This is a genomic window from Corynebacterium sp. HMSC064H12, from assembly GCF_001809925.1.
In the GTDB taxonomy this organism is placed as follows: domain Bacteria; phylum Actinomycetota; class Actinomycetes; order Mycobacteriales; family Mycobacteriaceae; genus Corynebacterium; species Corynebacterium jeikeium_D.
In genome coordinates this window covers 57,672-149,642 of record NZ_KV799321.1, presented here as the reverse complement: position 1 = coordinate 149,642, position 91,971 = coordinate 57,672, and the positions used below count along the sequence as shown (strand labels likewise).

The 91,971-nt window shown below is 59.1% G+C and carries 73 protein-coding genes and 1 riboswitch; of the genes, 46 read left to right on the top strand and 27 right to left on the bottom strand.

The window, feature by feature from the left end; translation table 11 throughout:
* Window positions 1-324: 324 nt before the first annotated feature.
* From HMPREF2681_RS00615 to HMPREF2681_RS00600, 4 genes are all read right to left on the bottom strand, one after another.
* Window positions 325-1,197, bottom strand: a complete 873-nt coding sequence (locus HMPREF2681_RS00615) for an adenosylcobinamide-GDP ribazoletransferase (protein ID WP_049192930.1) — start codon at window positions 1,195-1,197, stop codon at window positions 325-327.
* Window positions 1,198-1,202: 5 nt separating this feature from the next.
* On the bottom strand, window positions 1,203-2,240 hold the full coding sequence (gene cobT / locus HMPREF2681_RS00610) for a nicotinate-nucleotide--dimethylbenzimidazole phosphoribosyltransferase (protein ID WP_049190512.1): 1,038 nt from the start codon (window positions 2,238-2,240) through the stop codon (window positions 1,203-1,205).
* Between the two features lie 102 nt (window positions 2,241-2,342).
* A complete protein-coding gene (locus tag HMPREF2681_RS00605; RefSeq protein ID WP_049190511.1) occupies window positions 2,343-2,936 on the bottom strand; it encodes a bifunctional adenosylcobinamide kinase/adenosylcobinamide-phosphate guanylyltransferase in 594 nt (197 codons plus the stop codon).
* A gap of 11 nt (window positions 2,937-2,947) precedes the next feature.
* Window positions 2,948-3,712: a DUF3043 domain-containing protein gene (locus tag HMPREF2681_RS00600; RefSeq protein WP_016423034.1), complete on the bottom strand. Its 765-nt coding sequence runs from the start codon at window positions 3,710-3,712 to the stop codon at window positions 2,948-2,950.
* A gap of 309 nt (window positions 3,713-4,021) precedes the next feature.
* Between HMPREF2681_RS00600 and HMPREF2681_RS00595 the strand changes: the two genes are divergently transcribed.
* A complete protein-coding gene (locus HMPREF2681_RS00595) occupies window positions 4,022-4,363 on the top strand; it encodes a HesB/IscA family protein (protein WP_070545624.1) in 342 nt (113 codons plus the stop codon).
* Window positions 4,364-4,541: 178 nt separating this feature from the next.
* Here HMPREF2681_RS00595 and asnB read toward each other — a convergent pair whose 3' ends face one another.
* Complete coding sequence (gene asnB, locus HMPREF2681_RS00590) at window positions 4,542-6,467, bottom strand: asparagine synthase (glutamine-hydrolyzing) (protein ID WP_070545622.1); 1,926 nt, start codon at window positions 6,465-6,467, stop codon at window positions 4,542-4,544.
* Window positions 6,468-6,967: 500 nt separating this feature from the next.
* Between asnB and HMPREF2681_RS00585 the strand changes: the two genes are divergently transcribed.
* Together HMPREF2681_RS00585 and HMPREF2681_RS00580 are read left to right on the top strand one after the other, a co-directional pair.
* A complete protein-coding gene (locus HMPREF2681_RS00585; protein ID WP_049190506.1) occupies window positions 6,968-8,143 on the top strand; it encodes an aa3-type cytochrome oxidase subunit II in 1,176 nt (391 codons plus the stop codon).
* A gap of 35 nt (window positions 8,144-8,178) precedes the next feature.
* Entirely contained in the window at window positions 8,179-8,625 is a 447-nt protein-coding gene (locus tag HMPREF2681_RS00580) for an aa3-type cytochrome oxidase subunit IV (RefSeq protein WP_016423031.1), read from the top strand.
* Window positions 8,626-8,788: 163 nt separating this feature from the next.
* On the opposite strand, the gene HMPREF2681_RS00575 is transcribed toward HMPREF2681_RS00580, so the two are convergent.
* The 5 genes from HMPREF2681_RS00575 to HMPREF2681_RS00555 form a co-directional block, all read right to left on the bottom strand.
* Window positions 8,789-10,516: an ABC-F family ATP-binding cassette domain-containing protein gene (locus tag HMPREF2681_RS00575; RefSeq protein WP_070545619.1), complete on the bottom strand. Its 1,728-nt coding sequence runs from the start codon at window positions 10,514-10,516 to the stop codon at window positions 8,789-8,791.
* 166 nt (window positions 10,517-10,682) lie between these two features.
* Entirely contained in the window at window positions 10,683-12,311 is a 1,629-nt protein-coding gene (locus HMPREF2681_RS00570; protein WP_016423029.1) for a cytochrome bc1 complex cytochrome b subunit, read from the bottom strand.
* Entirely contained in the window at window positions 12,308-13,519 is a 1,212-nt protein-coding gene (locus HMPREF2681_RS00565) for a cytochrome bc1 complex Rieske iron-sulfur subunit (RefSeq protein ID WP_049170241.1), read from the bottom strand. The genes HMPREF2681_RS00570 and HMPREF2681_RS00565 overlap by 4 nt, the downstream gene beginning before the upstream one ends.
* Window positions 13,516-14,406 (bottom strand): cytochrome bc1 complex diheme cytochrome c subunit, encoded by an 891-nt coding sequence (locus tag HMPREF2681_RS00560; protein WP_016423027.1) that lies wholly within the window; start codon window positions 14,404-14,406, stop codon window positions 13,516-13,518. The genes HMPREF2681_RS00565 and HMPREF2681_RS00560 overlap by 4 nt, the downstream gene beginning before the upstream one ends.
* Before the next feature lie 75 nt (window positions 14,407-14,481).
* Window positions 14,482-15,096: an aa3-type cytochrome oxidase subunit III gene (locus HMPREF2681_RS00555; protein WP_088611596.1), complete on the bottom strand. Its 615-nt coding sequence runs from the start codon at window positions 15,094-15,096 to the stop codon at window positions 14,482-14,484.
* A 537-nt stretch (window positions 15,097-15,633) separates the two neighbouring features.
* Here HMPREF2681_RS00555 and trpD point away from each other — a divergent pair.
* Window positions 15,634-16,701: an anthranilate phosphoribosyltransferase gene (trpD, locus tag HMPREF2681_RS00550; protein WP_049190496.1), complete on the top strand. Its 1,068-nt coding sequence runs from the start codon at window positions 15,634-15,636 to the stop codon at window positions 16,699-16,701.
* Here trpD and HMPREF2681_RS00545 read toward each other — a convergent pair.
* The gene (locus tag HMPREF2681_RS00545; protein WP_049170245.1) at window positions 16,698-18,287 is read right to left on the bottom strand and encodes a DEDD exonuclease domain-containing protein; all 1,590 of its coding nucleotides are present in this window, start codon (window positions 18,285-18,287) and stop codon (window positions 16,698-16,700) included. The two genes, trpD and HMPREF2681_RS00545, sit on opposite strands and share 4 nt — an antisense overlap.
* 413 nt (window positions 18,288-18,700) lie before the next feature.
* Window positions 18,701-18,843, top strand: a riboswitch (cyclic di-AMP (ydaO/yuaA leader).
* 14 nt (window positions 18,844-18,857) lie between these two features.
* On the opposite strand from HMPREF2681_RS00545, the gene HMPREF2681_RS00540 reads away from it, so the two are divergent.
* From HMPREF2681_RS00540 to HMPREF2681_RS00510, 7 genes are all read left to right on the top strand, one after another.
* Window positions 18,858-19,436 (top strand): C40 family peptidase, encoded by a 579-nt coding sequence (locus HMPREF2681_RS00540; protein WP_048731217.1) that lies wholly within the window; start codon window positions 18,858-18,860, stop codon window positions 19,434-19,436.
* Window positions 19,437-19,782: 346 nt separating this feature from the next.
* Window positions 19,783-20,853: an NlpC/P60 family protein gene (locus HMPREF2681_RS00535; RefSeq protein WP_353797117.1), complete on the top strand. Its 1,071-nt coding sequence runs from the start codon at window positions 19,783-19,785 to the stop codon at window positions 20,851-20,853.
* Between the two features lie 53 nt (window positions 20,854-20,906).
* Window positions 20,907-22,061, top strand: coding sequence for a glycosyltransferase family 4 protein (locus HMPREF2681_RS00530; protein WP_049190492.1), 1,155 nt, complete (start codon window positions 20,907-20,909; stop codon window positions 22,059-22,061).
* Window positions 22,062-22,070: 9 nt separating this feature from the next.
* Window positions 22,071-23,084: an ROK family glucokinase gene (locus tag HMPREF2681_RS00525; RefSeq protein WP_049170251.1), complete on the top strand. Its 1,014-nt coding sequence runs from the start codon at window positions 22,071-22,073 to the stop codon at window positions 23,082-23,084.
* Window positions 23,085-23,186: 102 nt separating this feature from the next.
* A complete protein-coding gene (locus HMPREF2681_RS00520) occupies window positions 23,187-23,978 on the top strand; it encodes a lysophospholipid acyltransferase family protein (RefSeq protein WP_049170252.1) in 792 nt (263 codons plus the stop codon).
* Between the two features lie 151 nt (window positions 23,979-24,129).
* On the top strand, window positions 24,130-24,621 hold the full coding sequence (locus HMPREF2681_RS00515; RefSeq protein ID WP_016423018.1) for a polyadenylate-specific 3'-exoribonuclease AS: 492 nt from the start codon (window positions 24,130-24,132) through the stop codon (window positions 24,619-24,621).
* Window positions 24,622-24,689: 68 nt separating this feature from the next.
* A complete protein-coding gene (locus HMPREF2681_RS00510) occupies window positions 24,690-26,075 on the top strand; it encodes a class II 3-deoxy-7-phosphoheptulonate synthase (RefSeq protein ID WP_049182155.1) in 1,386 nt (461 codons plus the stop codon).
* Window positions 26,076-26,147: 72 nt separating this feature from the next.
* Here HMPREF2681_RS00510 and HMPREF2681_RS00505 read toward each other — a convergent pair whose 3' ends face one another.
* Window positions 26,148-28,520, bottom strand: coding sequence for a PASTA domain-containing protein (locus tag HMPREF2681_RS00505; protein WP_070545617.1), 2,373 nt, complete (start codon window positions 28,518-28,520; stop codon window positions 26,148-26,150).
* A gap of 79 nt (window positions 28,521-28,599) precedes the next feature.
* Here HMPREF2681_RS00505 and HMPREF2681_RS00500 point away from each other — a divergent pair, with 79 nt between their 5' ends.
* Window positions 28,600-28,974: an Rv2175c family DNA-binding protein gene (locus HMPREF2681_RS00500; RefSeq protein WP_005510311.1), complete on the top strand. Its 375-nt coding sequence runs from the start codon at window positions 28,600-28,602 to the stop codon at window positions 28,972-28,974.
* A gap of 30 nt (window positions 28,975-29,004) precedes the next feature.
* Here HMPREF2681_RS00500 and HMPREF2681_RS00495 read toward each other — a convergent pair whose 3' ends face one another.
* The 4 genes from HMPREF2681_RS00495 to HMPREF2681_RS00480 all read right to left on the bottom strand — a co-directional run bounded on the left by HMPREF2681_RS00495 (window position 29,005) and on the right by HMPREF2681_RS00480 (window position 34,526).
* Window positions 29,005-29,985 carry a phytoene/squalene synthase family protein gene (locus HMPREF2681_RS00495; protein WP_016423016.1) on the bottom strand — a complete coding sequence of 327 codons (981 nt, stop codon included), beginning with the start codon at window positions 29,983-29,985 and terminating at the stop codon, window positions 29,005-29,007.
* A 6-nt stretch (window positions 29,986-29,991) separates the two neighbouring features.
* Entirely contained in the window at window positions 29,992-31,608 is a 1,617-nt protein-coding gene (locus HMPREF2681_RS00490; RefSeq protein WP_049190488.1) for an alpha-(1->6)-mannopyranosyltransferase A, read from the bottom strand.
* A gap of 86 nt (window positions 31,609-31,694) precedes the next feature.
* Window positions 31,695-33,395, bottom strand: a complete 1,701-nt coding sequence (gene crtI, locus HMPREF2681_RS00485; protein WP_048731199.1) for a phytoene desaturase family protein — start codon at window positions 33,393-33,395, stop codon at window positions 31,695-31,697.
* Window positions 33,396-33,413: 18 nt separating this feature from the next.
* Entirely contained in the window at window positions 33,414-34,526 is a 1,113-nt protein-coding gene (locus tag HMPREF2681_RS00480; RefSeq protein ID WP_049170256.1) for a polyprenyl synthetase family protein, read from the bottom strand.
* Window positions 34,527-34,592: 66 nt separating this feature from the next.
* On the opposite strand from HMPREF2681_RS00480, the gene metF reads away from it, so the two are divergent.
* Window positions 34,593-35,579 carry a methylenetetrahydrofolate reductase [NAD(P)H] gene (metF, locus tag HMPREF2681_RS00475; RefSeq protein ID WP_016423012.1) on the top strand — a complete coding sequence of 329 codons (987 nt, stop codon included), beginning with the start codon at window positions 34,593-34,595 and terminating at the stop codon, window positions 35,577-35,579.
* A 3-nt stretch (window positions 35,580-35,582) separates the two neighbouring features.
* Here metF and HMPREF2681_RS00470 read toward each other — a convergent pair whose 3' ends face one another.
* Together HMPREF2681_RS00470 and HMPREF2681_RS00465 are read right to left on the bottom strand one after the other, a co-directional pair.
* Window positions 35,583-36,257 (bottom strand): LppM family (lipo)protein, encoded by a 675-nt coding sequence (locus HMPREF2681_RS00470; protein ID WP_049170257.1) that lies wholly within the window; start codon window positions 36,255-36,257, stop codon window positions 35,583-35,585.
* On the bottom strand, window positions 36,238-36,828 hold the full coding sequence (locus HMPREF2681_RS00465; RefSeq protein WP_049170258.1) for a GNAT family N-acetyltransferase: 591 nt from the start codon (window positions 36,826-36,828) through the stop codon (window positions 36,238-36,240). Before HMPREF2681_RS00465 ends, HMPREF2681_RS00470 begins: the two co-directional genes overlap by 20 nt.
* Before the next feature lie 206 nt (window positions 36,829-37,034).
* Here HMPREF2681_RS00465 and HMPREF2681_RS00460 point away from each other — a divergent pair, with 206 nt between their 5' ends.
* The 22 genes from HMPREF2681_RS00460 to HMPREF2681_RS00355 all read left to right on the top strand — a co-directional run bounded on the left by HMPREF2681_RS00460 (window position 37,035) and on the right by HMPREF2681_RS00355 (window position 65,606).
* Window positions 37,035-37,523, top strand: a complete 489-nt coding sequence (locus tag HMPREF2681_RS00460) for an SAV_6107 family HEPN domain-containing protein (RefSeq protein ID WP_049170259.1) — start codon at window positions 37,035-37,037, stop codon at window positions 37,521-37,523.
* Window positions 37,524-37,753: 230 nt separating this feature from the next.
* The gene (locus HMPREF2681_RS00455) at window positions 37,754-38,197 is read left to right on the top strand and encodes a DUF3040 domain-containing protein (RefSeq protein ID WP_016423008.1); all 444 of its coding nucleotides are present in this window, start codon (window positions 37,754-37,756) and stop codon (window positions 38,195-38,197) included.
* A gap of 708 nt (window positions 38,198-38,905) precedes the next feature.
* Window positions 38,906-39,337, top strand: coding sequence for a division/cell wall cluster transcriptional repressor MraZ (mraZ, locus tag HMPREF2681_RS00450; protein ID WP_005510286.1), 432 nt, complete (start codon window positions 38,906-38,908; stop codon window positions 39,335-39,337).
* A 260-nt stretch (window positions 39,338-39,597) separates the two neighbouring features.
* A complete protein-coding gene (gene rsmH, locus HMPREF2681_RS00445; protein WP_070545614.1) occupies window positions 39,598-40,638 on the top strand; it encodes a 16S rRNA (cytosine(1402)-N(4))-methyltransferase RsmH in 1,041 nt (346 codons plus the stop codon).
* Window positions 40,639-40,702: 64 nt separating this feature from the next.
* Complete coding sequence (locus HMPREF2681_RS00440) at window positions 40,703-41,518, top strand: cell division protein FtsL (protein WP_049190478.1); 816 nt, start codon at window positions 40,703-40,705, stop codon at window positions 41,516-41,518.
* Window positions 41,519-41,859: 341 nt separating this feature from the next.
* Window positions 41,860-43,770: a peptidoglycan D,D-transpeptidase FtsI family protein gene (locus HMPREF2681_RS00435; protein WP_049190475.1), complete on the top strand. Its 1,911-nt coding sequence runs from the start codon at window positions 41,860-41,862 to the stop codon at window positions 43,768-43,770.
* Window positions 43,771-43,908: 138 nt separating this feature from the next.
* The gene (locus HMPREF2681_RS00430; protein ID WP_049190471.1) at window positions 43,909-45,483 is read left to right on the top strand and encodes a UDP-N-acetylmuramoyl-L-alanyl-D-glutamate--2,6-diaminopimelate ligase; all 1,575 of its coding nucleotides are present in this window, start codon (window positions 43,909-43,911) and stop codon (window positions 45,481-45,483) included.
* Window positions 45,484-45,615: 132 nt separating this feature from the next.
* Window positions 45,616-47,142 carry a UDP-N-acetylmuramoyl-tripeptide--D-alanyl-D-alanine ligase gene (gene murF, locus HMPREF2681_RS00425; RefSeq protein WP_049192948.1) on the top strand — a complete coding sequence of 509 codons (1,527 nt, stop codon included), beginning with the start codon at window positions 45,616-45,618 and terminating at the stop codon, window positions 47,140-47,142.
* Window positions 47,143-48,249, top strand: coding sequence for a phospho-N-acetylmuramoyl-pentapeptide-transferase (mraY, locus tag HMPREF2681_RS00420; RefSeq protein ID WP_016423002.1), 1,107 nt, complete (start codon window positions 47,143-47,145; stop codon window positions 48,247-48,249).
* The gene (gene murD / locus HMPREF2681_RS00415; protein ID WP_049190466.1) at window positions 48,246-49,724 is read left to right on the top strand and encodes a UDP-N-acetylmuramoyl-L-alanine--D-glutamate ligase; all 1,479 of its coding nucleotides are present in this window, start codon (window positions 48,246-48,248) and stop codon (window positions 49,722-49,724) included. Before mraY ends, murD begins: the two co-directional genes overlap by 4 nt.
* Window positions 49,717-51,525: a putative lipid II flippase FtsW gene (gene ftsW, locus HMPREF2681_RS00410; RefSeq protein WP_049190464.1), complete on the top strand. Its 1,809-nt coding sequence runs from the start codon at window positions 49,717-49,719 to the stop codon at window positions 51,523-51,525. Before murD ends, ftsW begins: the two co-directional genes overlap by 8 nt.
* 4 nt (window positions 51,526-51,529) lie before the next feature.
* Window positions 51,530-52,702, top strand: coding sequence for an undecaprenyldiphospho-muramoylpentapeptide beta-N-acetylglucosaminyltransferase (murG, locus tag HMPREF2681_RS00405; protein ID WP_016422999.1), 1,173 nt, complete (start codon window positions 51,530-51,532; stop codon window positions 52,700-52,702).
* Window positions 52,703-52,715: 13 nt separating this feature from the next.
* On the top strand, window positions 52,716-54,209 hold the full coding sequence (murC, locus tag HMPREF2681_RS00400; RefSeq protein ID WP_016422998.1) for a UDP-N-acetylmuramate--L-alanine ligase: 1,494 nt from the start codon (window positions 52,716-52,718) through the stop codon (window positions 54,207-54,209).
* 4 nt (window positions 54,210-54,213) lie between these two features.
* Window positions 54,214-54,990, top strand: a complete 777-nt coding sequence (locus HMPREF2681_RS00395; RefSeq protein WP_016422997.1) for a cell division protein FtsQ/DivIB — start codon at window positions 54,214-54,216, stop codon at window positions 54,988-54,990.
* Window positions 54,991-55,258: 268 nt separating this feature from the next.
* Window positions 55,259-56,566: a cell division protein FtsZ gene (ftsZ, locus tag HMPREF2681_RS00390; RefSeq protein ID WP_016422996.1), complete on the top strand. Its 1,308-nt coding sequence runs from the start codon at window positions 55,259-55,261 to the stop codon at window positions 56,564-56,566.
* Between the two features lie 6 nt (window positions 56,567-56,572).
* Window positions 56,573-57,295 (top strand): peptidoglycan editing factor PgeF, encoded by a 723-nt coding sequence (gene pgeF / locus HMPREF2681_RS00385; RefSeq protein ID WP_049190457.1) that lies wholly within the window; start codon window positions 56,573-56,575, stop codon window positions 57,293-57,295.
* A gap of 122 nt (window positions 57,296-57,417) precedes the next feature.
* Window positions 57,418-57,939, top strand: a complete 522-nt coding sequence (gene sepF / locus HMPREF2681_RS00380; protein WP_048731168.1) for a cell division protein SepF — start codon at window positions 57,418-57,420, stop codon at window positions 57,937-57,939.
* A 63-nt stretch (window positions 57,940-58,002) separates the two neighbouring features.
* Window positions 58,003-58,302, top strand: a complete 300-nt coding sequence (locus HMPREF2681_RS00375) for a YggT family protein (RefSeq protein WP_048731166.1) — start codon at window positions 58,003-58,005, stop codon at window positions 58,300-58,302.
* Between the two features lie 398 nt (window positions 58,303-58,700).
* On the top strand, window positions 58,701-59,714 hold the full coding sequence (locus HMPREF2681_RS00370; protein ID WP_049170271.1) for a DivIVA domain-containing protein: 1,014 nt from the start codon (window positions 58,701-58,703) through the stop codon (window positions 59,712-59,714).
* A gap of 420 nt (window positions 59,715-60,134) precedes the next feature.
* The gene (gene ileS, locus HMPREF2681_RS00365; protein ID WP_083301568.1) at window positions 60,135-63,395 is read left to right on the top strand and encodes an isoleucine--tRNA ligase; all 3,261 of its coding nucleotides are present in this window, start codon (window positions 60,135-60,137) and stop codon (window positions 63,393-63,395) included.
* A gap of 15 nt (window positions 63,396-63,410) precedes the next feature.
* Window positions 63,411-64,877, top strand: a complete 1,467-nt coding sequence (locus HMPREF2681_RS00360) for a DNA polymerase IV (protein WP_049190455.1) — start codon at window positions 63,411-63,413, stop codon at window positions 64,875-64,877.
* Between the two features lie 66 nt (window positions 64,878-64,943).
* Complete coding sequence (locus HMPREF2681_RS00355; RefSeq protein WP_080969604.1) at window positions 64,944-65,606, top strand: DapH/DapD/GlmU-related protein; 663 nt, start codon at window positions 64,944-64,946, stop codon at window positions 65,604-65,606.
* Window position 65,607: 1 nt separating this feature from the next.
* Here the strand turns inward: HMPREF2681_RS00355 and HMPREF2681_RS00350 are convergent, their stop codons facing one another.
* Entirely contained in the window at window positions 65,608-66,594 is a 987-nt protein-coding gene (locus HMPREF2681_RS00350; RefSeq protein ID WP_080969603.1) for an asparaginase, read from the bottom strand.
* Between the two features lie 124 nt (window positions 66,595-66,718).
* Here HMPREF2681_RS00350 and HMPREF2681_RS00345 point away from each other — a divergent pair, with 124 nt between their 5' ends.
* A complete protein-coding gene (locus tag HMPREF2681_RS00345) occupies window positions 66,719-67,453 on the top strand; it encodes a WKL family lipoprotein (RefSeq protein ID WP_224433258.1) in 735 nt (244 codons plus the stop codon).
* A 178-nt stretch (window positions 67,454-67,631) separates the two neighbouring features.
* Here HMPREF2681_RS00345 and HMPREF2681_RS00340 read toward each other — a convergent pair whose 3' ends face one another.
* Window positions 67,632-68,660, bottom strand: coding sequence for a hypothetical protein (locus HMPREF2681_RS00340; protein WP_224433257.1), 1,029 nt, complete (start codon window positions 68,658-68,660; stop codon window positions 67,632-67,634).
* 90 nt (window positions 68,661-68,750) lie between these two features.
* Here HMPREF2681_RS00340 and lspA point away from each other — a divergent pair, with 90 nt between their 5' ends.
* The 4 genes from lspA (at window position 68,751) to rarD (ending at window position 72,115) form a co-directional block, all read left to right on the top strand.
* Window positions 68,751-69,320, top strand: a complete 570-nt coding sequence (gene lspA / locus HMPREF2681_RS00335) for a signal peptidase II (RefSeq protein WP_049193998.1) — start codon at window positions 68,751-68,753, stop codon at window positions 69,318-69,320.
* A gap of 68 nt (window positions 69,321-69,388) precedes the next feature.
* Window positions 69,389-70,300, top strand: a complete 912-nt coding sequence (locus HMPREF2681_RS00330) for an RluA family pseudouridine synthase (protein WP_042389388.1) — start codon at window positions 69,389-69,391, stop codon at window positions 70,298-70,300.
* Window positions 70,297-71,022, top strand: a complete 726-nt coding sequence (locus tag HMPREF2681_RS00325; RefSeq protein WP_049193997.1) for a hypothetical protein — start codon at window positions 70,297-70,299, stop codon at window positions 71,020-71,022. Before HMPREF2681_RS00330 ends, HMPREF2681_RS00325 begins: the two co-directional genes overlap by 4 nt.
* A 124-nt stretch (window positions 71,023-71,146) precedes the next feature.
* A complete protein-coding gene (gene rarD / locus HMPREF2681_RS00320; RefSeq protein WP_049193996.1) occupies window positions 71,147-72,115 on the top strand; it encodes an EamA family transporter RarD in 969 nt (322 codons plus the stop codon).
* Here rarD and HMPREF2681_RS00315 read toward each other — a convergent pair.
* From HMPREF2681_RS00315 to HMPREF2681_RS11075, 3 genes are all read right to left on the bottom strand, one after another.
* Window positions 72,112-73,539, bottom strand: coding sequence for a D-arabinono-1,4-lactone oxidase (locus tag HMPREF2681_RS00315; protein WP_048734784.1), 1,428 nt, complete (start codon window positions 73,537-73,539; stop codon window positions 72,112-72,114). The two genes, rarD and HMPREF2681_RS00315, sit on opposite strands and share 4 nt — an antisense overlap.
* Entirely contained in the window at window positions 73,536-74,825 is a 1,290-nt protein-coding gene (locus tag HMPREF2681_RS00310) for an alanine racemase (protein ID WP_070545607.1), read from the bottom strand. The genes HMPREF2681_RS00315 and HMPREF2681_RS00310 overlap by 4 nt, the downstream gene beginning before the upstream one ends.
* Window positions 74,826-74,905: 80 nt before the next feature.
* Entirely contained in the window at window positions 74,906-75,070 is a 165-nt protein-coding gene (locus HMPREF2681_RS11075; protein WP_016422979.1) for a hypothetical protein, read from the bottom strand.
* A 243-nt stretch (window positions 75,071-75,313) separates the two neighbouring features.
* On the opposite strand from HMPREF2681_RS11075, the gene dnaE reads away from it, so the two are divergent.
* The 3 genes from dnaE (at window position 75,314) to HMPREF2681_RS00295 (ending at window position 84,010) form a co-directional block, all read left to right on the top strand.
* Window positions 75,314-78,871: a DNA polymerase III subunit alpha gene (gene dnaE / locus HMPREF2681_RS00305; protein ID WP_016422978.1), complete on the top strand. Its 3,558-nt coding sequence runs from the start codon at window positions 75,314-75,316 to the stop codon at window positions 78,869-78,871.
* A gap of 56 nt (window positions 78,872-78,927) precedes the next feature.
* Complete coding sequence (ilvA, locus tag HMPREF2681_RS00300; RefSeq protein WP_016422977.1) at window positions 78,928-80,223, top strand: threonine ammonia-lyase IlvA; 1,296 nt, start codon at window positions 78,928-78,930, stop codon at window positions 80,221-80,223.
* A 106-nt stretch (window positions 80,224-80,329) separates the two neighbouring features.
* The gene (locus HMPREF2681_RS00295) at window positions 80,330-84,010 is read left to right on the top strand and encodes a hypothetical protein (RefSeq protein WP_016422976.1); all 3,681 of its coding nucleotides are present in this window, start codon (window positions 80,330-80,332) and stop codon (window positions 84,008-84,010) included.
* On the opposite strand, the gene treZ is transcribed toward HMPREF2681_RS00295, so the two are convergent.
* Window positions 84,007-85,923, bottom strand: a complete 1,917-nt coding sequence (gene treZ, locus HMPREF2681_RS00290) for a malto-oligosyltrehalose trehalohydrolase (protein WP_070545605.1) — start codon at window positions 85,921-85,923, stop codon at window positions 84,007-84,009. The two genes, HMPREF2681_RS00295 and treZ, sit on opposite strands and share 4 nt — an antisense overlap.
* Window positions 85,924-86,052: 129 nt before the next feature.
* Between treZ and HMPREF2681_RS00285 the strand changes: the two genes are divergently transcribed.
* Complete coding sequence (locus HMPREF2681_RS00285; protein ID WP_016422974.1) at window positions 86,053-86,754, top strand: YigZ family protein; 702 nt, start codon at window positions 86,053-86,055, stop codon at window positions 86,752-86,754.
* Window positions 86,755-86,760: 6 nt separating this feature from the next.
* Here the strand turns inward: HMPREF2681_RS00285 and HMPREF2681_RS00280 are convergent, their stop codons facing one another.
* Entirely contained in the window at window positions 86,761-87,507 is a 747-nt protein-coding gene (locus tag HMPREF2681_RS00280) for a helix-turn-helix domain-containing protein (RefSeq protein WP_016422973.1), read from the bottom strand.
* A 152-nt stretch (window positions 87,508-87,659) separates the two neighbouring features.
* Here HMPREF2681_RS00280 and HMPREF2681_RS00275 point away from each other — a divergent pair, with 152 nt between their 5' ends.
* Complete coding sequence (locus HMPREF2681_RS00275) at window positions 87,660-87,905, top strand: hypothetical protein (protein WP_005510313.1); 246 nt, start codon at window positions 87,660-87,662, stop codon at window positions 87,903-87,905.
* The gene (locus tag HMPREF2681_RS10860; protein ID WP_016422972.1) at window positions 87,906-88,298 is read left to right on the top strand and encodes an RNA-binding S4 domain-containing protein; all 393 of its coding nucleotides are present in this window, start codon (window positions 87,906-87,908) and stop codon (window positions 88,296-88,298) included.
* Here the strand turns inward: HMPREF2681_RS10860 and HMPREF2681_RS00270 are convergent.
* Window positions 88,246-89,412, bottom strand: a complete 1,167-nt coding sequence (locus HMPREF2681_RS00270; protein ID WP_016422971.1) for a GTP pyrophosphokinase — start codon at window positions 89,410-89,412, stop codon at window positions 88,246-88,248. The genes HMPREF2681_RS10860 and HMPREF2681_RS00270 overlap by 53 nt on opposite strands.
* Window positions 89,402-91,864 carry a malto-oligosyltrehalose synthase gene (gene treY / locus HMPREF2681_RS00265; RefSeq protein ID WP_070545603.1) on the bottom strand — a complete coding sequence of 821 codons (2,463 nt, stop codon included), beginning with the start codon at window positions 91,862-91,864 and terminating at the stop codon, window positions 89,402-89,404. Before treY ends, HMPREF2681_RS00270 begins: the two co-directional genes overlap by 11 nt.
* Between the last annotated feature and the right edge of the window lie 107 nt (window positions 91,865-91,971).

Below are 91,971 nucleotides of genomic sequence, written 5' to 3'. Positions count from 1 at the left end.
CCCGGAAAAGACACACTTTTCTTTACTTAACCCCAAACCCCACTGAACCCAAACCTGGGAGTGCCACCCCAACAAAGAAAAGCGCGTCCCGTGCATCGCTGCGGCGGGACGCGCTTTTCTAATTAGCTGGGAGGCTAGAAGGTGTGCTCGTTCTTGGCGCCCCGGCAAACGGTCGGCGCAAAATAATTTGGGCGAGCCCCGAAACGAGCCTCCTGTACTCCGCCTTCCCGGCGGTGTGCCCTCAGAATACGTCCGCGTCAAAGCGACCGTCAATAGTTCTTTTTAAAGAAAACCCCAACGGGGGCAATGCGCGCATTTTCCCTGCTAGAACCCTATGGCAAGTGCCACGGCACAGACAGCGCACGCTATCTCAATGACTGCACCAAACACGTCGCCGTTGACTCCGCCAAACCTCTTCACGCAATGCCGCGTCAGCAGCAGTGTAACGCCAAAGCTCAGTGCACAAGCGACTACGCCCACGAGCCCAACCACCCAGCCCGACACAGCGAGCAGCAGTATCCACCAGCAGGTCACCGTGACTGTGGACTGAGTACCGGCAGTCAGAGAGCCGAAGCCGCTGTTCGAAAAAGGCGGAAAGCCGCGCCAGCAGGCAGTCGTTGCTGCCGCGCGAGAGGCTACAAAAGGCAAGCACAGCGCAACCACACCAGGCCACATCTGACCAGCAGACCACTGCGACAGCACACTAGCCACAATCACGGCAAAAGCAGTCGTCGTCGTCAACATCGTCAGCACGATGGAGCCCACGCCCATTGGGCCGGTGCTCGGATCGCGCAGCACCTCCCGCGCCCCCTCCGGCGGCTTATACGAGCCGAGGGCATCCGCCACATCCGCCAGCCCATCCAGGTGCATCGCGCGGGTCAACATCTGTGCCGCCACCATAATCAGGGTGCCGCCGAGGATCGGGGTGACGTCGTAAAGCGTGGGCGTGCCTGACGACGACGTTGCGAACAGCGCCGCCGTGATGAGAACTGCACCCGCGGCAGGAACGAGCCCAGCTACTGGCAGTGCGGCGATGGCGCGACGGCCGGTGATGCGGTCGAACACGCTCGCGCCTTTGAAGGGCAGGATGGTGAGCCAGGACAGGGCAGTGGTGATGGCCTCAGCGACGGCATTGCCGTGAGCAGAGGGATCGCCGTCGAGGTTGTCCTGGCGAGACGGGCCGGCTTTGTCGGACAAGTCGATTAGTCCTTGGTGCTTACGCCTGCGTCGGCGAAAGTAGCCATGTTGCGCAGGACCGATACGCCGGACTTGACCAGCGGTAGGGCAGCGACGGCGCCGGAGCCTTCGCCAAGACGCATCCCGTATTCGAGAAGTGGTTCCTTATCCAGGTGTCGAAGGGCAAGCGCGTGCGCGGGCTCTGCCGACTTGTGGCCGGCGACCCACCAATCGCGGGCGCCCGGAGCGAGCTGGTCAGCCAGCAGAGCAGCGGATGTGACAACCACTCCGTCCAAAATCACAGGAGTGCGACGAACCGCTGCTTGCGCCAAGAACGCGGCCATCACGGTCATATCCGGCGAGGAAATACGACGGAGCACCTCAACCGGGTCATTGCGCAGGCGACGCACGCGGAACATGGCATCGCGTACGGCAGCGACCTTGAGCTTCCACCCCTCGTCATCAATGCCAGTGCCTCGGCCGACGACGACCACCGGTTCGGAGTTGGTCACGGCACCAATCAGCGCCGCGGCTGGAGTGGTGTTTCCGATGCCCAGGTCGCCGGCAATGAGCAGGTCAGCGCCTTCATCAACGGCGGCGTCGGCAATCGCGATGCCCGTGCGGATGGCCTTATCGACCTCCTCCTCGCTCATCGCATCCTCGCGGTCGATAGAACCACAGCTGCGACGGATACGGTATGGCCCTTCGGCATCGTGGTCGAGGGAAATGTCCACACCGGTAACAGTGGCTCCCGCGATGTCAGCGATAGCGTTCACGCCGGCACCCTTTGCCTCGATATTGGCAAGCATCTGAATAGACACCTCGGACGGGTACGCGGACACCCCGCCCTGGGCAACACCGTGGTCACCAGCGAAGACATAAACACGACAATCGTCCAGGTCACGCGGAGGGCATTCTCCCTGACACGCCGAAATCCAAATGCCGAGTTCTTCCAACCGGCCAAGTGAGCCTGCGGGTTTAGTCAACTGCTCATGGCGCGCGCGGGCGGCCTGTTCAGTCTCTTCGTCAGGGCGTGCTACCGGTCCAAAATAATCCGCGTTCATACTCTCAAACGCTACCCGAAAACGATTTGTCTACCGACCATTGGTGCACAGCTATTCGCATTGCTAGGCAGACCGTCATAGGGGAAGCGGCGTGGAGTGAATCTAGTTCGCCGCCTTGACTTCCATGGGGCAGCCAGCCACAACTAGGACAACACGATCACAGACAGCTGCGAGCTGTTGGTTGAGAAGGCCAATTTCATCACGGAAAAGCCGCCCTGAGCGGTGTTCGGGAATGACACCGAAGCCCACTTCGGGCGACACAATGAACAGGTCGGAATCTGCGGGGAAGTTGCGCACGGCGTCGACAAGCGAGTGCGTCCACGGCGCGACGCTGCCCCTCGGCGCCTCCCACAGCCCCTGCGCGTCGATGATGTGCGTCAGCCAGGTGCCGACATCGTCCAGCAGCATGCGCCGCTCCGGCGACGCGAGAGCTTCCACCGCATCGACGTCATCAACCGTGTGCCAGGCCACTCCGTGCTCTTTTGCCTGTGCTTGACGACGAATGCGGTGCTCCTCGACCCTGGAGTGAAAATCGCTATCACCGGGCCAGGGCCGTGCTGTTGCGATGTAATGCAACACCGTTGAGGCTGCAGCATCTGAGGCACCGCCGGTTGAGGCTGCGGCGGTGGCCAGCAGCTCGTGCTCAGCCCATGAGGACTTGCCTGAGCGGGCGCCACCGAGAACCAAAGTGCGCATGGCAGATGAGGCTACTTGATTTCGTCGCCGATGTTGACCTGCGGACGCGGAGTACGCAGACGACGCGGCTGAGAAGCGCGGGAGTAAGCGTAGAAGCCCAGTCCCCAGGCCCCTTCGGTGGTCTTCGGGAAGCGCTCACGCGTCAACTTGATGGCACGGCGGCCGATGTAAATGCCCTCGATAATCAGGGCGATGATGAGAACCATCGCGATGAGAGATGCGATGTTGGCCAGCTTCGGCAGGGAAGTGCCAATCATCATAATCAGCAGCAGAATCAGCGCGAACGGGAGGAACACGTTAGCGAGGAAGCGACGGGAATCAACCCAGTCGCGGACAAACTTGCGCTCAGCGCCCTGGTCGCGTGGCAGCATGTAGCGCGGATCGCCGGCGGCCATGCGCTCGTCGGCAATGCGACGCTGCTCACGTCGCTCTGCTCGCTCGCGTGCCTTGGCGGCCTTGAGCTCTTCCTTGGACATGGAAGCCTTGAGCTCCTTGCGGCGCTGGCGAGCTTCCTTAGCGGTCAGCGGCGCCTCGACCGGGCCACGGCGGATGCCGCGTTCGCGCTCAACCTCGTTGCGCTTCGGAGTGGGGCGCCCCTTCTTGGGAGTAAAAGCACCGCTGTGCTTCTTCTCGGGCTGCTGAGACTCCGAAGCGGTGCCCTTGGCCCCGCTGGATGCGGTCGCGTCGGTGGCTACGTCTCCGGCGTTGGTTGCGTCAGCGTTAGCTGCCTCAGCTGCCTTGGACTTTTTGTCATTCTTTTTCCACGGTAGATTCACGACCCCAGATTATAAGGTCTTCAAGGTGCTTCCCTAATTAGGTTGCAGGTTGAGGGGCAGGGACGGGGCAAGGGCGAGGTTTTGGGGATGACCGCCGCAGGGGCAGGCGGGAAGAGTGCGCTTGTGGCGTGGGAAGCCGTGGTGTGGTTGCGATGTGGCGGCAAAAAGAGACTTCCGAAAAAGAGAAAGAAAAAGAGAACCCAGAATTGGGAATTAAAGACTGGTCGGTAAGGTTGTGATAAATAATGACGTAGCCGACCTTGGGGTCGACTCGCATACTTAAACACTTCAACAAGGAGGACACGCGCTATGACTACTGCTCAGAGCACTGGCGTTACCCTGACCGAAGCTGCGGCTGCCAAGGCAAAGGCACTTCTGGACCAAGAAGGTGCCACCGACCTGGCACTGCGTATTTCCGTGGCTCCGGGCGGCTGTGCCGGCCTGCGCTACCAGCTCTACTTCGATGACCGCAGCCTCGACGGCGATGTCGCCGAAGTTTTCGATGGCGTCAAGCTGGTCGTTGATCGCCAGTCGGTTCCGTACCTGTCCGGTGCCACCATCGACTTCGCTGACACCATTGAACAGCAGGGCTTCACCATCGATAACCCGAATGCCACTGGCTCCTGCGCTTGCGGTGACTCCTTCAACTAAGTCATTAGCTGAGCAGAGCTGTCAGCAGACGCTGTGAAAAGCGTCGGATAGTAAAAGGCTCGGACCTCACTCTTGTTAACTGAGTGAGGTCCGAGCCTTTTCTATTGGTTGCCCCAGCTATGGTGGCAGCCTGCCGGGGCAGGATGGGGTTGAGGCGCGGGGACCGTCGTAAAGCGAGCTAGAGCTCGACGGGGTAGTCGCGCTGCTCGATGTCCGGAGTAATGCGGTCTTCGATGAAGATGCCGTGCCAGACCATGAAAGCAAGGATGGTCCAGAGGCGGCGGGAGTGGTCGCGCTCGGTTGGGTGGTGCTCGGCGAGCATCTTGAGCACGGCGTCCTTATTAATGAACTCATCGGTCTGGGACTCGCGGATGATGTCCTCGGCCCAGCCGTGCAGTTCGTCGCCTGCCAGCCAGTGGCGAATCGGCACCGGGAAGCCCAGTTTGCGGCGGTTGAGCACGTGCTCCGGAACAATCTGCTCCATGGCGCGACGCAGTGCGTACTTGGTGGTGCCGTGAGAAACACGCATGTCCACCGGCAGCGTCTGTGCAACGTCGAAGACCACACGGTCGAGGAACGGCACGCGCAGCTCCAGGGAGTTAGCCATGGTGATCTTGTCCGCCTTGACCAGAATGTCGCCACGCAACCAGGTGAACAGATCCAAGTGCTGCATCCGAGTCACCGGGTCCCAGCCTTCAGACTGCGCGTAAATCGGCGCAGTGACATCGCTGTGGTCCCATTCCTTCTTGGCCCACGGCAGCACTTCCTGCAGCTGCTCAAAGTTAAAGGAACGAGCATTGCCGTAGTAGCGCTGTTCCAGCGGAGTAGTGCCTCGCTGCAGGAGCGACTTGCCGCGCATGCCCTCTGGCAGAGCTTCGCCGACCTTAGCCAGACCGCGCAGCAGGGGAGATGGAACCTTGTCGAACGGCTTCAGCGACAGCGGCTCCTTATAAATGGTGTAACCACCAAAGAGCTCGTCTGCGCCCTCACCGGACAGTACGACCTTAACGTGCTTACGAGCCTCTGCGGCCACGAAGTACAGCGGCACCAGTGCAGGGTCAGCTACCGGGTCATCGAGGTACCACATAATCTTCGGAATCGCCCCGGCGAACTCCTCCGGCGAGACGACCTTCACAATGTGCTCGACGCCAATGGCGGCGGCGGACTCGGCAGCCACATCGACCTCTGAGAAGCCCTCGCGCTCGAAGCCAGTGGTAAACGTCAGCAGGTTCGGGTTGTGGCGCTTAGCCAAAGTTGCAATCGCAGTGGAGTCGATACCGCCCGACAGGAACGAGCCCACCGTGACGTCGGCACGCATATGCTTCTCGACGCTGTCCTCCAGCGCACGGGCAATGCGGTCAAAAACGTCCTGCTCAGCGCCCTTAGTGACTGGCTGAATCGGGAAACTAGGCTTGAAGTAGCGGGTCTGCTTAACTTCGCCACCAGGCGTAACGATGGCAGTGCAGCCCGACTCCAGGCGGACGATGTCAGTGTGCAGAGACTCCGGTTCCGGCACGTACTGCAGGTCGACGTAGTGCTCCAGTGCACGCTTATTCAGCTTTTTCGCATCGATGCCCATCTCCGGCGCGGCCTCCAGCAGGGACTTCTTCTCAGAACCGAAAATCGTGCCGCGCTCGGTGGTGGCGTAGTAGAGAGGCTTAATGCCGAACGGATCGCGCGCCAGGAAAAGCTTGCGCTCGACGCTGTCCCAAATAGCAATGCCGAACATGCCGCGCAAGTGCTTTACGACGTCGGCTCCCCAGTGGTGGAACCCAACGACGATAGGTTCGCCATCGCCGGAGGTATTAAAGGCGTAACCTTCCTTCTCCAGCTGCTCGCGAAGTTCGACGAAATTGTAGATTTCGCCGTTGAAGGTCATGGAGTAACGATTCGGCTGATTCTCTGGTCCCCACTGCAGCGGTTGGTGGCTGTGGGCAATATCAATAATGGATAGGCGGTTGAAGCCGAAAACTGCGTCCTCATCGTGCCACGTGCCTGCATCGTCAGGGCCGCGGTGCCGCATGCAGGGCAGGGCCCTTTCGACAACGGGAACGAGCTCCGCTGCGTCAGAATTTGCAGCCAGGATTCCGAGAAGACCACACATGCTTCGTGCGCGCACCTTTCGCTTAGTGTCACTTAATGGATTTTCGACGGCTCCGTAGCTAGCGGCTCAGCGCGACTGGTTGTCGCCTTAACCGGTGGCCGTGAAGGACCGCCGCGTGGCTGAGTAGCTGGGTTGAACCCCAGATTGGCGCCACATAGAAATGCTGCACCTACTTTAATGCCTTTTGGGGAAAAGCGAGAATGTCTGAGTTTGCCGTGTCTAGGGCTCGGGGCAAGGTTGCGCGGGACGGTGTGTGCGTCAGCGCGTGGCACAAACACTAAAAAATTCATAGACTTAGGAGCGTCAACAGGGTGTAACTGGTGAGAATGCCACCCCCGATAGGCGGGTCTTTCTCAGTATTTTATTAGGGCAGATATACTCAAAGGCACCCCACAGCCATATTTATTGTGGAGAAAGCTTAAGAATCGACTACTCTGCTTGGGTAGGACGAAACCTTAATCGGTTATCGAAAATTGTGTGGATCAGGAAGGCAGACACACGTGAATCAGCGTAGAAAGTTCGGAGTCGCCCGTAAGCTCGGCGTCCTCGGCGTTGCCACCGGTAGCGCAGCCTTGCTTGCCGGCTGCGATGTTAATCCTCCGGAGAACGGCTTCTTCAAGCTGCTCCGCTTTGGTTGGCCGGAAGGTGTGACCCCGGAAGCACAGTCCATGGGTAACTTCTGGGTTTGGACCTGGGTTGCAGCTTGGATTATCGGCATCATCGTTTGGGGCGTTACCCTTTACTCGATGGCAAACTTCACAGCTAAGAAGGCTGAAAAGAAGGGCAAGGGCGAGTTCCCGCGCCAGACTGCATACAACGTTCCGGTTGAGTTGTCTCTGACCATTCTCCCGATTCTGATCGTGATGACTCTGTTCTTCTTCACGGTTCAGACTCAGGACAAGGTCACTGCCCTGGATAAGGATCCGGAAGTTACCGTCGACGTCACCGGTTTCCAGTGGAACTGGAAGTTCGGTTACGCCAACATTTCCGCTGACCTGATGGGCGGCGAGGAATACAACGGCCGTATTGAGAAGCCGGCTGATGAGCAGTTCTTCACCGAGGGCGGCCACGAGGTTCCGTCCGCTGAGGATCGCGCAAAGCAGAAGGAGCACCCGGTTCACGGACGCTCCAAGGAGAGCCTCGACTACCTGCACTACGACGAGATTGAGACCCTCGGTACCACCGAAGAGGTTCCGGTCCTCGTTGTTCCGGAAGACACTGCAATCCAGTTCGACCTCGCGTCCGCTGACGTGATTCACTCCTTCTGGGTTCCGGAGTTCCTCTTCAAGCGCGACGTGTTCCCGCACCCGGAGGCTAACAAGTCCAACCGTGTCTTCCAGATCGAAAAGATTGACTCGGACAAGATTGCCAACCGACCAGAGGACAACCCGAGCGACAAGGTCAAGAACGCATTCGTTGGCCGTTGTGCCGAGATGTGTGGTACCTACCACGCAATGATGAACTTCGAGATTCGTGCTGTCTCCCGTGAGGCATTCACCGAGTACATCAAGTTCCGCCAGGAGAACCCAGAAGCTACTAACGCTGATGCTCTGAAGCACATCGGTGAGCCGGCATTCGCAGTCTCCACTTCGCCGTTCAACTCCGGTCGTGTCGACACCCGCGACATGGGTGATCGTGGTGCTAACACCATTGACCTGAACGCGACCGCCAAGTAAACCCAGCAAGATTCTTACTTAAAGGAAGTTCTCAAATGAAGTCTGCAGCAAAGCTCTTCTACGGACTTACCGTGTTCCTGGGGTTCATGGCTGTCGTCTACATCTTCGGCACTCAGTACCTCCAGGACACCGGTAACGTCATCAACGAAAGCCAGGGTCGCCTCGAGTGGGCTGGCGCAACCGGCCTGGTCCTCGCAGCTCTGATGACTCTGATGCTCGGTGGATACTTCCACTTCACTGAGCGCCGCTCCGACATCACCCCGGCCGACTTCGAAGAGGCAGAGATTGCCGACGGTGCAGGTACCCTCGGTTTCTTCTCCGCTAGCTCGATTTGGCCGTTCGTGATGACCATGGGCATCCTCCTCATGGGCTACGGCATCGCATTCATGGCCTACTGGCTGATTGTCCTTGGCGCGGTAATTCTGATCGTCTCCGGCACCAAGCTCAACACTCAGTACATCACTCCGCCGGAGAAGCACTAGTCCGAGTGCAATCAGACTGAACCACAGTCGTAGATAACCGAAAAGTCTCTCCCACTAACAAGGGCGTTAGTGGGAGAGACTTTTTTGTTTGGGCGAGTGGGAGGGGATTCCTAACTGGTGTTACCTCGTCGGTTAGGATCTGTAGTCAATATATGATTCCGTATCAAGCGAATTCGACGGGTTTCTGCCCCTTAGGCAGTTCGATGACCTCACCATCAGTCACCTGCAGATGTCGCGCTTCGAGCGAGTTAATCATGCGGTGATCGTGGGTAATCACAATAATTGTGCCCTCTGCAGATGCGATTGCGTCTTGGACCTGCTCGATCAGATCCACACTCAGATGGTTGGTAGGCTCGTCGAGCAGCAAGATCTCCGGCGGGTTGGCTACGACCAACGCTAACGCCACCCGTCGTTGCTGGCCGATGGAGAGGCTTCCTACCGGGCGATTGGCATCCTCGGGGCTAAGCAATCCAAAGTCGTCGAGAGGCACGCGGGCATTGGGAGCAAGGTCGTACAACTCACGGGCGGACTTCTTTGGGTTTTCCCAGTCTTGTTCCTGAGCCAGCATGGCTACTCGACAGTTCTCGCCGATACGCACCTCGCCAGCCTGCGTCTCAACTTGCCCCATGATCGTCTTAAACAAGGTAGATTTGCCGGCCCCATTAGGGCCTGTGATAACGACCTTGTCTCCGGGACGAATAATCAGTGAACCAACTCGAATTCGATCTGGGACGACCACACCGCGCATCTTGAGGTGAAAATCCTCATCGCTTCCCGAAGCAGCGCGCTTGGTCGGTAGAGGCGCCGTCAACGGGGCATCAAAGCCCAGTAGCGCCGGCGGACGCTCCACACCTTCCTCAATGAGTTCCTCCAGCCGTTGCTTAGCCGAACGCACGCGGCGGGCGATTTGCCGCTCTACACGACCGCCACGGCGGTCATAAGCCATCTTGTTATTGTCCGTCATTTCCCGACCCGGTGAGACCTCACGAGCGCCATTCTCGATGGTGTCTTCCAACCGATTGCGTTCATGCTCCTCGGAGCGCCACTGGTGCTCCCATAGCTCACGCTGGTGGCGACGGTGCTTCGCGTAGTCGGAGTAATTACCACGGAACAGCCCAATACCAGGGCGCCCCGGCACCAAGTCTCCAATTACAGTACAAACGGCATCCAGGAAGTCGCGGTCATGTGTTGCCACCACAACCACTCCAGGGTGGTTCTGGATGGTGTCAATCACGAGCTGGCGACCGCGTTCATCGAGATGGTTGGTGGGCTCGTCGAGAAGCAGAATCTCTGGCTTTCGAATGAGCGTAATCGCGAGCCCCAACCGCGCCCGCTGCCCGCCGGAAATCTCCGTGGTTAGTTGCTCTGTCAGGGGAGCGCCGTCCGGAGCAGAACCGGTCAGGCCGAGATGGTCGAGCACAATCTCCGCATTATGTTCGGCGTTCCAGTCATCGTGAGCCATGACGTCCGAGAAGGCCTTCGAATACGCCTTCTCTGCCGCCTTAGACTCATCTGGGGTCTCTGCTAAGGCCATCGCCTCAGCTGCCTCTTCTAACTCCGCTAAACGACGTTTCGAGGGGCCGAGGGCTTCATCGATAAGCATTTGCACCGTGGAGTCGAAAGGAGCTTCCAGTTCCTGAGAGCCGAGTACACGCGTGCCAATATGAGTCACCGTACCGCTCGTGGGCCGACGACGACCCGACAGCAGCCAAAGAAGAGTGGACTTGCCGGCTCCGTTGTCTCCAACCAGACCGAGGACATCGCCGTCGGAAAGCGTGAGCGAGACATCGCGCAAAACAGGCGTGGCCTCGTAGTCGAAGTTGACACCGTTGGCGACAAGCTGTGTGGCGTTGCTCGAAAGATCGGTGGTGGGGGAGGGACTGGTAGACATATGTCCATTTTAGTACTGGTAAACAGTAGATTTGGTATCCGACATATGTGGGGTCAAGGCGAAATCGGAAGAATCTGGGTAACAAAAACCACCCCGGTCGACATCCGAAGTGGATGCGGACCGGGGTGGTCTTATTTGAGCGCAGTAGAAAACCTACCGCGGAACTTTACTGCTCGAGCTGGCGACGCTCTTCAGCGTTTTGAGCTTCGAGGTCACGGAACATCTGAGCCTGCTGCTCGTGGTTCTCGTGCTCGATACGAGCTGCCTCTTCGGCGATCTCCGGGGAGTCCGGGCTGAAGAAGCTACCGCGACCCGGGCTACCAGCGGCGCCCAGTTCGTTCATGGTCTTCGGGACGTAAGCACCCTGGTACTCGAGCGGAACGGCGTGGCCGTGCTCGTCGACCGGACCCAGTGGCTGGTGGACCTCGATGAAGGAACCATCAGGTAGCTGGTTGATGATGCCCGTCTCGATGCCGTGCTCCAGGACAGCGCGGTCAGAGCGCTGCAGGCCGATGCAGATTCGGTAAGTGACGAAGTAAGCGATCGGAGGCAGGATGATCAGACCGATACGGCCAACCCAGGTCATCACGTTCAGCGAGATCTGGAAGTGGTATGCGATCAGGTCGTTACCACCGGACAGAGTCAGCAGGGTGTAGAAGACCAAAGCCATGGCACCCAGGCCGGAGCGAACCGGCACGTCGCGCGGACGCTGCAGCAGGTTGTGGTGGGCGTTGTCGCCGGTGATCTTCGCCTCGATGAACGGGTAAGCGAAGAGCAGGACAACCAGAACACCACAGAGCAGGGCGACCCAGAAGACTGCCGGGATCGTGTAAGAGCCCAAGTAAAGCTCCCACGGCGGCATGACACGGGCAGCACCGTCAGTCCACAGCATGTAGATATCCGGCTGGGAACCAGCGGAAACCTGCGCCGGGTTGTACGGGCCAAGGTTCCAAATTGCGTTGATCTGGAAGATACCAGCGAATAGCGCCAGGAAGCCGAACGTAATCAGGCCGAAGGAAACGGACTTGACTGCGAAGATCGGGAGAATACGAACGCCGACGACGTTGTTCTCGGTACGACCTGCGCCAGGGAACTGGGTGTGCTTCTGGTACCAGACCAGAGCCAGGTGAGCGGCAATCAGACCCAGCAGCAGGGCCGGGAGAATCAGCACGTGTGCAATGTACAGGCGCGGGATAATCATGTCACCCGGGAAGTCGCCGTTGAACATCATCCAGTGCAGCCAGGTGCCGATAATCGGCAGACCGATGATGATTGCGGACATAATACGCAGACCAACACCGGAAAGCAGGTCGTCCGGCAGGGAGTAACCCATGAAGCCCTCTGCCACGGACAGCAGCAGGAGGATGGAACCGATGACCCAGTTAGCCTCACGCGGCTTGCGGAATGCGCCGGTGAAGAAGATGCGGAACATGTGCGCCATGATGGACACGGCGAACAGCAGAGCACCCCAGTGGTGAATCTGGCGAATGAACAGGCCACCGCGAACCTCGAAGGAGATCTGCAGGGCGGTCTCGTAGGCGCGAGACATCTCGACACCGTTGAGCGGCGCGTAGGCACCGTCGTAAATGACCTTCGACATCGACGGGTCGAAGAACAGAGTCAGGTAAACACCCGAGAAGAGCAGGACTACGAAGGAGTAGAGTGCAATCTCGCCCAGCAGGAAGGACCAGTGGGTAGGGAATACCTTATTGAGCTGCTTACGCATGCCGCCAGACAGGGTGTAGCGGTCATCCATATTCTTAGCAGCGGTTGCTAGTTTCGTTGGATTACTCATGACTGACGCTCCCAGAATGCCGGACCGACGGGCTCAATGAAGTTGCCCTCTGCGTACATGTAGCCTTCTTCGTCAACGCTGATCGGCAGCTCTGGAAGAGCGCGAGCAGCTGGACCGAAGACCGGCTTGCCGTAGTGCAGTGCATCGAACTGCGACTGGTGGCATGGGCAGAGAATACGGTTCGTCTGCTGTTCGTACAGAGAAGTCGGGCAACCGATGTGTGTACAAATCTTCGAGTAGGCGAAGTAGTCGCCGTAGTGGAAGTCTTCCTGACCCTTGCGCAGGATTGCCTTTTCAGCGTCCTGGGAACGCAGACGGATCAGCATGACCGAGTTGCGGGAGCCGTGAATCGAGTGCATGTGTGCCTCGTAGACATCAGCATCCTTGGAGTACTTGTCGCCGTCGTTGACGTCCTCCTCCGGAAGAGGGAAGACGGTCTCCATGGAACCTGCGGACAGGTCCTCTGGGCGGAGGCGAACCAGGCGGGAAACGCCCTTAGTGGTGTAGCCGTGTACGCCCTCTTCAGCGATAGCGCCGGTGTCGCGACCCAGGTAAACCTTGTGGCCCTTCTCGACGAGAGTCCAGCCAGTGGTCCACAGGGTGCCGTCACCAGTGACGTCAACGTCGTGGCGTGGCTTCCACGGGTTCTTAATCATGCCGCCAAGCGGAAGGATCATGCCGATACCAGCCAGGACGGCGCCGGTACCAAGGAGGCCCTTGATAGCGGAGCGACGACCCAGGGTGGAGGTCTGCCAAGAATCGTTCAGCAGGGCAACGATGGTCTTCTGGTCGACCTCTTCGGACGGACCATCGTGGCGGCGCTGAACCGAAATCTCTTCCGGAATGAAGCGCTTGGTGAACTTAACTGCACCAATACCCAGGGTGACGATGCAGCCACCGATGGTGATACCCAGCAGCGGGGTGTACATAGTGTACAGCCACAGACCCTCTTCGCCGTGCCCCTTGTAGTGCCACGGGTAGAACAGGTAGATGGCGATGAATGCCAGGCCAAGAATGACCGACAGTGCCAGCCAGATGGTGACACCACGAGCCGCGCGCTTTTCAGCCGGGTCGTTGGCAATCGGGAAGCGTTCCTTGCGGTAAGCAATGGTCACGTCATCGAGTTCAGCACCCAGACGAGCGAGATCCGCATTGCTCATCTTCGACAGCTCTTCGGAGCTGTACTTCTTGTTTTCGTTATTACTCATCGGCGGGATCCAATCCAAAGAGCGGCCGCTACGAGAGCGACAATGCCTACAATCCACATGACAAGGCCCTCAGCAACTGGGCCGATGCCACCAATGCCCCAACCACCCGGGGTCGGAGTTTCCTTGGCGTTCTTGATGTAGGCGATGATGTCCTTCTTCTCGTCAGCAGACAGCTGGCGGTCAGAGAACTTCGGCATATTCTGCGGGCCGGTCAGCATGGCCTGGTAGATTTCCTGCTCATTTGCAGGATCCAGGACCGGTGCGTACTTACCGCTGGACAGTGCGCCGCCACGACCGGTGAAGTTGTGGCAGGATGCACAGTTCAGGCGGAACAGCTCGGAACCGCGAGCAACGTCAGCCTTGTCAAGCTCACCGTTCGGGCCAGCGTTCTTACCGCGTAGCGACTCCATAGCGATGGAGCCGTCCTCGTCGCGGACGATGCCGGCGCCGCCGCCATTAGCCTGGACGTAGGCTGCGATAGCCAGCGTCTGCTCTTCGGAGTAACGCGGGGTCTTACGTGCTGCCTGAGCCTCGTTGCGGAGCATCGGCATACGACCGGAGTGAACCTGGAAGTAAACCGAGCCTTCGCCGACGCCGATCAGCGACTTGCCGCGGTCCTTAACGCCCTGAAGGTTGGCGCCGTGGCAAGTAATACAAGCAACGTCGTAAAGCTCCTTGCCCTGCTGAATCATTGCGGCTTCATCCTGCTGAGCAGTAGCCGTCTGTGCATCAGGGGTCAGAGCATTAGCGAGGAAGCCCGCGCCGGTGAGGGCGAGAGCCATAGCCATAATGCCGGAGGCAGTACGGCGCATCTTGCGGCGGCCCTTTGACTTCGGGGCCGCAGCCAAGGACGTGGTGTCCTTGGTTTCGGAGGTAGTGTTTTCCATCTTTTTCCCTTTAATACTGTTCGTGGAAAGTGGATGGGCTGTAGGCCGTACTAAACAAAGGACGGCCAATACGGCCTACTGGATGAAGTAGATGGTGATAAACAGGCCAATCCACACGACGTCGACGAAGTGCCAGTAGTACGAGACCACGATGGCAGCAGTGGCCTGTGCCGGGGTGAACTTCGCCTTGGAGGTACGGATAAGCACCACAACGAAAGCCAGCACACCCGCGAGGACGTGGGCTGCGTGGAATCCGGTGGTGATGAAGAAGACCGAACCGTAAATGGAGTTCTGAATGGTCAGACCGTGGCTAACCAGTGTGAAGTACTCGTAAGCCTGGCCGACGAGGAAGATTGCACCCAGGGCGGTAGACAGTGCGTACCACTTACGGAGTGCGAAAACGTCGCCACGCTCGGCCGCGAACACGCCCCACTGGGCAGTGAACGAAGACGACACTAGGATCACGGTGATCAATAGTGCGTACGGGACATTGAGGTGGCCGGTACCCCAATCCCACGAATCGCCCTGGCCGTTCGCGCGTGACACGAAGTACATCGCGAACAGACCGGCGAAGAACATTAATTCCTGAGACAGGAACACAATCGTGCCGACACTGACCATATTCGGTCGGTTCAGTGTCGCAGCACGACGTGGTGCTGTCATACCTTGATTTTCAACTGCGCTCGTCACAACTAACAGTATGTACTGTTCTTAAGGAGTAGTCACGTTGCAACCCCCGTTTTTGTATAAAAATTCCTAAAATCCCAGGTCGCGAGGAAAGGTTTCTGAGAATTTCACTAATTTTTCCCCCTGATGGGAACTTTCCGGTGTCTTTATCCGACGCGGGCGAATTCGAGGGTTTGGTTGTGCTGAGTTGCGCGGTGTCCATCCCCTGGACTGCCAGGTTCACCTCCGGTGAACCTGGGTTAGCGATACTGCGACATCAGTTGTCGGTTAGTTTATCGCAGGTTCGGCTCTGTTTAATATCGTATTTTTCCAGTTGCCCCAATGGGGGTGAGATTTTCGGTGAACGCAAAAGGTGGACCTGGTGATGCGCTGGATATATGGGGGAGGTATCTTGTCTTATTACGTACATCACGGTGGGATTTTTTTCAACAGCCCTGTGATGTGGTGCGCCTGGTGGGCGGGATAGCCAGCAGTACCTAGGTGCAGTTGTATTAATAAAGTACGAATACAGACTTGACTATCTAGTGGAAGGGAGTGGCGATGAGCGAGATCGGCGATAAGAGGGCGGTCGAAAACTGGCGCCATGTTCTCTCCACGATTGGCGCTGGCCGCGAAGTTTCCGGTGAGGGCATTCGATTCGCCATGGATCAAATCATGTCCGGTGCTTCCGGAGACGTGCAGACCGCAACGTTTGCTTTCGGTCTCCTCGCCAAGGGGATTACGGCTGCCGAGCTCGATGCTGCGGCTGAGGGCATGCTTTCATTTGCCCGCCCAGTTCATGATCCACAGCTCGCCGGTGTTATTGAGCGCGGTGCAGTCGATATCGTCGGCACCGGTGGTGATGGCGCAAATACCGTCAACATCTCCACGATGTCCATGATTGTTATCGCGGCCAGCGGTGTGCCGGTGCTCAAGCACGGTAACCGCGCGGCTTCCTCGAAGTCGGGCGGAGCTGACATGCTGGAGGCCTTTGGCATCGACATTGAGAACGGTCTCGTTACTTCTCCGGAACATCCGGATTTCTACGTGCGCTTCCTCTTTGCCGCTCGCTTTCATCCGGCCATGCGCTTCGCTGGACCGGTGCGTAAGGAGCTAGCGGTTCCGACAGTCTTCAACCTGTTGGGGCCGCTGACGAATCCAGCACGCCCGCAGGCGAGCTTGATTGGCTGTGCCTTCGAAGATCAGATGGAGACGATGGCGGACACCTTCGCCCGCCGTGGTCAGCGCGCGCTGGTGGTTCGCGGAAGCGATGGCCTCGACGAGATTACCGTTACTGGCCCCACCAAGGTCTTTATTGTGGAAAACGGTGGAGTTGCCGAAGATGCCATCGATCCACATGACTATGGCATGGAGTACTCCGAAATTGACGCGCTGCGTGGCGGTGACCCTGCTTACAACGCTGATGTTGCACGTCGCATTTGGGCTGGCGAGCTCGAAGGCCCGATTCGCGATGCAGTCATCCTTAACTCCGCCGCCGCAATCGCCATTTCGCGTGGTCTGAGTGGCCGTCCGCTAAAGGAAGCTATGGCCGACTCCATTGAAGAGGTCAAGGAAACGCTCCAGTCGGGGCTGTGCTTGGACATCCTTACCGCGGCGATGAAGGGTTAAGGTTCGCGTCGCGCTTCACGACGTGCTTGCTGCGCGTCAATTGCCCACTGAAGGTATTTTCCTGCGCCTAACCTAGGGTAGGAATACTCGCCTCCGGTGGGCTTTATTCGTACCTCCGGGCGCTGCAGCCATTTCCAGATAATACTGAGTTCATCAATCGATGCTCCTTTATATAAGGAATCATCTGGAGTGACTGTTTGGGCTGAACTCTCCATGAGCTCGATGATGTAGTTCATTTCCGCGCCACGTGGTGCGGTGCTGGCGCCGGCCAACCTGCCGTAGCGAATTTCCGCTAGATGCCAGCCGCCATTGCCATCGGGGAAAGCGGCTTGCAGAGATGGGATGGCGGCAAGCATGCTCAGGCGCTGCTGCTTGTCCAAGCTGATAATGAACTCCGCGGCGCGGTCACGTTGCACTGCCGCGCGTTGGAAGCGGTGTGCTTCGGCAAGTGCTGATATCTCTGCAATCATGTCTGCGATCTCGTCTGCGCCGGTGGTGGAGATCTGAGCGGTTGTTATCGCAAAGTCGTCGTTAAGCGCGGAGAACCTGTCGCGGATGGCAGTAGCGGTGTCGCGCGTGCGGAAAGGACCTAGGCTGCGGGCGTCGGTGACTGCCCGGCTAATCTTGGCAGGCCGACCGGGGCTAGTGGGGACGATGTACCAGCCGCGGGTTGGTTCGGTGCGTTGTCGGTTGTAGGGCGGACGGAGTGCAGAGATCAGACGAGCCTCGCGAATTTCTGCAGCGAAGCCGTGCGGGCACTCGATGATCTCGACGCGTTCGGCTAGAGAGACCATTTCCGTAATCTTGCGACGAGAATCAGTACCGTTGAAATACTGCAGAAGTCTACGTCGCAAATCGAGAGCTGTACCTATATATAAGGGGTCGTCATTTCTTGACCGAAAAACATAGACACCAGGGGTGTGCGGAGCTCCATCGGCAAGGTGCCGTTTAGCACGAACCTCTGGAGCGACGGTGGGCGAGTAGTGCACTAGCTCGGACGCTGTTTGTACTTCATCGCCAGCTAGTCTCTCCACGAGGTAGTGAAGGACGTCGACGGTTGCGATTGCGTCGTCAAGCGCCCGGTGGGTGGGGCGATTCGGAGAACCGACGTACCGTGCGAGCTGTGAGAGCTTGAAACTGCCAACTTGTGAGCGGTCGAGGACGCGACGCGCCAACGTGAGGGTGTCTACGACACTGGGGCTCGGCCAATCTAGGCCCAAATCTGTGCAAGCCTGGCGGAGGAATCCAATATCGAACTTGGCATTATGCGCAACCCAGACGCTTCCCCGGGCAAATTCGAGGAACTGAGTAATAACTGTGCCGAGCTGTGGGGCGGTTTCAACATCGGCGGTAGTGATGCCGGTCAGAGATGTGATGTGGTCGGGGATCTCCATACCGGGGTCGATGAAGCTGGAAAAGGTGCCAATTGTCTTACCGCCACGGGTTTTGATGGCCCCAATTTCAATGATGTGGTCGTTTTTGGCCTTCAATCCGGTCGTTTCCAGGTCTACGACGACAAAGGTGGTGTTGAAAAGAGAATCATCGACGGTGCCTTCGAGAGGGAAGTGCTGTTGTCCTGAATCCACGTCAATAATCCTATGCTGAGCGCTCCTAGTGGTGTTAAAACTGTGAAACTTGAGCAAATTGAGCTGTTGCAAGCTGGAGTGTGACATAAAACACGTTTTGAGCCCGCGATAAAAATGTGTCGACTTTAAGGCATTAAGTGTAAAGTTCTCGGCGGACTTCAAAATGCCAGGTAGTGACACGTTTATCAAACTGTTATTATTCCGCTATAGGGGGAGTGTTTAGTTGTAACAGCTTGGTAACGGTTTAGTTCTATCGATGGTAACAACCGGGCCTCGAGCGGTTTTCTGGACAAACGGCTAGACAAAACTTGATGCCATTTCGTAACCTTATCGAGACATTGAAACGGGGCCACTGAGTTGGTGCCGGTCATTGATAAGAAAACACAGAGCCTTATCGAAGGTCCTGAGGGTCTAAGTAGTGAGAGCCTCAGGGGATTCGAGCCGGGGACCCACCTCGAACCATGGGGTGAATCCCAAAGGGAAATCCCGGAGGGTAGGAAGTCTTCCATTCTTCCGAACCCGTCAGCTAACCCGGTCGGCTAAACAGGAAGATTTTGGAGTTTCAAAACAATGGGCAAGCACCACCGCCGTTCTAACTTTGCACGCAACGCAGTCGCATTTGGCGCAACTGTCGCCGGCGTTACCGCTCTCGCAGTTCCGACCGCTAACGCTAACCCGCTGAACGACATCCAGGGCGCACTGAACGGCTTCGATACCCCGCAGGTTGCAGGTATGCAGGATGTTGTTGGCAAGTTCAACGACATCGCAGGTGAGGTTACCTCCGGCAGCGTTGCAAACGTTGCAGCACCGTCCACCGGTTCGGCTATCGTCTCCGCTGCACGTTCCAAGATCGGTTCCCCGTATGTGTGGGGCGCTACCGGTCCGAACTCTTTCGACTGCTCCGGTCTGACCTCCTGGGCATACCAGCAGGTCGGTAAGTCGATCCCGCGTACCTCCCAGGCGCAGGCTTCCCAGGGTACCGCGGTCTCCAGCCCGGCACTGGGTGACATCGTTTCCTTCTACTCTGGCGCTACCCACGTCGGCATCTTCTCCGGCAACGGCAACGTGATTCACGCTCCGCAGTCCGGCGATGTCGTCAAGGAAGCTCCGATGAACTACATGCCGGTTCACAACTTCGTCCGCTTCTAATCTGTTTGAACGGATGACAACCTGCGGGGCCTTGATGCCCCGCAGAGCCTTGGCTCTCTTTTTACCGAGGGGGCACTGAGGCGAGCGCCCGGGTGCTGACGCTATGCGCGTCGTAAAGCACTATAGGGGCACTCGCCTCATTTTTTGTTTTTCTACTGCGGTTACGCAATGCGTGGAGTCGAAGGGCTATCCTGGTTACTCCCTTTGGATACCCCTTTGTGCTGGCGGTTTGTCGGTGTGTTGTTCCGCGGCAAGGCTGCTACAATTTGCTCGAATGCGTCAAGTGGTTTGATGTTTTGTTTTTCGGGGAAGAAATTTGAATACACAACTTGAAAAGGGTTTGGATTTGTCGCGTCACCGTGCCTCTCGCCGTCGCCACAACTCTCGTCGCGGTGTAGTCGGGCTTACGGTCGTGACTGGGCTAACCTTTGGCTCCGTAGGTTTGGCGCCGATTGCCTCTGCGCAGGATGAACAGCCAGCCCCGGATCTGGCTACTGCAGACGGCATTATTGCAGAGCTGGAGAAGATTTCTCGGGATACCGAAGCGGTTTCTGAGGAAGTTACCGAGCTGGATTCTCAGGTTCAGGCCAAGGAAGAGGAACTCCGGCACGCCGAAGGGGAACTGAAGCACTCTGAGGATCAGGTTCTCCGAGCACAGGATAATCTCAAGGCGCTCTCTGGTGAGATTTCCTACTTCGCGAAGAAGCGGATGCGTGGTGAAATCGTCGACCCATTGTCTGCCGCCCTGGGATCTTCCAGTGCTCAGGACGCTATCGACCGTGCCGGCTACATCAACAAGATGTTCCGCGACAACGATGAAGTCGTCAGCCGTGCGGTGCAAGCCCGCAAGGATGCCGAGGATGGCAAGGCCAATGCGCTGCGTCTGCAGGGCGATATCCGCAAGCAGCTCGATGACCTGGCCAAGCGCCGCGATGATTTGGACAAGCGCAGCGCCGAATTTGATGAGCGCGCCGAGCATGTCAAGTCCATGGTTGAATCGCTGAGCCCCGAACAGCGGGAAATCTGGATTTCCAAGAACAACCCAATTACCGAAGGGTTGGACAAACTGCTCGGATCTTCCGCCGCAGTTGATGCCGCGATGTCGAAGCTGGGTTCCCCGTACTCGTGGGGAGCTGCTGGTCCCTCCGCATTCGACTGCTCCGGCCTGATGTACTGGGCGTACCAGCAGATTGGTAAGTCCATCCCGCGGACCTCGCAGGCACAGCTCGCCGGTGGTACTCCGGTGAGCCGCGACCAGCTGCAGCCGGGCGACATCATCGGTTACTACCCGGGAATCACGCACGTGGGCATGTACATCGGCAATGGTCAGATTGTCCATGCTTCCGACTACGGTATTCCAGTCCAGGTCGTTTCCATCGACCAAGGTGGCCCGTACCAAGGCGCTGTCCGCTTCTAACTAGCGGCAGGTGACCTCGCGTCCTTTTAGTCAAGGTAGATAAACTCGGCTCCATGTCTGCGCGCGTACTGCTCATTACGAATGACTTCCCGCCTCGCGATGGTGGAATCGAGTCCTACCTGCGTGATTTCTGTGCTCGTTTGGATCCGGAGAACCTCGTAGTCCTCGCGTCCTCGCGAGCCCCCGAAGAAAAGCTCCGCGCCTACGACGAGTCGCTACCGTACCGTGTTTATCGCATGCGTGATTCCGTGCTGCTGCCACTGCCGCACGTAGCTCGTCGCGCCGCTCAGATTATTCGCACCGAACGCATTGACACCGTATGGTTTGGTGCCGCCGCGCCACTTGGTTTGCTTGCCGACGCATGCCGTCGCGCAGGTGCCACCCGCATCGTTGCTACCACTCACGGACATGAAGTGGGCTGGTCGATGCTGCCATTGGCCCGCCAGATGCTGAGGCGCATTGGTAAGAGCTCCGATGTTGTGACCTATATTTCCCGCTACACCCGTGGTCGATTTGCGGCAGCCTTTGGTCCGCAAACAGCATTTGAACGCCTGCCTTCCGGTGTCGATATCGAGCGATTTTCCCCGGACCCCGAGGCGGGACAGAAGATCCGGCAGCACCACGGAATCGGTGAGTCCCAGCCGCTTATCGTCTGTATTTCTCGGCTAGTGCGCCGAAAAGGCCAAGATATGCTGATTCGCAGCATGCCTAAGGTTCTTGAGCAGCACCCGGATGCCAGGTTGCTGATCGTGGGCGTTGGTCCGTTGAACCGAGAATTGAAAAAGCTGGCAGTAAAGCTCGGGGTCTCCGAGCAGGTTATTTTTGCCGGCAAGGTCTCTTATGATGACCTCCCCGCCTATTACAATGCGGCCAGCATTTTTGCCATGCCCGCCCGAACCCGCGGACGTGGCCTCGATGTAGAAGGCCTCGGCATTGTCTACTTGGAAGCACAGGCCTGCGGTGTCCCTGTCATAGCTGGCAAGTCTGGTGGCGCCCCGGAGACAGTTATCGATGGCGAAACTGGCATCGTTGTCGACGGGGCCTCGAAGCGCAGCGTCGCCACCGGGCTGGTTGAGATTTTGGATAATCCGGAGCGCGCGGCGGCGATGGGAGCCTGTGGTCGGGAGCATGTTGTGCAGTCGTGGACCTGGGAGGTCATGGCTGCTCGGGCTCGCCGAATTCTCCGAACCTGCGCAATCCCTTTATAATCAACTGTTATGTCCACCGATATTCCGATTCATCCGAACTCAGACGAGTCCGACGCCGCTGATCGCCCGGCTATCGGTTTTGATATTGGTGGAACAAACCTGCGCGCTGCAGTGGTCAGCGCTGATGGGCAGGTGCTGTATCGAGTTCAGACCAGTTCTGATGGCAGTGTGGATGCCATTGAACGTGGCATTGTCCAGACATCCGAGCGCTTGGTTGAACGCTTTCCAGATGTCAGCGCCATCGGTTTAGCTGTAGCTGGTTTTTTGGATTCTGACCGCCAGACGGTTCGTTTTGCCCCGCATCTGCCGTGGCGCGATGCGAACGTCGTCAAGCGTTTATCCTTGCTTCTCCCATGTCCGCTGCAGCTTGAGCACGATGCCAACTCGGCCGCCTGGGGTGAGTATCGCTTTGGTGCGGCTCGCGGTGCGGATAATTGGGTGCTGTTTGCGCTGGGTACGGGAATCGGCGGCGCGATGATGCAGGGGGGTGAGATTTACCGTGGCGCGTACGGCACGGCGCCGGAATTCGGCCACCTCACCGTTGTGCCGGATGGTCGTCCCTGCTCCTGCGGAAAGCGTGGTTGCTTGGAGCGTTACTGCTCGGGTACGGCGTTGGTTACCACCGCTCAGGAACTCTCTGAATCCGGTCGCTACTTCTCGCGGCTTACCGACGGGCTCGTGGCCGGCTCGGTAACTGGTACCGATGTCGTCTCGGCTGCTCGCCAGGGGGATGAATTGGCTCTAGCTGCGATTGATGACTTTGCTACCTGGCTGGGGCGTGGCCTGTCGATGGTGGGCGATGTCTTTGATCCGGAATTGATTGTTATCGGTGGCGGTGTTGCCTCGGCGTCTGATCTATACCTGGACAAGGCCAAGGCCGAGTTTGCCCGCAATCTCACCGGCGCTGGCTATCGTCCGGTAGCGGATGTGCGGGTCGCTGAACTAGGTGCGGATGCTGGGTTGATTGGTGCGGCGGATATTGCGCGCAGCGTTGTGGCTGCCGAGGGTGCGACATCGTCGTAAAGCGTCAATTTGGGGATTGCAGGGGAATTCGCCCGCGAAAAGGTGGGGGAATGGCTGCGGAGATGGATCGTCGGACCAACTGAACCTGTATAGTTTTAAACTGTGAATAATCGCTGGTACAAGTTCTTTAAGTACATCCTCATTGGCCCTTGGCTGCGGATCTATAATCGCCCGTACTACATCGGTGGTGAGAAGATTCCTCAGGAAGGTCCAGCGCTGATGGCGTCGAACCACCTTGCTGTGATGGATCACTTTTTCTTCCCACTGGTCTGCCGTCGTCAGCTGACGTTCCTGGCGAAGGCGGAGTACTTCACCACGCCGGGCTTTGTCGGCGGTATCCAGAAGTTCTTCTTCTCCTCGGTGGGGCAGGTGCCGATTGACCGTACCTCTGGTGATGCAGCTCGCGATGCGCTGAACGCCGGCTTGAAGGTGCTGTCACGCGGTGACCTGCTGGGCATTTCCTTGGAAGGCACCCGTAGTCCCGATGGTCGACTGTACCGCGGTAAAACCGGTGCGGCACGTGTCGCGCTGGAGGCCGGTGTGCCGGTGTTCCCAATGGCGATGATTGATACGGAGAAAGCCAACCCGATTGGTTCGTGGATTCCTCGTCCGGTGAAGGTCGGCACGATTATCGGCGATCCGATTGATCCGTCGGAGTACAAAGCCAAGTACAGCGATGAGTATGAAGCGGCCAGGGCACTGACGGATGACCTGATTAAGGAAATTCAGAAGCTTTCTGGTCAGGAATATGTCGATGCTTACGCGACTGATGTGAAGAAGTCCTTGGAGGCCGGCACCGGCTATCCAGCGGGAACCGAACCGGGTGGAGAGCTCACTACTCCGGCTCCGGGGCCGAAGCCGACCCCTCGTCGCTGGTTCCGACGCGCTCGCTAGAATAATTAGGCGCAGATAGTTTTCGCGACAGTGGGGCTGCACACTTCCTATGGCGATTCGGTGCATGGGTAAGATTTGCTCGGTAGGGCTCCACGGTCTTTTGGTCGCGAGGTAGCCGACGCGAGGCCGAGGCTGGAGAGGATTCCACACCGTGCGTTATTTTTATGACACCGAGTTTATTGAAGACGGCAAGACTATTGATCTTGTCTCCATCGGTGTCGTAGCTGAGGACGGCCGCGAATACTACGCGGTGTCTACCGAGTTCAATGAGAGCAAGGCCGGCCCGTGGGTGCGGGCCAACGTGCTCAATCAGCTGCCCAACCCCTCATCTCCGCTGTGGAAGAACCGGGACACGATCCGCGAGGAACTGCTGGCATTTTTCACCGAACCCGGTACGGGCAGCCCAGAGCTGTGGGCTTGGGTAGGCGCCTACGATCACATTGCGTTGGTGCAGCTTTGGGGTGATATGACCAAGCTGCCGCAGTTCATGCCACGTTATACCCGTGAACTCAAGCAGTACTGGGAGATGGCGGGCAAGCCACGGTTGCCGAAACAGACTGCAGGTAAGCACGACGCGCTGGCAGATGCCCAGCACAATCTGCTGAAGTTTCAAAAGATTGCACAGAAGTTGCCGCTTGATTAAGCAACGGAATTCGAATATTTGGTGACCTGACTAACACCCTTCTGGCAGGGGCACTACAATGAACTTCTGTGAGTTGGACTATTGATCTCCCTGTAGATGACCTGCCCGATCTGCCACCGCTTCCCGGCGACATGGCTGAGCGCTTTGCTGATGTCGTATCCCGCCAAGCCCTACAGCAGCCAAGCTGGGATGCCCGCGCCGCTGCTAACGTGCGTCGCATTCTCGAATCGGTGCCGCCAATTGTGGTCGCGCCTGAGGTTCGTAAGCTTCGTCAGGAGCTTGCCGACGTCGCTAATGGTAAGGCCTTCCTGCTGCAGGGCGGTGATTGTGCGGAGACCTTTGAGTCCAATACTGAGCCGCACATTCGCGCCAATGTGAAGACCTTGCTGCAGATGGCCGTTGTGCTGACCTACGGCGCATCCACCCCGGTTGTAAAGATGGCTCGTATCGCTGGTCAGTACGCTAAGCCGCGCTCGAAGGACATCGACGGCGACGGCTTGCTTAGCTACCGCGGCGACATGGTCAACGGCGTTGAGCCGACTGAAGAAGCTCGAGTTCACGACCCAGCTCGAATGGTGCGTGCTTACGCCAATGCGTCTGCGGCGATGAACCTGGTACGTGCACTGACAGGTTCGGGCACCGCTGACCTGCATCGTCTGCACGAGTGGAACCGTGAGTTCGTCAGCAACTCGCCGGCTGGTGCCCGCTACGAGGACCTGGCACGCGAGATTGATCACGCACTGCGGTTCATGGCTGCCTGTGGTGTTGCGGACTCGAACCTGCAGACCGCGCAAATTTACTGCTCGCATGAGGCACTGGTTGTTGACTACGAGCGCGCTATGCTGCGCCTGTCTGAAAACGATGGCAATCAGGAGCTGTTCAACCTCTCCGCGCATCAGCTGTGGATTGGTGAGCGCACCCGTGGTATTGAGGACTTCCACATCAACCTGGCTGCCATGATTGGCAACCCCGTCGGTGTGAAGATTGGCCCGACCACCACGCCGGAGGAGGCTGTCGCTTACGCCGACAAGCTCGACCCGTTCTTCCAGCCTGGTCGCCTGACCCTGACTTCGCGTCTGGGCAATGACAAGGTTCGCTCCGTGCTGCCTCCCATCGTTGAGGCTGTGGAAGCTTCTGGTCATAAGGTCATTTGGCAGTGCGATCCGATGCACGGCAACACTTACTCGGCCTCCAATGGTTACAAGACCCGCCACTTCGACCGCATTGTCGACGAAGTTCAGGGCTTCTTCGAGGTGCACCGCTCGATCGGCTCGCACCCGGGTGGTATCCACGTGGAGCTGACCGGCGAAGATGTCACTGAGTGCCTCGGTGGCGCGCAGGACATTTCCGATGTCGATCTGCCAGGCCGTTACGCATCCGCCTGCGACCCGCGTTTGAACACTCAGCAGTCGCTGGAGCTGGCCTTCCTGGTTGCCGAGATGCTGCGCAACTAGTTGCAACCAGCTCAGCTAGGTACAACTAGCCCAGCTAGTGCAGCACCGCACTCAGTAGAGCGCCGCACTTTTTTACAGAGTGCTGACCGAAATGCTGTCACCCGCCGTGGCCTTAGCGCCCGGTCGGGGTGACTGCAATACGATGCGATCGTCATCGTTCGCAGAGCCGTCGATGTCGAGCTGAAGATGCTGTTTCTCCGCTTCACGACGTGCCTGCGCAACAGTTTTACCCAGCAGCTGCGGAACCTTCACTGCTCTGGACACGGTCAGCGTGACAGTCGCATCATTGGGGTTAACCAGACGACCTGCACTCGGTGAGACTGCGTCGACACGGCCGTAGTCGCGCGAGGAGGAGGACGCGTCCTTTACTTCGCTTACCTCAATGCCCTCGCGCTGCAGTATTTGGCGAGCAGTATCTTCCGACTTGCCCACTACATTGGGCACTTCGATGCCGTTGTTAATGGTCAACGTCACAGAACTACCGCGTTCGAGGCCAGTGCCTTCCTCAGGAGACACGGAAAGAACCTCTTCCGGCTCAGCAGAGGAGGAGAACTCCGCCGATACCTCCCGGACTTCCAGCCCGGCCTTGCTCAACAGCTCACGAGCTTCATCCTCTTGAAGCCCCACGATTTTTGGCACCTTCACCGGTGCTGGCCCCTTGGAGTAATGCACAGTCACAACTGAGCCAACTTCGACGGTCTGTCCTGGAGCAGGAACCGCATATACCAAGCCGCCGGTGGAGACATCATCGGAAAAGACGGGGTCTCCGACCTCTTCTTTCAACGTCCGCTTAGCTAGGGCAGCACTGAACACTTCCTTTGAGTGGTTCGCGGGATATGCGGGCACAGTCGGGCGGCCGAGGCTGACCAGCACGCGAACATCATCACCGCGGACAACCCGCGCTCCAGCCAGGGGGTCCGAGCCAATAATCTGGGACACTGCGACATCGTTGTCGTAGCGCTTATCAACCACCGGTTCAAAGCCCGCCTCACTGATTGCGGTCATCGCCTGTGGTTGCGACAGCCCAGTGATAGAGGGCACTTCGCCGTAACGGCCAGAGCCCAGCCACCACGCGCCAAGCCCCATGCCCAACGTGGCAACCAGGGCGATAATCAGCCACAATGCACATCCACGGCGCGTCCGCTGTCGGGTAGCTCGACGGCTCTTAGGCGTCTGAGTCTGAGCAGATCGCGGCTGCGGATGCTGTGGGTGCTGTGGGCCCTGAGTGTCCGGCGGCAGCGGATATTCCGGAGCGCCTGGAACGTCGGCTGGTACGAGAGCTCCACCAGACGGCTCCGGGGATTCCCAGCCAGGGGGGTTGTACTCGTCATAGCGATCGAAAGTGCGTGTCCGCCCCGCATCCGGGTCGTCGAAATCATCGAAAACGTTTGGTGGTCCCGGTGGTCGGGAAGAAACGGGGCTACCGGGTGCGTCCGTCGAGAAGCCATAGCCGTCGTGACCGAAGCGCTCGGGTGCCGTCTCTGCGGTGCCGTGTCTGTCATCGAAATGGTCGTTGCCCGGTCGGTGGAAGTCCTCTGTGAGCCCCTCCATGGCGGCAGCGTTGGCGGCTGCTGAATTGACGGGCGACGGCACGCGGAATGGTGGCAGCGCGAGTTTGTCCGCAATGTCTTCGAGTGCGTCACCGAATTCCTCGGCCGTCTCAAACCGATCCTCCGGCCTGCGGGAACAAGCGCGGGCGACCAACTCGTCGAACTCCTCGGGAACGCCGTCGATGAACTCCGAGGGTGGCGGGACATCTTCGTTCAATCGCTTCATGGCAACGCCGAGCGAAGAATCGGCGATGAATGGCGTGGTGCCGGTAAGCAGCTCAAAGAGCAAAATACCCGCCGCATACACATCGGATGCAGGGGAGATGGATTCACCCGTGACCTGCTCCGGAGCCAGATAAGCGACGGTGCCGACGATGACCGAGTTAGAGGTCACCTTGGCATCAGCGGCCGCGCGCACTAGACCGAAGTCCGCCAGCTTCACTCGCCCGTCCGAGGCAATCAGCACATTTTCCGGCTTGATATCTCGGTGCACCATGCCGCGGGAATGCGCCACCGATAGGGCGCGCAGAACTGAGCGCATCACGACGGCAGCTGCATGCGGAGGCATCGGACCGCGCTGACGGAGCAGTTCGCGGAGGGTCCCACCGTCGACGAATTCCATAATGAGGAAAACATGCCCCGCCGGGTCCGTGCCCTGGTCGTAGACGTTGACAAGCGACTCGTCATTGAGGTGCGCGACCGCGCGGGCCTCACGTTCGAAGCGGATGCGGAAAGACTCGTCGTCGACAAAACGCGGATCCATGACCTTTGCGGCCACCCTGCGATCGAGCCGCAAATCGGTGGCGCAGTACACGGTGCTCATGCCACCGTGTGCGATGGTGGCTCCGATGCGGTAGCGACCATCGAGAATCTGCCCCTCGACAAGCTGCGACATAAACCAGCCTTCCCTGTTCCAATCAGTTGCTTCTAATAAGTATATGGGGACGTACCTACTGCAAGGCCAACGCGCTAAAGTGACCAGTGTGAGAAAGATTCCAACTTGCCACGATGTCCTGAGCGCCGACGAACCCACTCTTGCGCTGCCCGATGCCGCTGACCTCATTGGCGTCACCGTCACTCGAATTCACGCGTTGCTGCAGGAGGGTCGCCTTATTGCAGTCCACCGCGACGGCATTGCACAAATTCCCGCCCGCTTCTTTGAAGATGATGAGGTCGCGCGTTTTGTACCTGGCGCACTCGCATTGCTTGCCGACGGCGGCTACACGCGAGAAGAAACGCTGGAGTGGCTATTCACCGAAGATGAATCTCTGCCTGGACGTCCGGTGGACGCCCTGCACGGTCACCTTGCACGCGAAGTAATGCGCCGCGCACAGGCTATGGCGTTGTAAAGACCCGGACGGCGTCCTACGCCCGCCGTCCTACGCCCGCGATAGCTCCTGTCGTAATCGCCCGGCCACTGCTGTGAAAAGCAGCGGGAGGGCGATTTTTGCTTTTCGAGCGCGTCCCACTTGAGCGCGTTGCGCAAAGACGTTGTAGTTCATGCGCTCAATTTCGCCGAGAATGTCTGAGTAGAGAATCTCCGCGGCACGGATAGCCTGACGCCCTGGCACCTCTAACATGTCCACGCCGCTGCTGGCTTCGGCATAGAGTGCGCGGTTGCGAGCGATGAAGAAGGCCAATGCCTGACGTACCGCCGGGGTCGTCTGTCCCGTGGCGGCACAGTAGCCGATCTCCTCGGTACCCACTCCGAAGGCCTCCCACTCATTCAGTGGTAGGTAAATACGGCCACGGCGAAAATCCTCGGCGATGTCGCGGAGGAAATTCGTCACCTGAAAGGCTTTTCCCAGGAGCTCTGCGTAGGGAGTGGCTTCCTCGCGGGAGACCCCTGCGCGGGTGCCTAGGATGGGCATCATCTCAAGGCCGATGACTGCTGCGGAGCCCCACATATACGAGTCGAGTTGCTCCCATGTTTCAAAATGCGCAATGTGGCACGATGTGTCGGGCACGTCCATCAACATGGAGTGAACAAAGTCCGCAGAGAGCTGTGGATCGATGTCGTAGTCGCGAAAAGTCTGTGCGGCCGCCGAGATGACGGCACGGTCGCGGTCGCGGTGGACGTCGTCAAGCGAACCGATGACGACAGCTGAGTGGAAAAGCTCGCTTAAACGTGTGACCGTGGCTTCGATGTGCGTGGGGGAGCGGTCGGCGTCGGCGGGGCAGTCGACGTAGTCATCGACGATGCGTGCCCAGGCGTAGAGAGACCACACCGCACGCTGTTGGCGGGGTGCCAATAGTCGCGTGGCCAGGGAATACGTGCGACCGTGGGAGGCCATAATATCGCGGCAGAGCTCGTAGGACTGTGGCAGCGCGATGGTCGAGAGAGGCTGTGGGGTGGGCATGGACAACTATGCGACCTCGGTCGACCGCGACAGGGGCGCCACCGTGGAATCCGTGTCTGCGGCGGTTTTATCGTCACGCCACGGGTACTTCCAGCTGAATTTTCCAGTGGTCAGCCAGCCGACGGCCAGCCAGCCGAGAACGGTAATGATAACCATCCAGGGCACGTCGTAGAAGCGGTGATTGCCGCCGCCGGCGAAGGACAGCGACAGGATGAATGTGAACAACACGGTGCCTTGAACCACCCATCGTGGCGGGCGAATCGTTCCCATGGGAGTCAATAAGCTGGCGTAGTACCAGGGAAGTGCCACGGCATTAAATACGCAGGCCACCACGTAGGCGGCAATCATGCCAGCGACATTGTTACGAGGGGTGGCTCGGAAGTAGAACCAGGAGATCACGAGTCCCACCAGCATGATGATGGAGGAGACCACGCGTGTGTGGCTGACGATGACATTGAAACCGATGTCGTCGTTGAACCACGCCGTGACGCCCGAGATCACACCAGCGACCGCTGACGGTGCTGCCAGGGGGTTAATCACCTTGGTATTGCCACTGATCTCGGAAATCCAGCCCCAGCTCGAGCCGGTCAGCCACGTCACCACTGCAAGCGTGCCGACGCAAACTGCGACCAACACGATGCCCACACCGGCAATCGCCGGAATCTTGCGCAGCATCTCTTGAACCGTGGCGATGGGCTCGCGCCTGGTCAACACAATCCACACGACGAAGGGCAGCGCCAGGACAGCGGTGGCTTTCAGCGCGACGCCAATTCCGATGAGGACAGCAGCGACCAGGCCACCCCGCATGCGCTCCATGTGCAGTGCGGCGACTAGTGCCAGGCTGACCAATCCGACCATCAGTGCCTCGTTGTGCATACCCGCAATCAGATGCAGTAGCACCAGTGGATTGAGCACACCGAGCCACTGTGCGAAAGCCGGATTTGCTCCAAGCTCCCGGGCGATTCGCGGGATCGACCAGACAATGGCGGCGAAGCCCAGCAGACACACAATGCGGTAGAGAATCACGCCGACGGTGATGTTGTCGCCGACAATCCGCGTGATGACCTCGCCAATTCCCAGATGCAGCGGGCCATACGGGGTGGTGGTATTCCGCCAATCTGCGGATACCTCCAGCAGCATCGGCCCTGGATTGGCTGCAGCTCCCTCAGTGTAGGGATCAAACCCATCGCGGACCATCGCGCCCTGCATGAGATACGAATAGACATCGCGAGAGAACAGCGGTGCGGCCAGCGCGAGGGGAATTGCCCAGGCCATCAGGATTGAATTGAACCGACGCAACGTGGACTCATCGCCGCCAGCGTTCGCTGGAACCGCAGCGTCTGCTGCGTCGCCATCATGGGCAGAACCGGCCACAATGTCCCGGATGGTCCCCTTCGAGAACAGCAGTTCCCGCCCGATGCGCAGCCACGAGATAAGCAGCAGGGCGATACCTACCCAAATCACAATCTCACAGAAAATCTGACCGTGACCGTAGGTGATCCAGTCGAGTCCCAGAGCGTGGACAAGGCCGCCACGGTAGCGATTCGCACCGGAACCGTAGGAGCCCAGAGCAATGAGGATGCCACCGTAGACACCCAGCTGAGCACTCCGCGATAAATTCATGTCAACCTAAACAATCGATACATTGCTGATGCATTAATCCTAGTTGGTCAGTGACCACCGGCAGACATCCGGGAGACATTCATGAGCTAAGGCGTTTCAAACCGCTGTGCCGCAAGTCGTCCCGAAATCATGACCGTCGGCACGCCAACCCCCGGCACCGTCGTCGATCCCGCCAGCGTCAGATTCTTTGGCATCTTCGGAGAGAAGTTGCGGGGACGGAACGGCCCCGTCTGTCGGAACAGATGCGCCAGCCCAAACGGCGAGCCAACGCCCATGTCGCGTTCTTGCCACTGCTGAGGGGTATCGATCCGACCGACTCGCCACTTCGTAGAAATCCCGGTCAGTCCGCGCCGCTCCAGCTCAGCGGTTATTTTCGCAACGTAGTCCCCACCGATTCGTGACCAGATCAGATTGGCCGACTGCAAGTTGGGGCACGGCGCGAGCACACTGACGGGCTCCCACTGCACGCCGTTCGCATCTGTGACAATACGCTCCGGCGCGCTCACCGCAGGCCGGGTGACCAGCAATGATGGGTCCGACATTAGCTTTCCATGACGCGGTGACGAGATCTCCTCAAAGGTTTCGTTCCACTTTTCGCCAAACGAAATCAGGTGATGCCGCTTCGGCCACGTCGCAGTCTCCGAAACCGGAATCAGCCCGTGCGCCACCACCGCCGATGGAGAAAATCGAACTGGGAACAACCGTCGCGCTCCCGTCCGCTTTACGACGCTCCGAAGGCCTCGCCGCTTCGATGAGCTACCGGCGGCAGAGGTAGCCGCGTCGTGAAGCCAGCTCTGCACCACAGGTAAATCGGTCGTAGCGATGACGGCATCGGTGGGACGCTCGCCAGTTGCCGTGGTGATGGCGGAGACAAAGCCTGCTTCGTCAACTTTCAGCCCAGTGACATCAACGCCGAAGTCGATGGTTCCGCCAGCTCGACGGACGGCCTCGGCGAGCAACTCGCTGACGGCGCCTATACCCGAACCAAATGCGGGGGAGTGCGGATAGTAAACCCCCATCGAGGTATCCATGTGGGAAATGCAGCCGTAGACCGCACGGGCCTTAGCGGGAGGCACACCTGCGTAAAGCGCCTGGAAGCTGAAAACGCGAGCGAGATCATTATCTCCGAGGAAGGCACGAATCTTAGGTTCGAGGGCGCCGAAGGCACCGAGTCGGAGGAGCGTAGTGAGGTCGCGAAGCGCGCCGGGCCCGGTGAATAGGTCCGTAACGCGGTCAAAGCTGCGGGACATGAAGTTGTCGAAGCAGGCATTGAAGAGAGTTTGCAGCCACGTGCGAAGTTTGCGGTAACCGGCGACGGTGGAGTCAGAGGCACCGAAGCGCGCGAGTTCATCGGCCATCATGTCTTCGTTGGAAAACACGTCGAGTCCGCCGCGGGTGGCAAATTCCGCACGGTAGGTGGGCGTGATTGGGGAGGCCGAAAAACCCGGGTCGATATCGCGCGCGTAGAGGCCGACGGCGGCGAGGGCATCGTCGACAAGCGAGGGCATGGTCCATACAGTTGCGCCAGTGTCGAAGACTGCGGTGAGCGATTGCTCGTCGATATCGACTGTGATGGGTTCACTGGCGCAGCGTCCGCCGACGAAACTTCCCCGCTCGACAACGGTGACATCGTAGCCATCGGCGATGGCGTAGAGCGCGGCGGTAAGTCCGGACAGGCCTGCGCCGATGATGGTCAGTCGTGGTTTGGAGCCCTTATGAGGACGAGTGACCGCACGTCGCAGACGCGGGGAATTAATGGGGGCACGAGTGGGGGAAGCAGCGGGCATGACTACGCAACACCTGGTCTAATGCTGACGAGCGGTGGCGCGAACGCCCATAGCAATGAGGTTCTCGCGCGACGTTGCAGGCAGGTCGGCATTCTCGATAGTGGAGAAAGCGCGGCTGGTCAGGCGGTCAATTTCACGTTCGACGGCATCGGCAGCGCCGGAATCAGCGATGAGATTTCGTAGCTCATCAATATCTGCAGCAGACGAGACCGCTCCCAGGCGTTCATCGATAAAGCGGGCCTTTTCAGGTGCGGAATCGAGGTAGAGGCTTAAAGCCTGGCCGACCAGTACGGTTCGCTTGCCCTCGCGGAGGTCATCGCCGGCAGGCTTGCCCGTGACTTCGGGATCGCCGAAAACACCCAGCTGATCGTCGCGGAGCTGGAATGCCACACCGATATCGCGGCCGAAGCTGCGGTAGGCCTCAACCAATTCCGCTGGGGCGCCGGCAATCGCAGCACCAATGTGGAGCGGCCGCTCGATGGTGTAGGCGGCGGTCTTGAACAGATTGATTTTCTCAGCGGTCTCGACGCGACTGTCCCGGCTGGCTTCGGCCGTGATATCGAGCAGTTGGCCGCCAAGTACTTCAGTGCGCATCGCCCGCCAGGGGACAAGTGCGCGGGTTAGCGCCTCCGAGCTGAGGCCTGAAGAGTGCATCATGTCATCAGCCCAGGTCAGGGCGACATCGCCAATGAGAATCGCGGCGGAAATACCGAAGCGGTCGGCGGCTCCATTCCAGCTATTGGCCTCGTGCTTGGCCTCGAATACCTTGTGGATAGTCGGTGCGCCACGGCGCGTATCAGCGTCATCGATGATGTCGTCATGAATGAGTGCGCAGGCTTGAATGAGTTCCAAGGCACTCACCGCGTTCATCACAGCCAGGGAATCCTCGGCTGGGGAGAAACGGCCTTCGAGGCCGCCTGCCCCCAACCACCCCTGCCAGGCGAAGGCTGGACGCACGCGCTTGCCCCCATTGAGGACGAAGGAGTGGAGCGAATCTATGGCCTCGGTGTACACCGCATCGACCGACGCGACATCGTCGCCACGGCTTTTGAGGTAATTCTCCAGCGTTTTGGTAACAGTAGCTGGTACTTCGCGGGGCTGTAGCGCGGCCAAATCCAGTTCTTCGCTCATGTGAGCCTCTCGTCGATGACGGGTAATGCTGACTCAAGAATAGGACACCGCTTAGTATGAGTGACTATGTCCTCAACAATGCCACTGTCGCCAGGCCGCCAAGTGACAATCCGCCAGGCGCTTTCAATGCCGAGCGCGGGCAGTATTCCCTTCTCGGTCGAGTTCATGCCCCCGCGTGACGACGCGGCCGAGGAACGTCTTCTCCGAGCAGCTGAGGCTTTCCATGATCTTGGTGCCTCCTTTGCATCCGTGACCTACGGCGCCGGTGGTTCTAGCCGCGACCGCACCCTGCGAATCGCCCAGCGCGTTTCGAGGCAGCCGCTTACAACGCTTGTGCACCTGACATTGGTAGAGCACACTGTCGACGAGCTGCGGGAAATCCTGCGCTCTTATCTCAGCGCGGGGCTGACGAATCTGCTCGTTCTGCGTGGTGACCCGCCGGGAGACCCGCTTGGCCCTTGGGTGGAGACCGAGGGCGGTCTGCACTACGCCAGCGAACTGATTGAGCTAATTAAGGCCGAGCCGGAGTTCGAGAAATTTGAAATCGGCATTGCGTCGTTCCCGGAGGGACATTACCGCTCGCCGGATTTGGACCATGACACGCAGTACACGCTGGCCAAGCTGCGCGCGGGAGCCGAATACTCGATTACGCAGATGTTCTTCGATATTGAGCACTACTTGCGCCTTCGAGACCGCCTGGTGGAAGCCGACCCAGTGCACGGTGCCAAGCCCATCATTCCGGGGCTGATGCCGATTACATCGCTGCGCTCAGTGCGCAGGCAGGTTGAGCTCTCCGGGGCACAGTTGCCATCCGATTTGGAGGAACGCCTGATTAAGGCAGCAGATGGTGACGAGCAGGCCAATAAAGATGAGATTCGCAAGATTGGTATCGAGTTTTCGACCAACATGGCAGAGCGGCTCATCGCCGAAGGCGTGCCGGGGCTGCACTTTATGACTATGAACTTCGCTCGCGCCTCCCAGGAAGTTTTGCACAACCTCGGCATGGCGCCCGAATGGGGCACCGGCCAGGATATGCTGCGCGGCGGTTTTTAATTGCTAAAAGTCCTGCATGTCGCGAACTCTTCGCGCCCACAGGACACCTAGCACTGAGGCTAGGACACCGGCGGCTGTGGTCACACCGGCAAATAATAGGAATTGATTCCGCTTGGTGGATCCAGCCGGCGACGAAGCCCATACATTATGGTTCTCGCCACTGGCGAGCTGCCATTCCACCTTGTTCGGTTCGGTCTGGCGGCCATTGGAGTCAGTAACCTGCTCCGGGAACGCGACGACGAAATCAACCTTCGCGCCGGGCAGGTGAGTCAAATCCATGTGGCCGTTCATCGAAATCTTGCCGCCACCGGTACGGTCTAGGTCGATGTCTACGCGATCGTCGGAAAGCTGTCGGAGCGTATCGGTGAGTTCAATGAAGTGCAGCTCGTTGAACGAGACTTCCATCTTTCCTGTGGAGGAGTCGATTACTCCCTGCGAGACGCGGTCGGAGAGATCTTCCGGTACTTGCCACTGCTCAAATTGGGAACGGACTTCCTCCGTGGGTGTTACGTGAATTGTGCCCGAGACTCTGTCGTCGCCGGAAATGGTAATGCCAGCCTGTGCGTCAAAGCAGCCGCTGAGCGGCAAGATGGCGGCAATTCCGGCCATTGCTGTGGCAATGCGCAGAGGCGAAAGTCGTTGACGTGGTGTGGAAGGTTCACTCGGTGATGATGTCACGGGGAAGATCTACTCCTAGAACTGCGAAGGGACGAGAGTCCCCTGTGAAATAAAAGTTCCTTAAAACATCTTTGAAACCAAATTGGCGGTAGAGCTGCCATGCCCTATTGGCCTCATTCGGGTATTCCGGGGTTGACAACAGAACTCGCGTCTCCGGGCGGGAATCGACCAACTCGTGGAGCAACCGTTTACCGAGTCCCCGCCCCTGAAAGCTGGGGTGAATGTGAATCTCAGACAGTTCGGCGTAGTTGCCCAAGAGCTTGACGACGTCCGGTAGCGAGCGCCCGTCCATGAGCAGTCCATCTCTTACCTGGCGATACCACCAGTGCGTGTCCAATCCTGTACGGCAGTAGCCGATGCCGACCAACCTGCAGCGCGGGTCGCGGAGAGCGTGGGCAGGGGAGAGCTCTTCGGGGTGAGCTATGGCTGCAGCAGCCATGAAGCCGGGTTGAGTGGTTTGCTTCTGCCATTCGTGGAGACGACCGGGCAAGATCGCGGGGTTGTACTGCATCGCGGTGATGTAGAGAGCCACTGCTTCTTGCAGGCGGAGATTGAAGTCTCCTGCTGTCATCGGAACCACGCTGTATTTCACAGTGACCAGATTAGCGACTTAGACGAACTTAGTTGTGAGATTACTGCAATAACATCGAGTCGAACAGTTGTGCGAAAGTATGCCTGGCGTAGTCCGGGGTTGGGGATAGATTGCAGTCAATCCCGCTAAGGGGAAGCGGAAAATCCGTGCTCATGTGAATGCTGTGTGAAAGGAGAAGCAGGGTGGTGGCAAGGTCGAACGTGGTGGAGTTTAGGGCGATTTCGCAGTCGGGTTTGGTCGCCCCGGTCGGTGTCTCAAGGCAATCGCTGGAGCTGCTGGGGCGGGCAGAGGCTCTGCTAGCGAATGCTTGGAATGCCAGCTCTGATGAGATGTTGGAGCTTTCCTACTGTGCGGCGCTGCGTTGCGCAGGCGCGCTGTTGAATCGCGACGATGTGTCGGTGGCTGGGGGTTCTGGCTCGGGCGCTCGTTCGGGCTCGGTAGTTAAGCGTCGTCGTTCGGCAACACAGAGTGCCTGGTTGCGTTTAAAGAAAGAGCAGCCCGAATTTGATAGCTGGGTCACCAAGTTTGAGCAGTTCACCGCGCTGCGTGAGGAAGTCCGGTTGGGTATTTCGCGTCGCATTGACTCTCGGCGGGCGCAGGAGTTGTGGGATTTAAGTTGTGCATTCTTGGGGGCTGTCCGGGCTGAGCTGGGTGTTCTGTCCGCGGCTGCGTAAGCCGGTGGGGGCGTGTTAGAGCGTTGCTTTCCTAAATAAATGGGGGATTGTTCGGATTCATGGAACAATAGAGGTGAGTCGCCCGTTGAAGGGGTAAGAATGAAGCTAACGGACGCCGCGTTAGCAGCACGTGGCCTGTAATTAACTTTGTTGTATCGGCATTGTTAGTTGAGGGGTCAAGGCTCGCCAGTATCGCGGTGGGCAATGCTCAAGTAGGCGATGGAGGAATTGTGGGACTATCTGAGCACGAACAGCGGATGCTCGACGAAATCGAGTCTGCACTCTACGCTGAGGATCCTAAATTTAGTTCGACGATGGCCGGAAATGCGTTCAGCTTTCCGGAGGAAAACAGCGCACCTCGTGGGTTTTCCATCCAGGTTTTTGCGCTCATGCTCCTCGGTCTGCTGATGTTGATTGGCGGCGTCGCTCTTTTCTCTGTGAGCAATTGGTTCATTGTGTTATCGGTTGCCGGCTTTGGCCTTATGTTCGGTTCCGGCGTTTGGGCTCTGACCGGCGCCGGTAAGCAGGAGAAGGCTAGTTCTGCTTCGGGGCTGAGCTTTGGAAAGTCTAAGTCCGGGGCGGCAAAGAGTCGTCGAGGGACCTCGGGTAGCCGTGGCTCCTCTGGTGATTCCACGTTGGAATCGCGTTTCCGTGGCCGCTTCGAGGGGCGTTAGGGGATAAACCTCAAGAATTAACAAGTGAGGGCAAGCCAGCGATGGCTTGCCCTCACTTTTTTGTTTTTCTAGACGTGAATCGTCTCCACAAGATCTCACCCACTTTGCCCCACCCCGAGTCCCCACTTTCCCCCACTTAGCTATTGGGATGGAGGAATTCTTATCTGCGGTCGTTGTTGGTATCTCCGAAAGTTTGGCTCTGGCGACACAAAATTGCAGGTCAACGCACTAAGTCTGGCGACCAGGTTGAATCTGGATGGTTTTTAGCAGGTAAGTGGTGGGTAGTGGGGCGTAAACTGCTTTCTGTTAACAATGTGGTTGGTGTGGCGTCGTTATCGGCGTGGTCGCGGGTGGGTGCCCCACTTTTTATTCGCGCTTTAATTGTCGAGGTGATTCTTTAAAAGCCCAGGTCAATTGGGTTAAAATGGATGTCCTGGCGGTGGGGTTGAGCTGATGCTGTGACTATTTTTCTCCTTCTTGTGTTGATAGTGGCAGATAGTGGGGTAAAGTGGGGCGTGATGTTGATTGAGGTTGGTCAACATTGCAGAAGTGAATATCCGATTTGCGCTTAAGGTTTGGCGAGATTTTGGCACTGCGGTAAAGCGCAGCCCTCTGGCTCTGCTTGAAGGCAACGCCTAAATCCCTGAATTTGGTAAGCGTTTGTGCGTTGACATTGAGGTTGACACGGGGATAGGAGGCCAGTGACGCATGTTTCTGGGCACCTACACGCCGAAGCTTGATGACAAAGGGCGCCTGACGTTGCCGGCGAAGTTCCGCGAGGATCTCGCAGGTGGCCTGATGGTCACTAAGGGACAGGATCATTCTCTGGCGGTGTATCCGAAAGAGGAGTTCGTCAAATTAGCTCAGCGGGCTACTAAGGCCTCTCGTACGAATGCCAAGGCGCGAGCTTTCATCCGAAATCTTGCGGCGAGCACCGATGAGCAGCGGCCCGATGGTTCGGGGCGAATCACGTTATCGATGGATCACCGTCGGTACGCGAATCTCTCCAAGGAGTGCGTGGTTATCGGCTCTATTGACTTTCTGGAGATCTGGGACAAAGAGTCCTGGGAGGCCTACCAGGCGGAGCATGAAGCTGATTTCTCCGAAGGTGAGGATGACTCGCTGTTCGGCGTTTTATAAACCGCATGGAATAACCGAAAAGAGGGAATGTCCGCATGGACTCTGCCTGATAGCCCCTGGTGTACTTCCCCGATACCAGGTTCTGTCAGGCGGGGCCCTGTGAACATCCCCGCTTTTTGTTTTAAGCACTGATAGCAGCATTCCCAGTACTGCTCATGAGGTGCGGTCTGGTTGCTGGCGCGGCACTCGTCGTTAAGCAAACCGGGAATACACTCGATAGATTCTCTGACCAGTGCGAACATACCCGGTGAGGAGGGGAAATGAACGGATCGGTACCTACGGATGATCGCAAGTCCGGCGAGTTTGGTCATGTCCCCGTTTTGCTTCATCGAGTGACTGATTTGTTGCGCCCGGGCATCGAGGCGCTGGGTGACGACGCAGTAGTTGTCGACGGCACTCTTGGTGCCGGTGGACACACGGAATACCTGTTGGAGCAGTTCCCGAAGCTCTGCGTTGTTGGACTCGATCGCGATGACAATGCATTGCGAGGGGCAGAAGAACGTCTCGCGCGCTTCGGTGATCGCTTTGTATCCTTCCGTGTGCGTTTCGATTCGCTCGCCGAGGTGCTCAGTGGTGAGATTCCTGCAGCCGCTGGTGGCAGTGGCGCGGAGGACATTCTCGCCCGCGCCGCTGAGAAGGGCATTGCAGGTGCGCTTTTCGATCTCGGTGTTTCCTCGATGCAGCTTGACCAGGTCAATCGTGGATTCGCCTACCGAGTCGACGCCCCGCTGGACATGCGCATGGATGCAAGCCAGGGGATTACCGCAGCGGATGTGCTCAATACCTATTCGCACGGTGATATCGCGCGTATCCTATCGACTTACGGCGACGAGCGCTTCGCCGGCAAGATTGCCTCGGCAATCCTGCGTGAGCGGGAAAAGGAACCGTTTACGACCTCCGGTCGTCTGGTTGAGCTGCTCTACGAAACCATTCCGGCGGCATCTCGTCGTAAGGGCGGACACCCGGCCAAGCGTACGTTCCAGGCTCTTCGTATCGAGGTAAATCGTGAGCTTGAAGCTCTGGAAAATGTGCTGCCGCAGGTCTGCGATGCACTCGCAGTCGATGGGCGTGCAGTGTTCATGAGCTACCAGAGTCTGGAAGACCGCATCGTCAAGAAGGACTTTGCGGAGCGCGTGAAGTCGACAACCCCACCGGGGCTCCCGATGGAGCTTCCGGGGCATGAACCGCACTTTGCTCTCATCACGAGAGGTGCGGAGAAGGCGTCGGCAAGCGAGATCGAAGACAACCCCCGAGCCGCACCGGTGAGAGTTCGCTGTATCGAGCGAATTCGAGCCGATTGACCCAAACCTTTCAACCGCACCAAACGCACCCTTAACGATCTAAGTACTGGGAGAACTTTCGAGCATGGCAACGACAATCACGGAGCACGCCCCCACCCGGCGCACCTCCCGCGGCGCATCTGCAACCGTCGCCGGTGCCAAGACGAAGACTCGTCAGCGCGGTCGCAGCGCCCGCACGAAACAGGATCTTTATCAGCGCAGGCGGTTTGGGCGCACAGGTTCTCAGCAGGTCATCTCGGTGCGTGGGCGTCGCGTTACGACGTCCTCGAGGGATAACCACAAGTTTGCCGGTGCGGCCGTGATGATCATTCTCGTCGTTGCCGGAATCGTGGCGGCGATGTGGCTGTCGGGTATTTCGACCTCGACATCCTTGCAGCTGGATGCTGCGCAGACCAAGGAAAAGGAGCTGCGTAACCAGCTGGAGGTGCTCGAGCGGGATGTTGCTTACATGAAGTCAACCGGTGCTATCGCGCAGCGTGCTGTGGAAGAGGGCATGGTCAATCCGGAGCAGCCTGCCGTTTTGACGACTGATCCGGAAGGCAAGGTCGTGGAAGTGCGACCGGGCGATGAGAAGCAGCAGAAGATTATCGACCTCAACAGTGAGTCGCCGAATGTTCCGCATGCGCCGTCGTCGAACCCGAAGGACACCGAGAATGTTCCGGGGATGCAGGCACCGGCCATTGAGGAAGCGCACCCACGTCCGAACGGGTTGCCGGCAACCGCTCCGTATGCGCCGCAGAACCATGAGCCCGCACCAGCACCTGCGCCGGCTCCGGCACCCGCGCCTGAGGCTGAAGCGCCAGCGCCAGCCCCAGAAGCGCCAGTCGCGGCGCCGGAAGCACCGGAAGCTCCGGCACCCGAGCCAGCTCCAGCACCGTAGGAACTTAGAAAACAAACTGGGCCAAACTGGCCAACTGTCCGATATTCTGGCGGTTCCACTGTTTCTGGTCAGTCGACTGTAGACTAATTAATTCAGTACTCGCGATGGCAGGGAATACCGCCTAACGTTATCGCGCGCGGGAGAATCGACTTAGTAGAAAGCACTAGCGCATGATTCGATCTGAAGACGACTACCCCAACCGTGGAGGGGGGTATGACTTCGGCGAACGTGCTTACCGAATTACATCCCGTGAGCGCAGAGGCCAAAGTCGCGTTCGGGATGGTCAGCGCAGCCGGGGGCTCGATGCTAAAACCAACCGAAGCGTGCCCCCGCGCGAAAAAATGCGCATTAGTAATAAGGACTTCATCCGACGTCGCAACTGGCTGCAGTTTATAGGCGCTATCGCAGTTGTAGTGCTGGTCTCCCGTTTGGCTTGGGTGCAGCTCGTCGCAGGTCCTGACCTGTCGGCGGCGGCGCAGAATCAGCGCACGGTGGAAGTTGTTGATGCAGCTCGGCGCGGTGCGATTCTCGATCGTAACGGAGCTCAGCTTGCCTTCACTATGGAGGCACGCAGTATTACCGTTCACCCGAACACTTTGCGCAAGTGGATTGGGGACGCCCATAAGCAGCGCCCGGATGATGTCGCTACCTACGATGAACGCCTCGAGCAGATCGCCAAGGATTTGCCGAAGCTACTCGACGTGGCCGACATCGACGCGGAGAAGTCGGGAAGCAGTCGCCGTCGTCAAGCGGAACCCGAAACCGAGGAGAACTCGGTGATGAGCGCGCCGTCCCGGGTGAGCTCGAAGGACATTCTGGAGAAGCTGCGCAATGAGGACAGCACCTATGAGGTGCTCGTGCGTAATGTCGACCCGGACAAGGCCGCTGCCATCGTGGAAAAGTATCCGGAACTGGTGGCGGAGCGTCAGGATATTCGCCAGTACCCGAATGGGGCGACGGCGGCTAACGTCATCGGCAAGATTGGCATGGATGGCGTCGGCCAGTTCGGCTTTGAAGCCTCTCGTGATGCCACTTTGCAGGGTATTAACGGTGGCAAGACCATTGATATCGCCTCTAACGGTGTGGCAATCCCGGGATCCACGCGCGATGTCCACGCAGCTGTGGACGGTACGACTTACGAGCTGACCCTGGACCTCGACATGCAGTACTTTGTCCAGCAGCAGGTCAACCAGGCGAAGGCCAACTCGGGAGCGAAGGATGCGTCGGCAGTCGTGCTCGACGCGAAGACCGGCGAAGTGCTTGCAATGGCGCAGGCGGACACGGCTAACCCGAATAAGGATATGGGGGCCGAGCTCGAAGAGGGGCGCACTATCGGAAACTCCGCTGTATCGAACCCATTTGAGCCGGGCTCTGTAGCAAAGATTATTACCGCAGCGGCCGCTATCGAAGACGGCAAGACCACACCGGATGAGGTTCTGCAGGTTCCGGGCACGATTGATATGGCGGGTGTCACCGTGCGCGATGCATGGGAGCACGGCACGGAAGCTTTCACGACGACCGGTGTATTCGGCAAGTCCTCCAATGTCGGCACCCTAATGCTGGCAGAGCGTTTGGGTCAGGACCGCTTCGCTGAGATGCTGCATCTCTTCGGGCTGGGGCAGTCCACGGGTATCGAGTTGCCCAGTGAATCTTCCGGCTTGGTGCCGCAGCGTCCGCAGTGGTCCGGCGGTACATTTGCGAACCTGCCCATTGGTCAGGGTATGGCCATGACACTGCTGCAGATGACAGGAGTTTTCCAGGCAATCGCCAACGATGGCGAGCGCATCCCGCCGCGTATGATTCGTTCGACAATTTCCCCGGACGGCACGAAGACGGCAACAGAGCGCCCGGAAACAGTGCGTGTGGTTAGCCCGGAGACCGCCCAAACTGTGCGCGCCATGTTTGAAGGCGTTATGCAGTCTGATCCCACGGGGCAGCAGTCGGGTACCGCTGCCGGAAATAGTATTGAGGGGTATTCGCTCACAGGCAAGACAGGTACGGCGCAGAAGGTTGACCCCGACACCGGCGCGTACTCGAATTCCAAGTACTACATCACGTTTGCAGGCATCGCGCCTGCCGACGATCCCCGTTTTGTCATTGGCATCATGCTTGACGAACCCCAGCGTGGTGTTCATGGTGACGGCGGTCAGTCAGCAGCCCCACTGTTTAAGGACATCGCCGCTTGGGCGCTTAACCGCTACAACGTACCGCCGTCGCCACCCCGCGAAGGCAAGTTGTTGCTGCAGCCGTAACGAGGTCACCACCACAATGAAGTTACCGCGACAGCACTAATACACAGACTTTTATTACTTTGGTTTCTGCAAAGTGAATCTCTTGAATTTTTCCAATTTGTTGTACACCAACGACTGACTTGAAAGAGGGAACAGCCAATGACCGCCACCCTTGCGAAATTGTGTAACCTCGCGCATGGCCGACTTGACGGCATTACCGAATCCGCGGCGGCAGGAGCGGATATCGCCGCGATCGAACTCAACGCTGCCGAAGTGCCTGAAGGCGGAATGTTTGCTGCCGTCCCAGGTACTCGCACGCATGGTGCGCGCTACGCGCAGCAGTCGGCTGCTACAGCGATCCTGACTGATGAGGAAGGTCTGAAAATCCTGCGGGAAGCAGGGGAGACTCGCCCAGTCCTGGTTGTCGACGATGTCCGGGCCGTCATGGGGCACGTTGCTGCAGAAATCTACGATCATCCCTCGGATTCACTGACCATCATTGGGGTTACCGGCACCTCTGGCAAGACCACCACGACCTACATGCTGGAGGGCGCGCTGCTGGCAGCTGGATGCTCGACAGGCATCATTGGTACTACCGGCACGCGCATCAATGGCCGTGCCGTTCCGTCGAGCCTGACTACCCCAGAGGCTCCAGCCCTCCAGCGCCTGTTCCACCAGATGCTCTCCGAGGGTGTGACGCACGTTGTCATGGAGGTTTCTTCCCACGCACTGTCGTTGGGACGTGTAGACGGAGTCAGTTTCGACGTCGGCTGTTTCCTCAACCTCTCGCAGGATCACCTGGACTTCCACAAGACCTTGGAAGAGTATTTCCAAGCCAAGGCCAAGCTCTTTGATCCTGAAGGTCCGACACATGCACCGAAGGCTGTCGTGTGCATCGACGACGACTGGGGTGTCCGCATGGCAGATATCGCTGCCGGCGACCCGGATGTCCAAGTCACCACTGTCCATACTCAGCATCGCGTAACCGACAAGACGCCAGCTGCCGAGGTCTTTGCAGAATGGCACGCCGCTGCAGCCACTGTCGCCACTAACGGTGTCCAGCATGTGGAGCTAACGCGAAACAACACTGACACAGTTGAGGTGGAAGTTCCTCTGCCGGGTGCTTTCAACGTTGCCAATGCCGCAGTCGCATGGGCTGTGCTCGATGCGATTGGGCATGCCAATGACGCGGCCAAGAGCGGCCTGGCGCAGGTGCGTGTGCCAGGCCGCATGGAGCGCATCGACCGCGGACAGGACTTCCTGGCTGTGGTGGACTATGCCCACAAGCCAGCCGCAGTAGCTGAGGTGTTGGCCACATTGCGCGCACAGACCGAAGGTCGCGTGCTGGTTGTCGTCGGCGCCGGTGGCGACCGCGATAGTGCCAAGCGTCCAATTATGGGAGCTGAGGCTGCATGCGGTGCCGATGTCGTCATCATCACCGATGACAACCCACGCTCCGAGGTGCCCTCTGAAATCCGTGCGGCCGTGGTCGCCGGTGCGAAGGAAGCCGTTGCCAGCGGCAAGGCCAGTTCTGACACGGTTGTTGAGGAAATCGGCGATCGCGGCCAGGCAATTCGCCGTGTCGTCGAGCTCGCCCACAGCGGTGACAGCATCGTGGTGGCTGGCAAGGGACACGAAACCGGCCAGGATATCGGTGGCGTGATTCACCCGTTCGATGACCGTGAACAGCTGGCCGAAGCACTCACACAGCGACTGGAGGGATCCGCTGATTGAGATTGCTGAAATCGCTGAGGAAGCGCACCACCTGACATGCCTACCGCGAACCATTCGCGGTAAGCGAATAAAATCAAGAAATCATCCTTTACTAGGCGCCTGGAACTCTAACCAACAAGGACTATAGACATCATGATTGCCCTGACCGCCGCGGAAATCGCTCACATCGTGGGAGGTGAACTCGTCCACGTCGATGATGACGCCACAGTGACTCAGCCCGCAGAATTCGATTCCCGAAAAATTCGCGAAGGCTCGCTCTTCCTCGCCCTGCCGGGCGCGCGTGTCGACGGCCACGACTTCATCGATCAGGCTGTGGCCGCTGGAGCGACGATGGCACTGGCGGCACGAGATGTTGGGCAACCTGCGGTCGTCGTCAAGCCCCTTGGTAAGCAGGACTCCAATGCCGACGCATTTGCACACGATCCGGATGGTTCCGGGGCGGCGGTGCTGGAAGCGCTTGGTAAGTTGGCGCGTTACGTCGTCGACGAGCTGAAGAAGGATCAGCTGCATGTTGTCGGTGTCACGGGTTCGGCGGGAAAGACGTCGACGAAGGACATGATGGCGACGCTGCTGCGTACCGACGGTCCGACGGTGGCGCCGAAGGGGTCGTTTAATAACGAAATTGGGCATCCGTACACGGTGCTGCAGTGCACTCCGGAGACGAAGTACCTGGTTGCGGAGATGAGCGCACGCGGAATTGGGCATGTGGCCCACCTGGCGCGCATCGCGCCACCGACGATCGGTGCGGTGCTCAATGTTGGCACGGCGCACCTTGGTGAGTTTGGCTCGCGCGAGGCAATCGCGCAGGCTAAGGGCGAGCTCGTGGAAGCGCTGCCGGCTGCGGAGCAGGGCGGTGTGGCCGTACTCAATGCCGACGATGACTACGTCACTGGCATGGCTCCGCGTACCCAGGCGAAGGTGGTGTTCTTCTCTGCCGATGAGAACTCCGAACGCCACGCAACCGCGGATTACCGCGCCACGAATGTGCAGCTCGATGATTTTGCTCGTGCATCTTTTGACCTGCATGTACCGGATGGGCGTACATTCCCGATCCAACTGCAGGTCTATGGTGCGCACCAAGTGGCCAATGCCCTGGCGGCGATTGCGGTGGCAGTGGAGTCCGGTATTGATGCTGAGCAGGTCACAAAGGCGATGGCCGCGCATGTGGCAGCGTCAGAGCGGCGCATGGATGTCCAGCAGCTCACTGGCAATATCGTCGTAATTAACGACTCCTATAATGCCAACCCTGATTCGATGCGTGCGGGGATTGACGCTCTGGCACGTACAGCAGCTAGCCCAACGCACCAGGACGCCTCATCGTGGGCCGTGCTGGGACAGATGGGTGAGCTTGGTGATTCCGCTGAAGATGAGCACTCGTCGCTTGGCGAGTACCTTGTGGGCCGCGGCATCGATCGACTAATTGCAGTCGGAGAGAGTTCTAATGTGCATGCCCTGGCCGACAAAGCGGAAGAGTTGGGGTTAAATACTTCTAGGGTGCCGGATACATCCACTGCCGCGGATTTGGTGGCGGCCGAGGTGCGTCCGGACGATGTGGTGTTAGTCAAGGCCTCCTATGCGGACGGTATGTGGCGGGTCGCGGACTCGCTGGCTGCCAAGGTTGGGACTACGCCCGAAGGTGAAAGCGGAGAGGAAAAGTAAGTGATTCAACTTATTCTCAGTGGTGCGATTGCATTCCTGGTGAGTGTCTTTTTAACACCAGTGCTTATTCGCAAATTCTCTGCTGAAGGTCTTGGCCAGGAGATTCGTGAAGAAGGGCCGAAGAGCCACCTGCGCAAGCGGGGAACTCCGACTATGGGCGGCATCGCCATCATCGCCGCAATCGTCGCTGGCTATTTCCTCTCACACCTCGTTACGTATATCCAGACTGGCGTGGGGCCGTCCGCCTCCGGTCTGTTGGTGATGTTCCTTGTTCTGGCGATGGGCGCATTGGGTTTTGCCGATGACTTCATCAAACTCTACAAAGGACGCAACCTGGGGCTGAACAAGACAGCGAAGCTGGTTGGGCAGCTGGCGGCAGCACTGATTTTCGGCGTGCTGCTGCTGCAGTTCCCGGATGCGTCTGGCTTGACTCCCGGTTCGACGAGCTTGTCGCTGATTCGAGATATTCCGTTCCTGAATCTGGCACCGGGGCCTGTGTGGTTCGGCATGATTGTCTTCCTGGTATTTGTCTTCATCGTCATTGCCGCATGGACGAATGCCGTCAATCTCACTGATGGCCTTGACGGCCTGGCCGCTGGCGCCACCGCGCTGCTACTGGCCACCTACACGCTGATTTCCTTCTGGCAGTTCCGTAACTCTTGCGAGGCTTCGCTGGGCAGCGGTTGCTACAACGTCCGCGATCCGCTGGATATCGCCGTTATTTCCGTCGCGGGTCTGGGCGCCTGTTTGGGCTTCCTGTGGTGGAATGCAGCGCCGGCAAAGATCTTCATGGGAGATACCGGTTCGCTGGCTCTTGGCGGTTTGGTAGCGGGTCTGTCATTTGTCACCAAGACTGAGCTGCTGATGGTTATCATTGGCTTCATCTTCGTGATGGAAGTTGCTTCCGTGGCAATCCAGATCGCGGTTTTCCAGACGACTGGCAAGCGCGTATTCCGCATGGCTCCTCTCCATCACCACTTCGAAAACGGAGGTTGGGCGGAGACAACTGTTGTCGTTCGCTTCTGGCTACTCGCAGGCATTTTCAACATGATTGGCGCAGCCATCTTCTACAGTGACTGGCTCTCTCAGGTAGGCGTATTTCAATGATTAACTCACCAGACCCGACCAACCTCACCGATATCCGAAATCTCGACTTAGTCGCTACGGTGCGCTCTGGTCGAGTTCTGGTGGCAGGAGCCGGAGTTTCCGGTCGCGGTGCCATTGCGATGCTCAAGGACATCGGCTGTCCGGAAGTTGTCGTCGTGGACGACTCCGCGCTCGGCGCACTGGTTGCCGCTGACTTTTCGGTTCGGCATGTCACAACCGCAGACGCTCGCGACGAGCTTGCCGACGCGGTTGCGATCGTGACCTCCCCGGGGTGGCGTCCGACCAGTCCGCTGTTCGGCGCCGCCGCTGAGGCCGGTGTCCCGGTATTCGGCGATGTGGCGTTGGCTTTCGCCGGCGACTGTGCCCAGCTGTGGGGTCCGAAACGGACCTGGCTGGTAGTCACCGGCACTAACGGCAAGACCACAACCACCTCCATGCTGGCCGCCATGCTCGGGGAGCAGGGCGCAGCTGTGGGCAACATTGGTGTGGCTCTGTACGACGCACTGACTGCTGAGCCTCGTATCGAGGTCTTGGCCGCAGAGCTGTCCAGCTTCCAGCTGCACTGGGCTCCAAACATTCGCCCAGATGCGGGAGTACTGCTGAACCTGGCGGAAGACCACATCGACTGGCACGGTTCTTACGAAAACTACGGTCTGGACAAGACCCGTGCGCTGCGCGGTACTGTCGCAATCTACGGTGCGGATGACGCAGATGTCGTCGAGCACGTGGAAAAGATGCTGAAAAACGACGAGCTCGGCAACTCCGTCGTGGGCTTTACCGATGGTCCCCCGGAGGCACACCAGGTCGGAGTTCGCGACGGCATGATTGTCGACCGCGCTTTTGGCGGCGGCGATGCCGCAGCTGACGACTCTGGTCCGGGCATTGTCATCGCACCGGTAGCGGGAATTTCTCCTCCCGGCCGGGCAGGTGTTCTCGACGCGGTGGCCGCCACTGCGATGGCGCGCAGTATCGGTACCTCACCGGAGCAAATTGCAGCGGCATTGGAGACTTTCGAAGTTCGCGCACACCGCGGTCAGATTGTCCATAAGGCAAATGATGTCGTGTGGATTGATGACTCCAAGGCCACCAACCCCCACGCTGCCGACGCTGCACTGTCCGGTCATGAGCGTGTCGTTTGGATCGTCGGTGGTCAGCTCAAGGGCGCGGAAATCTCTCCGCTAGTGGCGAAGCATGCTCATCGCCTGCAGGCCGCCGTGGTTCTGGGCGTCGATAGGCAACTAGTCAGCGATGCGCTCTCCCGCATCGCACCTGCTGTGCCGGTCGTTGTCATTGATGACACCGACAAGGTTGATGCCATGGCAAAGGCCTGTATGGCAGCTAGTGAATATGCCAACCCTGGGGATGTGGTGCTGTTGGCACCAGCTGCCGCCAGCTTGGACATGTACTCCGGAATGGCTGAACGTGGCGACTTGTTCGCGCAATGGGCGCAGAAGGTGACGTCAACTGATGGATAACTCCCGCAAGGCTCGTAATTTAAGCGCTAGTGCCGCGACGGCACAAAAGGGGACGAAGGCTACCAGTTCACAGCGGCCCTCGTCGTCTAGCTCTAGTGCTCGAGAGCGGCCGGCGTGGGTGGAGCGTTTTAACGACTGGAAGTCGCGTCCGCTGTTCGACTACCACCTACTGATGATTATCGTCGCGCTGCTGACGTCGATAGGCCTGGTGATGGTGCTGTCGGCATCCATGGCCAGCGCGGGTAACGACTCGGGCAGCGTGTGGTCGGTGTTCATCCGTCAGCTGGTCATGGTGGTGGCGGGTCTTATCTCCATGTGGATCGTGCTGCGAATGCGGGTGGAATTGATTCGCTCGCTATCGACAGCAGCGCTGATTTTGTCCTTTGTGCTGCTGGTTTTGGTGATTATCCCTGGTATCGGCATCGGCCTGGAGGAAACCGGTGCGCGTTCGTGGCTGAGTATTGGTGGTATCACCATGCAGCCATCAGAAATCGCGAAAATTGCGCTGGCACTGTGGGGTTCGAAGCTGCTGGCTGAAAAGGTCCGCACTGCTGTGTCCTATACCGATTTGTTCGGGCTGTTCGGTGCGGTCAGCTTCGTGGTATTGGCACTGGTGATGCTGCAGCGTGACCTCGGCATGGTTGCTTCCATGGCGTTCGTCGTGGTGGCGTTGGCGTGGTTTGCTGGCCTGCCGCGAGTATTCATCACCGGGCTGCTTGCCGCTGCGGCGTTCGCCCTGGTGATTTTTACCGTCACCGCGGGTTTCCGTTCGGCGCGAATCAGGGTCTACTTGGACTCGCTGCTCGGTAACTTCAACGATGTGCAGGGAGATGCCTACCAGTCCTACCAGGGCTTTCTTTCGCTTGCCGACGGATCTCTCACCGGTGTCGGTCTCGGTCAGTCGAGCGCGAAGTGGGGATACCTACCGGAGGCGAAGAATGACTTCATTTTCGCCATTATCGGTGAGGAGACTGGTTTTCTCGGCGCGCTGATGGTTATTTTGCTCTACGCAGCGCTCGGCTGGGTGGGACTTCGTATCGCCGGTCGTCAGAACGATCCGTTTCTCCGTCTGCTCGCGGGCACGATTACTGCTGCAACCGTGGTGCAGGCTTTCATCAACATCGGCTACGTCGTTGGTGCGTTGCCAGTGACTGGTCTGCAGCTGCCGCTGATTTCCGCTGGTGGTACATCGGCGATGGTGACGTTGTTCTCGATGGGTCTGCTGGCCACATGTGCCCGCCACGAATCGGAGGCAGTCTCTGCAATGCAGACTTCGGGACGTCCGGGGCTGGACAGGTTCCTGGGTATTCCGGAACCAATCCCGTATGACGAATCGCGTCGCCACGCGCCGAAGGTGCGTGCCCATCGCGATCCGCAACGCTTTGGTCCGCCCGTGGTGACCAGTGGAGCGCGTACTCCACGTGGCGAGGGGGCGCAGGTGCGGGAAACCTACAGTGGCCGAGCTGACCGACCCAACCGGGCCGGCCGTAGTGGAGGCAGCCGCAGTGGCCGAGGTGCCACCCCGCAGCGTGGCTTCCGAGCGTCCGGAAGCTCCGGAAACTCGGGCAGTGTTCGTGGCCGCGAAGTGGATTATTCCCCTCGTAGTGACGACGGACGGACGCGGGGTTTTACAGCGAGGTCGCCGCGGACTGGACGGTCACAGGGCTCCTGGTCGTCGTCAAGCTCAGGCCGGGGCAGTAGGATTCGGGGCGAAGGTCGTGGTGGACAGTCGCGTTCGCGCCAGCGCCCGGGCCGAAACAATAGGAACGGCGGTTCAGCACCGCGGAGGAGGAATCGATAACACCATGGCAGACAAGAATCTGGGCGCAGCCGCTGGGGCGAAAGGCGCTTCGGAGTCTGAGCAGTTTCTCAAGGAAGATGGCTCTGCTCCGACCATTGTGGTGGCCGGCGGTGGTACGGCTGGCCATATCGAACCTGCACTGGCAGTAGCGGATGCGATTTTGAAACTGCAGCCGGATGCCCGCGTCATTGCACTCGGTACGAATCGGGGGTTGGAGTCAACCCTCGTACCGGCGCGAGGCTATGACCTAGAGCTGATTCCGCCAGTGCCGGTGCCGCGCAAGCCGACTGCGGATTTGTTCAAGCTGCCTCTCAACGTCGCTCGTGCGGTGCGTGAGACCCGCAAGGTTTTCAAGCGCATTGACGCTGATGCGGTCATCGGCTTTGGTGGCTACGTATCGGCACCGGCCTACATGGCGTGCCGTGCGGGGAAGAAGATTCCGTTCCTGGTTCACGAGGCCAACGCCCGTGCGGGCCTGGCCAATAAGCTCGGTGTCGCACTCGGGGGCGTCGGTTTGGCTGCCGTGACTGGCTCTGGCCTGAAGGCCGAGGTTGTTGGCAATCCCGTGCGTGCCAGTCTCGCGGCGTTGGACCGCGACGCCAAGCGTGCCGAAGCCCGCGAGTTCTTCGGTTTACCGCAGGAGGGTCCGGTGCTCTTTGTCACCGGTGGTTCGCAGGGGGCACGTTCCATCAACGAAGCTGTTACCGGTGCAGCCGCAGAGCTCGCCAACGCCGGTGTATCTGTACTGCATGCCTACGGCAAGAAGAATCACGTCGAGGTCGAGGCTATCCGCGAGGACGCCCCCTATGTCGCTGTGCCGTACATCGACCGGATGGATCTGGCGTACTCCGCCGCCGACCTGATTTTGTGCCGTTCCGGTGCGATGACGGTGGCTGAAGTCTCAGCTGTCGGCTTGCCTGCGGTGTACGTTCCGCTGCCACACGGAAATGGGGAACAGGCGCTCAACGCCACCGATGTCATCGATGCTGGTGGCGGTATTCTCATCGCCGACGAGTCGCTGACTGCGGCATCAGTTTCGGATATCGTGATTCCGCTGGTCACGTCCCCAGAAAAGCTTGCCGACGGGCGCCGCGCCCTGGCCAACATTGGACATGGTAACGCTGCGGAGAACATCGCCCGTCGGGTGCTGTCTGCGGCTGTGAACTCTAAGAAGTAAAGCGAGCATAAACATGAACGTTAATTTCGATGACTTTCAGCCGGTAACGGGAGAGCTGCCCGCAAGTGTCCACATGATTGGCATTGGCGGTGCCGGTATGTCCGGTATCGCTCGCATCCTGTTGGCGCGTGGCATTCGTGTTACCGGTTCCGATGTCAAGGAGTCCCGCGCGGTGGTGGGACTACGTGCGATGGGAGCCACCATCGCCATTGGGCATGACCGTGCGAATCTCGAGCTTGCTGGCGAGGGAGAGCTGCCGGACGCAGTGGTCATTTCCTTCGCTGCTATCCCGAAGACGAATCCGGAGCTGGCCGGTGCACATGAGCTGGACATTCCGGTGCTCAAACGCTCCGATGTGTTAGCGCTGTTGATGCAGGACTCCAAGGCTCTCCTGATCGCCGGTACTCACGGCAAAACCTCGACTACATCGATGACCGTCGCCGCTTTGCAGGCAGCTGGTTTGGATCCGTCTTTTGCCGTTGGCGGTCTGATGAGCAAGGCCGGTGTCAATGCTCACCAGGGCAGTGGCGATGTCTTTGTTGCTGAGGCCGATGAGTCGGATGCCTCGTTGTTGACCTACCAGCCGGAAGTGGCCGTAATTACCAACATCGAGCCCGATCACCTTGACTTTTTCGGTGACGACGAGACCTACTACGCCGTCTTTGACGCTTTTGCAGAGCGCATTAAGGATGGCGGTCATCTGGTCATCTGTGCTGAGGATCCGCATGCGGCCGCATTGGGCGAGCGCGCGGTGGAGCGCGGCATTAACGTGCTGGCTTATGGTGGGGAAGAAGCCTTGGCTCAACACCCGACGCTGCCGGTCGGTGCCGTTTTGCACGGCTGGACTCCGGTCGGTGGTGGTGCCCGCGTGGAGGCCACTGTTGGCTCGACATCGGTGAGGTTTGAACTTCATCAGCCCGGCCGTCACATGGCGCTCAACGCGCTGGCTGCAATGGTCGGTGGCGACTGCGTCGGGGCAGATTTGGGGCGTATGGCGCGCGGTCTCGGTGAATTCACCGGTGTCCGTCGCCGCTTTGACTACCACGGCAGTATCGGCGAGGGGCCATTTGTTGGCGCTCGTATCTACGACGACTACGCGCATCACCCGACCGAGGTCTCCGCAGTTCTCGGCGCAGCTCGGGAGTTGGTCACCGAGGCCGGTCGTGGCAAGGTCATCGCTGTGTTCCAGCCTCACTTGTACTCGCGTACTCGCAACTTTGCCGACGAGTTCGCTGCCGCCCTGTCTCTGGCGGACAAGGCCGTATTGCTCGATGTCTTCGGCGCCCGCGAGGAGCCACTGCCGGGCGTCGACGGCGCGCTCATTGCCAACAAAATGACCATCCCTGTGACGTATGAGCCGCATTTCACCAGCGTCCCGGCTCGCGTTCGCGAAATCGCCGAACCGCACGACGTCATCCTGACCATCGGCGCTGGCTCTGTGACGATGCTTGCCGACGAAATCGTGCGCGAGCTCAGCGGAGACAACGACGAACAGGTGGAGTCGTAGCACTGTGAAAACCAGCCGAAAGCAATCTCAGCAGACCGACGGTGCAGGCCGGGGCGCAACAGCGTCGCGGCGTCGGCGTTCAGCGCGCGCCCCGCGACGCGGCTGGCTCGTCGGCGGTGGCCTGGTCGCGATTATCGCCATCGTTGCAGCGGTGGTGTGGTTTTCGCCGTGGCTGGTTGTGAAAAACATCGATGTTGAGGGCGTCGTCCACGGGGATAAAGACGCGATTGTCGAGGCCAGTGGTATCTCCGAGAATCAAAAGCTCATTCGCTTGGACACGGATGCCTCAGCGCGCTCCGTGGCGGGGCAGCCGTGGGTCGATAGCGTGACTGTCAGTCGTTCGTGGCCGCAGGGCGTGACTATTTCGGTACGAGAATTCACCCCGGTGGTGTTTGTCCGTGCCACTGACGGAGAGCATCTGTTTTCCGCAAATGGTCAGGAGTTCGTCACGGCAGCCCCGCCGGCGGGTGTCATCGAGGTTGTTGATGCACCTCGTGTGGATGAGCCAACAGACGGCAAAGTTGACCCCGAACCGCGCGTTATCAAGGCGGTTTTGAACGTCGTCAAGGCGTTGCCAGAGCCCGTTGCACACCGTGTGGAGCGGATTAGCGCTCCTTCCGAGGCAGAGATCAAGCTATTTCTGACCGATGGATACGAGGTGTACTTCGGGTCCTCGGATAATGCGGCAGAAAAGGCACGCGCGACGGAGATTGTGCTGAACCGTGGCGAGAAGATTTGGAATGTCTCCAACCCCCGACTACCCGCTGCTAAGGGAGAGTAGAGAATGGTGGTGTCTGGAGTGATTTCTGTGGCTAAACACTATCCCTCAAGTGCAGGTTTAAGGTAGCGACACGCGCTAAAAGGTCGCTGAATTATTTGCAGTTTTCGACCACAATGGGGTCAACAGCTTTTCGGCCATGATGCACTTCTTCCGTGCGGTGTCATGGAGAGCTGTACTGCCCGGCGGTGCCAATGCTGTCGTGCGGCCCATGTGCAACGTGGCTAGATGAAATTATTTAGGACCTATAGGAAAGGGCGAGAAACGCGCAATGACCTCCCCGAATAACTACCTCGCCGTTATCAAAGTCGTCGGTGTCGGCGGCGGTGGCGTCAATGCTGTCAACCGCATGATCGAGGAGGGGCTGAAGGGTGTCGAATTTATCGCAGTCAACACCGACTCGCAGGCCCTGATGTTCTCCGACGCTGATGTCAAGCTCGACATTGGGCGTGAGGCAACTCGTGGTCTGGGAGCTGGCGCTAACCCCGAGGTTGGCCGCACTTCCGCGGAAGACCACAAGGACGAGATTGAAGAGACCCTCAAGGGCGCCGACATGGTCTTCGTTACCGCAGGTGAGGGCGGTGGAACCGGTACCGGTGCAGCTCCGGTTGTCGCGAGCATCGCCAAGAAGTCCGGTGCCCTGACCGTCGGCGTGGTAACCAAGCCGTTCGACTTCGAGGGCAAGCGCCGTGCGCGCCAGGCCGCTGAGGGCATTGAAACCCTCAAGGAGGTCTGTGACACCCTTATCACCATTCCGAACCAGCGTCTGCTGCAGATTGGTGAGCAGGATCTGTCCATGATGGACGCGTTCCGCTTTGCCGACGAGATTCTTTACAACGGTGTCCAGGGTATTACTGACCTGATTACCATTCCGGGCATGATTAACGTCGACTTCGCCGACGTCCGCTCGGTAATGGCTGAGGCTGGCTCGGCTCTGATGGGCGTTGGCTCCGCACGCGGCGACGACCGTGTGATGAATGCCGCGACTCAGGCCATTAACTCCCCGCTGCTGGAGTCCACCATGGATGGTGCACAGGGTGTGCTTATTTCCGTCGCCGGTGGCTCCGATCTCGGCCTGATGGAGGTCAACGCCGCCGCGTCCATCGTGGAGGAAAAGGCTGATCCGGATGCCAACATCATCTTCGGTACCATTATCGACGACAACCTCGGTGACGAAGTTCGCGTCACTGTGATTGCTACCGGTTTTGAGCAGGGTAACGGCAACCCGCTGGACAAGCCAGCTGCAGGTGCCGCTGCACGTCCGGCTGCACAGGATGCCGAGGCGCGTCCGGCCGCTGAGCAGGCACCGCGACAGGGCAGCGCACTGCCGGGCGGTGACAACCTCGGCGCTCCGGCCCCGCGTGTGGAGGAAGAGCGCCCGGTCGCACAGCCGCGCGAGCGTGAGGATCGCGACCGCTTTGTCCCGCGCACCAACCCGAACAGCGGTGGTCTGTTCACCGATAACCCGACACCGCGTACGCAGGAAAACCGCAACTACCGTGGTGCTCACCGCGATGACCGCGACGACCGTCGTGGCGGCTACCAGGCTTCCAGTGACCTGCCGGAGTGGGGCTTCTAAGAAATCATGACTGAATCCCGCCGCAGCCGAAAAATTCTGACGAATCGGCGCGGCGGGTTTTCGCTGCCACCATATGATTCCTTCAATCTTGGAGATCATGTCGGCGATGACCCGTCCGCAGTCGAACGCAACCGCCAGCGCTTGGCCGATTCTCTGGGAATCGACCGTGCCCGCTTCGTCTACATGGAGCAGCTTCACACCAACACGGTCACCGTCGTCAACGAACCACAAACTGAGCCTGTCTCGGCTACCGACGCCATCGTCACGACCACGCCGGGTCTCGCGCTGGTAGTGCTCGTTGCCGATTGCGTTCCCGTCTTGCTTTCCGACGATTATGCGGGTGTCGCCGCTGCGGTACACGCAGGGCGGACCGGTGCCCGCAACGGAATTGTTCGTAAATCTGTCGAGAAGATGATTGAGCTCGGTGCCACGCCCGAGAATATCCATGCGCTTCTCGGTGCGGCGGCTTCTGGCCACAATTACGAGGTGCCTGAGTCGATGGCCGATGACGTCGATAAGCATTTGCCCGGAGCGAAGATGCGAACGAAGCAGGGGACTGCCGGTGTCGACGTGCGCGCCGGCCTGATGCGTCAGCTCTATGACCTCGGTGTACGGCATGTCAATGTCGAGCCCAGCTGCACTATTGACAATGAGCAGTACTTTTCCTACCGGCGGGAGGGGAAGACTGGCCGGCAGGCGGGCATCGTAATCCTGCCTGAGCAGGGCTAAGTTTCAAAGTTGTAATTTTGGCGCGCCAAATTTGCGCGTGTCTATGCGATATTGCCAACCCAGCCGGTAGGTTGTGGGTAGCACAGACTTAAATTCGCACACTAAGAAGGACGTAGCAGAAGATGGCTGATTTCTTCCGTGGGGTTTCAAATTTTTTCGGTCTTACCCCGACTGATGACGCGGCTTACGACGAGCACTACGACGAGTTTGACCGCCGTGACGAGGAGCGTTTTGATGACTCCTATGCCGACTCGCGTCGTGCGGAGCGCCACCGCTACGAGCTGCGCGAAGAGGCTCCACGTGAGACTGCAAGTGTGAACTCCCGCGAGGAGGACTACCGCTACGGCAACCTGCACTCCGTTGCTGAGACCAAGGAACCGGAGCAGGTCTTCATCAAGCCGGAAAGTGGTTTCCAGGACAAGTACTCCAAGGCTCCGGACATCGGTTCGCACTTCCGCGACGGTGACATTGTCACCTTCGATCTGAGTGAGCTTGACCCATCTGAGGCTAAGCGCTACGTCGACTTCGTTGCTGGACTGGTTTTCGGTCTGCGCGGTCGAATCAAGGCTGACGGCTCCGTGTTCACCCTGTACCCGCATGGCTGCGATGTCAACGAGGGCCAGTTCGACCGGATGTCCGGCTAGTCAGCCGGCTCGCATGGCTTGTTAGTGTTTCGTATTTCGATTAATTAGCTAGACTGTTTATTCGTGTCTTCACTACTGCTAGTTCTGCTAATCCTGCTGAAGCTTTTCACCTATCTGCTGTTGGCTCGCATTGTGATTGAAATGATTCAGTCATTTTCTCGCTCTTGGCGACCAGGCAGGGTGTTTTCGTCGATTGGCGAAGTTGTTTTTGTCATTACCGACCCGCCGGTGAAGCTGTTGCGCCGACTCATCCCGCCTATGCCGATGGGCAACGTGATGGTGGACATGTCTGTGCTTGTTTTGTTCTTCATCCTTATGATTCTGCGAATGGTGCTGCAGGTAGCTCTCGGCGCGGTGGCGTAAATATCGCTAACTGTTTGCTTGGGATCCACAATGTGGATTTCGGTGGAGCTGTGTTGTTTTGACTGTCCCGAATGCGATGTTCTCGGGCATTGAATTGCCGCCGGGGGTGTTAATCGGGGGCAACAATAGGAACCCGTTGGGGAATGTAATCCCCAATGGGTTTTTATTGTGTCGGGGGTAAAGTTCTGTGGCTAAAGGTGCAGGGTAAGGGCGAGGTTTAACGTTTTACTAGAACTTTGCCATTGGTTAGAACGTGGGGGATAGAGTCCTGCCCAAAATAAATGGGGTGAGGACTGTGACTAGAGCAGGTAGGATTGGCCGGGTAAACAGTACTACTGGAAATAATTCTCTTAAGATTTCTTAAGAACTGTCCGCTCAAAGTGTTAGGGGAACTCACCATGCCGTTGACTCCGGCTGATGTGCATAATGTGGCTTTCAGCAAGCCTCCGATTGGCAAGCGTGGTTACAACGAGGACGAGGTCGATCAGTTCCTCGACCTCGTAGAGGACGCACTGGGTGAGCTCCAGGATGAAAACGCTGAGCTGCGCCAGCGGGTTGAGGACCTTGAGGGTCAGCTAGAGCAGGGTGGCGGCGCAGACTACGCTGCTTCCGGTGCTGCCGCTGCGGCGCCGGCTGTCGATGAGGACAAGCTGCGCAAGGAAATTGAGCAGGAGCTGCGCGCTGAGTACAACGAGCGCCTGAGCGCTCAGCAGCAGGAGATTGAGGCTCACTACCAGGATCGTCTGGATGCTCTTGAGAAGCGTGCTTCTGAGGCAGAGGCTTCTGCACAGCAGGCTTCCTCCGCAGCTGCGGAGCAGCCGCAGGCAGTTGCAGCAAGCACCGGCACCGAGTCGCAGGAAGTTAGCCTCCGCGCTGCTCGTATCCTGCAGGCTGCTCAGGACACCGCTGATCGCGTCACCACTGACGCCGACGCTGAGGCCAACAAGCTTGTCACCGAGGCTCGTGAAAACGCTGACCGCACCGTGGCAGAGGCCAATGAAGAGGCCGAGCGCACTATCACCAACGCTCGCAATGAGGCAGAAGCAACTTTGGCTGATGCCAAGAAGCGCAGTGAGCAGCTGTTGGCTGATGCCCGTAACGAGTCTGAGTCGACCCTCACTGACGCTCGCCAGCGCAGCGAGCAGATGATCAGCGACGCAGACGCTCGCTCTAACGCCACCATCACCGCAGCGCAGCAGAAGGCAACCGCGCTGCAGGACGATGCAGAGCGCAAGCACCACGAGATCATGACCACCGTCAAGGAGCAGCAGACCGCTCTGGAGGGGCGCATCGAGGAGCTGCACATCTTCGAGCGCGAGTACCGCACTCGCCTGAAGACCTTCCTGGAGTCCCAGCTCGACGACCTGAACTCTCGCGAGTCGGCTGCCCCGGCCGACGGCTACAACAACTAATTACGTAGCCAACACGTAGAAAACCACCACGCTCGGCTCCCCAGGGAGGGGAGGCAGAGCGCGGTGGTTTTTGCTATCTTTCCCTGCGAACCAATCGCATTCTTTGTTCCGGTCAGGGTTGTAGTAGTTGCCTGAGACACTGCTATACTGACACCCATACGCGCAATGAGCCGGCCATCACCGGGGAGCGTTTCGGAAGAACAGTCCAGTAGAAAATGGGCCCAGTAGAACCGAACGGTTTGGCACCGTTACAAAGCCTTATTAAATAAGCGGGCTATCGCGTGAAGCCGCATGGTTCTTGTTCGCAAGAACCGTCGTAAAGCGTGATGCCAAGCGGGGTGGTACCGCGCGAGACTCCTTTTCAGCGTCACCAGTAACAACGCTGAAGGGGCTAGGCATGCGTCCCCGTGGTGAGTATTAATGATGTTCGACCACGGAAGTGACGTAGAAGCGGTGTCTAATTCGAACGATGTAAATGCCTCTGCTGAGGCCACTCCGGCAGGTGGCGCGTATCCGCGCACTGCTGACTTTGGTAAGTACACCTCCAGCCCGAAGTTTCCGGAACTGGAGGAAAAGGTTCTGGAGTACTGGGGCAAGGACAGCACTTTCCAGGCCTCTATCGATCAGCGTGATGGTGCTGACGAATACGTCTTTTATGATGGCCCGCCGTTCGCCAACGGTCTACCGCACTACGGTCACCTGCTGACCGGTTACGTCAAGGACATCGTCCCTCGTTACAAGACCATGCGTGGCTACCAGGTTGGTCGCGTCTTCGGCTGGGACTGCCACGGTCTTCCGGCTGAGCTGGAGGCAGAGAAGCAGCTCGGTATTAAGGACAAGGGCCAGATCGAGGAAATGGGTCTGGCTAACTTCAACAAGTACTGCGCTGAGTCGGTGTTGCGGTACGCGGGCGAGTGGAAGGAATATGTCACTCGTCAAGCGCGTTGGGTTGATTTTGACGGCGGATACAAGACCATGGACATGAGTTACATGGAGTCCGTGATTTGGGCCTTCAAGGAGCTCTACAACAAGGGCCTGGTCTACCAGGGATTCCGCGTGCTGCCGTACTCCTGGGCAGAGCACACCCCGCTGTCCAACCAGGAGACCCGCCTGGATGACTCCTACAAGATGCGGCAGGACCCGACCCTGACCGTGACCTTCCCGTTCACCGGCGCCAAGGCAGGCTCGGCAGCGGAGAAGACGCTGGCGGACAACCCGGTGCTCGCTGACACTGCGGCTATCGCTTGGACCACCACGCCGTGGACGCTGCCGTCCAACCTTGGTCTGGCCGTGAACCCGAAGGTCACCTACGCCGTAGTTAAGGTCGGCGAGGATTCCTCCGTGCCGGAGTTTGCAGGTAAGACCTTCCTGCTGGCAGAAGCACTGATTGGTGCCTACGCCAAGGAATTGGGCAAGGAACACGAGGTCGTGGCTACCTTCGCTGGTGCTGACCTGGAAGGCCTGACCTATCAGCCGATCTTCGACTACTTCGCAGATCACCCGAACGCTTTCCAGATTATGGTGGCGGACTATGTCACCACCGAGGACGGTACTGGTGTGGTCCACCAGGCGCCGGCCTTCGGTGAAGACGATATGAACACCTGTAATGAATACGGCATTGATGTCATCATTCCGGTGGACATGGACGGTAAGTTCACTTCACAGGTGCCGGAGTACCAGGGCAAGTTGGTCTTTGACGCCAACAAGGACATCATCCGTGACCTGAAGGCCGCTGGCCGCGTCGTCCAGCACCGCACCATCGAGCACTCCTACCCGCACTCCTGGCGTTCGGGCGAGCCGCTGATCTACATGGCACTGCCGAGCTGGTTTGTGTCCGTTACCAAGATCCGCGAGCGCATGGTGGAGCTCAACCACAACGAGATTGAGTGGATGCCGGAGCACGTCCGCGACGGTCAGTTCGGCAAGTGGCTCGAGGGCGCACGTGACTGGAACATCTCCCGTACCCGCTACTGGGGATCGCCTATTCCGGTGTGGGTTTCCGACAACGACGAGTACCCGCGTGTCGACGTCTACGGTTCCCTCGATGAGCTGGAGGCGGACTTCGGCGTTCGCCCGACCACACTGCACCGCCCGGAGATTGACGAGCTGGTGCGCCCGAACCCGGACGACCCGACAGGTAAGTCCATGATGCGCCGCGTCCCGGATGTCCTGGATGTCTGGTTCGACTCCGGTTCCATGCCGTTTGCGCAGTTCCACTACCCGTTCGAGAACAAGGAGTGGTTCGAGTCCCACGCACCGGCCGACTTCATTGTGGAATACATCGGCCAGTCCCGCGGCTGGTTCTACCTGCTTCACGTCCTGTCGGTTGCACTGTTCGACCGCCCGGCGTTCAAGAAGGTCGTCGCCCACGGCATCGTGTTGGGCGATGACGGCAACAAGATGAGTAAGTCCAAGCGCAACTACCCGGACGTCAACGAGGTCTTCGACCGCGACGGCTCCGACGCCATGCGCTGGTTCCTCATGTCCAGCCCGATTCTGCGCGGCGGCAACCTGATTGTCACCGAGCAGGGCATTCGTGAGGGCGTGCGCCAGGCGCTGCTCCCGATGTGGAACGCATACTCGTTCCTGCAGCTCTACGCTTCCAAACCGGCCGAGTGGTCGGTAGACTCCGACAACATCCTGGACAAGTACATCCTGGCCAAGCTTGCAGCAACCGTCCGTGCTGTCACTGAATGCCTGGACAACACTGACATTGCTGCTGCCACCGATGAGGTCCGTCAGTTCTGTGACGCACTGACCAACTGGTACGTGCGTCGCTCCCGCGACCGCTTCTGGGCCGGCGATGTCAAGCACCCAGAGGCCTTCAATACCTTGTACACGGTGCTGGAGGTTCTCACCCGCGTGGCTGCTCCGCTGCTGCCGATGGCCACCGAGGTCATCTGGCGCTCGCTCACTGGCGGCCGCTCGGTGCACCTGGAGGATTGGCCGGACGTCGACAAGCTGCCGACCGATGACGAACTCGTTGAGTCCATGGATATTGTCCGCAATGTCTGCTCGGCAACATCGCGCATCCGCAAGGCCAACCAGCTGCGTAACCGCCTGCCGCTGAAGAAGCTGACCCTGGCATTCCCGGATGCCGAGCGTCTGCGTGAGTACACCGACATCGTTTCCTCCGAGGTCAACGTCGACAAGGTGGAGTTCACCTCCGACGTGGACTCGGTGGGACGATTCGAGGTCTCCGTCAACGCTCGCGTGGCCGGTCCGCGCCTGGGTAAGGACGTCCAGAAGGTCATTAAGGCTGTGAAGTCTGGCAACTATGAGGTTGTCGACGGCGCGGTTGTCGCCGATGGCATTCCGCTGCAGGAGGGCGAGTACACCCGCAACCTGGTCGCGATCTCGCCGGATTCCACCGCTGAGGTCGACGGCGTCAATGGCCTGGTTGTGCTCGACACTGAGCTCGACGAGGACCTGGAGTCCCGCGGTTGGGCCGCTGACCGCATCCGTGGTCTGCAGGATGCCCGCAAGAACGCTGGCCTTGAGGTCACCGACCGCATTTCGGTGAAGTTGCAGGTGCCGGCCGAGCGTGAGGAGTGGGCCAACCGCCACGCTGACCTCATCGCCCGCGAGGTTCTCGCAACCGCTTTCGAGGTCGTCGCTGGCGGAGAGTCGCTGAGCTACGACGTGGCGGACGGCTGCTCGGCGGATATTGCCAAGCAGTAGGGGAGAGTAATCTCTATGCCGACTTCCGGGCGGTGGGTTCTGCACATCGACATGGACGCGTTCTTCGCGTCCGTCGAGCAGCTCACCCGCCCGACTCTGCGCGGGCGGCCAGTCCTCGTCGGCGGACTGGGCGGTCGAGGTGTGGTCGCCGGTGCCTCCTATGAGGCCCGCGCGTACGGCGCGCACTCGGCTATGCCGATGGCTCGCGCACGTCGTCTCATGCCACCGACCGCAGTGACGGTCAGCGCGCGCAAGGGCATCTACGGGCCGGTGTCGCGCCGCGTGTTCTCTGTAATCCGCGAGCGCGTGCCCGTGGTCGAGCAGCTCAGCGTCGACGAGGCTTTCATGGAACCCGAAGAGCTTCAGGGAGCCTCGAAGGAGCAGGTCATTGCCTGGGCGGAGCAGCTGCGGACAGATATCCGGCGGGAGACCGGCTTGGCCTCGTCGATAGGCGCGGGCGCGGGCAAGCAGTTCGCGAAAATTGCTTCCGGCCTGGCGAAACCCGATGGCGTGTACGTGCTGGACCCCGCACGCAATCACGAGCTTCTACACCCATTGCCGGTAGAGAAGCTCTGGGGTATTGGCCCTGTCACCGCTGCGAAACTGCACACGCTGGGCGTGGAGACGATCGGTGATTTTGCCGCCATGTCCCAGCGCGATGTCGAGGTTTCGCTGACATCCAAAACCGGTGTGATGCTGTGGCAGCTGGCGCAGGGGACGGACGATCGGCCGGTTAAGGAGCGCGATGTCGCCAAGTCTGTATCGGCGGAGTACACCTATCCTGAGGATTTGGAGTCGCAGGCCCAGCTCCACACCGCCGTCGATCGCGCAGGTGAGTCCGCATTTCGACGGCTCAAAAAAGATGGCCGTGGTGCTCGCACCATCACTTGCAAGGTGCGTCTGTCTGACCTGAGCATCCATACCCGATCTGAGACGCTCGCCTACGCCACACAGGATTTCGACACCCTCATGGCGGTGGCGCACCGAATCGCGTTCACGCCCGCGGAGGTCGGCCCAGTGCGATTGGTGGGCGTCGGTTTCTCCGGGCTGGATTCGCACATACAAGAAGTCCTGTTTCCTGAGCTCGACCGCGCAATCACCGTCGAAGATCGAGTGCCAGCACCTGCGCTTTCCGACGCTCCCGCCGGCCTGGTCGAGCTATCTGGAACCGGTGCGTTGCCGACCGTTCGGCTTTCCGACTCCAAGTGGGCACCCACCTCGGACGTACACCACAGCGAGTATGGACATGGTTGGGTGCAGGGGTCGGGCCACGGGATTGTGACTGTCCGCTTTGAAAGCCGCACCAGCGGCCCCGGGCGCATGATCACGCTGAAGGAAGACGACCCGGAGCTGCGCCCGTGCTCTGCGGTGTGCAGTTTGGACTGGCCGGAGTGGCTGGCATCCGACGAAGCAGCAGCTCTCGACTTGCCGCAACCTGAGCGGGAAAGCGAAGACGAACTCGGCCCCGACGCGGATGCGTGATGCGGTTGCCTGCCTCGATGCCGTTCGCGGCGCTCTGTTTATGCGCTGTCCGTAAATTGGGGCACTATGACTACCGAATCCCGCATTGCAGAGCTCGAGGCAGCTCGCCGCGCCTCGTTGCGCAACACCGATCGAGATCCGAATCCGTCGACCACACTTCCCGACGACGGTCTGGATAACCGCCAGCGCATGTTAAACGGTCAGTGGTATATCGCGGACCATCCGGAATCGCAGGCTCTGAACGTGCGAATTGGCCAGGTGGCTGCTGAATTTGAGGTCGCGTTCCGCGAAAACCAGCAGGCAGCACAGCAAGTGCTGGCACCGGCATTGGGGTCTTTCGGAGAGAGCAGCACCGTTCGCCCGCCCATTTACCTGGACTACGGCGATAACATCCACATCGGCGACAACGTTTTCATCAACTTTGGGCTCACCGCACTTGACGTGGTGAAGGTGACAATCTGCGACTACGCGCAGCTCGGGCCCAACGTGCAGCTTCTTCCACCAGTACACCCACTGGGAGCTGAGGCCCGCGCCGCTTATCTAGAGTCTGGAGATGAAATCATCATCGGACGCAATGCCTGGATCGGTGGCGGAGCCATCATCCTGGGCGGTGTACACGTCGGCGACAATTCCGTGGTCGCCGCGGGTGCCGTGGTGACTAAGGACGTTCCCGCGGGCGTAGTCGTGGCTGGAAACCCGGCGAAAATCATCCGCATCATCGAGGCGTGAATTAGAACAGCGTCTGCGGATGCACATTCGCAGCCAGCGCGGCGGCGAGAATGATGCGCGCCTGCGGTGCATGCACGCAACCAGCGCTAATCACACCGTGCCGAGCCAGCGTCGCACCGCCACCGGCACCGCCGTAGGCGGCGTGGACATCACCACGTGGGACGCGCGTTGCCATCACGACGGTCACATCAGCGGCAATGGCCCGGGCAATGGCAGCGGCAAACTCATCGGAGACATTGCCCGACCCCAGGCCTTCTACGACAATGCCGCGTGCACCGGCGGCGACTGCCGAATCCAGCAGTGATCCATCTGCACCCAAGTAGGCGGGGATAATCTCTACCTTCGAGCCCGCCAAAGCCGCCAGAGGCAGCGGATCTGGACGAACCGGCTCCTCCGGTGCATTAGTGGCAAAAGCCAAAGGATCGGTTGTGTGCCACTTCGTCGCACCTCGTACCGGCAAGACTGCGTGGCCAAAGACAATAAGAACGCCAATTCCCTGCGCAGAGGCATCGGAAGCAATGGTCACGGCCTCAAAGAGGTTCCCCGGTCCGTCGGTTTCCGGATGATCATAGGGAAGTTGTGCACCAGTAAAGACAACCGGACGCGAGTCAGCATGGAAAATATCGGCAGCCATGGCCGTTTCCTCCATCGTGTCCGTGCCATGAGTTACGACGACACCGTCCACGGAGTCGTCATCAAGCACTTCGTGAATAGCGGCGAGAACACGGTCAACGTCGGTGAACGCGAGATTCGACGAGTCCAGCATCCCGAGCTCACGAACTTCCAGCTCTAACATGCCCTCTGGATAACGCTGCGCGACCGCTGCGACGAGCTCCGTGCCCGAGATGGTCGGGGTTAGCGCACCGCTGCGATCTGTGGTGCAGGCGATGGTGCCGCCGGTGGTGATGACAACGATTCGGCGAGGGGAGGCCGTGCTAGACGAGGTCGAGCTAGCCGGGGAATGATCCTGAGTCGACATGTCCACCATCTTACCCAGGCGATGTTTTGGCCTTGTGTAGGATTATGGAAGGCGTGAAGCCAGCGAATCTTCATGCAGATTTTATTGGAGTAGTGCACATATGAAAGTCCCCTGCAACCAGCGCGTTAGCGGAATGCGTTGGCGCACAGCGCGTGGTGTGACAGTAGCGGCGATGGTCTCGGTCAGCGCACTTGGGCTAGCTGCCTGCGGTGGTGGCAATACTGCAGCGCCGACGACTGAATCGAAGACATCCAGCTCGGCGGAACCCGTCATCATGCTGCCGACGCGCGCAGAGCTTAACGACGTCCTCGCACGCCTTATCAACCCCGATTTACCTATCGAGGAAAAGGCGCTGACCATTGAGGACGGCGATACTGCCGGCGATTTCTTCGACATTGTCACCAATAGTGCCAATGAGCAGGAAATCAGCTTTGATGTCATTGATCCGATTACGCCCGGCTTCACGACGAAGCAGGCCGTAGCCGGTGTCAATATCCTCCGCCCGGAGGAAGATCCGATGCTCGTGGATCAGGTGGACTTCATTTACAGGGATGGCCGTTGGATGCTGAGCAAGGAATGGGCCTGCAACCTGGCATCGACGCTTGATCCGGAGCACAAGCCTGGGTTCTGCCTCGCGCCGGGCGAAACCCCTCCGCCGCCACCTGAGCCGGAGGAAGAAGCCCCAGTTGAAGAGGCTCCGGTTGAGGAGGCCCCAGCACCGGTCGAGGAGCCAGCCCCGGCTCCGGCGCCCGAACCACCCGCTGAGGAAGTTCCGCCACCCGCGCCTGAACCGCCGGCTGAGGAGGTCCCGCCACCGCCAGCTCCGGCTCCGGCGGAGGACGCGCCTCCTCCACCTCCACCGGCTTAGGTGCCGTTGGCCCAGGCATCACAGCCTAGCCCGGTCGGGTGCACTGGGGCAGACAAAAGAAAGTGTCTAGGTTTATGACAGTTCCGCCCATTTTTTGGGAAGAAAAGTGACATAAACCTAGACACTTTCTCGTCTTCTAACCTTGCGCTGGCCAGAGCTATTTCTTCTGGGCTCTGGGCTACTTCTTCGACTCGCTGCCGTCCTTAAACTCCAGCCCGCGGTGCGTCTGCTGAGTGATGCGCACATCGGAGTTGCCGTCGCCGTAGGTCACGGAGGTCACAAAGTCGATGTTGCCCTTCATCGGAAGGGGCTTAGTCAGGTCGATGGTGACGCGGTCGGCAAGCATGTCAGTCGTGGCCTCGACAACCTTCAGTGCACCCTCTCCGCCAGTGTCCAACTCCGTGACGGTCGGCACCTGCTTGACATCGACCTTCAAATTAACAATGTCGCCCGCACGGCTGAGCAGGGTATAGGTCACCTTCTGCGTCATCGTGGTCTGGCCTTCGACCTCGCTTTCGACCGTCCAGGTCGCATCCTTTCCGATGTCCTCGGAAGGGAAGACGATAGGTACGGAATGCAGCTGCTGCAGCGCCATCTCCACACCAGCGCGAGCGGTGTCGGTCGCCTTCTCCGGCGCTCCCAGCTTGAGTTCCTTGACCTCACCAGTGGCTGTTGTTGACCAATCAGAGATAAAGCCCTGTGCGGTAGCGATATCCTCATTCAGCTCATCGTTGGAGCCGTGGGGTTTACCCACCTCTGACGTCACCACACGAGTATCGTTATCGCTGGTAACAGTGCTGGTCAGGGGGATTTCCAGGCGGGTGTCCGGGAACGTCTGGTCGCTATCGGCGTTTCCGCCACGCTGCGCGAAGCCCTGCGTCACCGCCACGGTCGACTCCTGCTCTGCACCGTCGTCCTTCCAGCGCACGCTCGCCAGCTCACCGCTACCAGCACTGGTCAATTCGACCTTGGGTTGTGCAACGTCCACGGGTTGCGTTTCCACCGAGCTTTCCGACGAGCACGCGGCCAATGACACCACAGTGGTAGCGGCAACAACAGCGGTGCCGACCCTCGCCAGCAGGCCACGCTTGGTGTGACCAGGCTGGTCGCTGCGGCTAGGTCGACGGAACCACGAGGAGGTGGTGCCTCCTGCACGTCGTAAAGCAGAGGAGGCCGGAACAAACTGAGATTGGAAACGTCGAGTCACACCGGTTAGCGTACCGGTTTCGTGGTGGATATGAACCACCCGGGCGGTGTCAGTTGGCTGAATATGGGTTTGTTAGGCCATTATGGGACAGTGACTAAGAAGGAAACGAGGACATATTTCCCGCGGCGGGGGATTCTCGCTGCGGTTATTGTGTCAGTTGCGATCATTGATCAGCTGACCAAGATTATCGCTTTGAAGACTCTCGATGGCCGTCCTGCGGTGCAGGTCATTGGCGATCTCTTCGAGTTGCGGCTCGTTTTTAACCCCGGTGCAGCCTTTTCCTTTGGCACGAACGCCACCTGGGTTTTTACCACGTTGCAGCTGGTTTACATCCTGGCTGTGATGTGCTTTTCCCATTGGCTGCGCAGTCCTATATCGGCGACTGCAGCGGGGCTTATTGCTGGTGGTGCGCTGGGCAACCTCATCGATAGGCTGTTTCGGGAACCCGGTTTCTACGTCGGCCACGTCGTCGATTTCCTGTCGGTTAAGGGTTTTGCCGTATTTAATATCGCGGACTCCGCGATTACTGTGGGCGTTATTATCCTCGTTATCTGGATGGTTTTTTCCAAGGAGCCGGATCTCTTCGCTGATCAGATTGCAGCGGAGAAGAAATCTGCTCAGCAGGATCAGAAGCAGTCGGCGGAGGGAGGACAGCAGTGAACGACAATGCAGTAAATGGTGGTGCAGCACTCGGGGGAGCGCACCAGCCCGACCGAGAAACCCGGCAGATGCCCGTTCCACCGGGCTTGGCTGGTATGCGGGTAGACGCCGGTGTGGCTAAGTTGTTGGGGCTCTCGCGCACAGCGGTGGCTGATTTGGCAGCGGCTGGGGACATCACGGTCGATGGCGTGAGCGTTGGCAAGTCCGACCGATTGGAAGAAAACGCTTTCCTCTCTGTGTTGTTGCCGCCGGTGGAAAAGCCATTGGTTCCCAAAGAGGAACTCGTCGAGGGCATGGACGTGCTCTACCACGACTCCGATTTGGTGGCTGTTCACAAGCCTGTCGGTGTGGCCGCACATCCGTCAGTCGGTTGGGAAGGCCCAACGGTTATCGGCGGACTGGCGGCTGCTGGTTTCCGCATTTCTACCTCCGGTCCGCCCGAGCGAAAAGGCATCGTGCATCGCCTCGATGTTGGCACCTCTGGCGTGATGGTTGTCGCCTGCTCCGAACGGGGCTACTCCGTGCTCAAGCGGGCGTTCAAAAACCGTGAGGTGTCCAAGACCTATCACGCTCTGGTTCAGGGGCATCCGGATCCGCTGTCCGGGACAATTGATGCGCCGATTGGCCGTCATCCGTCGGCGGGTTGGCGCTTTGCCGTCCGCCAGGATGGCAAGCATGCTGTGACGCACTACGAAACGCTTGAGGCCTTCGCCCCAGCAACGCTGCTGAAGGTGAATCTAGAAACTGGGCGTACGCACCAGATTCGCGTGCACTTCTCTGCGCTGAATCACCCATGCTGCGGCGATCCCATGTACGGTTCTGATCCGGCATTGGCCAAGCGGCTGGGGCTCAACCGCCAGTGGCTTCACGCGGTCTCGCTTGGTTTCCACCATCCGGCAGATGGTCGCTGGATGGAAATCGAATGTCCATACCCAGATGATTTGAACCACGCATTGGAAGTTTTGAGGCAGAGCGCATGACGCAGACCCCATCGGGATCCAAGACCCCACCACGCCGTGAAACTCGTGCGAAAAGCACTGGTGACGGCAGTATTTCGCCAGTGATGGCACTAATCTCTGGTTTCTGTGTTGTCGTATTGGTGATTGTGTTAGCAGTCGCTTCGACCTCCGATCGGGTAAGCAAGCCGCAGAACCTCAACGGCGATGCGCTCGGCCCGGACCCGTGGGAAGCAACCGAGCAGTACGTAGAGCGTGCCGACAAGTCCCTCGAGAATATGAAGAAAGAGGACCACCGGCTAAAGACAGGCCAGCCAGTCGTGGAGGACCCGAAGTTCTGGGCGATGGTGACTTTTGATCGGCTGCTTGATGCGCAAGAAGCGGCACAGGTCTATGAAAAAGAGCCCTCTCTGCGAGTATCGACTGCAATCATCGGCGGTGTGAGCACCCGGTATTTGCCGCAGCCGAGTAAAACAGCTAGCGAAGAAAAGCTGCTGCAAGATCAGCTGGAGTTAGCGGCTGCTTACGCGGACGTCGCGATTGACGACGAACGGCTCGGCTTCAACGGTTTACTGGTCTATGGTGACGCTGAATCGTTGATGGATGTCAAGAAAATGCCCGATGTGAAAGCTGTCGAGGCGCTGCCATCAGATGCGGCGCGTGGCCGCTTTGGTATTCGCCCGGTGCTGAGTTCCGGCTTCACGGATAAAGATCCGCTCTTTGCGCCAGGGCTGAGCCAGAACTAAGCGGCCAGAACTAATAGAAACCAGAACTAAGTGTCCTAAATCCAAACGACTAGGATGAAGCGGCTAGAACTCTGCCGCCAGTACGCAGTCAGTTTCAACAAGAACGAAAAGGAGTCAGTCAACAGTGATTCAGGCATTCGGTGCGTACCTTTTGTGGGCGCTGTTTCCGCTCTATTTCCCCTTGCTGGAACCAGCAGGGGCCGTAGAGATTTTGGCGCACCGATTCGTCTGGACCCTTGTCTTTATGGTCATTGCCCTCAGCTTCATGCGCGCATGGCCAGAGCTGAAGGCCGCGAGTGCCAAGACCTGGGGCACTATTTTTATTGCCGCACTGTTGATCTCCGTCAACTGGGGTGTGTACGTCTACCTGGTCAACAATGGGCAGGTGGCGGAGGCCGCGCTCGGCTACTTCATCAACCCGCTGGTCAGCGTTTTGTTGGCGATGATTTTCTTCCGTGAAAGCATCTCGCGGTTGCAGCTCGGCAGTGTCATCCTGGCAACCATTGCGGTCATTGTTCTCACAATTGGTGTGGGACATCCGCCGTTGGGTGCGCTGGCGCTGGCGTTCAGTTTCGGTTTTTACGGACTAATGAAGAAGCGGGTATCGCTTTCCTCCGCAGCTTCGCTGACGGCCGAGTCCGCCGTAATCACACCGATTGCTCTGGCCTACATCCTCTGGTTGACCTACAACGGGCAGAGCACGTTTAGCTCCGAAGGAACAGGCCACACGCTGCTCATGATGAGCGCCGGTGTTGCTACCGCCATTCCGTTGCTGCTCTTCGGCGAAGGTGCCAAACGCCTGCCGCTGGCCACCTTGGGTCTGATGCAGTACCTCACTCCGGTTCTCCAAATCACCCTGGCAGTCACTGTGCTGGGCGAGCAGCTCGAACCGGAGCGCTGGATCGGGTTCTTCATCATCTGGGGTGCCGTCGCGCTGTTCATCTGCGACCTCATCTTGAAGATGCTCCGGCAGCGTCGGGTTCGCCGGGAACTCCGCAAGGCCGGTGTTGAACCGGCCGCGGTTTCCGACGATGCCGCTGACCAGGCGGATGGGGCGGTTACCCGGGACGTCGTAAAGCCGGCAGATAATTAGCAGAAAAGTTCGCGCAGGTGCTCGTTGAGGAAGATTCCCTGCGGGTCGACCTTTTCCCGTAGTGCCTGGACCTCGCCGAACAGCGGATAACGTTCCGCGAAATCCTCCGCGCGAAGCGTGTGCAATTTGCCCCAGTGCGGGCGACCTTCGTGGGCCTTGAAAATCGGCTCGATGAGGTTGAAGTACTCTCGATAATTTTCCTTCCAGTAGCGGTGGATGGCGATGTAGGCACTGTCGCGACCGTACGCAGTGGATAGGGCCACATCATCGGCTTTCGCGGAGCGCACCTCGATGGGGAAGGAGACTTTCATCCTCTTGCGGGCAATCGCGTCGCGGATTTCCCCGAGGACATCGGAAGCGGCCTCGAGCGGGACGGAGTACTCCATCTCGGAAAAACGCACTCGGCGCGGCGAGACAAAGACCTTGTGCGCCTCATTGGAGTAGCTGCGCTCTGGCACGGTGTTGGTGGCAATCCGGTTGATGGTATCGGTCGTAGCGGGAATGGCCTTAGCAATCTCGCAGCACGCCAAGAGTCCCATGTTGTTGACGACTTCGTCGTTAAGATACGTACGCGCGCTGCCCAGGCGCTGCTTCAGGCTATTGCGGCTCGGGCGGCGGTGGCGCTGCGGTTCAATGCGAGTATTGTGCTTGACCAGCGTCTCGCGCTGTCCCGGGAACCAGAAAAACTCCAGGTGGTCAGCTTCTTTGCAGCGCTCGGCGAAACTCTTGCGCAGGGAATCAAACTCTTCGCGGTGCTCGTCGGCGTGCAGATCAAACGCTGGCACGACGGACATCGTGACCTCCGTAAGCACGCCGAAGACACCCAGTCCCAGCCGTCCGAGGCGGTAGAGCTCGCCGTCGATTCCCTCAGCGTCCGGATGGCAGTGCCTGACGACGCCATCCGCGGTGACAATCTTGAATCCTTTCACGGTGCCTGCGAAGCCGGTGAATCCAAGCCCGGTGCCGTGTGTGCCAGTAGAGATAGCACCGGCCAGCGACTGCGGATCGACATCGCCCTGGTTGGGAAGTGCCCAACCGAGCGGGCGCAGAATACCTGGAGTGTCGCGCAGGCGAGTGCCGGCACGCAGCGTGGCGGTCTGGTTGGCGGCGTCGAGTTCGACCAGACCAGAGCAGCGGTCGAGTTGAATGCGGTGCCCATCGGTGGTGGCCACGGAAGTAAAAGAATGACCGGCCCCTAGCGGGCGCACCGTAGTTCCTTCGGTCTTCGCCGCTTTAATTACCGAGATAACGCCCTCATCATCGTGCGGCTGATGAGTGTAGGACGGGGTGCACGATTGCGTGTGCGCCCAATTGCTCCAATGAGAGTTGGCGACGGCTTTTGCCTGCGCACGCCGACGTACGCGTGGTACGCGGGACTCAACTGTAGAGACTGTGAAGCGGGCGTTGTTGCGTGAATTGCTCATGTGAAGATCAATCCCTTTCCTCGGTACGTGGGCCAGTGGGCGATGATGGCGCCATCTCGAACTGCAATGACTTCTTGTGTGTGCTCGGCTATTTCGCCGGCCTTGGCGTGGCGGAACCACACGGGATCTCCCAGCGAAATTGCGTCGGCGGTCTTGCCGAGCAGCGGAGTCTGCACCTCACCTGGTCCTTCCTCTGCCGCGTAGCGCAGGCCAGTGGGGTACCAGGGGGTTGGCAGCCGGTCAGCTCCCGCCGGTCCAGAGGTAATTCGACCACCGCCGGACACCGTGACCACGCTCTTCTTAGGGCGTCGCGTCGCCGGCAACACAAACCAGGACGCCGGGCGCAGATTGAATGCGCGATAGTTATCGAAGAGGGTTGGTGCCAGGAACCCCGACCCCGCCGCTGCCTCGGTGACTGCGGCCTCGGCGCACGTCGACTCCAGCGACCCCGTGCCACCACCGTTGACAAACTCCAGCGGCCCCGCCACTTTCTCGACTGCAGCGACAACCTTCGCGCGGCGCTTTGCCAATTCCTTCTTTGAGACGGCCTGCATCACTCGAATTGCGCGCGCACGCAGGGAGTTTCCGGCATCGCCCACTCCGGCAATGTGTCCCTCATACATCATGATTCCGGCCAGCTGCAGCTCCGGGTGGGCAATGATCTGCTTGGCAAACGCCGCTGCCTGCTTCGGCGAGAACAGGCTTGAGCGCAGCGTACCGATATGCACGCCGGGGAGGGGGCGAAAGGATGCGTCGACGTCCATGCACACGCGGATTGGCGCATTTTCGCTTGCCGACGACGCCAGCGCCTCCAGATGCTCGGGACGGTCAACCATGACGCAGATGGCGGCACGCGCTGCATCATCGTCGGCAAGCTCTGAGATAGCGCGGGCGTCAAGTGTTGGGTAGGCGACGACGATGTCGTCGCTAATGCCTTCTCGGAATAGGTACAGCGCCTCTGCCAGTGAATATGCCAGCACGCCCTGGAAACCGGGGAAGGCCAGGACGTGCGAAATAAGCTGTGGAATGCGAATCGATTTCGAGGCCACGCGGATAGGCATCCCGTTTGCACGGCGGAGCATATCGCGGGCATTGGCTTCGACCGCCGCGAGGTCGACGACGACTGCAGGAAGGGAAGTGCAGTTAAGCAGCGTGTCGGTAGCTAGTGGCGGGCGGGCTGTCTGGGGCGTCTGTGGCGGCAGCGCTTCAGGCAGGTGAGACATCGATGTCGGAGCCGGGCGGGATGTGTCCGAGGACTCCGGGGCAGAAGCTCGAGAAAGTTTCATGCCCTAAAACGTAATCATTGAAAACCTGTACTGTCTTTGATTTTGAAAAGAAAGTCAGAATTTTCCAGGTCTGCGCCCTTTTAGACCAGCCAGCTGTAGCGGGCGGCATCCATGTTGGAGGTGATGACATCGCCATCGATGAGGTAGCCGGCAGCGACAGGGCGGCGGTCGATGGTTGCAAGAACCTCGTCAAGCTCGGGCTTGGGGAAGTAGGTGAAGTGGCCATCGGAAAGTGGTGCGAACACTGTATTGCTCCTTTGGTTCTTTGCTCGAGGGCGGTGCGTTTCTTTGTGGCCGCGAGGAAATATGAGGACTTCCTCACGAACTGTGATGTCGAGTATTGTCAATTGGTTTTGAAAAGTAAAGGAAAAGTAAGAGTGATGTTGCACACGTCTTTAGCTATAACTGTGCAGGCATAAGGGGCTGCTTCATTTTGGGTGTTCGAAGGAATCTTGTTCAGTCCGGGGGATTGTCTACAATCTGGACTCATGGCTAACTCCTCCTTCGTGCACCTCCACAATCACACCGAGTACTCCATGCTCGACGGTATGGCGAAGATTGATTTGCTTGCCGACGAGGTTGCGCGACAGGGAATGCCTGCGGTCGGTGTCACCGACCATGGCAATATGTTTGGCTCGAATGCGTTCTATCGGCAGATGAAGTCCAAGGGCATCAAGCCAATCATCGGCATTGAGGCATATATGGCGCCGGAGAGCCGTTTTAATAAAAAGCGCATTCAGTGGGGTGAACCGCATCAGCGTCGAGACGACGTCTCGGGTCGCGGTTCCTACTTGCACCAGACCATGTTGGCTGCGAATGCGCAGGGCCTGCGGAACCTGTTCTACCTGTCGTCGATGGCGTCGTATGAGGGACAAATTAGTAAGTACCCGCGTATGGATGCCGAGTTGGTGGCAGAACGCGCCGAGGGCATTATCGCGACCACTGGTTGCCCGTCGGGTGATGTGCAGACGCGTCTGCGCCTGGGGCAGTTCGACGAGGCTCTGCAGGCCGCCGGGATGTGGCAGGACATCTACGGCAAGGAAAACTACTTCCTTGAGCTGATGGATCACGGGCTGGATATTGAGACCCGTGTGCGCAGTGAGCTACTGGAGATTGGCCGGAAGCTGAACCTGCCGCCGCTGGTTACGAATGACTGCCACTATGTCACCCGTGACCAGGCCAAGGCTCACGAGGCCATGCTCTGTGTGCAGACGGGTAAGACGCTCAATGACCCGGACCGTTTTAAGTTCGACGGTGACGGCTACTTTATTAAGTCCGCCGAAGAAATGCGCGCGACCTGGGATCACCTAGTCCCGGGTGCCTGCGATAACACGCTGCTCATCGCAGAGCGCGTTGAGGACTACGACGAGCTGTGGGAGGAGCACCCGCACGATCGCATGCCGAAGGCGGACGTTCCGGAAGGGGAGACGCCGACGACATGGCTGCATCACAACGTGATGGAGGGGCTGCGCAAGCGCTTTGAAGGGCGCGAGGTACCGGAGGAGTACATCCGGCGCGCGGAGTACGAAATTGAGGTGATTGACGGTAAGGGCTACCCGTCGTACTTCCTTATCGTGGCGGAGTTGATCCGCCATGCCCGTGAGGTGGGCATCAAGGTCGGTCCGGGGCGTGGTTCCGCTGCCGGTTCTTTGGTTGCATACGCGACGTGGATTACCAATATCGACCCGATTGAGCACGGTCTTCTCTTCGAGCGATTCCTGAACCCAGAGCGCCCGTCCGCGCCGGATATCGATATCGACTTCGACGACCGCCGCCGCGATGAAATGATTCGCTACGCCGCCGATCGCTGGGGCGAAGACAAGGTGGCGCAGGTGGTCACCTTCGGTACGGTGAAGACCAAGCAGGCTCTGAAGGACTCGGCGCGTGTGCAGTTCGGTCAGCCGGGTTACCAGATTGCAGACCGCATTACTAAGGCGCTGCCACCTGCGATTATGGCTAAGGACATTCCGCTGAGCGGCATCGTCGACCCGGAGCACCCACGCTACGGCGAGGCCGCCGAGGTTCGTCAGCTTATTGAAACCGACCCGGATGTGGCTCGAATTTACGAGACAGCCCGTGGTCTCGAGGGCGTCGTTAGGCAGACCGGCGTGCACGCCTGTGCCGTGGTAATGGCGTCGGTGCCACTCTTGGATCACATCCCGATGTGGAAGCGACAGGCTGACGGCGCGATTATCACTGGCTGGGACTATCCGGCGTGTGAGGCCATCGGTCTGTTGAAGATGGACTTCCTGGGTCTTCGAAACCTGACGGTTATCGGTGACTGTATTGAGCACATCAAGTCCAACCGAGGCGAGACAGTTCTGCTCGATGACCTTCAGACCGATGATCCGAAGGTCTATGAGCTGCTGTCGCGCGGTGACACCCTCGGCGTGTTCCAGCTCGATGGTGGCGGCATGCGTGAGCTGCTCAAACGCATGCAGCCAACGGGCTTCGACGACATCGTGGCATCGCTGGCGCTGTACCGTCCGGGGCCGATGGGTGTGAACGCGCACTTTGACTACGCGGATATTAAGAATGGTCGCAAGCCTTATAACGCCATCCACGCGGAACTGGATGAGCAGCTGAAAGAAATCCTGGAAGAAACACACGGCCTGATCGTGTACCAGGAGCAGATCATGAAGATCTCGCAGAAGCTGGCGAATTACACCGCGGGCCAAGCAGATGGTTTCCGTAAGGCCATGGGTAAGAAGAAGCCCGAGGTGCTGGCCAAGGAGTTCGTGAACTTCGAAGGCGGCATGTTGGAGAATGGTTTCTCCAAGGATGCTGTCCAGAAGCTGTGGGATATTATTCTGCCCTTCGCCTCGTACGCGTTTAACAAGTCTCACGCGGCGGGCTACGGCCTGGTGTCCTACTGGACCGCGTATCTGAAGGCCAACTACACCGCTGAGTACATGGCGGCGCTGTTGACCTCGGTGGCGGATGATAAGAACAAGCTGGCTATTTATCTGTCGGACTGTCGCCACCTTGGCATTAAGGTGCTGCCGCCGGATGTCAATGAGTCGGGTATGGACTTCGAGCCGGTCGGTGAGGATATTCGCTTCGGCCTTGGCGCTATCCGCAACGTCGGCCATGATGTGGTCGCGTCGATTGTGAAGACGCGCGAGGAGAAGGGCAAGTTCACGTCGTTCTCGGACTACCTGGACAAGATTGAGACGCTGCCGTGTAACAAGCGCATCACCGAGTCGCTGATTAAGGCCGGCGCTTTCGACTCGCTGGGGCACCCACGAAAGGGCCTTGCGCTCATTCACGAAGAAGCCATTGACTCGGTGCTGTCGACCAAGAAGGCTGCAGACAAGGGACAGTTCGACCTGTTTGCGGGCTTCGGTGGGGAAGAGGACACCGGATCGGAGAGCATCTTTGAAATCCGTGTGCCGGATGAAAAGTGGGATCGCAAGCACGAGCTGACCCTGGAACGAGAAATGCTGGGCCTCTATGTCTCCGGTCATCCACTCGATGGGTTCGAAGAATCGCTGGCCGCGCAGACCGATACCGCTTTGACCACGGTCGTCGGTGGGGAAGTCGCTAACAACACCGAAATCACTATTGGTGGCATTGTCTCTAGCGTTGACCGTCGCGTGAATAAGAACGGCCAGCCCTGGGCGATTATCGGTATTGAGGACCACAACGGCGCGCGCGTGGAAGTTATGGCTTTTGCGAGAACCTACGCGATGATTGCCACCAGCATTGCTGAAGACGCCATCGTGCTTATTCGTGCCCGCGTTCAGTACCGCGATGACCGCATGAGTGTGGTCTGTGATGACCTGAAGCTGCCGGATCTTGGCCGTAATGGCTCCACTTCGGCGCCGCTGCGTCTGACCATGCGCACTGATCAGTGCACTCCGGAGATGATTGCCAAGCTGAAGTCAGTACTGCTGGACAACCCAGGCGACTCCGACGTTTACCTCAAGCTTGTCGACGGCGATTCCCACACCACTTTGGTTCTCGGCGAGCACTTGCGGGTCGACCGGGACGCCAGCTTGATTGGTGATCTGAAGGCGACGATTGGGGCCAGCATTTTGGGGTAGCTTATCGTGGCCCTGATTGTCGCAACCGGTTGTATGACCGAGTAGAGTCATAGCTCATGAGTGAGAATTCTGTGCCTGCTTCCCAGACCGAACGCCGACTTGTCCACGCGGCCGATATTCAGATTGCGCAGGCACGAATTTCTTCGGTTATTGCGGCCACTCCGCTGCAGTTCAGCCCACGTCTTTCCGAAATCACCGGTGCTAAGGTATTCCTCAAGCGGGAAGACCTCCAGGACGTGCGCTCGTACAAGATTCGCGGTGCCTACAACGCCATGGTTCAGGTCACCGACGAAGAGCGAGCAGCAGGCGTCGTTGCGGCATCTGCAGGAAACCACGCTCAAGGCGTGGCATATGCCTGCCGCCAGCTGGGTATTAAGGGGCGCATCTATGTGCCCAATGCCACGCCGAAGCAGAAGCGCGACCGTATCGCTTACCACGGCCGCGATGCCGTTGAGATTGTCGTTGTCGGGGACTCCTTCGATGAGGCCGCCGCTGCGGCGCGTGCTGACGCACAGCGCACTGGTGCCACCATGGTGGAGCCATTCGACTCCTTCAACACCATTGTCGGACAAGGCACTGTCGCAGCTGAAATTATTGCGCAGCTCTCCGGCCAGGGGTTGACTCTGGATACCATCTGCGCACCGGTCGGTGGCGGTGGTCTGCTCAGCGGTGTCACCTCTTACCTGTCGGATATGTCGCCGAACACCCAGGTCATGGGTGTGGAACCTGCGGGTGCGGCCTGCATGCGCGCAGCCCTGGAGAACAACGGCCCGATTACGCTGGGGCACACCGATCCGTTCGTCGATGGCGCCGCGGTGGCCCGTTTCGGTGACCTGCCATGGCACATCCTGGAGGCCAACCGCAACCGCGTTCATCCGATGATTGCGCCGGAGGGCGCGGTCTGTGAGGCGCAGCTGGATCTCTATCAGAACGAAGGGATCATCGCTGAGCCGGCCGGTGCGCTGTCTGTGGCAGCTCTGGAGCAGATGCAGTTTGAACCGGACGAGGTTGTTGTCTGCATCATCTCGGGCGGTAATAACGACGTGCTGCGCTATGCCGAGATCATGGAGCGCTCGCTGGTCTACCGCGGCCTCAAGCACTACTTCCTGGTCAACTTCCCGCAGAAGCCCGGCCAGCTGCGTATGTTCCTCAGCGATGTTCTCGGCCCGGATGACGACATCTCGCAGTTCGAGTACCTCAAGCGCAACAACCGCGAAACTGGCGCGGCTCTTGTCGGTATTGAGCTACGTCGTGCCTCTGACCTCGAGGAATTGCTGGCACGCATGGATGCCTCGCCGCTGAAGTGCCGCCGACTGGTACCCGGCACACCAGAGTATGACTTTTTGACCTAGACTTGCTGGGTCCAGCTGGGAAACCTCCGAGGAAGTCCTCCCAGCTCCGTTAATTAAATGAATCTTTTCGAGCAAGCTTTGTAGCGAAGGGGAGCGTCCACCCACTATGACTGGGGCAAGCAGTGTCGACCAGGGTGTCCGAGTGGAAAATACCGTGACTGTCGAAATGTGGCTGGCTGCCGCAGAGCAGGACCTGGCCACCCGGATTCCAGGGCTGTTGGAATCTGCCACACAGGCCAAAGTTGAGCCACTGTTTGTCTGGTCAGGGCTGGCGATGGACGAGGTTGAGCGTATCGACCGCTTCCTGGGAACGCTCCTGGCCCATCATCTGGCGGGCGGTACTGCCGCCGATATCGAAGCTGCGAAGAGTGTCGTTGACAATCACCCGCTGGTCACCCTTGCCTCGCTGGTAGGACGCGCCGCGCGTGTTGCGTCGGCAAGCGAAATGTGGCTGGACTGGCCAGCCGCTCTGCAGCTGGATCCAGACGCTGACACTACCGGCGCGCTCATCGAGCACCTCGCCGCCGCAGTGCCGACAATGCTGGCCAACGCTGGTTTGCCTAACGACGTCGACAGCAACCAAGCCGACGCGGATCCGCTGCAGCGGGCAGCGCAGGTGCTTCTGCTGCACGCGGGAGTGCAGCTGTCAGTGATGCCACTGATTATCGAGCGCTGCGAGGAACTTGCCGGGGTAGCGGAGCTATCCGACCCTTCATCAAATGACCTGGTACAGGCGCTTTCGAAGGTTCATCCGCTGCTCGAGGAGCTGCTGACCGAAATCGCAGAGGCGGAAGATGGTGTCTACCCGCTGGCGCTGCGTCAGCTGGCCAGGACGGCACCTCGTCAGGCACACAAGTTGTTTAAGGCAACCCTCGGCTACGCCATTGCCACCGCTGCCGATCCGGCCAACTGGGAGGCCCGGGAAGAACTCGGCCAGCTCGATGCGGGGCTGCCGCCTATTCTGGTGGCCGCTGCGCGTGAAGAGCTGCGTATGCGTCCGGCGGGTACTGCGAATCGTCGTGAAGCGGTGGGCGTGGTGGCAACGACCGGCCGCCCGCAGCTGTACTTCGATGAGCTGACGCAGACCGTTGGCGTACAGCTACCGACGCCGCTGGATCCGGCGGGACGGACCTGGCGTGTCACCTTCGGCGGCACGGTAGCAACGACGCCGGTGGTGGGCCTGCAGGATTCGCTGCCGCGTCCAGTGGTGACCATCGATGAGCCGGTGCGCGATGTGCTGGTGGAAATTGGCGATGAGAAGCACTGGCGAGTCCCTGCGATTAGCACTGAGGACCCAATTCTCATTTTCGGTGCCGACGGTCAGTCAGTCACAGACAAGGTCTCGCTACACTCGACGTCCGCTACGGTGGTCTACCCGGTTGATGCCACACTCGTTGACCCCGTTACGGGTGCTGAGGTGCCATTGCTATCGGACCCGCGCCCATTTAACTGGGAGTTGTGGCAAGTCGCTGAGATCGATCTTCGCGATGTTCATGCAGTTCAGGTTCGTCGGTCTGGGGCGGCTGGCGAGGTTCGCTCGGCATCACCGCAGCGTCAACCGCGAATGACCATGCCCCACGCGCGTCTCGACGGCACGGTGTCTGCCTACGGCACCCCGGTTTACGCCGGTGGTCCGGTCGCTGTGTTCCCGCCGACGCTGTCCGGTAAGGACGAGTCCTGGCGCGCCATCGTCACCGATTTTGGTGGCTATGGTGCGTTTACCACGGATTCCGTCATGGTCTATGACCTCGAGGTGCCCGCCGCGGGTGGCGAGGTTGAGATCCTTACCGATGATGATTACCCGTGGGTCGGCGAGTTCGTGGTTCGCCTGGTCAATCCGCGTGGCCGCAGCTTCCAGAAGCACTTCGCCATTGCGGAGCAGGCAGACCTCACGATCACTTACAGCGGTGGTGGTGACGGATTCCGCATCCCAACCATCGACGGTCTGAGCCCCGCCGACATCCGCGTTGTCTCCGGCGACAAGCCGCTTGACGCCGAGCCCGCTATCGTGCGCCTCGGGGCGGACGAAGTCACAGGTACCGTCGAGCTTTCCACCGACGAGGGCGCATGGCTGCAGTTGCAGGTCACGCCAGGCACGCTGCAGTTTGAGGTTCCGCTTGCCGACGAATCCGTCGCCCGCCGCACCACTACATTGGTCACCCGCCCGAAGCGTGTCGATGCCTTCGGCAAGATTGTCGTCAGTGCCCCGGGCGAGTTGCGCCATGCGCATGTTGCAGTTTCCAGCGGTGAGCGCGACATCTGTCGTGTCCCCATCAAGCGTTTCGGCGATACTGGCTACGCGGAGTTCGGCAAGTTTGCAGACCGTATCTCCCTGCTGAAGGCTCTGCGCATCAGTTTGGACTGGACACGTGTGACGGGACGGAAGCGCCTGTCTGTACCACTGGTGGAGGCTTCCTCCCGCGATGCCATCCGCCAGATTGCCTTCAACGATGAAGCCACTGACATCATCGAGGTTGATGTCGCTGACGACGTTTCGCACTTGCCGATGACCCTGTGGCTCTGGGCCGCCGGTCAGCCGTGGCGCGAACCCGTCGCCCTCGAAGTCGTGGAGGGCGAATGCGAGCTTCCCGACGAGCTCCGCGGCCTCGGCCCATTTGTCGCGCAGGTGACTCTCGGTGTGGAAAAGGAACGCCACCCGCAGTGGCCGGCGGCCGGGTCGACCATTCTGAATCATGTCGATGATGCAGAGGCTATCGACCTCGATGGCGAGGACACCGATCCCGTTGCTCGCGCGCAGGAACTGTGGGGCGAGCTAAATCAGGATCAGCTCGCACGTTTGTGGACACTACTGGCGACCTTGCGGGCTGGTCGTGCAACCGACATGGCGCAGGCGAATCCGCTGCTGGCCGCACCTAGGTTGGGTGCGATCTTGTGTGCCGAACCACGCGCCGGTCTGGCAGCGTTGAACCGTTCAGTCATCGCGCTCGACGATCAGCCGGGTATGTTTATCGCCTCCGGACTCGTGCTGGGAGACTTCAGCGCTACTAAGCCAGTGCCGGGGCGTCGCCGTGTGCCGTGGCTCGGTGCATTGGCAGCATTGGCGGATCTCACTGATGAGAGCGTGGACCGTTCTCGTCAGCTGGACTACCTGCGCACAACTGGTGGCCAGGGACTGCTGGACATTGCTGCCAGCGGCCAGGACACCACCCTGGAGTCCGCTACTATCGACCAGAGCTCGGTGCAGATTACCTCGCTGCCGGAAGCACAGGCCAGCGCTATTCTGTCGCAGGTCTTTGATCCTTACCGCATGGTCCCGGGTCCGCTGACCGACGATGACGCTCGCTTCACCGCAATCTACGAAGTGGTACGCAATCGTGCTGAGATTGTGGAATCCGGTGTCATGACCCAGCTTGCCGCCGCCTCTCGGGTGTTGTTTAAGACGGTATCGAAGGCGTCTCCACGACTGCGCAAGGCGGTCAATGTGCGCTTCCACAAGCTCGACGGCATCGATGCGGATGATCCTTCGCTGCACTGGACTCTGGTGCCGGGAACGTCACTGCTTATTGCAGTGGCTGCCCGCGTATTGGCTCGTACTCAGGCTGAGAACTCTGATGCCAGTGTCGCCGCTGTCCGTGAGCTGATTCCGATGTGGGCTCAGCTGGCGGACCTGGTTCCGACGTTGGTGATGAGCGATATTCTCATCGCAGACGCGTTGGTGGCTCACGTCCTCCACGGTGATGTCACCGAGTTGCCGTGGCCAGCACCCGAGTCGGGTGCGGCGGATGAGGAAGAGTCCGACACCGAGGCTGAAAATCCGGCTGACTAGCTGAGCGAGACGACAGCGTAGCCCCACGCTGGAAGCGAGATTTCGGGACCAGCAGCTTCGTCATTGACGATGCTGGCTGCTGCGTCCTCAAAAGTGTGTAGCAGGTGGGCGGAACCGAACTCGGAATCCAGGCTGACGCTGGTTTCGGCGTCGGAGAGATTCGCAACCAAAGCGACAGTTTCAAAGGCATCCGAGTTTCGGGCACCCATTTCGCGCTCATCCTGGCTGCGCACAACGACGAGGCAACGATTGTCCTCGTCATACTCAGTCACTACAGATGCCGACCACGGAGTGCGAAGCGACGGGTGTGACTTCCGCAGCGCGAAGAGATCGCGGTAGGCCGCCAGAATAGTGGCGTGCGAGCCCTCCGAGACCTCCTGCCAATTGAGCTTCGAGCGGTTAAAGGTCTCTGGATCGGATGGGTCGGATACCTCCTTCGGATCCCACCCGGCACGGGCAAACTCACGTAGGCGTCCCTCGCGCGTGAGCCGCTGCAGCTCCGGATCTTCATGGGAACAGAAGAAAGCAAACGGGGTAGAGGCGCCCCATTCCTCACCTTGGAAAAGCATCGGGGTGAAAGGACTGCAGGCGATAACTGCTGCCTTTAAAACCTGCTGCGCCGGAGTGAGGTTCATCGACGGACGGTCACCGACAGCGCGGTTTCCCGTTTGATCATGTGTGGTCGTGTACGTTACGAAAGCATGCATGGGCTGTACAGACAGGTCGAAGAGACGACCATGAGTGCGACCACGGAACGTCGACATTGTGCCCGTATGCCAGAAGCCAGTTTCCAAAGCACTAGCTAGCGCTTCCACCGACCCAAAGTCTGAGTAGTAGGCGTGGTCCTCGCCAGATACTAGCGTGTGCAGTGCATGGTGGACGTCATCATCCCACTGAGCGTTGAGGCCAAAGCCACCAGCGGCGCGCGGACGGACCAAACGCGGATCATTCTGGTCGGACTCTGCAATCAAAGAACGCGGAATACCAGTCTCGGCTGCGACAGTGTCTGCGACAACCTGCATCTGCTCCAGAATGTGGAATGCGCCCTCGTCATGCAGGGCATGGACTGCGTCCAGACGAAGACCGTCGACGTGGTAATCCACCAGCCATTGGCGCACTGCATCCAAAATATACGCACGCACCTCATCAGAGTTGTCGCCAGTGAGATTGACAACCTCACCCCAACCCGTCGAACCACCAGCGGTGTAGGGACCGAAAAACCCCACATAGTTGCCGTCTGGGCCAAAGTGGTTAAAGACCACATCCAAGATGACAGCCAAACCCTTTCGGTGGCACGTATCAACTAGCTTCTGTAGACCCCGCGGGCCACCGTAGCCCTCGTGCACGCTGTGCCAGGACACACCGTCATAGCCCCAATTGCGGTCACCGCCGAAAGGCTGCACTGGCATCAGCTCAATGTGTGTTACCCCCAGCTCAATCAGGTGGTCTAGATGTTCCACCAAACCTTCGAAATCACCAGAATCGCTGAAGGTGCCCACATGCAGCTCATAAATCAGACCTCCTGGCAGAATCCGGCCCGACCAGGCCGAGTCCTTCCACTTATAGGCACCCAGGTCAACGACCTCGGAGAAACCATGCGGACCATCCGGCTGCGACTGGGAACGCGGATCTGGCAGCGGTATTGTCCAGTCACCGACAGCGGGGGAGGAGCCGTCCCCCGATTCGTCGTCAGGCGCGCCGAATCCCGCATGTGCCCGCAGCGAAAATGCGTAGCGATCCCCCGGTGTGCGAGCCACATCAGCTTCAAACCAACCAGAGTTGGCGCCGTAGTCATCGGTCGCGTCAGCGATGGGATGCATATCAAAAATCGCCGGCGCGTCAGGATTGCCCAACAGCAGACGAACTTCGGAAGCGTACGGGGCCCAGACTCGGTAGTTGCTCATGGGCACCATGGTAGGTCAGTCAGCGGATGGGCACAGGGAAACGTTTTCGAACACCGCGGATTCGAGGGGAGTCAAAGGTGAGGTCGAGAAAAGTACCGAGCGGCGGTGATTGGGTGTGCACTAAGCCCATAGGCAACAATGGACACTATGACCACCGAGCCATCCACTTCGACCGAAGCGACGCAGAATCAGCGTGACATCGAGCTGATTGTCCCCGCCGACGGTGACATCGTCACGAATGAAATCGAGATTAAGAAATCTCGCTTCATTACGTGGATCGCGCGTGCCGACGACGAAGACAGCGCCCGAGAGGTCATCAATTTGGCCAAGGCGGAGTACCCGGATGCTCGCCACCACTGCAGCGCATACATTCATGAGGTCGTCGGAGGGAATCGGGTGGAGCGATCCTCAGATGACGGTGAACCTGGTGGCACGGCAGGGCGCCCGATGCTCGATGTGCTCCAGGGCTCTGGAATGACGAATGTCACCGCCGTAGTGATCCGCTATTTTGGCGGCATCAAATTAGGCACGGGTGGGCTTGTGAGGGCCTATTCGGATTCGGTCTTAGAGTGTCTAGAAAAAGTCACGCGCATGCGACGCGTGCAAAGAGCCTTGAGGGTAGTGAGTGTCTCCGCCGCAGATGCCGGTCGCATCGAAGCGGAATTGCGTGCTCGTGGTTATGAGATCGTGGAAACGCGGTGGGGCCAGAACGTGGAGTTTTCCATCGCGGTGACTGCCGATGGGATTGCCCAGCTTGACGGCGAAATGCAGGCGCTGACTAAGGGAGCTAGCGAGCCGTCTACGGACGGTGGCGAAATCTGGTGGGAGCTGCGCGCTTAACAGCCACTAACCCTGGTTCGGGGATTCCTCGCCGTTGTGTGCGCCGCGATGGCGCTTGAGAATTTCCACCAGCTCGTCCTTATTTTCCGCAATCTTTTCTGGCCGACCGAAGACGCAGACTGCCGCGACAGTAGCACCGTCTTCCTCCACTGCGATAGAGACACCGTCAACGCCACCGCCTTCGGCAATACCCGGGGCAGCACAGACGCCGGTCTCTGCGATTTCCCCGGCCTGGCGGAGGAAATCATCCACATAGACCTGGTCTTCCGGCCGCGCGGAGTTCAGGTAGGACCACAGTTCGCGCTTTTCAAACCGACTCATCAAAACCCAACCTGCAGAGGTGCGCAACAGCGAGCGCGGCAGGAAGTTCTCCGTCAGGTACTGGTAGCGCATGGATTCACCGACGGTTTTGAGGTAGAAAAGCTTGCCACCAACCGGCAGTGCCAGCACGGTAATCAAGCCAGTTTCGTTGTGAATCGCCTCGAGCTCAGCCGTCGGAACGTTGACCATGCGACGACCGGCCATGACATTGAGCAGAAACGGCGCCATGCCGAGCGTGTAACGCTTGTTGGACTCGTCAAGGTAACCTGTCACAGTCAGACCGTTGACAAGGCCCTGCGTGGTACTGAGCGGATAGTTCAGCGTGTGGGCGATGTCAGTGAGGGTTAGACCTTCGTTAGAGCGCGCAACGAGTTCGAGGATCGCCGCAACGCGGTCGACCATGCGGTGGCGGGGGCGGACAGTTTCTGTCATAGGACTAACACTAGCAATCAACCTACGCCATTGTGTTAATTACCTACCCAAATAGGAATATCTAGCAGGTTTGCTATAGCTGTAGAAATTTTTCCCGAATTGTACGCCCTATCGACCTATGCGATGCGTCAGGGCGACCAGAACGCTCTAATATGTACTCCATGAGCTATCTTCAGCCCCAACCTCAGAACCCCATTGAGCTCCGCAAGAACGCGGTGCGAAAGTACTCCCGCAATGCCGTTGTATGGGCAGGCAGTGGTGTCGTCGGCGGTGCAGTGCTCGGACTTCTAGCCGGAAGCATGTCTCTATTCCTCATCCTGGCAGTAGTCGGCCTGGTCGGTGGTTTTCTCAATTGGCAAAAGGTTCAGCGGATTGTGAACTACAAGGATCCGCAGTAAATGCCTGCTCAGCAGCAATTGTCTACCGAGCCAGTGCGTATTGATGCCTGGATTTGGGCGGTCAGGTTGCTGAAAACTCGCTCATTGGCCGCAGATGCGTGCCGTGGCGGCCACGTCAAAGTCAACGGCGAAGCCGTGAAACCCTCAGTTCTAGTCGTCCCAGGGGACAGAGTGCGACTGTGGGCAAACCACCGCGAACACATTGTTGAGGTCACCAAGACGGTGAAGAAGCGGGTCGGAGCTCCGGTGGCCAGGCAGTGCTATATCGACCACTCTCCGCCACCGCCTCCGAGGGAGATTCTCGCATCGATGCCGATGCGCGATCGCGGTGCCGGGCGGCCTACGAAGCGCGATCGCCGTCAGCTCGATCGTCTTCGGGGACGTCGCTCATAGGCATCCCGGCCTCCGCTAGTTGCTGCAACCGTGCGCGCAAACGGGCTGGTCGACGCTTCGGGTTATGGCTGGTATCTGCAGTGGCCTTGATGTGCTTTTCACCGCGAGCCGCTAGTAGTAGGTCATCGATAACACGCACATGGCCTGGGTTAAAGCGGTACTTCATGGCCTTGCTTACCGCACTGAGGCGCTGTGGATTAAGTAGCTCTCGCAGCTGCCCGACAGTGCGAATGCCATTGCGCTCCAGCAGTTCTTCTGCCCAGCCGTAATGTTCTGATTTCGATCGGGGCGCATCTGGAAGCAGCATCGTCAGCACGCCGGGTAGGGTTTCCTCAGTCACCACAATGTCATCGGCTGTGGTCTTTGCCGGAGCTGAGGGCTGTTTGCCCTCTCCCTGCGCGGAATCGTCCGGCGTGGATTCCTCCAGCACGGCAACGACTTGGTCGAACTGCTGATCCGCGAGCTCAATAAGGCCAGCGGCCAGCGCAAAAGCTCGATCAATCCGCGGGTCTGTCGCTCCCTCAGGGGCCTTATAGCGAATATCGTGCTCAAATTCCGCCCACGCATGCTGCAGCACAGTGCGCAGTTGCACCTCAAACTGCATATCCGCATATGGAGCTAGCTCTGACGGCGCCGCCGTCGACACCTTGCAGATCAAGTGCTGGGAGCCGTATCCCAACCGGCCGCTGATTCGTGTCTCCGCGGTTTTGTCAATCCTACGCAGCACAGTCAGCGAATCTCCCAGCGCATCCATGATCGCGGGAATCTCCGTCGAATGGTACGTGGTTACACGCACACCGATGATGTCGTGGATATCGTGCCACGGGTCAGGGTAGACGTAGCTGCCATCCGCTTCACGACGCAGGGCCTTCTGCCGCAATGAGCGGAAAGACTTCACCCGCGCCGTGACATTGTCAAAGGCCAAACCGGCATCGGAGAGAATCTCTTTAATCGCATCGACAAAGTCCTGCGCGGCGGTGGGGTGCCGAGTTGCCCACGAGTCGTACTTCGACTGCAGCGCACGTGTAACCTCTCGATCCTCCGCCAACTGAGCCTTGCGGGTCTGATCGCGGGAACCGTCGGCAAGCGAATCCTTCATGCGCTTAGTCGTCATCGTCCTCGCGTACCAGCAGTGCTACTGGGAAGGAGCTGAACAGAGAAGCCACGGCGATGGTGCCCGACCAGGTATGGCCGGTGAAACGGTCGGTCCAAAACCCCTTGGGAAGTGTCACTGTAGTGTCGCCCCAACCGCCTTCGCGCTGCAGCCCCAGCGGACGGCGCGTCACCAGCGCGATAACATCTTCCGGCTCGCCCTTCGGTCCACGCGCCGCGCCGACCAGATGACGCTCGCCCACACCAACGGCGAATACTGGCTGGTAGGCACCGCCGACGAAGGACTCCGGGCGCTCCGCACGTAGCTTCACGCCGTGGTGAGTCACCATCAGCTTTGCGACGTCCGCATCGGCATCCGTAAAGTCCTCCGGCAGCTCAGCTGGGTGCTCTGGACTCTTAGTTACCGACGTGACCTCATCGCGAGCAACCTTATCCAGCGCCGCGACGCGCGCATCGTAGTCGACGAACCGGCGGTTGTCGGGATCAACCAGGGAGTCCTCTGTGAACTCCGTCCCCTGGTAGGTATCGGGGATGCCGGGGCCGACAAGCTGGAGGAGTTTGCGCGACAGAGACGTGGTCAGGGCAGCTGGCGCAATGGAGCGGACGAACTCTGTGATGGAGTCGGTCAGGGGGCCGTCGAGAAGCGCGTCGATCCAGCTGCGAATGCCGAGTTCGAACTCCTCGACCGGCTCCGTCCAGGAGGTGTGCACATCTGCCTCGCGGATGGCCTTAATGGCGTAGTCGTGGAGGCGTTCGCGCAGTTCATCGGTAATTACGCCGTCGGTCGGCCAGACTCCGATGATGTTCTGCAGCAGGAAGTAGCCGGTGGCATCGTCAGGGGCGGGGGTGATGGCCATCCAGTTGCGGACATTTTCAGCCCAGTCGCCGGAGACATCGGAGAGCTGGAGAATGCGGGCGCGGACATCTTCGCCGCGCTTGGTGTCGTGCGTGGACAGCGTGGTCATGGTTCGTGGCCAGAGGCGAGCACGTTCCGACTGCAACAGGTGGAACTCCGCCGCAGACATGCCGTAGCGACCGAGATCACCGCCGACTTCGTTTAGGCTGATCAGGCGGCAGGCACGGTAGAAGGTGGTGTCTTCGACACCCTTTGCCATGACCGCACCACAAACCTGAGCGAACCGCGTGGCGGCCTCACCACCGGCTACCAAACCTGCCGAAATGAGGTCGAGGGCAAAGACACGCGAGGGGAAACGCGCTGCCATCTCACCAATGACCGTGGAAGCCACTCGCGACAGGGAGACATAGTCCGAACGGTAGACAGGCATGGCAGCGACCAGCTTGCAGATGGTGTCGATAAGTACCTCATCGCTGACGCTGGTACCGTTGATAGACCAGTTATCGCGGCGCAGGGCACGTGCTAGACGACGGACTTCTGCAGCCAACTCGTGAGCAGCGACATCGTGCTTGAGAGCCTGCGCAGTTGCCTGCACGGCAGTCTTGTCCCAGGTTGAACCGGACTGCTGCAGAGCCAACATACTCATGGCGTCTCGGGAGTCGCGGTTGACGAAGACATTGTCGAACTCACGCAGGGCGTCGTAACCCGTGGTGCCGTCAACCTGGAGCCTCGGATCCAGTGGCTCTTCGGCACCCAGAATCTTCTCGATAACCAGCCACTTGTCATCGCCGAGTAGACGGCGCAGCTCGCTGAGGTATCCGAATGGGTTGCTGAGGCCATCTGGGTGGTCAATGCGGACACCGTCAATGATGTCCGCAGCTAGCAGCTCGCGGATGATGCGGTGTGTGTGCTCGAATACCACCGGGTTTTCCTGGCGGATGCCGGCCAGACCGTTGACGCTGAAGAATCGACGGTAGCCAATGACCCCGTCCTTCCAGTACATCAGGCGATAGGCCTGGCGATCATGTACTTCCTGCGGGGTGCCGTCCTCGGTGCCGGGGCGCACCGGGAATGCATTGTCGTAGTAACGCAGAAGTGGCTCGTCACCAGACGTGTCGAGCTCCAGCTTGTCGATATCCTCCGGGGAGCCCAGAATCGGCAACCCCATCTTGCCGTTGGCACCGTTGTCCTCGTGCCAGTCGATGTCGAAGTATGGCTCGAACTGAGAATCCTTGCCATAGGTCAGAACGTCCCACCACCAGGCATTGAGCTTGGGCTCCTCAACACCGAGGTGGTTCGGTACCAGGTCGATAATGATGCCCAGACCGGCCTTGTGCGCCACCTGCGCGAGCTTCTGCAGCTCTTCCATGCCGCCGAGCTCCGGGTTCACCGTCGTCGGATCGATGACATCGTAGCCATGGTTAGACTCCGGTACGGCGGTGAGGATAGGCGACAGATACAGGTGTGAAATTCCGAGGTCTGCCAAGTAGCCGACCTGTTCAGCCGCGTCAGCGAACGTGAAAGCGCGCCCGTTTGGGTCGGCCTTGGGGCCACGGAGTTGGAGACGGTAGGTGGACGTAATTGGTCGGCGACTCATGTTCCCCTTTATACCGCCCACCAGGAAAAGCTGCTGCCTGACCGCTGTGGCAGCAGCTAGCCCCAGAGTCTGCGCCTGCCGTCCGAATGCGAATTTCTTCTCGTGAA

Excerpts from the sequence above, each read along its gene's own strand:
- cobT (WP_049190512.1), bottom strand. The coding sequence starts at position 2,240 with ATGAACGCGGATTATTTTGGACCGGTAGCACGCCCTGACGAAGAGACT.
- HMPREF2681_RS00605 (WP_049190511.1), bottom strand. The coding sequence starts at position 2,936 with ATGCGCACTTTGGTTCTCGGTGGCGCCCGCTCAGGCAAGTCCTCATGG.
- HMPREF2681_RS00595 (WP_070545624.1), top strand. The coding sequence starts at position 4,022 with ATGACTACTGCTCAGAGCACTGGCGTTACCCTGACCGAAGCTGCGGCT.
- asnB (WP_070545622.1), bottom strand. The coding sequence starts at position 6,467 with ATGTGTGGTCTTCTCGGAATCCTGGCTGCAAATTCTGACGCAGCGGAG.
- HMPREF2681_RS00580 (WP_016423031.1), top strand. The coding sequence starts at position 8,179 with ATGAAGTCTGCAGCAAAGCTCTTCTACGGACTTACCGTGTTCCTGGGG.
- HMPREF2681_RS00575 (WP_070545619.1), bottom strand. The coding sequence starts at position 10,516 with ATGTCTACCAGTCCCTCCCCCACCACCGATCTTTCGAGCAACGCCACA.
- HMPREF2681_RS00570 (WP_016423029.1), bottom strand. The coding sequence starts at position 12,311 with ATGAGTAATCCAACGAAACTAGCAACCGCTGCTAAGAATATGGATGAC.
- HMPREF2681_RS00565 (WP_049170241.1), bottom strand. The coding sequence starts at position 13,519 with ATGAGTAATAACGAAAACAAGAAGTACAGCTCCGAAGAGCTGTCGAAG.
- HMPREF2681_RS00560 (WP_016423027.1), bottom strand. The coding sequence starts at position 14,406 with ATGGAAAACACTACCTCCGAAACCAAGGACACCACGTCCTTGGCTGCG.
- trpD (WP_049190496.1), top strand. The coding sequence starts at position 15,634 with ATGAGCGAGATCGGCGATAAGAGGGCGGTCGAAAACTGGCGCCATGTT.
- HMPREF2681_RS00540 (WP_048731217.1), top strand. The coding sequence starts at position 18,858 with ATGGGCAAGCACCACCGCCGTTCTAACTTTGCACGCAACGCAGTCGCA.
- HMPREF2681_RS00530 (WP_049190492.1), top strand. The coding sequence starts at position 20,907 with ATGTCTGCGCGCGTACTGCTCATTACGAATGACTTCCCGCCTCGCGAT.
- HMPREF2681_RS00525 (WP_049170251.1), top strand. The coding sequence starts at position 22,071 with ATGTCCACCGATATTCCGATTCATCCGAACTCAGACGAGTCCGACGCC.
- HMPREF2681_RS00505 (WP_070545617.1), bottom strand. The coding sequence starts at position 28,520 with ATGTCGCAGCTTGTCGAGGGGCAGATTCTCGATGGTCGCTACCGCATC.
- HMPREF2681_RS00495 (WP_016423016.1), bottom strand. The coding sequence starts at position 29,985 with ATGCCCACCCCACAGCCTCTCTCGACCATCGCGCTGCCACAGTCCTAC.
- HMPREF2681_RS00490 (WP_049190488.1), bottom strand. The coding sequence starts at position 31,608 with ATGAATTTATCGCGGAGTGCTCAGCTGGGTGTCTACGGTGGCATCCTC.
- crtI (WP_048731199.1), bottom strand. The coding sequence starts at position 33,395 with ATGCCCGCTGCTTCCCCCACTCGTGCCCCCATTAATTCCCCGCGTCTG.
- HMPREF2681_RS00480 (WP_049170256.1), bottom strand. The coding sequence starts at position 34,526 with ATGAGCGAAGAACTGGATTTGGCCGCGCTACAGCCCCGCGAAGTACCA.
- metF (WP_016423012.1), top strand. The coding sequence starts at position 34,593 with ATGTCCTCAACAATGCCACTGTCGCCAGGCCGCCAAGTGACAATCCGC.
- HMPREF2681_RS00465 (WP_049170258.1), bottom strand. The coding sequence starts at position 36,828 with ATGACAGCAGGAGACTTCAATCTCCGCCTGCAAGAAGCAGTGGCTCTC.
- mraZ (WP_005510286.1), top strand. The coding sequence starts at position 38,906 with ATGTTTCTGGGCACCTACACGCCGAAGCTTGATGACAAAGGGCGCCTG.
- rsmH (WP_070545614.1), top strand. The coding sequence starts at position 39,598 with ATGAACGGATCGGTACCTACGGATGATCGCAAGTCCGGCGAGTTTGGT.
- HMPREF2681_RS00440 (WP_049190478.1), top strand. The coding sequence starts at position 40,703 with ATGGCAACGACAATCACGGAGCACGCCCCCACCCGGCGCACCTCCCGC.
- HMPREF2681_RS00435 (WP_049190475.1), top strand. The coding sequence starts at position 41,860 with ATGCGCATTAGTAATAAGGACTTCATCCGACGTCGCAACTGGCTGCAG.
- HMPREF2681_RS00430 (WP_049190471.1), top strand. The coding sequence starts at position 43,909 with ATGACCGCCACCCTTGCGAAATTGTGTAACCTCGCGCATGGCCGACTT.
- murF (WP_049192948.1), top strand. The coding sequence starts at position 45,616 with ATGATTGCCCTGACCGCCGCGGAAATCGCTCACATCGTGGGAGGTGAA.
- murD (WP_049190466.1), top strand. The coding sequence starts at position 48,246 with ATGATTAACTCACCAGACCCGACCAACCTCACCGATATCCGAAATCTC.
- ftsW (WP_049190464.1), top strand. The coding sequence starts at position 49,717 with ATGGATAACTCCCGCAAGGCTCGTAATTTAAGCGCTAGTGCCGCGACG.
- murG (WP_016422999.1), top strand. The coding sequence starts at position 51,530 with ATGGCAGACAAGAATCTGGGCGCAGCCGCTGGGGCGAAAGGCGCTTCG.
- murC (WP_016422998.1), top strand. The coding sequence starts at position 52,716 with ATGAACGTTAATTTCGATGACTTTCAGCCGGTAACGGGAGAGCTGCCC.
- ftsZ (WP_016422996.1), top strand. The coding sequence starts at position 55,259 with ATGACCTCCCCGAATAACTACCTCGCCGTTATCAAAGTCGTCGGTGTC.
- pgeF (WP_049190457.1), top strand. The coding sequence starts at position 56,573 with ATGACTGAATCCCGCCGCAGCCGAAAAATTCTGACGAATCGGCGCGGC.
- sepF (WP_048731168.1), top strand. The coding sequence starts at position 57,418 with ATGGCTGATTTCTTCCGTGGGGTTTCAAATTTTTTCGGTCTTACCCCG.
- HMPREF2681_RS00370 (WP_049170271.1), top strand. The coding sequence starts at position 58,701 with ATGCCGTTGACTCCGGCTGATGTGCATAATGTGGCTTTCAGCAAGCCT.
- ileS (WP_083301568.1), top strand. The coding sequence starts at position 60,135 with ATGATGTTCGACCACGGAAGTGACGTAGAAGCGGTGTCTAATTCGAAC.
- HMPREF2681_RS00360 (WP_049190455.1), top strand. The coding sequence starts at position 63,411 with ATGCCGACTTCCGGGCGGTGGGTTCTGCACATCGACATGGACGCGTTC.
- HMPREF2681_RS00355 (WP_080969604.1), top strand. The coding sequence starts at position 64,944 with ATGACTACCGAATCCCGCATTGCAGAGCTCGAGGCAGCTCGCCGCGCC.
- HMPREF2681_RS00350 (WP_080969603.1), bottom strand. The coding sequence starts at position 66,594 with ATGGTGGACATGTCGACTCAGGATCATTCCCCGGCTAGCTCGACCTCG.
- HMPREF2681_RS00345 (WP_224433258.1), top strand. The coding sequence starts at position 66,719 with ATGCGTTGGCGCACAGCGCGTGGTGTGACAGTAGCGGCGATGGTCTCG.
- HMPREF2681_RS00330 (WP_042389388.1), top strand. The coding sequence starts at position 69,389 with ATGCCCGTTCCACCGGGCTTGGCTGGTATGCGGGTAGACGCCGGTGTG.
- HMPREF2681_RS00325 (WP_049193997.1), top strand. The coding sequence starts at position 70,297 with ATGACGCAGACCCCATCGGGATCCAAGACCCCACCACGCCGTGAAACT.
- HMPREF2681_RS00315 (WP_048734784.1), bottom strand. The coding sequence starts at position 73,539 with ATGAGCAATTCACGCAACAACGCCCGCTTCACAGTCTCTACAGTTGAG.
- HMPREF2681_RS00310 (WP_070545607.1), bottom strand. The coding sequence starts at position 74,825 with ATGAAACTTTCTCGAGCTTCTGCCCCGGAGTCCTCGGACACATCCCGC.
- dnaE (WP_016422978.1), top strand. The coding sequence starts at position 75,314 with ATGGCTAACTCCTCCTTCGTGCACCTCCACAATCACACCGAGTACTCC.
- ilvA (WP_016422977.1), top strand. The coding sequence starts at position 78,928 with ATGAGTGAGAATTCTGTGCCTGCTTCCCAGACCGAACGCCGACTTGTC.
- HMPREF2681_RS00295 (WP_016422976.1), top strand. The coding sequence starts at position 80,330 with ATGACTGGGGCAAGCAGTGTCGACCAGGGTGTCCGAGTGGAAAATACC.
- treZ (WP_070545605.1), bottom strand. The coding sequence starts at position 85,923 with ATGGTGCCCATGAGCAACTACCGAGTCTGGGCCCCGTACGCTTCCGAA.
- HMPREF2681_RS00285 (WP_016422974.1), top strand. The coding sequence starts at position 86,053 with ATGGACACTATGACCACCGAGCCATCCACTTCGACCGAAGCGACGCAG.
- HMPREF2681_RS00280 (WP_016422973.1), bottom strand. The coding sequence starts at position 87,507 with ATGACAGAAACTGTCCGCCCCCGCCACCGCATGGTCGACCGCGTTGCG.
- HMPREF2681_RS00275 (WP_005510313.1), top strand. The coding sequence starts at position 87,660 with ATGTACTCCATGAGCTATCTTCAGCCCCAACCTCAGAACCCCATTGAG.
- HMPREF2681_RS10860 (WP_016422972.1), top strand. The coding sequence starts at position 87,906 with ATGCCTGCTCAGCAGCAATTGTCTACCGAGCCAGTGCGTATTGATGCC.
- HMPREF2681_RS00270 (WP_016422971.1), bottom strand. The coding sequence starts at position 89,412 with ATGACGACTAAGCGCATGAAGGATTCGCTTGCCGACGGTTCCCGCGAT.
- treY (WP_070545603.1), bottom strand. The coding sequence starts at position 91,864 with ATGAGTCGCCGACCAATTACGTCCACCTACCGTCTCCAACTCCGTGGC.